At 70.2% G+C, this 89951-nt stretch carries 76 protein-coding genes, 3 tRNA genes and 1 pseudogene; 21 read left to right on the top strand and 59 right to left on the bottom strand.

The window, feature by feature from the left end:
• Window positions 1-48: 48 nt before the first annotated feature.
• From VKA29_RS13260 to VKA29_RS13230, 7 genes are all read right to left on the bottom strand, one after another.
• A tRNA-Ala gene (locus tag VKA29_RS13260) sits at window positions 49-121 on the bottom strand.
• A gap of 105 nt (window positions 122-226) precedes the next feature.
• A complete protein-coding gene (locus tag VKA29_RS13255) occupies window positions 227-895 on the bottom strand; it encodes a histidine phosphatase family protein (protein ID WP_324785666.1) in 669 nt (222 codons plus the stop codon).
• Window positions 895-1338 carry a ribosome silencing factor gene (gene rsfS, locus VKA29_RS13250; RefSeq protein WP_324785665.1) on the bottom strand — a complete coding sequence of 148 codons (444 nt, stop codon included), beginning with the start codon at window positions 1336-1338 and terminating at the stop codon, window positions 895-897. The genes VKA29_RS13255 and rsfS overlap by 1 nt, the downstream gene beginning before the upstream one ends.
• Window positions 1339-1450: 112 nt before the next feature.
• Window positions 1451-3208 (bottom strand): LCP family protein, encoded by a 1758-nt coding sequence (locus tag VKA29_RS13245; protein ID WP_324785664.1) that lies wholly within the window; start codon window positions 3206-3208, stop codon window positions 1451-1453.
• Window positions 3209-3225: 17 nt separating this feature from the next.
• A complete protein-coding gene (gene nadD, locus VKA29_RS13240; protein WP_324785663.1) occupies window positions 3226-3933 on the bottom strand; it encodes a nicotinate-nucleotide adenylyltransferase in 708 nt (235 codons plus the stop codon).
• A 70-nt stretch (window positions 3934-4003) separates the two neighbouring features.
• Window positions 4004-4168, bottom strand: coding sequence for a hypothetical protein (locus tag VKA29_RS13235; protein WP_324785662.1), 165 nt, complete (start codon window positions 4166-4168; stop codon window positions 4004-4006).
• A 109-nt stretch (window positions 4169-4277) separates the two neighbouring features.
• Window positions 4278-4439, bottom strand: a complete 162-nt coding sequence (locus tag VKA29_RS13230) for a hypothetical protein (protein ID WP_324785661.1) — start codon at window positions 4437-4439, stop codon at window positions 4278-4280.
• A gap of 125 nt (window positions 4440-4564) precedes the next feature.
• Between VKA29_RS13230 and VKA29_RS13225 the strand changes: the two genes are divergently transcribed.
• A complete protein-coding gene (locus tag VKA29_RS13225; protein WP_324785674.1) occupies window positions 4565-5674 on the top strand; it encodes a M48 family metallopeptidase in 1110 nt (369 codons plus the stop codon).
• A 48-nt stretch (window positions 5675-5722) separates the two neighbouring features.
• Here the strand turns inward: VKA29_RS13225 and VKA29_RS13220 are convergent, their stop codons facing one another.
• From VKA29_RS13220 to proB, 5 genes are all read right to left on the bottom strand, one after another.
• Window positions 5723-6793: a hypothetical protein gene (locus tag VKA29_RS13220; protein WP_324785660.1), complete on the bottom strand. Its 1071-nt coding sequence runs from the start codon at window positions 6791-6793 to the stop codon at window positions 5723-5725.
• A gap of 114 nt (window positions 6794-6907) precedes the next feature.
• Complete coding sequence (locus tag VKA29_RS13215) at window positions 6908-7510, bottom strand: hypothetical protein (protein WP_324785658.1); 603 nt, start codon at window positions 7508-7510, stop codon at window positions 6908-6910.
• A gap of 111 nt (window positions 7511-7621) precedes the next feature.
• Complete coding sequence (locus tag VKA29_RS13210) at window positions 7622-8908, bottom strand: glutamate-5-semialdehyde dehydrogenase (protein ID WP_324785657.1); 1287 nt, start codon at window positions 8906-8908, stop codon at window positions 7622-7624.
• Window positions 8909-8968: 60 nt separating this feature from the next.
• On the bottom strand, window positions 8969-9430 hold the full coding sequence (locus VKA29_RS13205) for a hypothetical protein (protein WP_420718483.1): 462 nt from the start codon (window positions 9428-9430) through the stop codon (window positions 8969-8971).
• 141 nt (window positions 9431-9571) lie between these two features.
• Window positions 9572-10711, bottom strand: coding sequence for a glutamate 5-kinase (proB, locus tag VKA29_RS13200; protein WP_420718480.1), 1140 nt, complete (start codon window positions 10709-10711; stop codon window positions 9572-9574).
• A gap of 179 nt (window positions 10712-10890) precedes the next feature.
• Here proB and VKA29_RS13195 point away from each other — a divergent pair, with 179 nt between their 5' ends.
• Complete coding sequence (locus VKA29_RS13195; RefSeq protein ID WP_324785655.1) at window positions 10891-12303, top strand: polysaccharide pyruvyl transferase family protein; 1413 nt, start codon at window positions 10891-10893, stop codon at window positions 12301-12303.
• Between the two features lie 3 nt (window positions 12304-12306).
• Here the strand turns inward: VKA29_RS13195 and VKA29_RS13190 are convergent, their stop codons facing one another.
• The 7 genes from VKA29_RS13190 to VKA29_RS36955 form a co-directional block, all read right to left on the bottom strand.
• The gene (locus VKA29_RS13190; RefSeq protein ID WP_324785654.1) at window positions 12307-13518 is read right to left on the bottom strand and encodes a glycosyltransferase family 2 protein; all 1212 of its coding nucleotides are present in this window, start codon (window positions 13516-13518) and stop codon (window positions 12307-12309) included.
• Between the two features lie 296 nt (window positions 13519-13814).
• Window positions 13815-15953, bottom strand: a complete 2139-nt coding sequence (locus VKA29_RS13185; RefSeq protein WP_324785653.1) for a hypothetical protein — start codon at window positions 15951-15953, stop codon at window positions 13815-13817.
• Window positions 15954-16106: 153 nt separating this feature from the next.
• Window positions 16107-17603 carry a bifunctional cytidylyltransferase/SDR family oxidoreductase gene (locus VKA29_RS13180; RefSeq protein WP_324785652.1) on the bottom strand — a complete coding sequence of 499 codons (1497 nt, stop codon included), beginning with the start codon at window positions 17601-17603 and terminating at the stop codon, window positions 16107-16109.
• A 211-nt stretch (window positions 17604-17814) separates the two neighbouring features.
• Window positions 17815-18387: a hypothetical protein gene (locus tag VKA29_RS13175; RefSeq protein ID WP_324785651.1), complete on the bottom strand. Its 573-nt coding sequence runs from the start codon at window positions 18385-18387 to the stop codon at window positions 17815-17817.
• Window positions 18384-19931, bottom strand: a complete 1548-nt coding sequence (locus VKA29_RS13170) for an alkaline phosphatase D family protein (protein ID WP_324785650.1) — start codon at window positions 19929-19931, stop codon at window positions 18384-18386. The genes VKA29_RS13175 and VKA29_RS13170 overlap by 4 nt, the downstream gene beginning before the upstream one ends.
• A 220-nt stretch (window positions 19932-20151) precedes the next feature.
• Window positions 20152-21144 (bottom strand): hypothetical protein, encoded by a 993-nt coding sequence (locus tag VKA29_RS13165; RefSeq protein ID WP_420718482.1) that lies wholly within the window; start codon window positions 21142-21144, stop codon window positions 20152-20154.
• A gap of 91 nt (window positions 21145-21235) precedes the next feature.
• Window positions 21236-21511: an FG-GAP repeat protein gene (locus VKA29_RS36955; protein WP_420718481.1), complete on the bottom strand. Its 276-nt coding sequence runs from the start codon at window positions 21509-21511 to the stop codon at window positions 21236-21238.
• Between VKA29_RS36955 and VKA29_RS13160 the strand changes: the two genes are divergently transcribed.
• Window positions 21419-21646 carry a hypothetical protein gene (locus VKA29_RS13160; RefSeq protein ID WP_324785648.1) on the top strand — a complete coding sequence of 76 codons (228 nt, stop codon included), beginning with the start codon at window positions 21419-21421 and terminating at the stop codon, window positions 21644-21646. The genes VKA29_RS36955 and VKA29_RS13160 overlap by 93 nt on opposite strands.
• 37 nt (window positions 21647-21683) lie before the next feature.
• Here VKA29_RS13160 and VKA29_RS13155 read toward each other — a convergent pair whose 3' ends face one another.
• The 7 genes and pseudogenes from VKA29_RS13155 to VKA29_RS13125 all read right to left on the bottom strand — a co-directional run bounded on the left by VKA29_RS13155 (window position 21684) and on the right by VKA29_RS13125 (window position 32261).
• Window positions 21684-23162: an FG-GAP-like repeat-containing protein gene (locus tag VKA29_RS13155; RefSeq protein WP_324785646.1), complete on the bottom strand. Its 1479-nt coding sequence runs from the start codon at window positions 23160-23162 to the stop codon at window positions 21684-21686.
• 151 nt (window positions 23163-23313) lie between these two features.
• Window positions 23314-24750, bottom strand: coding sequence for a GTPase ObgE (gene obgE / locus VKA29_RS13150; RefSeq protein WP_324785645.1), 1437 nt, complete (start codon window positions 24748-24750; stop codon window positions 23314-23316).
• A 153-nt stretch (window positions 24751-24903) separates the two neighbouring features.
• Window positions 24904-25158: a 50S ribosomal protein L27 gene (gene rpmA, locus VKA29_RS13145; protein WP_324785643.1), complete on the bottom strand. Its 255-nt coding sequence runs from the start codon at window positions 25156-25158 to the stop codon at window positions 24904-24906.
• 14 nt (window positions 25159-25172) lie between these two features.
• A complete protein-coding gene (gene rplU / locus VKA29_RS13140; protein WP_004931419.1) occupies window positions 25173-25493 on the bottom strand; it encodes a 50S ribosomal protein L21 in 321 nt (106 codons plus the stop codon).
• 237 nt (window positions 25494-25730) lie between these two features.
• Window positions 25731-29976, bottom strand: a pseudogene (locus tag VKA29_RS13135) (Rne/Rng family ribonuclease).
• Window positions 29977-30248: 272 nt separating this feature from the next.
• Window positions 30249-31013, bottom strand: coding sequence for a TIGR03936 family radical SAM-associated protein (locus VKA29_RS13130; protein ID WP_324785640.1), 765 nt, complete (start codon window positions 31011-31013; stop codon window positions 30249-30251).
• A gap of 48 nt (window positions 31014-31061) precedes the next feature.
• Window positions 31062-32261 (bottom strand): hypothetical protein, encoded by a 1200-nt coding sequence (locus VKA29_RS13125; protein WP_324785639.1) that lies wholly within the window; start codon window positions 32259-32261, stop codon window positions 31062-31064.
• 134 nt (window positions 32262-32395) lie between these two features.
• On the opposite strand from VKA29_RS13125, the gene VKA29_RS13120 reads away from it, so the two are divergent.
• Window positions 32396-32725, top strand: coding sequence for a hypothetical protein (locus tag VKA29_RS13120; RefSeq protein ID WP_324785638.1), 330 nt, complete (start codon window positions 32396-32398; stop codon window positions 32723-32725).
• A 38-nt stretch (window positions 32726-32763) separates the two neighbouring features.
• Here the strand turns inward: VKA29_RS13120 and VKA29_RS13115 are convergent, their stop codons facing one another.
• Entirely contained in the window at window positions 32764-34803 is a 2040-nt protein-coding gene (locus VKA29_RS13115; protein ID WP_324785637.1) for a restriction endonuclease, read from the bottom strand.
• Between the two features lie 435 nt (window positions 34804-35238).
• Here VKA29_RS13115 and VKA29_RS13110 point away from each other — a divergent pair, with 435 nt between their 5' ends.
• From VKA29_RS13110 to VKA29_RS13100, 3 genes are all read left to right on the top strand, one after another.
• Window positions 35239-36918, top strand: a complete 1680-nt coding sequence (locus VKA29_RS13110; protein WP_324785636.1) for a SpoIIE family protein phosphatase — start codon at window positions 35239-35241, stop codon at window positions 36916-36918.
• Window positions 36919-37132: 214 nt separating this feature from the next.
• Window positions 37133-38128: a terpene synthase family protein gene (locus tag VKA29_RS13105; protein ID WP_324785635.1), complete on the top strand. Its 996-nt coding sequence runs from the start codon at window positions 37133-37135 to the stop codon at window positions 38126-38128.
• A gap of 289 nt (window positions 38129-38417) precedes the next feature.
• A complete protein-coding gene (locus VKA29_RS13100; protein WP_324785672.1) occupies window positions 38418-39980 on the top strand; it encodes a recombinase family protein in 1563 nt (520 codons plus the stop codon).
• 182 nt (window positions 39981-40162) lie between these two features.
• On the opposite strand, the gene VKA29_RS13095 is transcribed toward VKA29_RS13100, so the two are convergent.
• The 4 genes from VKA29_RS13095 to VKA29_RS13080 all read right to left on the bottom strand — a co-directional run bounded on the left by VKA29_RS13095 (window position 40163) and on the right by VKA29_RS13080 (window position 43663).
• On the bottom strand, window positions 40163-41521 hold the full coding sequence (locus VKA29_RS13095; protein ID WP_324785670.1) for a replication initiator: 1359 nt from the start codon (window positions 41519-41521) through the stop codon (window positions 40163-40165).
• 296 nt (window positions 41522-41817) lie between these two features.
• The gene (locus VKA29_RS13090; RefSeq protein ID WP_324785634.1) at window positions 41818-42015 is read right to left on the bottom strand and encodes a hypothetical protein; all 198 of its coding nucleotides are present in this window, start codon (window positions 42013-42015) and stop codon (window positions 41818-41820) included.
• Complete coding sequence (locus tag VKA29_RS13085) at window positions 42012-43313, bottom strand: FtsK/SpoIIIE domain-containing protein (protein ID WP_324785669.1); 1302 nt, start codon at window positions 43311-43313, stop codon at window positions 42012-42014. Before VKA29_RS13085 ends, VKA29_RS13090 begins: the two co-directional genes overlap by 4 nt.
• Window positions 43313-43663 carry a hypothetical protein gene (locus VKA29_RS13080; RefSeq protein ID WP_324785632.1) on the bottom strand — a complete coding sequence of 117 codons (351 nt, stop codon included), beginning with the start codon at window positions 43661-43663 and terminating at the stop codon, window positions 43313-43315. Before VKA29_RS13080 ends, VKA29_RS13085 begins: the two co-directional genes overlap by 1 nt.
• A gap of 167 nt (window positions 43664-43830) precedes the next feature.
• Here VKA29_RS13080 and VKA29_RS13075 point away from each other — a divergent pair, with 167 nt between their 5' ends.
• A complete protein-coding gene (locus VKA29_RS13075; RefSeq protein ID WP_324785631.1) occupies window positions 43831-44610 on the top strand; it encodes a GntR family transcriptional regulator in 780 nt (259 codons plus the stop codon).
• A gap of 428 nt (window positions 44611-45038) precedes the next feature.
• Here the strand turns inward: VKA29_RS13075 and VKA29_RS13070 are convergent, their stop codons facing one another.
• Both VKA29_RS13070 and VKA29_RS13065 read right to left on the bottom strand, forming a co-directional pair.
• A complete protein-coding gene (locus tag VKA29_RS13070) occupies window positions 45039-45338 on the bottom strand; it encodes a hypothetical protein (RefSeq protein WP_324785629.1) in 300 nt (99 codons plus the stop codon).
• A gap of 317 nt (window positions 45339-45655) precedes the next feature.
• Window positions 45656-46216: an ATP-binding protein gene (locus VKA29_RS13065; RefSeq protein ID WP_324785628.1), complete on the bottom strand. Its 561-nt coding sequence runs from the start codon at window positions 46214-46216 to the stop codon at window positions 45656-45658.
• 209 nt (window positions 46217-46425) lie between these two features.
• Here VKA29_RS13065 and VKA29_RS13060 point away from each other — a divergent pair, with 209 nt between their 5' ends.
• The gene (locus tag VKA29_RS13060; RefSeq protein ID WP_324785627.1) at window positions 46426-47799 is read left to right on the top strand and encodes a sporulation protein; all 1374 of its coding nucleotides are present in this window, start codon (window positions 46426-46428) and stop codon (window positions 47797-47799) included.
• A gap of 3 nt (window positions 47800-47802) precedes the next feature.
• On the opposite strand, the gene VKA29_RS13055 is transcribed toward VKA29_RS13060, so the two are convergent.
• Together VKA29_RS13055 and VKA29_RS13050 are read right to left on the bottom strand one after the other, a co-directional pair.
• The gene (locus VKA29_RS13055; RefSeq protein WP_324785626.1) at window positions 47803-48717 is read right to left on the bottom strand and encodes an aminoglycoside phosphotransferase family protein; all 915 of its coding nucleotides are present in this window, start codon (window positions 48715-48717) and stop codon (window positions 47803-47805) included.
• A gap of 168 nt (window positions 48718-48885) precedes the next feature.
• Window positions 48886-49734, bottom strand: coding sequence for a DUF4231 domain-containing protein (locus tag VKA29_RS13050; RefSeq protein WP_324785625.1), 849 nt, complete (start codon window positions 49732-49734; stop codon window positions 48886-48888).
• A 316-nt stretch (window positions 49735-50050) separates the two neighbouring features.
• Between VKA29_RS13050 and VKA29_RS13045 the strand changes: the two genes are divergently transcribed.
• The 3 genes from VKA29_RS13045 (at window position 50051) to VKA29_RS13035 (ending at window position 53920) form a co-directional block, all read left to right on the top strand.
• Complete coding sequence (locus VKA29_RS13045) at window positions 50051-50887, top strand: vWA domain-containing protein (protein ID WP_324785624.1); 837 nt, start codon at window positions 50051-50053, stop codon at window positions 50885-50887.
• A 158-nt stretch (window positions 50888-51045) separates the two neighbouring features.
• On the top strand, window positions 51046-51762 hold the full coding sequence (locus tag VKA29_RS13040) for a hypothetical protein (RefSeq protein WP_324785623.1): 717 nt from the start codon (window positions 51046-51048) through the stop codon (window positions 51760-51762).
• 226 nt (window positions 51763-51988) lie between these two features.
• Entirely contained in the window at window positions 51989-53920 is a 1932-nt protein-coding gene (locus VKA29_RS13035; RefSeq protein ID WP_324785621.1) for a hypothetical protein, read from the top strand.
• Between the two features lie 94 nt (window positions 53921-54014).
• Here VKA29_RS13035 and VKA29_RS13030 read toward each other — a convergent pair whose 3' ends face one another.
• The 12 genes from VKA29_RS13030 to VKA29_RS12975 all read right to left on the bottom strand — a co-directional run bounded on the left by VKA29_RS13030 (window position 54015) and on the right by VKA29_RS12975 (window position 70507).
• On the bottom strand, window positions 54015-54374 hold the full coding sequence (locus VKA29_RS13030) for a hypothetical protein (RefSeq protein WP_324785620.1): 360 nt from the start codon (window positions 54372-54374) through the stop codon (window positions 54015-54017).
• A 425-nt stretch (window positions 54375-54799) separates the two neighbouring features.
• Window positions 54800-56758 (bottom strand): TIGR03960 family B12-binding radical SAM protein, encoded by a 1959-nt coding sequence (locus tag VKA29_RS13025; RefSeq protein ID WP_324785619.1) that lies wholly within the window; start codon window positions 56756-56758, stop codon window positions 54800-54802.
• Window positions 56759-56884: 126 nt separating this feature from the next.
• A complete protein-coding gene (locus VKA29_RS13020; protein ID WP_324785618.1) occupies window positions 56885-58405 on the bottom strand; it encodes a CYTH and CHAD domain-containing protein in 1521 nt (506 codons plus the stop codon).
• Window positions 58406-58585: 180 nt separating this feature from the next.
• On the bottom strand, window positions 58586-59785 hold the full coding sequence (rodA, locus tag VKA29_RS13015) for a rod shape-determining protein RodA (RefSeq protein ID WP_324785617.1): 1200 nt from the start codon (window positions 59783-59785) through the stop codon (window positions 58586-58588).
• Entirely contained in the window at window positions 59782-62031 is a 2250-nt protein-coding gene (gene mrdA, locus VKA29_RS13010) for a penicillin-binding protein 2 (protein ID WP_324785616.1), read from the bottom strand. Before mrdA ends, rodA begins: the two co-directional genes overlap by 4 nt.
• A gap of 83 nt (window positions 62032-62114) precedes the next feature.
• Window positions 62115-62795 carry a rod shape-determining protein MreD gene (mreD, locus tag VKA29_RS13005; RefSeq protein WP_324785614.1) on the bottom strand — a complete coding sequence of 227 codons (681 nt, stop codon included), beginning with the start codon at window positions 62793-62795 and terminating at the stop codon, window positions 62115-62117.
• A gap of 13 nt (window positions 62796-62808) precedes the next feature.
• Window positions 62809-63750: a rod shape-determining protein MreC gene (gene mreC / locus VKA29_RS13000; RefSeq protein WP_324785613.1), complete on the bottom strand. Its 942-nt coding sequence runs from the start codon at window positions 63748-63750 to the stop codon at window positions 62809-62811.
• 168 nt (window positions 63751-63918) lie between these two features.
• The gene (locus tag VKA29_RS12995; protein WP_006133575.1) at window positions 63919-64938 is read right to left on the bottom strand and encodes a rod shape-determining protein; all 1020 of its coding nucleotides are present in this window, start codon (window positions 64936-64938) and stop codon (window positions 63919-63921) included.
• A 396-nt stretch (window positions 64939-65334) separates the two neighbouring features.
• Window positions 65335-65748, bottom strand: a complete 414-nt coding sequence (gene ndk, locus VKA29_RS12990) for a nucleoside-diphosphate kinase (RefSeq protein ID WP_324785610.1) — start codon at window positions 65746-65748, stop codon at window positions 65335-65337.
• Between the two features lie 67 nt (window positions 65749-65815).
• Window positions 65816-66172: a DUF4233 domain-containing protein gene (locus VKA29_RS12985; RefSeq protein WP_324785609.1), complete on the bottom strand. Its 357-nt coding sequence runs from the start codon at window positions 66170-66172 to the stop codon at window positions 65816-65818.
• 4 nt (window positions 66173-66176) lie between these two features.
• The gene (gene folC / locus VKA29_RS12980) at window positions 66177-67661 is read right to left on the bottom strand and encodes a bifunctional tetrahydrofolate synthase/dihydrofolate synthase (RefSeq protein WP_324785607.1); all 1485 of its coding nucleotides are present in this window, start codon (window positions 67659-67661) and stop codon (window positions 66177-66179) included.
• A 221-nt stretch (window positions 67662-67882) separates the two neighbouring features.
• The gene (locus VKA29_RS12975; RefSeq protein WP_324785605.1) at window positions 67883-70507 is read right to left on the bottom strand and encodes a valine--tRNA ligase; all 2625 of its coding nucleotides are present in this window, start codon (window positions 70505-70507) and stop codon (window positions 67883-67885) included.
• Between the two features lie 78 nt (window positions 70508-70585).
• On the opposite strand from VKA29_RS12975, the gene VKA29_RS12970 reads away from it, so the two are divergent.
• Entirely contained in the window at window positions 70586-71116 is a 531-nt protein-coding gene (locus VKA29_RS12970) for a hypothetical protein (protein WP_324785603.1), read from the top strand.
• 230 nt (window positions 71117-71346) lie between these two features.
• Window positions 71347-72309, top strand: a complete 963-nt coding sequence (locus VKA29_RS12965; RefSeq protein WP_324785602.1) for a hypothetical protein — start codon at window positions 71347-71349, stop codon at window positions 72307-72309.
• A 100-nt stretch (window positions 72310-72409) separates the two neighbouring features.
• Here VKA29_RS12965 and clpX read toward each other — a convergent pair whose 3' ends face one another.
• The 5 genes from clpX to VKA29_RS12940 all read right to left on the bottom strand — a co-directional run bounded on the left by clpX (window position 72410) and on the right by VKA29_RS12940 (window position 77210).
• Window positions 72410-73696: an ATP-dependent Clp protease ATP-binding subunit ClpX gene (gene clpX, locus VKA29_RS12960; protein ID WP_324785601.1), complete on the bottom strand. Its 1287-nt coding sequence runs from the start codon at window positions 73694-73696 to the stop codon at window positions 72410-72412.
• Window positions 73697-73864: 168 nt separating this feature from the next.
• Window positions 73865-74545 (bottom strand): ATP-dependent Clp protease proteolytic subunit, encoded by a 681-nt coding sequence (locus tag VKA29_RS12955; protein WP_324785600.1) that lies wholly within the window; start codon window positions 74543-74545, stop codon window positions 73865-73867.
• A gap of 70 nt (window positions 74546-74615) precedes the next feature.
• Complete coding sequence (locus VKA29_RS12950; protein WP_324785668.1) at window positions 74616-75221, bottom strand: ATP-dependent Clp protease proteolytic subunit; 606 nt, start codon at window positions 75219-75221, stop codon at window positions 74616-74618.
• A 258-nt stretch (window positions 75222-75479) separates the two neighbouring features.
• On the bottom strand, window positions 75480-76901 hold the full coding sequence (tig, locus tag VKA29_RS12945) for a trigger factor (RefSeq protein ID WP_324785599.1): 1422 nt from the start codon (window positions 76899-76901) through the stop codon (window positions 75480-75482).
• A gap of 232 nt (window positions 76902-77133) precedes the next feature.
• Window positions 77134-77210 (bottom strand) — tRNA-Pro (locus tag VKA29_RS12940).
• 165 nt (window positions 77211-77375) lie between these two features.
• On the opposite strand from VKA29_RS12940, the gene VKA29_RS12935 reads away from it, so the two are divergent.
• From VKA29_RS12935 to VKA29_RS12925, 3 genes are all read left to right on the top strand, one after another.
• A tRNA-Gly gene (locus tag VKA29_RS12935) sits at window positions 77376-77446 on the top strand.
• A 179-nt stretch (window positions 77447-77625) separates the two neighbouring features.
• Window positions 77626-77922 carry a hypothetical protein gene (locus tag VKA29_RS12930; protein ID WP_324785598.1) on the top strand — a complete coding sequence of 99 codons (297 nt, stop codon included), beginning with the start codon at window positions 77626-77628 and terminating at the stop codon, window positions 77920-77922.
• A complete protein-coding gene (locus VKA29_RS12925) occupies window positions 77919-78062 on the top strand; it encodes a hypothetical protein (protein ID WP_324785597.1) in 144 nt (47 codons plus the stop codon). The genes VKA29_RS12930 and VKA29_RS12925 overlap by 4 nt, the downstream gene beginning before the upstream one ends.
• A gap of 245 nt (window positions 78063-78307) precedes the next feature.
• On the opposite strand, the gene VKA29_RS12920 is transcribed toward VKA29_RS12925, so the two are convergent.
• Window positions 78308-78502 (bottom strand): hypothetical protein, encoded by a 195-nt coding sequence (locus VKA29_RS12920; RefSeq protein WP_324785596.1) that lies wholly within the window; start codon window positions 78500-78502, stop codon window positions 78308-78310.
• A gap of 542 nt (window positions 78503-79044) precedes the next feature.
• Between VKA29_RS12920 and VKA29_RS12915 the strand changes: the two genes are divergently transcribed.
• Window positions 79045-80265, top strand: coding sequence for an acyltransferase family protein (locus VKA29_RS12915; protein ID WP_324785595.1), 1221 nt, complete (start codon window positions 79045-79047; stop codon window positions 80263-80265).
• A 12-nt stretch (window positions 80266-80277) separates the two neighbouring features.
• Here VKA29_RS12915 and VKA29_RS12910 read toward each other — a convergent pair whose 3' ends face one another.
• Complete coding sequence (locus VKA29_RS12910) at window positions 80278-80721, bottom strand: HD domain-containing protein (RefSeq protein WP_324785667.1); 444 nt, start codon at window positions 80719-80721, stop codon at window positions 80278-80280.
• A gap of 134 nt (window positions 80722-80855) precedes the next feature.
• On the bottom strand, window positions 80856-82034 hold the full coding sequence (locus tag VKA29_RS12905; RefSeq protein ID WP_324785594.1) for a PP2C family protein-serine/threonine phosphatase: 1179 nt from the start codon (window positions 82032-82034) through the stop codon (window positions 80856-80858).
• Between the two features lie 161 nt (window positions 82035-82195).
• Between VKA29_RS12905 and VKA29_RS12900 the strand changes: the two genes are divergently transcribed.
• Entirely contained in the window at window positions 82196-83458 is a 1263-nt protein-coding gene (locus tag VKA29_RS12900; protein ID WP_324785593.1) for a GNAT family N-acetyltransferase, read from the top strand.
• Window positions 83459-83477: 19 nt separating this feature from the next.
• Here the strand turns inward: VKA29_RS12900 and VKA29_RS12895 are convergent, their stop codons facing one another.
• The 3 genes from VKA29_RS12895 to VKA29_RS12885 all read right to left on the bottom strand — a co-directional run bounded on the left by VKA29_RS12895 (window position 83478) and on the right by VKA29_RS12885 (window position 85724).
• Window positions 83478-84287, bottom strand: a complete 810-nt coding sequence (locus tag VKA29_RS12895) for an Fpg/Nei family DNA glycosylase (RefSeq protein ID WP_324785592.1) — start codon at window positions 84285-84287, stop codon at window positions 83478-83480.
• Between the two features lie 68 nt (window positions 84288-84355).
• Entirely contained in the window at window positions 84356-84844 is a 489-nt protein-coding gene (locus VKA29_RS12890; RefSeq protein ID WP_324785591.1) for a ribose-5-phosphate isomerase, read from the bottom strand.
• A 301-nt stretch (window positions 84845-85145) separates the two neighbouring features.
• The gene (locus VKA29_RS12885) at window positions 85146-85724 is read right to left on the bottom strand and encodes a biotin transporter BioY (protein WP_324785590.1); all 579 of its coding nucleotides are present in this window, start codon (window positions 85722-85724) and stop codon (window positions 85146-85148) included.
• Between the two features lie 297 nt (window positions 85725-86021).
• Between VKA29_RS12885 and VKA29_RS12880 the strand changes: the two genes are divergently transcribed.
• Window positions 86022-86255, top strand: coding sequence for a hypothetical protein (locus VKA29_RS12880; protein WP_324785589.1), 234 nt, complete (start codon window positions 86022-86024; stop codon window positions 86253-86255).
• Window positions 86256-86308: 53 nt separating this feature from the next.
• Here VKA29_RS12880 and VKA29_RS12875 read toward each other — a convergent pair whose 3' ends face one another.
• Window positions 86309-86947 carry a DsbA family protein gene (locus VKA29_RS12875; protein WP_324785588.1) on the bottom strand — a complete coding sequence of 213 codons (639 nt, stop codon included), beginning with the start codon at window positions 86945-86947 and terminating at the stop codon, window positions 86309-86311.
• Window positions 86948-87082: 135 nt separating this feature from the next.
• Between VKA29_RS12875 and pepN the strand changes: the two genes are divergently transcribed.
• A complete protein-coding gene (pepN, locus tag VKA29_RS12870) occupies window positions 87083-89653 on the top strand; it encodes an aminopeptidase N (protein WP_324785587.1) in 2571 nt (856 codons plus the stop codon).
• Window positions 89654-89951 lie beyond the last annotated feature (298 nt).

Genomic DNA, 89951 nt, shown 5'->3' with positions numbered 1-89951 from the left:
GATCCTTGACAACTCGACAGTGTGTCGACCCGCGGAGTTGCCGATCCGTGGAGCTAAGGAGAATTGAACTCCTGACCTCCTGCATGCCATGCAGGCGCTCTACCAACTGAGCTATAGCCCCTTGTTGTTCTTCCCGCTCGGCGGGGCGAACAAGAAGAACTTTAGCCTGCGACCTGCCGGAAAGTGAAATCCGGGTCCGGGCCCGGGACGACGGCCCGACCGCGGCTCAGTCGTCGTCGCCGAGGACCGGCTCCGGCAGGGTGCCGGCGTTGTGCTCCAGCAGGCGCCAGCCGCGGGCTCCCTCGCCGAGCACCGACCAGCAGCAGTTGGACAGACCGCCGAGGCTCTCCCAGTGGCGGGCCTCCAGGCCCAGGAGACGTCCGATGGTGGTGCGGATCGTGCCGCCGTGGCTGACCACGACGAGCGTGCCGTCGTCGGGGAGCTTCTCGGCGTGCCGCAGCACGACCGGGGCGGCGCGCTCGGCCACCTCGGTCTCCAGTTCGCCGCCGCCGCGGCGGACCGGCTCGCCGCGCTTCCACGCGCCGTACTCCGCGCCGTACCGCTCGAGGATCTCCTCGTGCGTCAGGCCCTGCCACTTGCCCGCGTAGGTCTCGCGCAGCCCCTCGTCGTGGGTGACCTCCAGGCCGGTGAGCGCGGCGAGCTCGCCGGCCGTCCGGGCGGCCCGCTGGAGGTCGGAGGCGACGATCGCGTCGGGCCCGAGCGAGACGAGCAGCCGGGCGGCGCGGCGGGCCTGGGCGACGCCGGCCTCGGTGAGCGGGACGTCCGTGGTGCCCTGGAACCGACGCTCCACGTTCCACGAGGTCTGGCCGTGCCGCCACAGGATGAGGCGACGGCCGCGGCTCTTGTCGGCGGGCACCTCGTCGGTGGCGCTCATCACCACTCACCGCCCGGCTCCGCCGCCTCCTCGGCCGCCTTCAGCTTGGCGTGCTCCTCGGCCTTGCCGCGGGTGGCCTTGGCGTCCTCGGGCAGTTCGATCTCGGGGCAGTCCTTCCACAGCCGCTCCAGGGCGTAGAAGACGCGCTCCTCGCTGTGCTGCACGTGGACGACGATGTCGACGTAGTCGAGCAGGACCCAGCGGGCCTCACGGTCGCCCTCGCGGCGCACCGGCTTGGCGCCGAGCTCCTTCAGGAGCCGCTCCTCGATCTCGTCGACGATCGACTTGACCTGGCGGTCGCTGGGGGCGGAGGCCAGCAGGAAGGCGTCCGTGATCGACAGCACGTCGCTGACGTCGTAGGCGATGATGTCGTGCGCCAGCTTGTCGGCGGCCGCCTGCGCGGCGGTGTTGATGAGCTCCAGAGAGCGGTCAGTGGCGGTCACTACGTGGCTTTCGGTCGGCGGTCACTTGGCATCAAGGGTCTCACGGACCGGCCGCGGCACCCCACGTGTTATGTACGCATCACGTGGGGCGCCGCCGGTCTCGACGGGCCCGCTACTGGGACGACGACGGGCGGTAGTCCTGGCCGAGGACGACCAGGACGTCCGCGCTGGAGGTGACCTTGCCCTTGGTGACGGAGCCGGTGGACAGGCCCAGCGTCTTGGCGACCTCGGTGGCGTTCTCCTTGTCGGCGGGGTCCGTGTAGACCACCTCGGAGGCGGCCGCGGCGGAGGCGGTGCCGCCGTCCAGGAAGGTGAAGCCGCCGTTGAGGAGGACGACGCGGGCCTTCTGGGTGTTGTCCTTCACGCCGCTGGCGTTCTGGACGGAGACCCGGACGGCGGCGTCCTTGGAGGGGCTCTTCGCGGTGCCGCCGAGCACGTCCTTGACCACACCGGCGCCGGTCTGCGCGCTGAGGGTGCCGTCGGCCTGGACGGGCAGCAGGGCGGTCTTGTAGTCGCCCCCCTTGGCGAGGTCGGCGAGCTTGGCGAGGAAGGTTCCGAGGTCCTTGTCGGTCAGCGACGGGTCCAGGATCTGCGCCAGGGTCTGCACGGTGGTCGTCGCGGCCGTCGGATCGGACGACAGCTTGCGCAGCACGCCCTGCATGACCTGTCCGAACCGCTGCAGCTGGGCGTTCTGGGTCTCGCCGGAGGCGCGGTAGGTGGCGTAGGCGACGGCCGTCTTGCCGCTGAGGGTCTGGTTCTCGCCCCGGTGCACCAGGGGCGAGGCGCCCTTCTTGCCGGCGCCCGGGTCGGGGACGTCGGTGTCGGTGTCCACCTCGATGTTGCCGACGAGGTCGACGAGGTTCTGCAGGTAGGGGGTGTCCAGGCGCCAGGTGCCCTGGATCTCGGTGCCGAGGACGGTGTCTAGGGCGTCGCGGGTGCCGGAGGAGCCGTCGTCCGCGACGGACTTGGCGAGGGTGGTGGTGGTGCCGTCGTCGTCCGTGACGGCGAGCGAGTTGGGCAGCAGGACGGTGGTGCCCTGCTTGGTGGTGGTGTTGTCGACGAGCAGCGCCGTGGAGGTGCCGCCCTTCTTGGTGTTGTGCAGGTGGACGACGATCACGTCGCGGTTCTGCGCCCCCGCGGCCGTCGTCCCGCCGGTCTTGGTGTCCGGGTCCGACAGGCCGGGCAGCTTCCCGGCGGCCCAGAGGTAGCCCACTCCGCCGACCGCGACCAGGGCCAGCACCACGACGAGGGCGATCAGGCGGCTGCGGGCGCGGCGCTTGGCCTCCTCGCGGCGCTCGGTGCGGTTCTCGGTGAAGTTCAGCCAGTCGATGACGTCCTCGGCGTCGCCGTCGGGGTCCTCGACGAACGCGAACTGCTCCGTGCGGTAGTCGCGTTCGGGCGGGGCGGAGGCCGGGGACTGCTCGGCGTCGGCGGGGCCGGGCTGCTGCGGGATGTGGGCGGTCTGCTCGGCGACCCGGGGCTGCCGGCCGGTGGCCGCGCCCTGCGCCTGCCCCTGCCCCTGCCCCTGCCCGTAGGGGTCGTACCCGCCGCTCTGGGACGCGCCGGTGCCGTAGGGGTCGTAGGACGGCGCGGGCGGCTGCTGAGCGGTGCCGTAGGGGTCGTACGCGGGCGCCGGCTGCCGGCCGCCGGTGGCGTAGGGGTCGTAGCCGTAGCCCTGCTGCGGGGCCTGCGGCTGCGCCTGCGCGTACGGGTCGTAGGTGTCGTACGGCTGCTGCGGAGCCTGCTGGGGGTAGGGCTGCTGCGGAGCCTGCTGGGGCGGGACCTGGCGGTACACAGGCTGCCCGTACTCGTCGTATCCGACGAGTTCGTACTGGTCGCCCCCGTACCCAGCGTCGTATCGGTCGTTCACCGGTAGCCCCTCTCGGCTCACTCGCCGCGGTACAGCTTGCGCTTGTGGATGTAGCGCACGACTCCGTCCGGCACCATGTACCAGATGGGGTCGCCCTTGGCGACTCTCGCGCGGCAGTCCGTGGAGGAGATGGCGAGCGCGGGCACCTCGACGAGCGAGACGCCGCCCTCGGGCAGCCCGTGGTCCGACAGGTGGTGGCCGGGCCGGGTGCAGCCGATGAAGTGCGCGAGGGAGAACAGTTCCTCGGAGTCCCGCCAGGTCAGGATCTGGCCGAGCGCGTCGGCGCCGGTGATGAAGAACAGGTCCGTGTCGGGGTTGAGGGCGCGCAGGTCGCGCAGCGTGTCCACGGTGTAGGTGGGGCCGCCGCGGTCGATGTCGATGCGGCTCACGGAGAACTGCGGGTTCTCGGCGGTCGCGATGACCGTCATCAGGTAGCGGTCCTCGGCCGGGGAGACGTGGCGGTGGGTCTTCTGCCACGGCTGGCCGGTCGGCACGAACACCACCTCGTCGAGGTGGAACTGCGCGGCTACCTCGCTGGCCGCCACCAGGTGCCCGTGGTGGATCGGGTCGAACGTTCCGCCCATGACGCCGAGGCGGCGCTTGCCCGGCTCCGGGCGCCCGTTGCCGGTGCCGGACGGGCGGGGTCCGGTGCCGTCCGCCGGGCGGGTCTGCGTGCCGTCGGCCGTGCCGTTCGCCGGACCGGTAGGCGTGTCCTGCTCTCCCATGCGTGCAGACCCTACCGGCCCGGCCTGAGGGCTCCGGCCGCCAGTTCCCCGTCAGCGGCCCGCGACGGTGTCAGCGGTCGCGGTTGAAGCGGGTGGTGACCCACAGCAGGAGCAGCAGGATGAGCAGGGCGCTGCCGCCGGTGACGTAGGGGCTGAGGCTCTCGTGGTTGCCGCCGTGCTCCTCACCCTCCGCGGCGAGGGTGACCAACTGGGCAGCGGTGCTGTGGAAGCTCATCTCGGCAGGACCTATCGCGTGTGGGCGGGATAAAGATGTCGGCCCATGGTAAGCGGGGGTCCCGCCCGCGATCACGCCGACTCCACCGTTGGGGAACCCTGGGCGGCGTTCAGTCGTCTTTCCGCTTGTAGCCCCGTAGCAGGAACCAGGCGGTCAGCGCGCATCCGACGATCATCACGATCAGTACGACCCGGAGCAGATTGCCCGCCCCCTGCCGCTGGGCGGCGCTCGTGGCCTCGGCCAGCCAGACGGCCGCGGGCGTGTGCTCCATGGCGACGGACTCCTTCGGTGTGGTGCCGTCCACGGTAACGCCGCCTAGGCTGGGCCCTGCTTCGGGGGCGCGAAGGACCGCACGAGGGACCGTAAAGGGCCACTCACACGCACATGGGGGACCACATGTCCGACGACGGCCACCAGCACGACGGGCACGAGAAGGCACCGAGCAGGCAGCGCACGCGCTTCCCGGGCATCTCCTCGCGCGCCTACGAGCACCCGGCCGACCGCTCCGCGCTGGTCGCGCTGCGCAAGCTGAGCGGCTTCGACACGGTGTTCAAGGCGCTCAGCGGCCTGCTTCCCGAGCGCAGCCTGCGGCTGCTGTTCCTGTCCGACTCGGTGCGCGTCTCCGACCAGCAGTTCACCCATCTCCACGACATGCTGCGGGACGCCTGTTACATCCTGGACCTGGAGAAGGTCCCGCCGATGTACGTCAACCAGGACCCGCAGCCGAACGCGATGTGCATCGGCCTGGACGAGCCGATCATCGTGGTCACCACCGGCCTCGTCGAGCTGCTGGACGAGGAGGAGATGCGGGCGGTCATCGGCCACGAGGTGGGCCACGCGCTGTCCGGCCACGCCGTGTACCGCACGATCCTGCTGTTCCTGACCAGCCTGGCGGTCCGGGTCGCCTGGATCCCGCTGGGCAACCTCGCGGTCATGGCGATCGTGACCGCGCTGCGCGAATGGTTCCGCAAGTCGGAGCTGTCCGCCGACCGGGCGGGCCTCCTCGTCGGCCAGGACCTGCAGGCGTCGATGCGCGGCCTGATGAAGATCGCGGGCGGCAACCACCTGCACCAGATGAACGTGGACGCGTTCCTGCAGCAGGCCGAGGAGTACGAGGCGGGCGGCGACCTGCGCGACTCCGTGCTGAAGATCCTGAACCTGCTGCCGCGCTCCCACCCGTTCACCACGATCCGGGCGGCCGAGCTGAAGAAGTGGGCGGCGTCCCGCGACCACCAGCGGATCATGGACGGCCACTACCCGCGGCGCGGCGACGACAAGGAGACGTCGGTCACGGACTCGCTGCGCGAGTCGGCGGCGCACTACTCGAACAGCGTCAAGAACTCCAAGGACCCGCTGATGAAGCTGGTCAGCGACATCGCCGACGGGGCGGGGGACCTGGGAGGCCGGGTCCGGCGCGGCTTCGGCGGGTTCGCGTCGGCTCCGCCGAAGGGCCGGCCCCCGCAGGACCAGGCACCGGCCGACGGCCCCGCGCGGGACGACGACTGACCGCGACAGCCGACTGCCCCCGACAGCCGACGAGGACGGGGTCGGGGGTCACACCTTCGGCTGGGCGCTCCTCGCCAGGGAACCGCACAGGGCCGTCGCGCCGCCCGTGTCGTACGGGTCGGTGCCCGCCGGGCCGCCCGCCCCGGCCGTCTGGCCGGCCAGCAGCGGGCGCAGGTGGTTGGCCGAGTCCTCGGCGCACGACAGGGGCCCGGCCTGGACGTAGGAGACGACGAGCTGCGCCTGGTGCAGGCGCAGGTCGTCGCGGTCGAAGCGGAAGTGCAGCTCGCGCCGCACGGTGAACAGCGAGGCGTCGGCCTTCGTGCCGGCTCCGGTGGGCCGCAGCGCGTAGACGAAGGTGTGGTCCGCGGTGACCTCCAGGGTGGCGGAGTCGGTCTCGGCGGCCTGCAGCGAGCCCTGGACCCGGATCCTGCCGTCGGCGAGCTCGGCGGCGGTCGGGTCGAAGCGGACCAGCCACCCGGTCGGCGCGTGCCGCCCGTCGGCCGTCGGCTGCGCGAAGCTCTGGTCGAACTGGCCGAGCTGGCCGGCGTCGAGCATGACGCGCACGGGCCGCACACTCTGCCCGTCGAGCACCTCGGGGTAGAGCGAGGACCGGACGATGTAGTCCTTGGCCGTGGTCAGGGCGGCCACGACCTGGTCGCCGGAGAAGTGCGCGGTACGCCGCGAGGCGGGCAGCGGTATGCCCTCGGCGCCGATGCGGAACTGCGCGGCGGGGCTGTGCTCGTACAGGTACTCGGGATCGGCCGCTCCGGGCACCCTGCCCTGCGGGGACAGCGGGATCACGGTCATCCGCAGGGGCTCGACGGGCTGCCGCGCGCCCGGGACCTGGTACGGGTGCCGCACGCCCATGTAGATCGCCGTGCCGAAGGCGACGGCGATCAGCATGACGAGGACCAGGGCCTGCCGGGACAGTCCCCGGCGCAGAGGCGGGCGGCGGCGCACCGCGGGCGCGTGGTCGGCCATGCGCTCCTGCGCGGAGTACTCCTGCAGGCGGGCAGCACGGACGAACGATTCGTCGAAGACGACGGACCGGTACTCGTCCTCCCCACCCCCGGGGGCGCCCTCGGGTGTCCCCTCAGGTGGGTCTCCAGGCCCTCCCATACCTTTCAGGGTAGGTCTCCTGGGGCTCCGGTAAACGCCCTGGTACGCGACAAGTTGGGACGGATTCGGAGGTCGGGACCCTTCCGGCGGCCCCTGCCGGACCCCCTGCGGCCCCTAGGGGCTGTGCGGGATGACCGGGACCGCCGGCCGGGAGTGGTCGGCCGACGCCGAGGGAGGCGCCGCGCCGCTCTGCTCCAGGCCGGTCGAGGCGGGCGGCGGCACCTGGTCCTCACGGCTGGAGGAGCCGCCGCGGTAGACGGCCGCGAAGGCCAGGGCGACCATGCCGACCCCCATCACCACGGCGAGCATCCAGGCGACCGGGCGGTGCCAGCGGACCTGCCTGCCGTACGGCCCGAAGACGCGGTAGTGGCTCCCGAAGGCCTCGGGGTCGTCCGGGTCGTCGTAGTCCGGATCACGACCGAAACCGGCGCGGCCCCCGGGGCCGTAGCCGTCCTCGTAGCGGTCGCCTCTGCCGTGGGTCCGGCGGGCCTCCGCCTCGGAGGCCTCCGCTCTCGCCTGGGCGGCGGCCAGCAGGCGCTCCACGGCGGTCGGCTCGTGCACCGCGGCCGCCCGTACGAAGGCCTCGTCGAAGACCACGGAGGCGAACTCTTCGTCCGACACCCCGCGGTCGTGGTCGTCGTCGGGCTCCCAGCCGTCAGGGAACGGCATGCCCCCCACGTCCTCCGGCACGGATCCAGAGTAGACCTGGGGGGTCATTTTGGGCAGACGGTATGGAAATTCATCCGCCTGATGAGACGGCCGCCCGGGGTGAGGGCGCGTACCGGACGCGCGTGCCGACCGCATATGCGCCCCCGCCGACGGCCGGTCTCAGCGCCGCACGTGCCCGTCCCCGGTGACGATGTACTTGGTGCTCGTCAGCTCCGGCAGGCCCATCGGGCCGCGCGCGTGCAGCTTCTGCGTGGAGATGCCGATCTCCGCGCCGAAGCCGAACTGGCCGCCGTCGGTGAAGCGGGTGGAGGCGTTGACGGCGACCGTCGTGGAATCGACCAGCCGGGTGAAGCGGCGGGCGGCCTGCTGCGAGGTCGTGACGATCGCCTCGGTGTGGCCGGAGGTCCACAGCCGGATGTGCTCGACGGCCTTGTCCAGCGAGTCCACCACCGCGGCGGCGATGTCGTAGGAGAGGTACTCGGTCTCCCAGTCCTCGGCCGTGGCCTCGACGACGGTCGCGGCGGAGTCCTTGGCGTAGGCCATCACCCGTTCGTCGGCGTGGACCGTGACCCCGGCGTCCGCGAGGGCGTCGAGGGCGCGCGGCAGGAACTCGGGGGCGATGTCCTGGTGGACGAGGAGGGTCTCGGCGGCGTTGCAGACGCTGACGCGCTGCGCCTTGGAGTTGATCAGGATGTCGACGGCCATGTCGATGTCGGCGTGGGCGTCGACGTAGACGTGGCAGTTGCCGGTGCCGGTCTCGATGACGGGGACGGTGGACTCGTTGACCACCGTCCGGATCAGCGAGGCGCCGCCGCGCGGGATGAGGACGTCGACCAGGCCGCGGGCGCGCATCAGCTCGCGCACGCTGTCGCGGCTCTCCCCGGGCACCAGCTGCACGGCGTCGGCGGGCAGACCGGCGCCGCCGACGGCGTCGCGGATGACCCGCACGAGGGCGGTGTTCGACTCGTAGGCGGAGGCCGAGCCGCGCAGCAGGACGGCGTTGCCGGACTTCAGGCACAGGGCGGCGGCGTCGACGGTGACGTTCGGGCGGGCCTCGTAGATGATGCCGACGACGCCGAGCGGGACGCGGACCTGGCGCAGGTCGATGCCGTTGGGCAGGGTGGAGCCGCGGACGACCTCGCCGACCGGGTCGGGCAGCGCCACGACGTCGCGGACGTCGGAGGCGATGGCGCGCACCCGCTCCGGGGTGAGCGTGAGCCGGTCGACGATCGCCTCGCTGGTGCCGGCCTCGCGCGCCTTGGCCACGTCCTTGGCGTTGGCCTCGATGATCTCGCTCGTACGGACCTCCAGCGCGTCCGCGATGGCGAGCAGCGCGTCGTCCTTCACCGCGCGCGGCAGCGGGGCGAGGTCGGCGGCGGCGGCTTTGGCGCGGTAGGCGGCCTGGGTGACCGGGGACATGGAGTCGTACGGCGAAAGCGTGGTCATGCCCGCAGCGTAGTGCTCCGCACGCGCGCGTTCACGGCTCATCCACACATCGAGACGGGTTCAAAAGGGATGAACCCCCACCGGCGACGCGGGCGGCGGACCGTAGCCCTCGGCGACGCGCTGGTGGTAGGTCTCGCGGTCGATGACCTCCAGGCCGACGATCTCCCAGGGCGGCAGTTTGGCGGTCTGCCGGTGCTCGCCCCACAGGCGCAGGGCCACGGCGGCGGCGTCGTGCAGGTCGCGGGCCTCCTCCCAGTAGCGGATCTCGGCGTGGTCGCCCGCGTACCTGCTGGTCAGCAGGAAGGGGTGGTCGTGGGCGAGCTGTTCGAGGCCGCGCCGCACCTCGGTCAGGGGCGCCTGGGCGCCGGAGACGCTGAGGGTGACGTGCCACAGGCGCGGCAGGTCCGCCGGTTCCTCGTAGCGGCCTCCGGCGGCGACGCTGGTCAGAGCGCGTCCCCCGGCGGCCGTGCGGGAGGGGGCGCCGGCGGCGCCGGCACTGCGGGACGCCGTCCCAGGGCGCACTCGTCTCACGACGGCCTCCTTCACGCAGGGTCGAGCAGTGCTCGCGCGGAATGTGTTCCTCGGTCAAAGTTGAGCAGGCCGCAGACCGTCGCGTGGCGCTTTTGCGGAACGTCCACCACCGGGAGCGGACGTTTCGGTCGTTTACGGGTGCAGGACCACCAGGTCGTCCCTGTGTACGACCTCCCGCTCGTACGCCGGGCCGAGTTCCCGGGCCAGTTCCCGGGTCGAGCGGCCGAGCAGCTGGGGAATCTCCTTGGCGTCGAAGTTGACCAGCCCGCGCGCCACCGCGCGCCCGCCGGTGTCGCGCAGTTCGACCGGGTCGCCGGCGCTGAAGTCGCCCTCGACGGCGGCGATCCCGGCCGGCAGCAGCGACTTGCGCCGGTCCACGACCGCGCGCACCGCGCCGTCGTCCAGGGTCAGCGCCCCTTGCGGGGTGGACGCGTGCTGCAGCCACAGCAGCCGGTCGGCGGAGCGCCTGCCGGTGGGGTGGAAGTAGGTGCCGGTGTCGCCGCCGGACAGCGCCTCGGCCGCGTGGACGGCGCTGGTCAGCACGACGGGGATGCCGGCGGCGGCGGCGATCCCGGCGGCCTCGACCTTGGTGACCATGCCGCCGGTGCCGACGCCCGCCTTGCCGGCGCTGCCGATCTCGACGCCCGCGAGGTCGGCGGGCCCGCGCACCTCGGCTATCCGCGAGGTGCCCGGCCGGGACGGGTCGCCGTCGTACACGCCGTCCACGTCGGACAGCAGCACCAGCAGGTCGGCGTGCACGAGGTGGGCGACGAGGGCGGCGAGACGGTCGTTGTCGCCGAAGCGGATCTCGTCGGTGGCGACGGTGTCGTTCTCGTTCACCACCGGGAAGGCGCCCATGGCGAGCAGCTTGTCGAGGGTGCGGGAGGCGTTGCGGTGGTGGGCGCGGCGGCTCATGTCGTCGGAGGTGAGCAGGACCTGGCCGACGCGGACGCCGTAGCGGGCGAAGGACGCGGTGTAGCGGGCGACCAGCAGGCCCTGCCCGACGCTGGCGGCGGCCTGCTGGCGGGCCAGGTCCCGGGGGCGGCGGCGCAGGCCGAGCGGGGCGAGTCCGGCGGCGATGGCGCCGGAGGAGACGAGGACGATCTCCCGCTCCCCCTCGGCGCGGCTCTTGGCGAGCACGTTGACGAGCGCGTCCACGCGGTCGGCGTCCAGGCCGCCCGACGCCGTGGTGAGCGACGAGGAACCCACTTTGACGACGATCCTGCGGGCCTCGCGCACGCCCTGCCTTGCCGTGGTCACCTCGGTCGTCATCCCCTCGCGTCTGCGGGCTCCACCACCAGGCAATCTACGCGAAGGGGGCCGGTCGCCGCGCATCGGTCCAGTCCCCGGACAGGCGCCGGGTGACCGCATCCTCACGCGCCGTGCACGGCAAAAAGGTTGCACCGGTTGGTTATAGAAGTTAAAGACCCGGCCAACATATTTTGAACACCGTGCCACAAAAGACAGTTCGCCCCACCAAGCGCATCCTCATACGCTCGGGCAAGAGCCCGTACGACGTCGTGTCGGTCGAGGAGGCCCTGCACCGCGACGTGATCGCCACCAATGCCGGCAACCTGATCTTCAGTGACGCCGCTCACAAGATCCTCCAGGCGCCGGGGACCGAGGTGGTCTCGAACGGCATCCAGGCGCACGCGGCCGCGGCGGGGCGGATCAACGAGGAGTACGACGTCTTCGTGGTGCCCCTGGCCAACGCGTTCCGGCCGTCGTTCGAGGCCGGTCTGCAGCGGCTCACCCGGCTGATCAGCCGGCTGCGGATCCCGGTGGTGGTGCTGGGCATCGGGGCGCAGGCCGGGCTGAACTACAACGCGGCGCGGCTGAAGCCGATGGAGCAGACCGTCCGGGCGTTCGTCTCCGCGGTGCTGGACCGCAGCGCCTCGATCGGCGTGCGCGGCGAGTTCACCGAGAAGTACCTGAAGGACCTGGGCTACCGGGACGTCGAGGTCATCGGCTGCCCGTCGCTGTTCCTGAACGGCAAGGAACTCGCCGTGCACAAGCGGGTGGCGGAGCTGACCGCCGACTCCCGCATCGCGGTCAACGGCTCGCACAACGCGGTGCAGAAGCAGGGGCTGGACAAGGTCATCGCCCGTGCCCACGCCCGTTATCCGAACCTGCGCTTCATCGGGCAGAACCTCAGCGACGCGCGGCAGCTGCACTGGCGGGACCTGTCGGACCCGAACGCGGCGGTGACGGCGATGCCGACCCACCCCGACCACCCGATGTACCGGGAGGACAAGGTCCGCGTCTACGTCGACCCGGTCACCTGGATCGACGACCTGCGCGCCTTCGACTTCTCCTTCGGCTCCCGCATCCACGGCAACATCGCCGCGCTGCTGGCGGGCACGCCGGCGACCGTGCTGTGCGGCGACTCGCGGACGCTGGAGCTGTGCCGCTACTTCGACATCCCGCACCACCGGATGGACCGGCTGCCCGACGACCTCGACCCCGCCAGGCTCTACGCGGAGGCCGACTTCACCGCGCTGGCCGACGGCCACCTGGAGCGCTTCGAGCGGTTCACCGCGTTCCTGGAGCGCAACGGCCTGGAGAACACCTTCACGCACGGCGACGGCGGCGCCGCCTTCGAGGCGCGCATGCGCTCCCTCAGCTTCCCGCCCGGGATCCGGCCGTGGAACGAGGCCGACGTCGCCTCGCTCGCCTCGCGGTTCGGCTGGCTGCACAGCCGGGTCGCCGAACTGTCCGCGGAGAACGACCGGTTGAAGCGCGAGCTGAAGCGCGGGGAGAGCGGCCGGCCGGCCACCGCGGCGGGCACGACGTCCGTGTACCGCAAGGCCCGGCGGGTGGTGGGCCGCCCCCTCCGCCGCGCCCTGCGGTCCGGCCGTCAGTAGCGGCTACACCGCCGTGACCGTCCCGCCGGGGGCCGTGAGCACCCGGCGGGCCTTCCGCGCGGCCCTGCGCAGTACGGAGTCGGCGGCGCTCTCGCGGTAGCCCGGGAAGGCGCGGGCCTCGCGGGGGGCGGCGAGGTAGACGGAGTCCGGGACGCCCGCCCGCCCGTCGCGGAAGTGCGGATAGACGAGGTAGAGGCGGCGGCCCTTCTTCTCCAGCAGGGCCGGGGCCTGCTTCTTGGCCTTGACGAACCGCACGACCTCGGTGAGGAGTTCGGGCCGCTGCTCGGCCACCAGGTGGAGCCTGAGGCGCTCTTCGACCTTGAGGCGGCGGGCTACGCCCTCGGTCCAGTACTTCTCCGTCAGCGGCCGCGCCAGTTCGAACTTGTGCCGTCGCACCTCCTCGCTGTCCTTGAGGTACCGGGGACCGAACTGCGGCAGCAGGGTGACCAGGAAGGGCCGGATCATGAGCGCGTCGCGCCGCTCGCCGGCCGGGACGTGCTCGGCTATCCGGTTCATCAGGGCGCGGGCGGAGTCGAAGCGCAGGGCGTAACTGCCGCTCTTGGTCACGTGCTTGCCGTCCGTGCGGCCCACCAGGTAGTAGCAGGTGTGGTCGGCGATCACCGAGACGCCGTTCGCCCGCAGGTAGGCCTCCATCGTGAACAGCGCGTCCTCGCCGGTCCACAGGGACTCGTCGAAGCGCAGGCCGTGCCGCTCCAGGAAGGAGCGCCGGAACAGCTTCTGCGCGCTGAGCGTGAACTTGATGTTGGAGGAGAAGACGTCCGTACGGTCCAGGGTCCGGCCCCACATCGACCGCGGCGCCTTGCGGTTGATCCCCTCGACGCGGCCGAGCACCACGTCGGTGCCGTTGCGGTCGGCCATCGCCACCATGCGCTCCAGCGCCTCGGTGCCGAGCCGGTCGTCGGCGTCGAGGAAGAAGACGTAGCGCCCCGCGGCCTTCCCCAGGCCGACGTTGCGCGGGCCGCTGGGCCCGCCGGAGTTGTCCTGCCGGATCAGCGTCACCGGCATGGGCGCGCGGTCGGCGAACTCCTCGAGGTACTCCCCCGTGCCGTCCGTCGAGCCGTCGTCCACCGCGATGACCTCGATGCGCGCCGGGTCGATGGTCTGCGACTCGACGGAGGCCAGGCAGTCGATCAGATAAGGCATCGCCTCGTATGCCCCGATGATCACACTGACATCAGGCTGCGCGACGCTCACGGTTCCCCCTTGGTCAAAGGTGTATTTCCCCCGTATCGGCATAATCGCTACTTGTTAGACGGAGAAAGACCCCCGGAGGTTGCCCCACGAGTCGGAACAAGTGGCGCGCGTCACATGACGCGCGGACTTGACGCACGGCCCGTGACGGCTCCACCGGGCCGGGCACCCTGACCGTACGCACGGCGGGTGAGAGCCACTCGGCGAGCGGTACGAGGAAGCGGTAAGAGACCGGAAAGGGCCCGGGCCCCGAGGATCGCTCCTCGGGGCCCGGGCCCTTCGTGTCCGGTGGGGTGCGGTCAGCGCCTGGTCGTGCTGTCCGTGTCGCCGTTCGCCGGCACCGGCTGCTGCGCGGACAGCGCGTCCGACAGCTCGTCGGCCCCGGCGGCGCCGGCCGCGGCCCGCGACTCCTGGCCGAGGTTGCGGGTCTCGGCCTTCAGCGCCAGGTCGGCCACCGCGCCGTTGAACTGCACGATGGACGCCGGCTCGTCCGGGCCGAGGAGGTACTGCTTGAGCTCCTTGCGGTCCTCGGCCAGCGGGTCGGCGGCCGGGTCCCGGACCGCGGCCAGCAGCCCGCCCAGTTCGGCGGCGCTGTTGGACAGGATCACCGCGGCGCGCACGGCCGTGTTCTGGCGCTTGAACTCCTCCACGCCCAGCTCGGCGGAGTCCGTGACCGCGTACGGCTTGCCGCTGGCGATGAAGTCGGAGACCACGCTGGAGATGTCGGAGACCATCGCGTCGGAGACGTTGAAGCAGTCGTACAGACGCGGCTCGGCGCCCGTGACGACCCGGTGCTCCCAGTCGGGGAAGGAGCGCCAGTAGGCGTCGTTCCACTCGTCCCGCAGCCGGGCGATCTCCTCGTGCTTCGCCGGGTCGGCCACGCCGTCGCGGCTGGCCTCGGCCTCGTCGCCCCGGTCGCCGGCGGCACCGGCCAGCTCGGCCAGCCGGGCCTCGACGCGGGCCAGCTCGGCCTTGGCCCGGTCCTGCGCGGCGGCGTCGGCGGTGAAGCGGGAGTCGGCGGCGCGCCCGGCGGCGGCCTTCTCGACCAGGGCGGTGATGCGCTGGTGGGCGGCCTTGGCGGCGGCGCTGCGGGTTCCGGTGAAGGGGTGCGGCTTGTACAGGACGCGGACCGGCGGGTCGGCCTTGACGAGCTTCTTCACGATGTTCTCGCCGGCCAGCAGGATCGAGGTGTTGCCCGGGTTGTCGTCCCAGCCCTCCCAGGTGGGCGCGTACAGCACCGTCGGGCAGCGTCCGTCGGCGGCTTCGCCGCGGGGGCCCTCGGAAGCGCCCCGCCAGGTCTGGATCGGCGCCAGCTGCGGGCGGCCGACCTCGACGATGTCCTCGTCGCGGACGCCGACGTCGGCTATGGCGTAGCGGTCGCGGCCCGCGCGGCCGGCGGTCCACACCTCGTCGTACACCTTGCTGAAGGGGTTCACGCTGGCGAGCTTGTCGCTGTCGCCGTGGCCGATGAAGACGTGCTTCATGGTGGGCACGCGCAGCAGGTGGATGTTCTTGCCGACGTTCGCCGCGTACAGCGCGACCCGCACGGTGGACAGGTCCATGTTCATCAGGTGCACACCGCCGGGCACGCAGACGACCGGGACGGTGGTGGGCGCGAGGTTCGCCAGGATGACGCGCTCACGCAGGATGACCAGCGGCCGGGAGTCGAGCTGCTCCATCGTCTCCAGCCACATGTTGACCTGGTAGGCGGAGTCGCGCGAGCCGGAGAAGTACAGCACCGTCTGCGGCCGGTACTCGCGCAGCCAGTCGTCGACGGCGGCCAGCACCTTCTCCGCGGTCGGCGGGATCTTCCGGCCGCGGACGTACGGCATCAGGGCGAGGACGTAACCGCAGCCCAGCACGAGGGTGACGACGATGCCGGCGAAGGCGGCCACGGGCGAGTCCATGGCCGCCGAGACCAGCACACCCACCACGGCGGCGAGGTCGAGGTGGAGCATCTTCTCGGCCGAACGGTTGAGCAGGCGGCGCGGCGGGGCGTCCGGGATGCGGATGCGGGAGGCCAGATCGACGTTGCGGGTGGCGACCGGCATCCGGCGGCGGTTGCGGATCAGGGTGACCAGGGCGCCGTGCGGGGCCTGCAGTCCGTAGAAGGCGATGAAGCCGGCGATCGCCCCGTAGAAGACCAGGTTGTCCGACAGGGACATCCGGGCGAGCAGCAGGACCAGCAGCAGCTGCCGGATCAGGAAGCGGATCGACAGGCCGGCGCGGACCTTGCTGAGCCGGTTGACGAGGTAGCTGCCCTTGCGGTGCAGATAGTGGTCCGCCAGGTACGTCACGGCGGCCGCTGCCGCGAAGGCGTAGACGCTCGGGACGAGCGCGGCCAGCATGAGTGCCGGATAGCCCAGCATCATGAGGACCGCCGCGGCCAGTTCGGCCGCGCTGCCCACCCGGGCGACGCGAATAGCGGTGGATATCACGGAGAACCTGCTCTGGGAGGGGGAGTGCCGGTTTGTTCTAAGATGCGCAGGATTTGCGGGTAATGCATCTGGTACGGACTCAGGCCCCTGCGAACGCCCGCTTAACGAGCAATCTCAGAGGCCTGAATTACCTAAGTCCAATTACTCCGATTATTACACGCCGTCCTGACGGTCCAGCACGGAGGCCAGCGCCTGCTCGAACCCGGTCGCCTTCGCCGCTCCCGCCGTCGGGTCCTGCTGGCGGACGTCGATCACGTGCCCGGTCAGTTCCGAGAGCAGCACGTCGAGCGAGGTGCGCGCGACCGCCTCGGAGGACAGCAGGCTGCCCGCGGGCTCCTGGCCGAAGGCCTTGGTGCGCATCGGCGTCGCGGTGCGCTCGGGGTTGATGCAGTTGACCCGGATGGCCTCGCCCGCCCACTCGTCGGACAGCGCCTGGGTGAGGTTCACCATCGCGGCCTTGGTCGAGGAGTAGAGGCTGTACTCGGCGCGGCCCCGGGTGTAGCTGCTGGAGGTGTAGAGCAGCAGCTGGCCCTTGGTCTCGACGAGGTACTTGTAGGCCGAACGGGCGATCTGCACCGGGGCCAGGTAGTTGACCTTCAGCGCCTCCTCGATGGTGGCGTTGTCCGTCTCGGCCAGCTTGCCTATGCGCAGCACACCCGCGGTGTTGACGACGTAGTCGATGCGCCCGGTCTCCGCGTACGCCTTGGACAGCGCGTCGTCGACCTCCTCCGGGTTCTCCACGTGCGTGCCCGTGGTGGAGCGGCCCAGGGCGTACACCGTGGCGCCGTAGGACTCGGCGAGTTCGGCGATGTCCTTGCCGATGCCGTAGGAGCCGCCGAAGATGACGATCGTCCTGCCGGTCAGCAGCTCGCGGTAGGCTTCCTCGCCGTTCTGCTCGGGGGCCGCCGTGGAGGCGAGCTGGAAGAGCTTGTCGGCGATGAAGACGTCGACCGGCTGAGTGACCTTCATGTTGTACTCGTCGCCGGCGACGACGTGGATCGGCACGTCGGGCAGGTACTTGAGCACGACGGAGCAGTCGTCCGTGGCCTGGAAGTTGGGGTCACCGGCGGCGACCTGGTAGGCGCGGCGGATCGTGGACAGCTTGAACGCCTGCGGGGTCTGGCCGCGGCGCAGCCGGGAGCGGTCCGGGATCTCGGTGATGAACTCCCCGTCCTCGCCGTGCGTGCGGGTCACGATGATGGTGTCCGCGGACGGGATGGCGACGTCGACGGCCTGGTAGCGCTCCAGGGCGGCGACACAGTCGTCGATCACCCGCTGTGACAGCAGGGGGCGTACGGCGTCGTGGAACAGGACGTTGCGGTCCTCGCCCTCGGCCAGTCCCTCGCCGAGGGCCTCGATGGCGCGCTCGGTCGTCTCGTTCCGCGTCGAGCCGCCCTCGATGACCTTCTTGACCTTCGTGAACCCGGCCTTGGCCACGATCTTCTCGATGTCGGGCACGTAACCGGGCGCCATCAGCACGATGATGTCGTCGATCGAGTCGGCCTTCTCGAAGGTGGTCAGGGTGTGCTCGATGACAGCCTTGCCGGCGATCTTCAGCAGCTGCTTGGGGATCGACAGACCCACGCGCTGGCCGGTGCCACCGGCCAGGATCACTGCGGTGGTACGGGGCTTGGCTATGTGCTGGGACACAGGAGACCTACCTTGGGGCGACAGGGAACGGGGAAATGGTCCCACTTGCGGTTACCGCAGTGCAAGGTGAGCGCCGTTCGCCGCATATGTGCGCGCCATCTGTCATTCATCTTGCACCGCCGGTGACGGACGAGTCCGTTCGTGGCGCCGGTGGAAATTGCGGTGAGTGACTTCACAGGGAGTTCACTTGGCCGGGTGACGCCCGAACGGCTCAGCGGTGCCGCGGTCGCCCGGGGCAATGGTGGCCGAGCACCTTCACGAGTTCCTCGGAAGGCGTCTGATGAACCGTACGCGCCCCGGCCGGGCCGGTGTGCCGCACGGGTGCCGCACGGGTGCCGCGGCGGCCGCGGTCGGCACGCCGTACAGTGCCTTTTGCGGCCGCCTCGGAGGCGATCCGCTGCTCGGCGTGCGTCCGACGGACCTGCGGCCCCGGTACGGCCGTCTCGGCGCCGATCGCGGCGGCGGCCTCCAGGGCCCGGACCGGGGCGGCGATCTTCACGTCCTCGGGTGACGGACCGCACGCTTTCTTCATATGCATCACCGCGCCGTTGCGCACGAGCCGCGAATACAGCTCCGCCGGGTGCTCATTGCCGCGGAATTGCTTGTCAAGATTCCGCAGCATTTCGGTCTCGGCGAGGTAAGAGAACGGTCGGCCGTGTCCGGGACCGGTTGCACTCGGCGTCGGCGAAGAACTCGCTGCCCCGTGCGCGGGCAGCGGGTCCCCGGTGGCGAACAGCGCACACGGGAACCCGTCACGCGAAGGGCGTCGAGCCGAGGGCGTCACGCCGGTACGACACCGGGGCGGCCGGACTCGACCCGCAGCCGCGCCAGGGTGCTCGGCGTCGCCTGCGGGCGGACCACCGTGTCGACCGCCCGGACCCGCGCGTCGATGCCGTCGTGGCGGATGTCGAAGAGGTGGTAGCCGCGGTGGGCGTCGATCAGCTTCCAGTGCGGGTTGTCCGGCATCCGCGGATCCCACGTGGCGTGGAAGGCGGCCTGGTCCTGGTCGCCGTTGCTGGAGACGGAGGTGCCGACGAACTCGGCGCCGACGACGCCGGATTCCGGGTCGGCGAAGTCCTCCTTCAGATCGCTGACCATCGTCAGGTGCCGGTCGCCGCTGAGCACCACCGGATTGCGGACGTCGGCGAACTCCCGCATCAGCGCGTTGCGTTCGGCCTGGTAGCCGTCCCAGGCGTCGTAGTACCAGAGCTTGCCCTCGCCGATCTGCAGGTCGGTCTCGGCCATCATGATCTGCGAGGCGATCAGGTTCCAGCGGGCCGGCGAGCCGTGCAGCCCGTCCAGCAGCCACTGCTTCTGCGCGGCGCCCAGCACGGTCGCCGACGGGTCCTGGGCGCCGGCCCGGCCGGTGGCCTGGTCGCTGCGGAACTGCCGGGTGTCCAGGACATGGAGCCGGGCCAGCCGGCCGAACTCCAGGCGGCGGTGCATCCGGATGTGCGGGCCGTCGGGGACGGCGGTGGCGCGGACCGGCATGTGCTCGTAGTACGCCTGGTAGGCGGCCGTCAGCCGGGCGACGAACGCGTCGTGCGACTGCTTGCCGGGGTCCTGCGGGATCTCACCGGCGAAGTCGTTGTCGACCTCGTGGTCGTCGAAGGTGACCACCCAGGGGGCGTTCGCGTGCATCGCGGCGAGGTCGGGGTCGCTGCGGTACTGCGCGTAGCGGTTGCGGTACTGCGTCAGGGTGTACGGCTCCCCGGTCCCCTCGTGCCGTCGTACGCCCGTCGACGACGGCGCCGACTCGTAGATGTAGTCGCCGACGAACAGGACGACGTCGGGGTCCTGGGCGAGCATGTCGGCGTACGGCGTGAAGTAGCCGTGCTGCCAGTTCTGGCAGGAGGCGAGCGCGACGCGCAGGGAGCCGCCCCGGCTGTGCGGGTGGGGGGCCGTCCGGGTGCGGCCGGCCGGGGAGAGCACGCCGCCGGCGCGGAAGCGGTACCAGTACGCGCGGCCCGGGCGCAGGCCCCGTACGTCGACGTGGACGCTGTGCCCGTACTCGGGCCGGGCCTGGGCGACGCCCCGGCGCACGGGCTTGCGGAACCGCTCGTCCTCGGCGATCTCCCACTCGACGGGCACGGCGTCGTCGGGCATGCCGCCGCCGTCGAGCGGGTCGGGCGCGAGCCGGGTCCACAGCACGACGCCGTCCGGCAGCGGGTCGCCGGAGGCGACGCCGAGGGCGAACACGCCGTCGGGCAGGGAGCCCGCGGCGGCCCGGGCGGTGCCGGGCACCCACAGCTGGGCGGAGGCGGCGCCGAGGACGGCGGCGCCGGTGGTCAGAAAGCGGCGCCGGTCGGGTGAGCTGATGCCGGTCATCGGCGAACTCCCTTGCCTCGCTGGCCTCTTGGACACGTGGAAGCTCACGCTGCGGGGCCGTCCCCCCGTTGAACACAGAAGCTCGCGCGCATGACGAATCGGCAGACAGCACAAGACCCGTCGTGGCACGGGAACAACGACGACGAACGTCGTCCCGTCACGACGGGTCTCACGGCGCGTCAAAGGCGCGGGTCGGGGTGCCGGCGGCCGATCCCGCCCGTCAGTCGCCCAGTGACCTGCCGAACAGGGCGCCGGTGCGGGGCAGTCGGACGGTGCCCGGGCCGAAGGCGAACGAGCCGCGCGCGGTGATGCCGGAGGAGGCCGGGGGGAAGACCCACACGGAGCCGTCGGAGGCGTTCTCGTCCGGGTCGCCCACGGCCAGGCCGTCCTTCCGGTCGCCGTCGCCGTCGACCAGGGCGGTCTCCGCGCCGAAGCGGTCCGCCTTCTCGGCGGTGCCGGGCACCCCGCCGGTGTTCTGGCCGAACGACCTGGCACCGGCGCCGGTCAGCCCGTTCGCGCCGCCCCGCAGCACGAGGACGCGGCCCGCGTCGGTGACCCCGTCGAGGTCCTCGCCCGGCAGACCGGTGGCCACGTCGAGGTAGCCGTCGCCGTCGGTGTCGCCGATCGACAGGCCCGATCCCATGCCGTCGCCGCGCTCGCCCGCGCCCGGCACGCCCGGGGTGTCCTGGTTGATCCAGACCGGCTTGCGCGTCCCGGAGACGCCGTTCGGGCCGCCGTGGACGACGCCCAGGGCGCCGCCCCTGGTGGGCATCTCGACGTCGCTGTCGTAACCGTCGAAGGAGTGGCCGACGACGATGTCGCCGTAGCCGTCCTTGTTCAGGTCGCCGATCGCGACCTCCTCGCCGCCGACCGGGCGGCCCTGGGCGTCCTTGGGGAAACCCTTGCGGGTGAGGCCGTCCGGGCCGCCCGTGAGCAGGGCGATCCCGCGCGAGTCGGACTCGTCGGGGCTGCTGGTGCGCACGGCGAGGTCGGCGATGCCGTCGCCGTTCACGTCACCCGCGGCGAGGGACCGGGCCTGCACCGAGCGATCCGGGTCGACGGTGAAGTACGTCGTCCGGGTACCGGGTCTGTCCCGGGTGAACGGTCCGTGCACCACGGCGCCGTCCGCCTGCGCGGTGTCCGGATGGATGCCGAGGCGCACCAGGTCGGGGTGGTGGTCGCCGTCCACGTCGGCGACCGCGAAGTCCCGCATCGCCATGGCGTCCGGCAGCCCGGACAGCACCGTCGGCCGGGCCGACAGCCCCTTCGGACCACCCCAGTTGACCTCGATGAACGTGCCGTGGTCACCGTCCATCGGGGTCCAGGAAACGACCGAGAGCAGGTCGGCGTAACCGTCCTCGTCGAGGTCGGCGGTGCGCAGCCCGGAGCCGTACCCGGTCTCGGGCGAGTCCGCGTTCTCCCGGGCGGCCCAGCTCAGCACCTGCTTGCGGGAGGTGGACAGCCCACTCGCCGAGCCGTACAGCACCGTGATCGCGCCCGCCTTCGGCAGGGAGCCCAGCGCGGTTCCGCGCGCCGATCGCCAGGTCGGGGTAGCCGTCGCCGTTGAAGTCGTCGTGCAGGCGCTTGCCGCTGGGGCCGGTGGCCGTCGCCGCCTGCACGGCGGGGACGGCGAGGACGCCGGCGGCGAGCGCGAGACCGGCGCCGGCGGCGAGCGCCGGCCGCCCGCGGCGGAAGCGCGGGCGGCCGGAACGTGAGGTCATGGAAAACGGGTCCTGGGGTCGTGAGCCGGGGTCAGTCGGAGAACGCGGCACCGAGCTGGGCGCCGGACGCGGTGGTGCCCAGCGTGCCCGCCCCGAAGACGAAGGAGCCCTTGGCCGTGGCGCCGGCGGAGGTCGCACGGAACACCCAGACGGCACCGGCGCGGGAGTCCTCCCAGGGCGCGCTGACGACCGGCTCGGTCCTGCCGTCGCCGTTCGCGTCGAGGAGGTGGACGGCGGTGCCGAAGTGGTCGTCGGTCTCGGCCACACCGGGAACGTCCGCGCTGTTCTGGTCGAACGCCTTGGTCCCGGCGCCGGTCGGCCCGGTCGGCCCACCGGGGATGACGACGAAGGCGCCGGGGTTCCTCAGCCCGCCGAAGTCCTCCTCCGGAACGCCCGCCAGGATGTCGCCGTACCCGTCGCCGTTCACGTCCCCGACCGCCACGTCGTGCCCGAACTCGTCGCCGAACTCCTTGACGCCCGGCACCCCGGGCGTGTCCTGGGTGATCACACGGGGCGCGGTGTCGGCGAGGCCCTGCTTGCCGGCGCGCACGACGCGGACGGCGTTCCGGCCGTCGACGACGAGGTCGGCCCGGCCGTCGCCGGTGAGGTCGCCGAGCGCCACGCTGTCGGCCTTCGGGCCGTCCAGCTTCGTCAGGTGGACGGGCGTGCCCAGGCCGTCACGGCCGCCGCGCGCGTAGTAGACGTAGTTGCCGTAGGTGCCCTCGTCGTCCCAGCCGTCGGACGCGCGGCCCACCGTCACGATGTCGTCGGCGCCGTCGCCGTCCGTGTCGCCGACCGCCACCGTGACCACGATCTTCATCGGCTCGTCGTTGTCGGTGAAGGTCTGCCCTTCCTGCACGGCCGCGGGGACGCCGTTGCGGCCGAACGGGCCCCACATCACGCGGCCGCTGCGGGCCAGGTCCTGGTGCCCGTCGCCGTTGAAGTCGCCGGCGACGGTGAGCGGGGCCTGGTTGAGACCGGTGCCCTCGGCGGGCAGCACCTTGCCGGAGACGAACCCGGCGCGGCTGCCCCACAGTATGGTCCGGGACGCCCCCCGCTCGATGCCGTCCTGCTGCCAGCGCTCGTCGGCCGACTCGACCAGCAGGTCGGTGAAGCCGTCGCCGTCGAGGTCGGCCGCGCTCATCCGGAAGCCGAACATGTCGTTCTTCTCGGGCGTGTCGGGGATGCCGGGCGACGCCTGCGTGTAGACCTTCCGGGAGGCGGCGAGCAGGCCCTTCGGGCTGCCGTACAGCACGGCGACGTAACCGGCCTTGGTCTTGCCGCCGACGGTGGCGTAGGGGGCGGCCACGGCGAGGTCGGCGTAGCCGTCGCCGTTGAAGTCCTGCCGCGCCTCGCGCGTCGGCGCGGACTGGGCGTGGGCGGCCGGTACGGCGGCGGTGACGGCGGTCGTGGCGAGCAGGGCGACCGCGATCGCCACGGCACGCCGGGCGGTGGCGCGCCGGGCGGTGGGCACGGCGGCTGAGTGGGGCGCGGCGACAGACTGGGGCACGTCGACTCCGGTGATCTGGAGGGCGGATGAGCGGTAAAACTGTCGATCGCCCACTACGACTCACCGGCTCCCGCGGAAGTTGCCCCGGAGTGCGTCACGGATTCGCCCGGAGTTCACCCGCGGGCCGCGGGCGAACTCCGGGCGCGCCGGATCAGAACGGCTCGAAGCCCTCGAACTCCCCGAGCGTCTCGTCCCGTTCCGCCTGCCGGTCCCGGCGCCGCTGTGCCGCGGGCCGCGGCGCCTCGAAGCGGTGGTCCTCGCCCCGGCGGCCCAGCATCTCCGCCCCGGCCGTCACGGACGGCTCCCAGTCGAAGACGACCGCGTTCTCCTCGGGCCCGATGGCGACGCCGTCCCCGGCGCGGGCGCCGGCCTTCATCAACTCGTCCTCCACGCCGAGCCGGTTGAGCCGGTCTGCGAGGTAGCCCACGGCCTCGTCGTTGTTGAAGTCGGTCTGCCGCACCCAGCGTTCGGGCTTCTCGCCGCGCACCCGGAACAGGCCCTCGTCCTCCCGCGTGACCGTGAAGCCGGCGTCGTCCACGGCCTTCGGCCGGATGACGATCCGCGTCGCCTCCTCCTTCGGCAGCGCGGCCCGCGCCTTGGCCACCAACTCGGCCAGCGCGAACGACAGTTCCTTCAGCCCGAGGTGAGCGACGGCGGACACCTCGAAGACCCGGTAGCCGCGGGCCTCCAGGTCCGGCCGCACCATTTCGGCGAGGTCCTTGCCGTCCGGGACGTCGATCTTGTTGAGGACGACGACCCGCGGCCGGTGGCCGAGGCCGCCGTACTCGCGCAGCTCCGCCTCGATGACGTCGAGGTCGGAGACGGGGTCGCGGTCGGACTCCAGCGTCGCCGTGTCCAGCACGTGCACGAGCACGCTGCACCGCTCCACGTGCCGCAGGAACTCCAGCCCCAGTCCCCTGCCCTGGCTGGCGCCCGGGATCAGTCCGGGCACGTCCGCGATGGTGTACACGGTCGAACCCGCCGTCACCACGCCGAGGTTGGGCACCAGCGTGGTGAAGGGATAGTCCGCGATCTTCGGCTTGGCCGCGCTCAGCACCGAGATCAGCGAGGACTTGCCCGCGCTCGGGTAGCCGACGAGCGCCACGTCGGCGACCGTCTTCAGCTCCAGCACGATGTCCCGCAGGTCCCCCGGCTCGCCGAGCAGCGCGAAGCCGGGCGCCTTGCGCCGCGCGGACGCCAGCGCCGCGTTGCCGAGCCCGCCACGGCCGCCCTGCGCGGCGACGTAGGACGTGCCGTGCCCGACGAGGTCGGCGAGCACGTTGCCCGCCTTGTCGAGGACGACGGTCCCGTCCGGCACCGGCAGGACGAGGTCCTGACCGTCCTTGCCGGACCGGTTGCCGCCCTCGCCGGGCTTGCCGTTGGTGGCCTTGCGGTGGGGCGAGTGGTGGTAGTCGAGAAGGGTGGTCACGGACTGGTCGACGGTGAGGATCACGTCGCCGCCCCGGCCGCCGTTGCCGCCGTCCGGGCCGCCCAGCGGCTTGAACTTCTCACGGTGGACGGAGGCACAGCCGTGACCTCCGTTACCCGCGGCGACGTGCAGCTCGACGCGGTCCACGAAGGTGGTCATGGTGGGGTGCCTCCAGCACTTTCCGTACGCACGTCCCTGACGTGCGTTCCTGCCTGTCTACTGCCTAACACGCGAAAGGCGGACCCGCCTTCCCGACCGGGAAGTGAGGTCCGCCTCGCGAAACGTTCGGTCGAAGCCGTGAAGTCAGGCGACTCAGGCGACCGGAACGATGTTCACGACCTTGCGGCCACGGTAGGTGCCGAACTCGACCGCACCCGCCTGCAGCGCGAACAGCGTGTCGTCGCCGCCACGGCCGACGCCGGAGCCCGGGTGGAAGTGGGTGCCGCGCTGACGGACCAGGATCTCGCCCGCGTTGACGACCTGACCGCCGAAGCGCTTCACGCCGAGGCGCTGAGCGTTGGAGTCACGACCGTTACGGGTGGACGATGCGCCCTTCTTGTGTGCCATCTCTCCTCAGTCCCTTACTTCGCAGCCGCGGGGATCTCAGTGACCTTGATCGCCGTGTACTGCTGGCGGTGGCCCTGACGACGGCGGTAGCCGGTCTTGTTCTTGTAGCGCAGAATGTCGATCTTCTGGCCCTTGTGGTGGTCCACGACCTCGGCCTGGACCTTGATGCCGGCCAGCACCCACGGGTCGCTGGTCACAGCGTCGCCGTCGACAACGAGCAGGGTCGAGAGCTCGACCGTGTCGCCAACCTTGGCGGTGGAAATCTTGTCAACCTCAACGATGTCGCCGACAGCAACCTTGTGCTGGCGACCACCGCTGCGCACGATGGCGTACACGCGGATCTCACTCTCTCGCTCGGGAACGGCACCCCCGCAGTCCAGCCACCCGGCACACGGGCGGCCTCTCCGCAGCACCCGGTGCTCCGGAGGATGAGGTTTACGGGGATGTGGCGCGCCCATGTCCACGGGACACGCCGACGGTCAAGGTTACGGGGCTCCGGCCGAAGGGGTCAAACCGGGCCGGGCCCCGCCGGTGTGCGGCCGGTCACCCGGGCCGGCCGCACACCTCGCGGTTCACTCGTCGTCGGCGGCGGCCGGGACCGCGGTCTTCTTCGCCGTCGACTTCGCGGCGGCCGTCTTGGCGGTCTTCGCCGCCTTCTTGGCCGTCGTCTTCTTGGCGGCCGTCTTCTTCGCCGCCGTCTTCTTGGCCACGGTCTTCTTGGTGGCGGCCTTCTTCGCCGTCGCCTTCTTCGCCGTCGCGCGGGCCGTCTTCTTGGCCGGAGCCGCCTCCGCGGCGGGCTCCTCCTCGCCGGCCGGGCCCTCCGCCGCCGGGACGACCACGACGGCCTCCTCCACGGGCGCGGTGGGCGCGGTCTCCTTGCGCACGGCGCGGCGGCGCGGACGGGCCGGGGCGGCGCTCTCGGCGGGCGCCTCGGGCTGCGGCGCCGGGGCCTCCTCGGCCGCCTGCGGCTCAGGGACCGGCGCGGTCTCGGCGACCGTCACCACGGCGGCCTCGGCCCCCGCGGGCGACCCGGCCGGCGCGGACGCCCTGCGGGTGGCACGACGGCGCGTACGGCCCTTGGGCGCGGCCTCCTCGACGGCCTCCGCCGGGAGTTCCACCGGGGCCTCGGCGGCCTCCGCCGGGGTCTCGACGGCCTGCGCCGGGGCTTCTGCCGGGGTCTCGACGACCACGTCCTCGACGGCGGCCGGCTCGGCCAGCGCCTGGGCGGCCGACTCCGGCTGCACCGGGCGCCCGGCCTCCTCGGCGGCGGTGACGTCCTGCGCCGTGGGCGCGGCGGCCTCGGCAGCCGGGGCCCGCTCCGCCTTCGGCTCCTCGGCCCTGGCCTCCTCGCGCCGGGGCGCACCCGCCGGGGCGGACGCCCGCCGGCTCGACCGGCGCCGGGTACGGCCGCCGCGGGCGACCGCGGCCTCCGCCTCGGCGACGCTGCTGTAGAGCTCCTCGTCCGGCGTGAACTCGGGCGCGGGCAGCGCGACCGGCCGGGCGGCCTCGGCGGCCACCTCGGCCGCGCTCTCCGCCTCCGGCTCGACGGTTTCGACGGCCTCGACGGCCTCGACGGCTTCCATGGCGACGGCGGCGGCCTCGTGCTCGTGCGCGGCCCCGTCGGCGCCGCGTCCGCGCTTCTTGCGCTTGCCGCCGCCCCCGACGGAGGTCGGCTGCTCGATGTGCACGATGACGCCGCGGCCGTTGCAGTGCACACAGGTCTCGGAGAAGGACTCCAGCAGGCCCTGGCCGACGCGCTTGCGCGTCATCTGCACCAGTCCCAGCGAGGTCACCTCCGCGACCTGGTGCTTGGTGCGGTCCCGGCCCAGGCACTCCAGCAGGCGGCGCAGCACCAGGTCCCGGTTGGACTCCAGCACCATGTCGATGAAGTCGATGACGATGATGCCGCCGAGGTCGCGCAGCCTGAGCTGGCGCACGATCTCCTCGGCCGCCTCCAGGTTGTTCCTGGTGACCGTCTCCTCGAGGTTGCCGCCCTGGCCGGTGAACTTGCCGGTGTTGACGTCGACGACGACCATCGCCTCGGTCCGGTCGATGACCAGCGAACCGCCGCTGGGCAGCCAGACCTTGCGGTCGAGCGCCTTGGCGAGCTGCTCGTCGATCCGGTAGGTGGCGAAGACGTCGACCTCCGACGTCCACCTCTGCAGCCGCTCGGCGAGGTCCGGGGCGACGTGCGAGACGTACCCGTGGATGGTCTGCCACGCGTCGTCGCCGCTGACGATGACCTTGGAGAAGTCCTCGTTGAAGATGTCGCGGACGACGCGGACGGTCATGTCCGGCTCGCCGTACAGCAGCGTCGGGGCGTTGCCGTTCTTCGCCTTCTTCTGGATGTCCTCCCACTGCGCCTGCAGCCGCTCGACGTCCCGGCGCAGTTCGTCCTCGCTCGCGCCCTCGGCGGCGGTGCGCACGATGACGCCCGCGTCCTCGGGGACGATCTTCTTGAGGATGGTCTTCAGCCGGGCCCGCTCGGTGTCGGGCAGCTTGCGGCTGATGCCGGTCATCGAGCCCTCGGGCACGTACACGAGGTAGCGGCCCGGGAGGGAGACCTGGCTGGTGAGCCGGGCGCCCTTGTGCCCGATCGGGTCCTTGGTGACCTGCACGAGCACGGACTGCCCGGACTTCAGGGCGGACTCGATGCGCCGCGGCCCGTTGGCCATGCCCAGCGCCTCGAAGTTGACCTCGCCGGCGTACAGGACGGCGTTGCGGCCCTTGCCGATGTCGACGAAGGCGGCCTCCATCGACGGCAGCACGTTCTGGACCTTGCCCAGGTAGACGTTGCCGACGTACGAGGTCGACTGCTCCTTGTTGACGTAGTGCTCGACGAGCACGCCGTCCTCCAGGACGCCGATCTGGGTGCGGTCGCCGTGCTGGCGGACGACCATCACGCGCTCGACGGCCTCCCGGCGGGCCAGGAACTCCGCCTCGGTGATGATCGGCACGCGGCGGCGACCCTGCTCGCGGCCCTCCCGGCGGCGCTGCTTCTTCGCCTCCAGGCGGGTCGAGCCCTTGATGGACTGCACCTCGTCGGACGGCTCGGCGGGCTTGCGGGGCTCGCGGACCTTGACGACGGTGCGCTCGGGGTCGTTCTCACCGGGCTCGGTGTCGACGGACGTGTCACCGGCGCGGCGGCGCCGACGACGGCGACGGCGGCTACCGGCGGTGGACCCGCCCTCCTCGGAGCGGCCCGCCTCGGCGTCCTCTTCCTCCTGCTCGGCGGTGTCCTCGGCGTCCTCGGCGGCCTGCTCGGCGGCGAGGTCGTCGGACTCGTCCGCGTCCTCGTCCCCGGCCTCGGCCGGCTCGCCACGACGGCGGCGACGACCGCCCCGGCGACGGCGGCGGCGCGAACCGCCCTCCTCGCCGTCCTCGCCCTCGGCGACGTCCTCGGCCGACTCCTCGGCCTCCTCCGCCTCGTCCTCGGCGACGGTCTCCGCGGCCTTGGCCCCGGTCTCCTCGTCTGCCGCGGAACCCCGGCGGCGACGGCGGCGGCGCGTCCCGGCGGACTGTTCCTCCGACGGCTCCTCGGCCTCCACGGCCGTGACGACGTCCACGACGTCCGCGACGTCCTCGGCCTCCGCCGCCTCGGCGGCGGCTTCGGCGGCGGCGCGCTCCGGCGTCTGGAACTTCGGCTCGGTGAACACGGGCGCCTGGAAGACGGCGACGGCGGGCCGCGCGGGTCGCCGCTTCTCCTCGGGCTCGGCGGTCACCGGGGCGGGCGCGGAGAACCCGACGGCGGCCTTGCGCACGGCCCGGCGACGGCCACGCCGCGGCGCGGCGTCCTCGGCAGCGGGTGCCTCGGCGGCAGGGGGTTCGGTGACGGCTTCGGCGGCGGGGGCCTCGGCGGGCGCCTGCGCCTCCTCGGCGGCCGGGGCGGCGGGCGCGGCCTCCTGACGCGTGGCGCGGCGACGCGTACGACGCGGAGCGGCTTCCTCGGCCGGCGCCTCGTCCTGGACCGCGGCGGCAGGCGTCCCGGTGACGGCCTCCGCCTCGGCCCCGGCGCTCTCGGCGGACTCCGGCGCACCGGCGGGCGCCGACACCCGCCGCGTGGCACGCCGACGCGTACGACCGGCAGCCGGCGCCTCCGCCGGCGGACTCCGGCGCACCGGCGGGCGCCGACACCCGCCGCGTGGCACGCCGACGCGTACGACCGGCAGCCGGCGCCTCCTCGGCGGCGGGCGCCTCGGCAGCAGGGCTCTCGGCAACGGCTTCGACGGCAGGGGCCTCGACGACCGCCTCGTCGGCCCCGGCGCCCTCCGCGGACTCCGGCGCACCGGCGGGCGCCGACACCCGCCGCGTGGCACGCCGACGCGTACGACCGGCAGCCGGCGCCTCCTCGGCGGCGGGCGCCTCGGCAGCAGGGGTCTCGGCAGCAGAGGTCTCGGCGGCAGGGCTCTCGGCAACGGCGTCGGCCGCGGCGTCGGTGCTCTCGGCGGCGGAAGCCGACGGCAGCACGGTCTCCGCGCTCTCCGCTGCGGCGGGAGACCCGGCGGGCGCGGAGGCCCGGCGGGTCGCGCGGCGACGCGTCCGAGCGGCGGGCGGCGCCGGCTCGGCGGCTTCCGCGGTCGCCTCGGCCGCTGCGGTCTGCTCGGCCACGGCAGCCTCGTCGGCCGTCTCGGTCTCCTCGGCCGGGTCGCCGGCATCGGCCGTCACGGTCGGCGCGGTGATCTCGGCCACCGTCTCGGCGGCGCCGGCGGGCGGTCCCGCCGGCCGGGAAGCGGCACGGCGCCGACGACGCGGCGGCAGGGTGTCGCTGGGAGTGTTGAGTTCTTCGGAACCCTGGGTGGGTTCGGTCGGTTCGAGCATGCGGGCGTTTCTCCCGTCAGGCTCCCGGGCGCCGCGCCTGGTCCGGCGTCGATGACTCGACCGCCGTTGACGTCCGCGGCTCGCGCTGTGCGCGGTGCCGCCGTCCGGGGCGCGGGCGCCGCACGGGAGCTCTCTGTGTCCTGTCTCGCCGGTTCCGTCCGCCGATTTGCGGACGGCCTGGCGAAAGTCTTCTGGTCGATGCGCTGCCCGACCCAGGTGGCTCCCGAGTCCGAGGGCGGCGCTTACGACGTCCGTCCTTCGCGGGACCTTCCTTACGCCGACGCCGTCGCGGCGGCGGCTGAACCGGCCGTGTTGAGGGCCGTCGCCGCCTCGCGGTCGGGCGCGAGCGGGTCGGTCACCGTGCCGGTCTCTTCATCGAGCAGCCCCTGCGCCAGCCTGGTCACCGCTACGGGGACCGGCGGCGCCAGGTCGGCCACGGCGCGGAGACCGGACAGGACGTCGTCGGGTCGTACGGCAGGCGTCACGTGCCGAACCACCAGCCGCAGTATCGCACAGGGCTGGTCGCTCGGCCTATCAGCCGGTTCACCTTGTGTTTCGAGTCGCACGACTGCCGGGCGGGCGTCGAACGTCCGTACGCCGTTCTTCGTCATGCGCTGGACCTCGACGGCCTCGGCGGCCTTGAAGGCGGCGACCGCCCGCTCCGCCTCGGCCGGGTCGACGCCGTCCAGCCGCAACTCCCACTCGGAAGCGGTCAGCCTGTCGGCGAGCCCGGAGGTCCTGGCCTCCACCGCCTCGACGACGTCGAGCCCGGCGGGCAGCGACTCGTCGAGGAGCGCCCTGAGCAGCTCCGGATCCCGCGCCTCGGTGAGCGCGATCTCCAGGTACTCCGCCTCACTGCCCGTGCCGGTGGGTGCGGCATTGGCGTACGACACCTTCGGATGCGGCGTGAACCCCGCCGAGTACGCCATGGGCACCTCGGCACGGCGCAGCGCACGCTCGAAGGCGCGCTGGAAGTCACGGTGGCTGGTGAACCGGAGGCGGCCGCGCTTGGTGTAGCGCAGTCGGATGCGCTGCACCGCGGGTGCGGGCGGCGGGCCTTCGGGCTGTCGCTTGCCCAGTGTCGTTCAGTCCTTCGTGAGAGCGGTCGTACTGCTACCAAGAGTACGCGTCTCACGACCCGAAGGTTCCCGTCGGTCCCCGGACCCGGCCTGCTCCGGTTTCCTCTCCGGTTCCCCGAGGAGCATCCGCCGGAAGTCGGCCCGCGCCTGCCGCACGGACGCGCGGGCGGAGGCCAGCGCCTCCCGCGCGGCCCGCCCCACCGCGCGCGCGGCCTCGGCGGCGGGCCGCAGCACCGCGTCCCGCAGTACGTGCCCGACGGGGGTGAGCACCGTCCGGTACACCCACCGCACCGGCTCCACGAAGATCCACCGCAGGACGGTGCCGAGGAACCGCCCGACGGCGAGCGAGATCCGCCCGGCGACCCGCCAGGCGTGTCCGAGCGCGTCGCGGACCTCCCGCCCGACGACGACGAGGAGCCGCCCGGCGGGTGCGAGCACCCAGCGCCACAGGGCGAGCGCGGGCAGGACGACCAGGACCCGGGCGAGCCAGTACAGCCCGACGCCGGCACCGGTCACGACCAGGCCCGCGAACCGCGCGAGCCCCCTCGCACACCAGGCGACGGCCCGCCCGGCCGGCGCGAGCACCCACGCGTACACCCACCGGGCCGGTACGACGAGGAGGTACCGCACGAGCCACACCACGGCGGCGGACACCCCGGCCGCGACGAAGGCGAGAACGGCCCCGCCCTTGCCGAGCACCCACAGCACGGCATGCCCGACGGGCGTGAGCACGCGCGCGTACACCCAGACCAGACCGGCGCCGATCCCCCGCAACACCCGGACCACACCGTGCCCCACGGGCGTCAGCACGCGCGCGTACACCCAGACCAGACCGGCGCCGATCCCCCGCAACACCCGGACCACACCGTGCCCCAAGGGGGTCAGCAGGCGCGCGTACACCCAGGCGAGGGGGACGACGACGAGCACCTTCCCCAGCCACGCCAGCGCCTTGCCGGCCGGTACCAGGAAGTACCGCCACAGCCCCACGAGCGGCCAGACGAAGACGGCCCGGCCGGCCCACGCCAACGCCCGGCCGAGCGGCCGCAGCACGGTGTCCCGCAGCACCCGGCCCACCACGACGAGCGCGTCCCACACCATCCGCACCGGCACGACCAGCACGAGCACGACGATCCGCACCGGAACGCGGATCGCGACGGCGAGGCACCCCTCGGGCTCCCGGCGCTGCGGCGGCTTCTCCAGATCCATACCTGCGTAGACGCGGCGAACCGCCCCGCGGATGCAGTCCGGCCCGCCCGGCCCGCCGCGCCGGGTCGACCGGCCCTGCCCGAGGGCCCGTCAGCACCTGCCCCACGACCCGGCCGTCAGGGCACGCTCACACCATGACCGCCAACCACGCATCCACCGGCATCGGATCACGGCACCCCGAGGGTTTCATGATCCTCACCCCGTCACGGTTGGACGTCACGGCCGGAGAGGACTTCACGGCGACCGCGACCGTGTGGCCGGCCGGACCCCGGCACACCGTGACCGCGTCCGCCCCCGACGACTCCGGCCTGCGCGTCCGGGTGACCGGCCACAAGGTGACCGTCACCGGCCGCATCCCGGCCCCCGGCGAGAGCCGCACCGTCCAGGTGACCGTCCGGGACGGCACGGACATCGCCCACGACACACTGACCGTCAACTCGGCCCGCACCCCGCACCGTCGGTGACCCCGGCTTCGGTGACCCCGGCTTCGGTGACCCCCGTGTCACTCCACGTCGATGCCGAAGTCCCGGACGAGTTCCTCCAGACCTCCGGTGTAGCCCTTCCCGCCGAGCACGAAGTCCCAGTCACCGCCCGCCCTGCGCCGGAAGGAGCCGAGGACCAGGGCGGTCTCCCGGGCGCGTCCGTCGGAGACCTCCAGCCGGCCCAGTTCGGTCATCGCCGGGTCCAGCAGCCGGATGCGGGCGTCGGTGAAGCCGGAGAGGTCGGCGTGCGGGTTCACCTCCGGATCGACGGCCGCCACCAGCACGAACCGGTCGGCGGCCGCCGGCAACGCGTCGAACGAGACCCGCATCGCCGCCTTGTCCGGCGCCGCCGCCCGCACCGCGCGTACCGAGCCGTCCGGGGTCTGCGGGTTGTTGAAGAAGACGAAGTGGTCCTCGCCGACCACCCGGTTGCCTCGGCAGACCAGCGCGCACACGTCCAGCGCCACGTCCCCGGACCAGGTCAGCCCCAGCACGTTGTGGTCGTCGCCGGCGTCCGCGGGACCGGGCGGTGCCGGTGGCGCCGGGGCCGGCCGGCCGCTCTCCCCCAGACGCCCCCGCAGGCCGTGCCGGTGCAGCAGGTCGACGAGTTCCCGGCCCGAGACGAGCTCCAGGGGCTTGCCCCGGACGAAGGTGTGCGAGCCCGGCCCGAACCCGGACGTGGTCACCAGGACGCCCTTGTTCGCGCCGACGTCCTGGACCGTGCCGTACAGGTCGCGCACCGCCGTGGGAGGCACCGTGTTGCGGTAGCGCTTGACCTGCACGACGATCTTGCCGCCGCGGATGGGTGCCGGGTCCACCGCGTCGACGTCCACACCGCCGTCGTTCGAGCGCTGCGTGGTCACCGCCTCCATCCCCATGGCCCGGAAGAGATCGGCCACGAGCGACTCGAAGGCGAGCGGATCCATGTCGTACAGGTCCGGTTCCTCGTCACCACCGTCGGCGGCGACATGCCGTCCGACGTCCTGGGGCCGCCGCCCCGGCCGCACGGCGGAAGTGAGCTGGTCGGGCCGGGCCGCGAGCTGTCCCCGCAGGGCCTCGCTCAGGCAGCTCACCGCCTCCACCCGCGCCAGGTGCAGCTCGGTGAACACCGCCCGCGGGGCCATGACGGTCGCCAGGAAGATGTGCGCCTGCCTGCCCGTCGCCGGGTCGCGGGCGTCCACGTAACCGTTCAACGCGACGGAGTCGAGGACGCGGTGCTCGTCCGCGGCGAACAGCTGATGCAGGACCAGCAGCACGCTCTGCGCCAGCACCTCCCGGTACAGCGCACGCCGTTGGCTCACCGGACGTGCCGTGTCCTTGTACTGCCCGGTGGCGGACACGTACCTCACCGCCTTCGCCTCCGGCACGACCTCGTACCCGGGAAGCTCCCAGTCCAGGACCAGTTGCCGCCCCTCCGGGTCGTAGGCCGCGGCGACCTGCCGCGGGAACTCCGCGGGCCAGGCCGTCGACGAGTAGAGCGCGGCGGTGAAGTACTCCACCACCGCGTCGGGTTCGCCGCGCCTCACCGCCTCGACCGCCTCCACTATCCCGGCGTTGTGCCGGCGCACCTCGGCCCGCAGTGCCTCCGCCCGCTGCTCGTGCTCCCACTGCAGCGCCGCCAACTGCCGTTGCCGCTCCGCCTCGGCGGCCTGCGCGGCATGCCAGTCACGCTCGAAACGTGCCCGCGCCTCGGCCTGCGCCTGCGCCCTCTGGTTCGCGGTCCAGCCGCTCTGCGCCGGGTACTGGGCCGGATCGGGCATGCGCACCGGCCAGGCGAGCGGCCCCGGGTCGAACGGCGGGACCTCCTCCGCACGCATCAAGGGCGCCGCGCTGAAGGCCGGGCCCGCGCAGCCCGCGCTCAACACCGCCTGCAACGCGGCCGTCCGAGCCTCCAGTTCCTCCGTACGCCGCACGGCCTCCGCCTGCCGCTGGTCCCGGTGGTTCTGGGCGGCCAGCCGCTGCCGGGCCCGCTCCTGCCTCGCCTCGGCTTCCGCCCGGCGCTGCTGCTGTCGCTGGATCTCGGCCCAGGCACCGACGAACCCAGCAGAGCGACGACTCATGCGCTACAGGCCCTCCCCAGGACGTCGGCACCGCCGACCGAGCTCCGGCCGCCCCCCGGCGACCAGCGGTAACCATGCGACTGTATCCAGCGATCGCCGCCCCGGAGCCGACGCCCCCGATCCCGTCGCCGCCCTCCCTTCACCGGCCGGCCCGATCGGCCGGGTGGGATGTCTGGCGCAAGATCCGGAAAGTCACTAACATGCACACAATCCGGCCACAGTCGGCCGGGCAGGCAGACTTCCCCGACATAGCGGACGCACCCTCCGTGCGAGCCCTGTTCGCCTCCAGGAGGCAACGGTGTCGTAGTCCCGTAGGCTCTCAGGTCGCCCCACCGGCTGGTTCCCGTCGACCACTCGCCCCAAGGCATGACCCATCCGGTTGAGCACCGCCGACCCCTCAGAGGGAAGTAGTTCACGCCGCGGCAGGGAGATCCAGTGAGAGACGTCGAGTCGGTGCCTACTGCCGCGTCCCGTGGAGGCGCGTCCCGTCCCGGCGCCTTCCAGGCCAGCGCGAGCATGGTGGAGGCGGGCTTCTTCTGCTGGGAGATCGCCACCGGCGAGATCGCCTGCGACCCGCACACCCTCGCACTGCACGGCATGCCCACCGACGGCCCGTCGGACATCTCGGACTTCCTGGCCTCCGTGCACGAGTCCGACCTGGTCGATGTGCGCGACGCGCTGACACTGATAGCGAAGTCCTGCGGCAACTACCAGATCGAGTACCGCGTCACCTCCGGCGACGGCCGGCAGCGGTCCCTCGAAGCCCGGGGCCGCGTCCTGCCGGGAACCGACGGACAGCCGGCCCGCATGGTCGGCGTGGTCATGGACACCACGGCCGTGCACGAACGCCACGAGGCGGAACGGCGGCGGTTCCACGAACGGGCCACCCGCGACCGCTGGATGCGGGAGCTGACCGCGGCGCTGGCCGTCGCGGTGACGGTCAAGGACATCATGGCCGCCGCACAGGCGGGACTGCGCACCTTCGGAGCGGAGGCGCTGACGGTGGTCGCCCCCGAGGGAAAACGGCTCACCGTCGTCGCCTCGTGCACCGACGACGAGCAGAGCGAGGAGTCCACGCCGGTCCTCGACGCCACCGCCCGCACCCTCGTGGAGGAATCACTCAAGCGCAGGGCGCCCGTCCTCGTCGGCTCCGCGGACGCACTGACCACCGGCTACCCGCACCTGGCGCCACTCGCGCCGCCGACCCCGCAGGCATGGGCGGCGCTTCCGCTCACGGACTCGCGCGGCCGCGTCAGCGCCTGCCTCGTCAGCTTCCCCGAGCCGCAGGAATTCCAGCCCGAGGAGCGGGCCCTGCTGGTCGCCGCCATCGGACTGCTCTCCCAGTCGCTGGAGCGGGCCGGCATGTACGAGTCGGAACACGCGCTCGCCACCGAACTCCAGCGTGGCATGCTGCCGCGCGGGCCGCTCGCGGTGCCCGGGGTGACCATCGCCGCCCGCTACCAGGCCGCCACCTCCGGCATGTGGATCGGCGGCGACTGGTACGACGCCATCAGCCTGCCCGGCGGCGGCGTGGCCCTGGTCATAGGAGACGTGCAGGGACACAGCGTGCACGCCGCGTCCCTCATGGGGCGGCTGCGCACCGCCGTGCACGCCTACGCGAACGAAGGTCACCCGCCCGCGGCCGTCCTGGAACGCACCAACCGCCTGCTGGCCGAACTGAACACCGACCCGGACCGGGCCCTGTTCGCCACCTGCTGCTACCTGGCGCTCGACCCCTCCGACGGAACGCTCCAGGTGTGCCGGGCTGGTCACCCGGCGCCGGCCCTGGTCGCCCCCCGCAAGCGGCCGCGCCTGCTGAAGGTGCCCGGCGGCCTCCCACTGGGCATCGACCGGGAGCAGCAGTACCCGACCACCCGCCTGAGCATCGCTCCGGGCAGCGTGCTCGCGCTGACCACCGACGGCCTGCTCGAGGCCGTGAACAAGGACATCGACCAGGGCACCGAGAGGTTCCTCAAGGGGCTGCGGGGCGCGTGCGCGGCGGACCTGGAGAACGTGGTCGACGGCCTCCTCGCCGGCACCCGCAAGGCTCACGGCCCGGGCGACGACGTCGCCGTGCTCCTGGCCCGGCTGGACCCGCCCGCCCGCCGCCGCTGACCCGGCCCCGACCGCCCGGCCCGCGCGGCCGCCCCGCGAAGAACGACAGGTGCCGGAAAGGCGACACCTCTGTCGAACGCCGCCGACCGGCAAGGTAATTTACCCCGGTGGCCGGGACTTCCCGGTCATGCTCCTTGCGGACCTTGGGCATCCGCATCGGCAACGCCGCTGGATGTCACGAACGGCAGAGAAACACCGGGAAGCGAGCTGACGTATGGACAACTTCCGGATTCCGGACCTCTGCACACCCGTGCCGGCGGCGCTAAATCCGGAACTCGCGACGGCCACGGCGGCCACCGACGCGTGGCTGGACGAGTTCGGCCTGGTGCCCACCGAGGAGGCACGCCGGCACGTGCAGCGCACCCGGGTGGACCGGCTGACCGCATGGCTGTGCCCGACCGCCGCACCGGAGGCGCTGACCCTCATCACCCAGTGGAACGCATGGCTGTTCCAACTGGACGACCAGTTCGACGACGACCCGGTACGCGGCTACCAGCCCGAGCGGTGGCGGGAGGCGTTCGGGCCGCTGTTCGCCGTCTTCGACGAAACCGTCGCGGCCGGACCGCTGACGCGTTCCCTCGCCGACCTGTGGCACCGCACGACGGCCGTCCGTTCCTCCGCCTGGCAGCGGAGGTTCGTCCCGCACCTGCTGTGGTACTTCGACAGCTACCGGGCCGACATGATCCACCGTGAGGAAGGGCGCGTACCCGGTCTGCAGCAGTATCTCGCCCATCGCCGCGCCTCGTTCGCGTTCGACGCCGTGCTGGATCTGATCGAGATCGGTACCGGCGTGGACCTGCCCGACCGACTGCACGCGAACCCGGCCTTCGCGGACATGCGGGAGGCGGTCATCTACGCGAACGCCTGCATCAACGACCTCTACTCGCTGCGCAAGGAACTCGCGCACGACTACGCCTTCAACGCCGTCACGGTGATCCGTCATCACCACGGCTGCACCCTCCAGGAGGCGGTGGACCGGGTGGCCGTGATGCAGGCCGGATACGTCCAGCGCATCCTCGACCTCGAACAGGTCCTGCCGGAGCGGCTGACGCAGGCCGGCCTCGCCGACGACGACGTCGACGACGCGCTGCGCTGCGTCAGCGACTTCCACGCGCTCACCGCCGGGAACGTCGCCTGGTCGCAGGAGACCGGGCGCTACGCGGAGATAGAGACCGAACCGACCTACCTGGCCGACCTGTTCACCCCGTAGCCCCCTCGCCCGAGCGGCCGTACAGCGCTGAGCCCCCTCCCAGGCAAGGGAGGGGGCTCAGCGGTTCTCCGCCTGCTTCACCAAGCCCCGGCAGGGTCAGTGCGCGTGACCACCCGGCGCCGGCGCCGTGTTCTTGACCGTCAGCGGCAGCAACTTCTTGCCGGTCGGGCCGATCTGGATGGAGGTGTCCATCTGGGGGCATATGGAAGAACGCTTAAAACTCCGCCACGCTGTCGGCATGAGGAAACGAGGACAGCGGCGGCTCGCGGCAGACCGAGCAGCCTACAACGTGGAAGCCGAGTGGACCGAGGCCGACCTTGCCCTGTTGGAAGAGCTGAAGCGGGCCGAGGCCCTGCTTCCCGCGGATGCTCCCCGGGCGCTCCTGTCGATCCGCTTATCAGTGCTAACGGACGACACGACGTCGCCGGTACGGCAGGAGCTCGATCTCCGCATCCTGGCCAGGGAGCGAGGCAGCCGAGTCATCGGCGTCGCTTCCGACCTGAACGTGTCGGCGACCAAGGTTCCGCCGTGGAAGCGGAAGGAGCTCGGTGACTGGCTGAACAACCGATCCCCCGAGTTCGACGAGCTTCTGTTCTGGAAGCTCGATCGCTTCGTACGTCGTCTCTCCGACCTCTCGACGATGATCGAGTGGAGCCTGAAGCGCGGGAAGAACCTGGTCTCGAAGAACGACAGTCTTGATCTCACGACGACCGCCGGGAAGATCATGGTCACGATCATCGGCGGCATCGCCGAGATCGAAGCGGCGAACACCTCCACCCGGGTCACGAGCCTGTGGGACTACGCGAAGTCCCAGGAAGACTGGATCATCGGGAAGCCGACGTACGGCTATGTCACGGACGAGGACGACACGGGGAAGGTCGTTCTCGCCATCGATCCCGAGGCGTACAAGGCACTGCACTGGGCTCGGGACATGGCACTTCGAGGACGCTCAGCCAGTTTCATGGTGCGCTGTCTGAAGCGGTCCGGCCTTATGAGCCAGGGCCTCACCGTGGTGACGCTGCTCCGACGGCTCCGCAATCCCGCGCTCCTCGGCTACCGCGTAGAAGAGGACAAGAAGGGCGGGCAGCGACGTTCGAAGCCGGTCCTCGGCAAGGACGGCCGACCGATCAAGGTCGCGCCCGCCATCTTCACGGAGGAGGAGTTCGAGACGCTCGGCGCCGCTCTCGACAAGCGCAAGAAGAACCAGCCTCCGCGCCGTGTCGGCGGGGCGACCCAGTTCCTCGGCGTTCTCCTGTGCGCCGATTGCAAGACGAACATGATCGTGCAGATCACGACCAACACTCACGGGACCTACCAGTACCTGCGGTGCCGCAACTGCAAGAGCGGCGGACTCGGGGCGCCCCACCCCGAGCAGGTCTACGAGCGCCTGGTGGAAGACGTTCTCAAGGTCCTTGGAGACTTCCCCGTGCAAGTTCGCCAGTACGCAGAGGGCGCCGAGGCGCGGAAGGAGATCAAGCGCCTTCAAGAGTCCATCGCGCTGTACATGAAGGAACTGGAACCCGGGGGCCGGTACACGAAGACGCGGTTCACGAAGGAACAGGCGGAAACGACGCTGGACAAGCTCATCAGTGAGCTCGAAGCGATTGACCCCGAGACGGCGAAGGACCGATGGGTCAACGTCCACGGCGGGAAGACGTTCCGTGAGCACTGGCAGGAAGGCGGCATGGAAGCCATGTCCGCAGACCTCTACCGCGTCGGAATCCGCTGCGAGGTCACCCGCACGAAGGTGCCGAGGGTCCGGGCGCCGAAGGTGCACCTTCGCTTGCTGATCCCGAAGGACGTACGCGAACGGCTCGTGATCCGCGAAGACGACTTCGCGCAAGCCTTCTGATCCCAGGCCGCACAAGAACGAAGCCGCCTGTCCCGTCACGCGGGGAGGCGGCTTCGTGTCTTTCTCGAACCACGTGGAGGCGTCGAACGGTTCTTCCGTGCCGTCCTCATCCACGATCACTATCTCACTTTCGATCAAGCTCGCAGCTCTGTCGTTCGCGGGCTCAAGTTTCGGCAGAGGAGTTATCGGCGGCCACCTCCCCATCGCCCAGCATCAGCGCTGAGCCGTCGGCACTCCTCGAGGTCTTGGGCGACTCCGGCCGCGATGAGCGCCGCGCCGGGAGTGTGGCCGGAGCCGACGTAGCGCCAGTGGGCATCCGTGATCACGTCCGGGGTGTCGGCGTGGCCGACGTGCTGAGCCCGTTCGGCACGTAGGGCCGCGTAGGTGGTGGAGTAGGCGCGTGACTTGGTGAGGATGTGGCCGCGGTAGCCGAGGGTGTGAGCCCAGGTGCGCAGGTGCAGGGGTGCGTATTCCGGGAGGCCGCCGAGGCGCCAGCAGGTGCGCATGAGGGTTCGGACGTGTGCGCTCACGGGTGCCGTGTCGATTTCGTCCCAGGTGGTGACCTTGTGGTCAGTGCCGGCGCCTGTGTCGCTCGCTCCCTTGGTGACGTACTTCGCGACGTACGCGGCCACCGCGTCATCACCGGGCCCTTCACCGTCGGCGTACAGCGGACGGACATCGAGTTGGGCGCCCCAGCGCACGGGCAGTTCGCCGACGGCGGGGCTGTACGGGGTGCGGACCAGGACACGCCCGGCGGAGGCGCGCACGGCATAGGTGAGCCGGTCGGCCGTGCCCCAGGCCGGGGGGTCGTCGGCCGGTCCGTCGGGGCCGTCGAGGCGTACGACGGCGTGCACGTGGACGGCCGCCCGTTTCTGGTATTCAGCGACACGTGCGAAGGACAGTCGGGCGTGGTGGGCGAAGCGGGACTGTACGAGACCGGCCGAGGAGGCTAGGCGCCGCCGGACATCGATGACGAAGCGGTCCCACAGCTTGGAGGCGTGCGCGTGCCACAGGACGTGTCCGGTGTAGTCGTAGCAGTCGGGACATAGGGGCTGGCCGATGAGGGGGTCGGTCGGAGCGTGCTCAGTGGCGCAGCCGAGGGAGCAGCCGTGTTCGCACGTACTGCCGTCACGACGAGGGCGGCAGCGTTCCCCAGTCCGGTGTACGGGGCCGAAGGACGGTGCGGTCAGGGTGACGAAGAGCCGGGGTCGGTTGCGGACGGTGGCGGGGACGTTCTTGCCGCCGAGGAGGCCCGCGCGGACCAGATGGAAGGTGTCGCCCGCATGGAGACGCGAGCAGGGGGCGCAGACGGTTGCTCTGCGGTTGCGGCAGCGGACGAGAAGGCGTTCGCCGGGTTCGTCTCGGGTGTCGTACTGGCGGATGATCTCGCCGGTTGTGCCGTCCAGGGTGGTGGTGGAGCCGGAGAGATGCACGGGGTGGGCGCAGCCGCCAGCAGCGGTGACCTGCTCCAGCCAGCGGGAGAAGTGCGGATCTTGGGCGATGCGGATGGCGTCGCGGTCTGCTTCGGGAAGCTGGCGCAGGCGCGCCGCGCGGTCGAGGAGGGCGCGCCTGTCAGCCGGGGTGAACTCCGGGGTGATGGTGGTGACCTTCCCGTGTGGGCCGCCTCAGCGGCACGGAGGATGTTGGGTGGCGCGGGGTCGGCCATGGGGACCACCTTTCTTGCGTGGTAGGGCGTGACGGGGTTCAGCGGATGGTTCCGGTGCCCCGGCAGACGCGGCAGCGGTGCAGCCGGCCGGTCCAGGTCTTGCGGGCCCCGTCGCCCTTGCAGTGGGGGCACCTCACGCGAGGCATGGGCATGCGCATGGGTCCTTCCTGATCAGAAGTGGTTGAAGCCGCTGAGGAACCAGGTGAGGAAGCCGTTGATCGTGAGGGCTACGGGCGTCTCGCCGAGGTACATACCGAACAGGGCGATGCACGCCGCTTCCCAGATCCGAACATCGCGGGAGCGGACGAGGAGGAAGGTGATGATCCCGAAGACCACGACGAGGGACACGGCGGTACCGGTGCTGATCACTTGTCGTCTCCTTCCAGCGCTTCGAGGGCGCGGCTGACGGTGGGCAGGTCGGGGGCCATGGGGGCGTACTTGTGGGCCGTCGCCACGGCTTCTTCGGTGGGGGTGAGATGGGAGCGGGCACGGCTCCAGCCACCGTCCGGCCCGGTGCACACGGCCACGCCGCGTTCCTGTGCCGTGATCGCCTGAGCGACGGCCACGGCATCCTTGTTCAGGTCGCCCAGGGCCATTTCTGCTGTGCCGGGATCATTGACCCGGTGGCAGATCCGGCCGCCCAGTTGTGCCCGCAGGGCGGTGACGCCGGGCCCGAGGTCAGAGCCGACCCGTTGTCCGGCGACGACCAGGTGCAGGCCGAGTGCGGCCCCGAGCTGTGCCAGCCGCAGCAGCAGCGTGGAGCACTGTTCTGCCTCTGCCTTGCTCTCGCGGGTGCCGTCGGACAGGTACAGTTCCGCAATCTCGTCGACGATGACGACGACCGGCACGGGCCGCAGCTTGTCGGGGAGTTCCCAGATCGAGCGGATGCCGGCCGACCGGCACACGTTCATGCGGTCCTGCATGTCGACCACGAGCGCGGAGAGCACGGCGACCGCTTCCCGGCGGCAGGTGGTCAACGTGCTGAGCCGTCCGGCGAACAGGCCCAGCTCCATACCGCCCTTGCAGTCGATGCCGACGAGGGCGATCCGTTGGGCCGCGAGTTGGGTGATCAGCCGGGCTAACAGCGTGGACTTGCCCGAGCGGGTGGCGCCGACGATCAGCCAGTGAGGCACCAGGCGGAGGTTCATCACCCAGGCCCCGCCGGACTCCAGGACGCCGACGAGCGCGCAGAGGAGTTCCGTCGGTGCGGTTGCCAGGCCGGGACGCTGAAGCGGATCTGTAGCCGTAGCCGTCAGGAGCACGAGCCCGCGTTCCGGTGAGGTGACTCGCACTGCGTGAACCTTCCACGCGTGGACCAGCGCGTCAGCCGCCTTGAGGAACGTCGCCGGGGTCTGCCCCGCGTGCAGCCGCACGAGCGCGGTCAGGCCCATGGGAGTAGCCCGCGGGAAGGAGATCCGCGGAGCCACCGGCCGCAGCGGATCGCCCTTGACGACCAGGTCGCCGAGCAGCCCGCGCGGCGGACGTCGGGAGACGGCGAGGTCGTTGAGCATGGCGACCTTGCGCCAGGTGAGGACCACCCGGCACGCGGTGACGGGGTAACCGATGAGGTACCAGTGCCAGGCCGGGCGGTGCCGGCGCACCAGGTCACCGACAACGAGCATCCAGGCCAGCACCGCGAGCGCGAAGGCGAGCAGGATCGCCCCCATCACGCGTCACCGCCTTTGCCGTGAGCGGCAGCGGCGCCGTGCACGGGCGTGATCGCTTCAGCCCGGAAGCTGACGCCGTGCCGGTCGCCCATGGCCCACATGAACGCCGTCAGTCCGGTGACCTTGACGATCTGCCCTTCCTCGATGCCCTTGGGCTCACCGGTCACCGCGATCTCGATGACGGAGATCCGCCGCCGGTCCTGCCGCACAGTGACGGCCACGGTGAACACCGGGTTGCCGTCCCGGTCCTTCTTCACCTCCTGTGTCTCGGGGTTGCTGATCTTCGCTTCCGGAGCGATGGCGCACCGCAGTACGCCGAGTCGCGCCGTGTCCACGGGAATGGACTGCATGTTTCTTCGGCCTCCTTGGCCAGTCAGGGACGCCCAGAAGATCCGGACGTCACTTGTCCTTACGAGTTACGACTATGGAGCGCTGTACGGCAAGGGCGCAACTACTTATGCTGACGAGTGATGACGCGCGTGCGACGTGCCTACGACACCGAACCGGAGAAGCCGAGATGACGGAGATCCAGCGCCCCGGAGCCCTCTACCAGCAGGTGGCCGCCGCCATCCGAGAGGCGATCCTGTCCGGCGAGTTCACGCCCGACTCCCCGTTGCCGTCGGAGGCCCAACTGATCGCCCGTTACGGGGTCTCCCGTCCCACCGTGCGCAACGCGATCGCCGCACTCCGTGCGGAAGGGCTGATCGATGTACGGCACGGGAAGGGCAGCTTCGTTCGCTCCGACGGTCAGCCCGCGCTCACCATCGAGCGCCGCGTCAGCCGCACCAGCGACGGCAGGTTCACCATGCCTAACGGCGACGTGTGGGAGGAGGCCGAGGAGCCGGTCACGTACCGCACCCGCACCACCAAGGCCACAGGTCGTCTGCTCCAACTCGACGAGGAAGAAGCACTCTTCGGCTGCGACCGACTGCTGATCGATCCGGGCACCGGCACCCGCGCCATGCATCGCACGCTGATCCCCTTCGAGGTGGCCGAAGCCATCCCACTGCTGGGGAAGGAGCCGTGCAAGCGTCCGGCAGCGGTCTACCGACTGCTCACCCAGGGCGGACACACCCTGTGGTGGTCGGAGACAGTCCGGGCCCGCATGCCGCTGCCCGACGAGCGCGCCACGCTCCAGCTCCCGGACGCGACCCCGATCCTGCACCTGGCCCGTGTCGCGCACGGCACCGACGACCGCCCGCTGATCCTCGAAGAACTGCGCGTCGGCGCGGACCGTGCCGAGATCGCCTATCGGATCACCGCCGACAAGCAGCCCGCCCGACGCCGCCAGGCATAAGGGGCGAGAGGCATCGGTCGAAACCGCCTTCACTTCCTCAAGGGCGCGCCTGCGGCGCGCCGGGCCGCCCGGCCGCTCCGGCCAGGCGTGCGGCGTGGCCGCCGGTCCCGTCCGGGCGCCGGACGCCCCACACCGCAGGACGCCCAAGGAGTCGAGGCGCCGACCGGTCGACGAGGGCCGGGGCATGGTCGGCCGGGGGTCGCCCGCCTCCGAGACTTTAGGCAGCTCCCATGGGGCGAGCCTCGAAGAACAGGGGGCCCATCGGGCACATACGCGGGCAGGACCAGTGCCTGCCCGATTCGCCGCGCCAGCGTAGGGCCCCCTGTTCACTCGCCCCATGGCAGCTACCGCCCAAAGTCCCTGCGGCAGGCGACGTGCCCACGCGCGCCGCTCACTGGCGAGAGGGCTGAGAAGCCCGCGAGGACCCCTCACGCCGCACCGTCGGCGCCGTTTGCAAGTGTCTCCAGGAGCCCGGCAAGCAGCTCAGCCACTTCCGGCCGGCCCGCCAGCCGCACGACCCCGCGACCATCCCCGTCCGTCGAGGCGACCGCCCGCACGGCGGACAGCTCAAAGCCCACCCCGAGCAGCGCGCGGTTCAACCGGTCGGCAGCCGCACGCCCCGCGCGCCAGCCCGCCACATAGTCGACTCCCGGCACCCACAGACCACCGTCGTCCCCTGCGACGTCATCAAGACCGTCGCTCAGCCAGCTCTCACCCGAGCCAGTCACGTTGCCCACCTCTGCCCCGATCGATGTAACGGATCGTCAACTGTCTGTGGATCAGGGCAGACGCGCAGCACGACGGCCCCGGTACCATCAGGCACCGGGAACCGCCGCGTTCCCAACCGGGCCACCCTTCGCTTTCCAGGGCTGATGGGGTGGCCCGGTCTCGGTTTGTGGTTGTGAGGCGCGGCCCTCCGGCCGTGGGGGAGCTCCCGAAAACCCGGAGGAGCCGCGCCCTGGCCGAAGGGGTCAGACTCCGGCCGCACCGGGCCGCCGCCCGCTCCCGATCGCGAAGGAGCGAAATGGGGGCGGCAGCCCGGAGATCACCAGTGCGGTACGGACTCCACTCCACCGTTCAGATCGAATCGGCACCAAACCGTCTTGCCGCCCCGATCCTCCGGCGTCCACCAGACCGACGCCGCCAGGCGCTGAGCGATGAGCAGTCCCCGACCGCTGTCGGGTAGCACCGCCTCAGACAGCTCTCCCAGCAGTCCGGGGGAGAATACCTCTCCCACCGAAAGCTGCGGAGGAGTCGAGTCCTCATCGGCGACCCCGATGAAGAGCCACTTCGGCCACATCTTGAAGATCACGTCGATGCGTCGGCAGCTACCAGGGGAGGACAGATGCCGGTCCGGCACGGCGTGGTTCACCACATTGCCGACCAGTTCCGAGACGACCAACCGAGCGTCGTCAATGACCTCATCGGCACCCGCACCCCGGAGGAACACCGCCGTCATGTCGCGAGCGACGCGCGCCGTGTCACCGAACTCGGCGAAGAGCGTCAACGCCAGGAAGTGCCCGTCGGAGAACGGCTCCGGCCGCACGAACCAGTGCGCGTAAGCATCAAGCTCACCCGCCAGATGTTCGGTCTTCCCCGCGTCCATCGACTTCCCCTTCCGAGGCCCCGCGGCCCTCAAGACACCGCTTGCTTCACGCAAGCCAGTACACGGCGAAGCAGGCGTGACCGGGAGCGTTCACCAGGGGGTTCACGTGAACACCGGCAAAGGCAAGGGGGTTCATCCATGAACCCCCAAAGCTGATACTGCTGTGACACGATGAACACTTGCCGTCATTCTCGGGTTGGCAGGGGAGCATGAGCCGAGAGCCGAACGCGCCGTTGATCGCTGTCATGGAGCAGGCCAAGGTCTCGAACAAGGGCCTCGCGAAGCGCATGAAGGACACAGCCGCCGCACGCGGCATCAGTCTTGGAACGACGCACGTCTCCGTACAGCGCTGGCGGGACGGCGCCGGCATCCAGCCGCAGACAGCGGCGATCATGGCGGACGTACTGAGCACCAAACTCGGACGCCGCATCACACCCGGCGATCTCGGCTTCTTCGACCACTCACGGCCCGCCGCCCCTCAGCCGGTCGGCTACCCGGGCACCGTTCCCGACGTGCTCTCCACACTGGGCAGTCTTGCCGACGAGCGGTCTGAAACCCCGGCCGATGACCCGCTGATCGTTGCCGACGGAGACCTCAGCTCCGCCGTCCTGTCATGGATGATCGCGCGCCCCGATGGCATCCAAGCCGATCGCCCCGGACGCCAACGCGTCGGCATGCGCGACGTACGTGCGATCAGGGACGCCGCAGGCATGTTCATGCAGCTCGACTTCAAGTACGGCGGAGGCCACGGCCACAAGGCACTGCGCCATTACTTCCGCCACGAAGTCCTGCCGCTGCTGGACGCCAGTTACAGCGAAAAGGTGGGCACCGCCTTATTCGGCGCCGCCGCCGAGGTCTCTCAGCTTCTCGCGTGGACCGCGTACGACACCGGAAGCCACCGGCTCGCCCACCGCTACCTGTCGTCCACGCTCCGGCTGACGCAGGTCATCGATGACCGCATGTTCGGCGCCCGCATCCTCGGCAACCTCAGCCACCAGGCGAACTATCTCGGCAACCACGCCCAGGCCATCCAACTGGCCCGCGCCGCCGTCGAGGGCGCCAAGGGCCGAGCCACCCCACGCGCCATGTCCAACTATTGGGCGATGGAGGCCCGAGCCCTCTCCAACGCAGGCGAGAAGGTAGGCGCAGCCCGCGCGATGAACGAGGCGGCACGCCACTTCGAGCAGGCCGACAGCGCCGACGACCCCGCATGGCTGAGCTACTTCGACGAAGCGGAACTCACGGGCGAGTTCTGCCACTGCTTCCGCGATCTGCGGAAGCGCCGGGAAGCAGTCGAGCAGGCGCAGCGCGCCGTCGACAGCACCGACCCGGTGTACGCCCGCACCCTTGGTTTCTGCCGCATGGTGCTCGCCCAAAGCCAGCTCATAAATGGCGAGTTGGAAGCCGCGGTCACCACCGCGAGTCTCGCAGTCGACGGCGGAGACACCCTCCAGTCCTCACGCTTCCAGCGCTACGTGACCGACTTCCAGGCCGAGGTGAGCACGCACGCGGCCCACCCCGCCGCGGTCGCCTTCAACGAGAAGGTGAGCGAGGCACTGGCCCGACTGGACGACGACGAATAGCGGCTACCACGGCCGCCAGTCCCGAGGCGCGTCATCGTTGCGCAGGGCCGAGATGCGCCGACGGTACTCGGCAGCCGTCCTCTCGTCCTCCCGCACGTTCTGCATGAGCCACGTCGTCATGCCGAACTCTTGGAGCCGCCGAAGCGTGTCATAACCGGGCCAGTCGTACAGATCCCGCCCGTACTCGCGCACGAAGTCGGCGTACTGCTCGTCGGTCTGCCACCCAAGACTGTGATGCTCCGTGGCCGTGACCATCAGGTCCCATTCCGGGTGGTCGAAGCAGAACGCCTCAAAATCGATCAGGATGACGCGCCCTTGATCGTCCACCATGAGGTTCTGCACGTGGGCATCGCCATGCACAGGCCCCTTGGGAGTCTCGAAGCTCAGCTCTCCGAACTGGTCACGCAGCTCACGCCAGCGCTTCCGCAGGAAGACTCGATCATCCTCCGGAATCGGGGCCCGGTCGATCCGTAGCTCTTGCTTGTCGAAGGGGTCGAACGAGGGAAACCCCACCCCGGCCGGCAGCGTCATGGAGTGGAGGTCTCGCAGGATGCCGCCCAGTTCCCTGTACGTCGCCTTACGGTCACCCTCACGGATGAGATGCCAGAAGGTCACCGGGTGACCGTCGACCACGAGGGGCTGTTCGAGGTCATCGAGGATGCGCGCCCCGGGGAAGCCCTCCCCCGCCAACCACCGCGACACGGCCACCTCGATGCGCGCTTTGGGTAGCCACTCCTCCCCCCGCGCCACGCGCACGACCACGGGTACGGACGCCAGCCGGAACAGAGCGTTCTCCCCGAACCGGATCAGCTCGGCGCCCCCGCCATCCAGCCCCGCCGCCCGGCACGCGGCACTTATCACCCGCGCAGCCCCCGCCGACGTGAACCCCTCTTCCGACCGAGCAGCGTCAACCGCCATGCCCGTACCAGCTCCCCTACTCGCGCGCGATCAACTAGCGCACGAACACGGGTGACCAACCCAACGCACGCCAGACATGACCTCGACCGTACCGGGGCTACTCACAGCGCACGAGGGGGTCAGGGCAACGAGCCCGCTCGCCCAGCAATACTAAAATCATGGAGCGCGTTAGCCCGGACCTGCTGAAGACCTACTCCATTCGGCAGATCCGGCAACCTGCTCTTCCACTGGTTGGTCCAATTGCTGCTGCCGACGCCGCTGCTCATTTCGGAATACTTCCACCCGCTCAACGAGACGTGCGAGGGCATCCTGACGACTCAGACCCGAGTAATCAGCAATCCCCAAAGTCATCGCATTGACTTCTTGCTCAATCAAGTCAGCAGTCTGCTGAAGATAGAAACTGCGCTCGCGGAACTTGAAGTACCCCATGAATCCTGCAGCAAGTCCGACAGCAAGACTGAGACCAACCGTAATCCACTGCTCAAGCGTCATGGAACCCGCCTGTAGAGCAGCCACGGTCGTCGTACCAAGGGATCCTACAATGATCACCGACTGAAGCCTATTGTGAATTTTTCGATATTTGTCACTTTCGTCTTGATATTGAGAAATATGTGCGGCTACATCTGCCTTGTATAGGCTTTGACTAATGTGGCTGGCGACAGTGTTGCCTGCCTCCGTCCAACGTAGATCATCCCGAATTCGTTCAAGGTTAGCTTCAGCCTCTTCGAGCGAGGGGATCTGTCGGCGCCGGACCCAGCTTCTAACGCCCAGAGCAGTTCCTCCGAAAGCCACGACTAGGACACTGCAAACCAAATCGAATTTTTCAACTATCGCGTTACCCCACGCAGCGGCCGTAGCCAGGCTGGCAGCGAGGAGAGCGAACGCCACCGTTGCCGAACAAAAACGAAACCAACGGTTTGCCCGGCGGCGCTTAAGCAATACCGCCTCCGCTTCGGCAGCCTGACGCTTGAGAGACCTAGCTAGCCGCCTCCCAGCACCGCTCTCTTCCTCTGACATGTTCCTCCTCCACTCCGCACAGCCGATGCGGAGTGCCCCTACCCAACCGGAATAGCGAACTCCGTTTTGCGGACAGTGGGCTACCCCACCTTGAGTCGCCTGATGGCAGATGCCCCGCCCTTACCCACGACGAGCTGACAGCAAGCGTCGGCCCAGCCCGACCCGAGCGCCGTGCCTCGCTCCGCTCTCACCCCAAGTCTCTCCTCAAGAGTCTGTTCTCCGTCCCTGAAGGCACTAGACTAGATGGCTCTGAGGGGGCCAGTCGCCACGATGCAGCCTGGGCTCAACCCGACTCACCGAAGTCCAGGAGGCAGACATGGCGTATACCGCAGAAATCAGCCGCATCAATCCCGCTTGCATTATTTTCTTGGTGGACCGCTCTAATTCCATGGCGGATTCGATCGGCGGCAATGTCCCGCAGCCCAAGGCGGCGGTCGTAGCCGATGCCATCAACCGCCTCCTCTATGAGTTGACTATCAAATGCGCTAAAGAATCGGGAGTCCGTGACTATTTTCAGGTTGCGGTCATCGGGTATGGCCAGACTGTAGGATCCGCGTTCAGCGGTAAACTCGCGGATCGCGATCTCGTCCCCTTGTCTCAGATTGCAGACAACCCGGCCCGAGTGGATCAGCGCATCAAGAAGGTACCCGACGGGGCCGGCGGCCTCGTAGACACTGCTGTCAGTTTTCCCATTTGGCTGGAGCCGGTCACGGATGGGGGAACACCAATGAATCGCGCGTTGCAGTACGCAGAGAATTTGGTAGCGCGCTGGGTGGAAGAACATCCCGGCGGATTTCCCCCGATCGTACTCAACCTCACGGATGGCGAGTCCACAGACGGCGACCCTACCGACTCTGGCCATGCGATCTGCACCCATACCACGGCGGACGGTGCGGCACTTTTGTTCAACCTTCACGTATCTGCCGCTGGCGGCGAACCTGTCACGTTTCCTCACTCAGATGTTGCACTCCCCGACTCGCACTCACGCCTGCTGTTCGCAATGTCGAGCCAACTCCCCGGCCATATGCGTTCCTATGCGACGACGCTGGGCTATCGAGTAAGCGATGAAACTCGGGGATTTGTATACAACGCAGATATTAGTGCCGTAGTTCAGTTCCTCGACATTGGCACACGGTCCACGGACCTGCGATGAGTGTCAATTCTGCTACGGTGAGAACTCTAGTGATCCCTAAACATGGACACGCTGATGAGGAGTGTGAGGATTCCTACTTCGTTATTCCAACAGGTTCTCTCAGGGAGCCATGCTCCGGTCCCCTAGTAGCGGTTATTTCCGATGGGGCTTCGGAAAGCATGTTCGCTCGCACATGGTCCGGCATGATTGCCTGGCATGCTGCCCGCGGAAGCTACCGCGTGCCCGATACCCTCACGGGACCTGGCGCCAGTTTCCGCCACTGCATTACTCAGCTCGCAGGCCGCTGGAAAAATTGGGTTTGCAGCTACATTGAGCAACGTGTCTCTGAAGGCCGCCCGCTGCAGTGGTACGAGGAGGCGAAATTGGCCTCTGGAGCGTTCGCGACATTGTTGGCGTTGCGCCTTGATTACGGTTGCGCCATGCAGGTTCACGAGGGGGAGCAAGGTGGTTTCTGGAATGCTGCTGCTCTAGGTGACTCCTGCGTATTCCAAGTTCGAGGACAGCAGGTTATATCTCACTTCCCCATCAAGTCATCGGCCGACTTCGGAATATCACCAAGTCTCCTAGGGAGCAACGCCAATCCGGACCTCGTATGCCGGCGCACACTCTTCGATAATGGCCCGTTCAAGGAGGGCGACGAATTTTTTCTGATGACAGACGCCCTTGCAGCCTGGTTTCTTTCTGCTGTTGAGAACTCTTCTCCGAGCGAACTTGAAGGGATCTTGGATCAGCTACGGGTATTTAGCCGTACTGGCAATAGGTCGACATTTGCGACCTGGTTGTCGTCTTTGAGGGTGGCCGGCGTCCTGCGGAACGATGACATCACCTTCATGCGTATCTGTACCTCGGGGAGATCAGGTGATGGGAGCTCATGATGAAGCGGTGGATAAGAACGTAGTTCGGAGGTTTCCAACCGGCTCTCAGTACTCGACTGCCCTCCAAAACACGCAACTCTGCTTTCGTCATACTGATCTCAAGAATGCCAAGCCCGTACTGAACGCAATCGGCATGCCGAAACCTGTGTCCGGAAGTTCGGCTACTGTTTTTTCCCTTACCACTTCCGATGGGCGACGTATTGCGGTCAAGTGCTTCACAAGGCACGTGAGCGACCAAGAACACAGGTATCAAAAGATCAGTGAGCACCTCGCGCAGATCGACACTGAATCTTTGTCGCAACCTTGGAAAATGGGTTTTGAATACGTACCCGACGGAATTTTGATTGAAGGCGTTCGGTACCCCATTCTAAAGATGGATTGGGTGGAGGGGCTTCTTCTATCACAATGGCTAAGCATCCATCACCAGGATCAGGCATCCGTGATGGAAGTAGCTCGCAAATTTGAAGACCTCGCGCATGATCTCCATCGCAACAACATTGCTCATGGTGATTTGCAGCATGGAAATTTGCTAGTCGCCCAGGACCGCACGCTTCGCCTGGTGGATTATGACGGCTTGTTCGTGCCGGCACTATCTGGAGAACGCGGCAATGAAATCGGGCATCGAAACTACCAGTCTCCACGTCGGACACTCGATGATTTCGGCCCTGACATGGATAACTTCTCAGCATGGGTGATCCATGCTTCGCTTATCGCCGTGGCTGAAGATCCTACACTTTGGTCACAATTGCACGACGCCGATGGTGAATACTTGCTCCTGTCTGGAGATGACTTCTCGGATCCATCTAGCTCGACGCACTTTCCGGACCTCTTGCGTCATGCAAACCCTGTAGTCAACGCTTCTATGAGCCAGTTGAGTGCGCTATGTGAAAAGCGCCTAGCTGAGATTCCGCGACTCCATTGGAGCCAATCTTCTACCGACGTTGATACGGAACTACACGTCCCGAGCGAAGGTACTTCGGGAGACGTTGCGGATACGCAGCCGGGTAGGCCGTCTTGGCTGGATAGCCATCTTACTACGAACACCCTTGAGGCGAGTTTTTCTACCATATCCTTCCAAGGTTGGCATCTAAGGGAATTCCTACTTGCTCTGCTTGGGGTACTCACCGTTACCGCTCCGCTGATCATGGGAATGACTGGCTACCTACATTTCGGAGCCATCGTGCTCGGAGCGTTGACCATGTCGTCAGTGTTCTTCGTTCTATCTGCTGCCGCCCGTTTCAAGCGCGGCGAAATAAAAATGCTTCGCAACAATCAACGAAGCTTGGATCAGCTCCTTGCACTGAACGCTGAGACCGTGGCTAATTACGAGAAGGTCCACGAGGAGCGCGCTCGACTTATAGTCGATGAGCAAGGTGTGATCGAAAGAAACATTAGTCAGAACCAAGAGCTGACGAACCAACTTCATCAAAGTTATGCGCGAATCGAATCGGACAGGAAAGCGGCATCGGACGCACTGAAACAAGAGTTGCGCAACCTGAGAGATGAGAGGGATGCCGCTTTTGCAGAGAGACTGCGCCCGCTTCAGCAACCCTGGGTGCAGAAGAGATTGCCCTCTTTTCTGCTTTCCGAGGCGCATCTCTCTGGCATCACGTCGAAGCACATCTCTTCGCTGGCAGCACTTAATCTCCGTACTGCGGCAGATATCGTTGGGATCAAACGGGTTAAGGGAGGAGACGATGCCTTGCTCATGACAGGTGACGGGAGATGCGTAAAAGTACCTGGAGTCGGTCCAGTTAAGGCGGAGTCTCTCTACGCGTGGCACCAGGAGTGCGAAGAGACAGCGCGAGAGTCATGCCCTGTGAGCCTGCCTGCCGACGATGAGGCAGAGATTGAGGGCGCGTTCGAACCTCTATTTGCATCGGTTCTGGCCCGACAAACTGTAGTTGACCAGGAGGCCGAGCGTAGAAGGAGCGAAGCCCGGAAGGAACTAGCGGTTATCCGTACGCGTCTTGCGGATACACATCAGGAAAAATTGGCGGCCCTTCGAGCTCGAAGTGAAGACTTGGATCTTCTTCTTTCTGACATGCGCGCGAGTGCATCTGATGTATACCGTTTAAATCAATCGAAGACTCTACTGATGATGAGTGCGCGAAAGATCTCTTACTTGAGATACCTCCGTTTCCTGTACCTCAGATGACAGGCGGCGAAGAGGTGCAATTTTGACCGCTAAGCCTCACCGCCCACCGTGCACGAACTCGTTAGGTACTCGCAGACGGCGCCGGCGTATTCATTCAGCCGAGTGCCATACCGGGTATGAAGGCCACGAGGCCGGACAGGAAGCTGCCGATCGCGGCCAGCGTGACGAGGGTGGCCTTGCCGTCCGAGAACAGGCCGGAGCAGAACTCGCGTACTTGACGTCGAAGGATGAGCATCTTGAGCTTCTGCCAGCGGTGTTGGCGGATGTGGCAGCCCATGAGGAGACCAGTTGCGTTGTTCCGGCAACCGTCCTCACGGCCTCTGACAGGAGCACCGCACGTCACGGGCGCTTGGAAGAAGCACCAGACGACGACCAGTGCCGACAGGATCGCCACGATCGCCGGCCCTGCAGCCTTGTTGATCCATGCGGCGATCAGTAGCGCGGCGGCGATCACGCCCCACCACTGTCCCAAGCCGCCGAGCCGACTGCTTCTTGTCCTTGCCCCCGAAGTCGCCATGCCGTTCATGGTGACGTGACTTGGGTTGCTGCGTGCCGTTTCCTGGCCTCTTGACCGAAAAGGTTCTCAGCGCGTCTGGCGTGACGGCTTGTGGCCCTTGGAAACCCATTGGAGGCCGAGTAGGGCGCCCGCGAAAGCCTCGAAGCAGCCCCACGCGCCCTCACACCCACTCGACCTCGGAGTGAACGCTGGAAGAACTCCCAGGCCCCGGCAGTGGCGTCCTAGAGGCCACCTGCGCGCGCTGCTCCGGAGCCCGCTGCACGCCGAGCGCGCTCAACAGTGCCGCCACCTCTTCCTGTGTGACTTCCGCCACAGCGTCGGCAAGACGCTGCAGCGGGTCAGCACTCACGTCAGCGCCCGTTTCATCTGGTCGGAGCCGACTTCTTAACCGTCAGCGGCAGGAGCTTCTTGCCGCTCTGGCTCAGTTGTGGCCATGTGTCGAACTGCGGACACACGCCGCAGTCGAAGCAAGGGGTCCAGCGGCAGTCCTCGACCTCTGTTTCGTCGAGGGCGTCCTGCCAGTCCTCCCAGAGCCAGTCCTTGTCCAGTCCGGAGTCCAGGTGGTCCCAGGGGAGGACCTCCTCGTAGGTGCGCTCGCGGGTGGTGTACCAGTCGACGTCCACGCCGAAGGGGGCCAGCGCCTTGTCGGCGCAGCTCATCCAGCGGTCGTAGGAGAAGTGCTCGCGCCAGCCGTCGAAGCGGCCGCCGTCGTCGTAGACCGCGCGGATGACGGCGCCGATGCGGCGGTCGCCGCGGGAGAGCAGGCCCTCGACGATGCCGGGCTTGCCGTCGTGGTAGCGGAAGCCGATCGAGCGGCCGTACTTCTTGTCGCCGCGGATCTTGTCCCGGAGCTTGGCCAGGCGGTCGTCCGTCTCCTCGGCGGAGAGCTGGGGCGCCCACTGGAAGGGGGTGTGGGGCTTGGGGACGAAGCCGCCGATCGAGACCGTGCAGCGGATGTCGTTGGAGCCGGAGACCTCGCGGCCCTTGGCGATGACCCGCGTCGCCATGTCGGCGATCTGCAGGACGTCCTCGTCGGTCTCCGTCGGCAGGCCGCACATGAAGTACAGCTTCACCTGGCGCCAGCCGTTGCCGTAGGCGGTGGCGACGGTGCGGATCAGGTCGTCCTCGGAGACCATCTTGTTGATGACCCTGCGGATGCGTTCCGAGCCGCCCTCGGGGGCGAAGGTGAGGCCGGAGCGGCGGCCGTTGCGGGTCAGTTCGTTCGCCAGGTCGATGTTGAAGGCGTCCACACGGGTGGAGGGGAGGGAGAGGCCGATCTTGTCTTCCTCGTAGCGGTCCGCCAGGCCCTTGGCGATGTCGCCGATCTCCGAGTGGTCCGCGGAGGACAGGGAGAGGAGTCCGACCTCTTCGAAGCCGGTCGCCTTCAGGCCCTTGTCGACCATCTCGCCGATGCCGGTGATCGAGCGCTCGCGGACCGGGCGGGTGATCATGCCCGCCTGGCAGAAGCGGCAGCCGCGCGTGCAGCCGCGGAAGATCTCCACCGACATGCGCTCGTGGACGGTCTCGGCGAGCGGGACCAGGGGCTGCTTGGGGTACGGCCATTCGTCGAGGTCCATGACCGTGTGCTTGGACACGCGCCAGGGGACTCCCGACCGGTTGGGGACCACGCGGGCGATGCGGCCGTCGGGGAGGTACTCGACGTCGTAGAAGGCCGGGATGTACACCCCGCCGGTCTTCGCCAGGCGGAGCAGGACCTCCTCGCGGCCGCCGGGGCGGCCTTCCGCCTTCCACTCCTTGATGATCCGCGTCATGTCGAGCACGGCCTGCTCGCCGTCGCCGATGACCGCCGCGTCGATGAAGTCCGCGATCGGCTCGGGGTTGAACGCGGCGTGGCCGCCCGCGAGGACGATCGGGTCGTCGAGGGTGCGGTCCTTGGACTCCAGCGGGATGCCCGCCAGGTCCAGGGCCGTCAGCATGTTGGTGTAGCCGAGCTCCGTGGAGAAGGACAGGCCGAACACGTCGAAGGCCTTCACCGGGCGGTGGCTGTCCACCGTGAACTGCGGGACGCCGTGCTCCCGCATCAGCGCCTCCAGGTCCGGCCACACGCTGTAGGTGCGCTCGGCGAGGACGCCGTCCTGCTCGTTCAGGACCTCGTAGAGGATCATGACGCCCTGGTTGGGCAGGCCGACCTCGTAGGCGTCCGGGTACATCAGCGCCCAGCGGACGTCACAGGACTCCCACGGCTTGACCGTGGAGTTGAGCTCTCCGCCGACGTACTGGATCGGCTTCTGCACATGCGGGAGCAGAGCTTCGAGCTGCGGGAACACGGACTCGGCGGCCGCAGCGACTTCGGCAGACATCTCGCGAACCTTCGTGGGATGGAGCGGCAGGGACTGGACTGGCGTCAGCCGGCACTCGGAAGACCGTCGGACGGCTGACAGGGGTGACCATCTAGCCTAACGCGGTCGCCGGCCTTCCCCGTACGGTCAGAGGTCCGTCGCCCGCCGCATCAGCGTCCACAGTCCGGGCAGCCGGGTCTCGGCCGTCGCCGCGCGGTGCTCCTCGCGGCCGTAGAGGACCCCGTAGGTGAACGTGTTCTCCCCGGCCGCGTGGGCCACCGCGGCCAGCTCGCGCAGGGCCTGGCGGGCCATGACGCTGTCCTGGTGGTCGCCTAGCAGGCCCTGCAGTGCCTTCATGGACCTGGCCAGGTCGGACGCCGGGTCGCCCAGGGCCGCCACGGCCGCCTCCGCCGCGTACCGGGCCCGCTTGGCCTTCTTGCGGGCCTCGTGCAGGGCGAGGTCGCGGTCCTGGCCGGGCGGGAGCTCGATCGCCTGCTCGACGAGCGCCGCGACCTTGCCGAAGTCCTTGCGCACGGCCTTGGCGATCACCTTGGACGGCTTGCCGGAGGCCGCCGGGAGGAGGGGCGGGTCGTCGAGCAGTGCGTCCAGGGAGCCGAGGAGGGCGAGGTAGCGCGGTCCGTCCAGTACGGCGATCAGGCGCCGGCGCGACCCGCCGCGCCGGGCCTTCGCCCAGCGGCGCACGCGGGCGCGGACGGGGCCCGCGACGAGGTTGCCGGGCAGTTCGTCCAGGGCGGCGGTGAGGCGGTCGGTGAGCACTTCGTGGTCGCGGTCGACACCGAGTTCGCCGGCCAGCCACTTCAGCTCCTCGCCGACGGGGTCGGTGACGCCGCGGTCGAGGACCTTGCCGTAGGAGCGGAAGACGCTGCGCATCCGGCGGGTGGCGACGCGCATGCGGTGCACGGAGTCGTACGTGTCCAGCCGTACGGCCGGGTCGAGGGCGAGGACGGCCTCCCGCTGGGCCCGGAGGTAGGCCAGCACGTGGTCGCCTGCGGTGCGCGGGGCCTTCACGGGCCGCTGCTTGCCGCGCCGCTTCTTGCCGCCCTTTCCGTGCGGGGCGGTCTCCGCCAGCGCGCGGGCCAGCTTCGACGGGGACTCCGAGGGTCGTACGCCGGCGCCGCGCAGCCGTTTCTCGACCTGGTCGAGGAGGGCGGGGTCGCCGCCGTCGGCGAGTTCCACCTCGATCTCGGTCCACTGGGCGGCGCCGCCGTCGCCGGTGAGGCGTTCGGCGTGCACGGCGTCGGCACTGGCCTCGGCGAGCACGTGTCCTGCGGTGTCGACGAGGTGGCGCACGTCGCGGTGGGAGCGCAGCCGGACCACCGGGATCAGCTCGGCGTCGCGGGTGCGGGAGCGGACGAGCCCGAGGTGGCCGGGCGGGACGGTGTCGCTGAGCGGGGCCCTGATCTCGTCCCGGACGCCGGGGGCGACCGGGAGTTTCAGGTGCCAGCCCGCGTCGGAGCCGCCGGTGCGGCGGCGCAGGGTGATGGAGGCCGCGGCGAGGCGCTCGTCGGCGGTGTCGTAGTAGGTGGCGTCCAGGCTCACGACACCCTTGTCGATGACGGCCGCGACCCCGGCGACGCCGGTGAGGTCGGGCAGGCCGCTGTCGTCGGATTCGTACTTCCGCTCGATCTCGCGCTTTGTGTCCGCCATGCCCCGAATGTAGTGGGAGATGATCCCGGGCGGCAGGGTCTTTCGGGCACAGCGGTCCCGGTAGCGCCCCCGAAGGGGCGCGGGGAACTGCGTGACCGGCCGCGACGGTGCGGCGGACGATCGACGGCAGGGCGCGGCACTTCCATCGGTAGTTCCGGCGAAGCGCTCGGGGCGCAGCGCTCACGCCGACATGGGCCGCTGGACCTTGATCGACTGGAGCAGTCCGACCGCCACCCAGACCGCGAACATCGACGAGCCGCCGTAGGACACGAACGGCAGCGGCAGGCCGGTCACCGGCATGATGCCGAGGGTCATGCCGATGTTCTCGAAGGACTGGAAGGCGAACCAGGCGACGACGCCGGCGGCGACCACCGTGCCGTACAGCTCGGTCGAGTCGCGGGCGATGCGGCAGGCGCGCCACAGCACCACACCCAGCAGAACGATTATCAGGCCCGCGCCGACGAAGCCGAGTTCCTCCCCCGCGACGGTGAAGACGAAGTCCGTCTGCTGCTCGGGCACGAACTGGCCGGTGGTCTGCGAGCCGTGGAAGAGGCCGGCGCCGGTCAGTCCGCCGGAGCCGATCGCGATGCGGGCCTGGTTGGTGTTGTAGCCGACGCCCGCCGGGTCGAGGTCGGGGTTGGCGAAGGCGGCGAAGCGGTTGATCTGGTAGTCGTCCAGGATGTGCAGCTGCCAGACCGCGATCGCGCCGACGGCGCCGGCCGTGATCAGGCCGAACACCCAGCGGTTGGAGGCGCCGGAGGCGAGCAGCACGCCGAGGACGATGATGACCATCACCATGACCGAGCCGAGGTCGGGCATGAGCAGCACGATCAGTATCGGTACGGAGGCCAGTCCCAGGGACTGCAGCACGGTGCGGTGGTCGGGGTGCTGCCGGTCGCCCGCGTCGACCTGGGCCGCCAGCAGCATCGCCATGCCCAGGATGATCGTGATCTTCACGAACTCCGAGGGCTGGAGCGAGAATCCGCCGCCGAGGACGATCCAGGAGTGGGCGCCGTTGACGGTGGAGCCGAGCGGGGTGAGCACCAGCAGGATGAGGAGGACCGAGGCGCCGTAGAGGATGGGCACGGCCGTGCGCAGGACGCGGTGGCCGAGCCAGACGGTGCCGATCATCAGGGCGAGTCCGATGCCGGTGTTCATCAGGTGCCGGATCAGGAAGTAGTACGGGTCGCCCTGGTTGATCTCGTTGCGGTTGCGGGTCGCCGAGTAGACGAGGACGGAGCCGATCGCGGACAGCGTGAGGGCCGCCAGCAGTATCGGCCAGTCCAGGCGGCGGGTGACGGAGTCGCGGGCGAAGACGCGGGCCAGGCCCGCGCGTTCGGGACCGTATCCGGAGACGGAGAAGGTGTTGACTCCGGTCATGTGAGCATCCTCCGGCTTCCCTTCCCGCGCGGCCGCCTTCGGGTGTCGCGGTTGGTCGTGGTGGGCGAGGCCGTGGTCGCGCCGGGCTGGGTCCCGTCCGGCGCGGTCGTGCCCCGGTCGGTCGCCCGGAGGTCCTCGACCGGGTCCTTGGAGATCTTCGGGGAGGTGATCGCGCCGTCGGTCTTGATCTTCGGCAGGGCCTTCTGCGGGGTGGGCAGCAGCGCCTTCTTCTTGTCGACCGAGCCGTCGGACTGGACGCCGTACAGCGCGCTGTAGATGTTGCGCACGGCCTCGCCGGAGGCGCCGGAACCCGTACCGGCCTGGGCGATGGTCATGACGACCGTGTAGTCCTTGGAGTACGTGGCGAGCCAGGAGGTGGTCTGCTTGCCGTAGACCTCGGCGGTGCCGGTCTTGGCGTGCAGTTCGATCTGGTCCTGCGGCCAGCCGCCGAACTTCCAGGCGGCGGTACCGCGGGTGATGACGCCCGCGAGGGCGGCGTCCATGCCCTTGATCGTGGCCTTGCTGATCGGCAGCCTGCCCTGGGCCTTGGGCTTGATCTCCTGTACGGTCCTGCCGTCCGCGCTGATGACCGCCTTGCCGATGGTCGGCTGGTACATGGTGCCGCCGTTGGCGAGGGCGCCGTAGATCACGGCCTCCTGGATCGGCGTGACGAGGGTGTCGCCCTGGCCGATGGAGTAGTTGATCTCGTCACCGGCGCGCATCTTGTTGCCTTCGAGGCAGTTCTCGTAGGCGATCTGCTCGACGTAGGAGCCGTCCTTCTTGCCGGTCTTGCACCAGTAGCTCTTGTTGGCCTCCCAGAAGGCCTGCTTCCACTTGCGGTCCGGGACGCGGCCGGTGACCTCGTTGGGCAGGTCGATGCCGGTCTCCTTGCCGAGGCCGAACTGGTGGGCGGCCTTGAAGAAGTAGTCCTTGGCCTGGCCCTTCTTGGGGTTGATGCCGCCGTCCTTCTTCCACTCGTTGTGGGCGAGGCCGTAGAAGACGGTGTCGCAGGAGACCTCGAGGGCGCGGCCGAGCGAGATGGGGCCGAAGTTCTCGCCCTCGAAGTTCTTGAAGACCTGGCCGCCGACGGAGTAGGAGCTGGTGCAGGGGTAGCCGCCGTCCCACTCGTAGCCGGCCTCGACCGCGGCGGCGGTGGAGACCACCTTGAACGTCGAGCCGGGTGCGGACTGACCCTGTATGGCCCTGTTGATCAGCGGGTAGTCGGAGTTCTTGCCGGTGAGCTTCTTGTAGTCCTTGGCGGAGATGCCGCCGACCCACACGTTGGGGTCGTACGTCGGCGCGGACGCCATGGCGACGACGCGGCCGGTCTTGGCCTCCATCACGACGACGGCGCCGGAGTCGGCCTTGTAGTTGGTGCCGGTGATCTTGTCGAACTGCTGGCGGGCGACCTGCATCGCGCGGTCCAGCTCGTACTCGGCGACGCGCTGGACGCGGGCGTCGATGCTGGTGACGAGGTTGGAGCCGGGCTGGGCGGCGTCCGCCTCGGCCTTGCCGATGACGCGGCCGAGGTTGTCGACCTCGTAGCGGGTGACGCCGGCCTTGCCGCGCAGCACCTTGTCGTACTGGCGTTCCAGGCCGGAGCGGCCGACCTGGTCGGAGCGCAGGAAGGGCGAGTCGGTGTCCTGGGCCTTCTGGATCTCCTCGTCGGTGACCGGCGAGAGGTAGCCGAGGACCTGCGCGGTGTTGGACTTGCCGGGGCTCGCGTAGCGGCGGACGGCCTCGGGTTCGGCGGTGATGCCGGGGAAGTCCTCGGCGCGTTCGCGGATCTGCAGGGCCTGCCGGGGCGTGGCCTCGTCGGTGATGGGGATCGGCTGGTACGGCGAGCCGTTCCAGCACGGCTGCGGCGTCTTGGCGTCGCACAGCCGCACCTTCAGCATGACCTCCTCGGGGTCCATGCCGAGGACGCCGGCCAGCTTGGTGAGGACGGCCTTGCCGTCGTCCTTCATCTTCAGCAGGTCGGTGCGGGAGGCGGAGACCACGAGGCGGGTCTCGTTGTCGGCGAGCGGCACCCCGCGCGCGTCCAGGATCGAGCCGCGCACCGCGGGCTGGACGACCTGCTGGACGTGGTTGCCGGTGGCCTTCTTGGCGTATTCGGCGCCCTCGCGGATCTGCAGGTACCACAGGCGGCCGCCGAGGGTGCCGAGCAGGGAGAGGACCAGGATCTGGATGACGACGAGACGGATCTGGACGCGTGGGGTCCGTCCGGTCTCCGGGATGTTCGTCACGGTGGCTGTCTCCTCCTCTCAGTGCGTGTACGAATCGTGTACGACGGACCTGTGAGGCCCCGCGGCGGGCGATTGCCGTGTCGTCACAGCCGCTTGACCCCCTTGATACGGCCCACGCGCGTGGTGCGGGCACGGGCCTTGGTCTTCAGGCCGCCGAGGCCGCCGCGCTGCCCGCCGATCTTCAGGCCGGTGCCGGTGGAGATCCAGCCGGAGGAGATGTCGGCGCTCTTCTTGGCGGCGGAGGTGCTGTCGGCGAGCGGGTCGTTCTCGGCGCGCCGGGCCAGGGCCATGATCCCGGGGACCACGAACGGGGCGAGCAGCAGGTCGTACAGGGCCGCGGTGAACATCAGGCCGGGCAGGCCGACGTGGCGGGCGGCGGTGTCGCCGACCAGGGCGCCGACGCCCGCGTACAGCAGGGTCGAGCCGATCGCCGCGACGACCACGGTGAGCATGGGGCCGGTGGCGGACTTCAGCCGCCCGTTCTCCGGCTTCATCAGGCCGGCGCAGTAGCCGATGACGCACAGCACCAGGGCGTAGCGGCCGGCGGCGTGGTCGGCGGGCGGGGCGAGGTCGGCGAGCAGGCCGGCGCCGAAGCCGATCAGGGCGCCGCCGACGTGGCCGTAGACCATGGCGAGGCCGAGGACGGTGAGCAGCAGCAGGTCGGGGACGGCGCCGGGCAGGTGGAGGCGGGCGAGGACGCTCACCTGGATCACCAGGGCGACGGCCACGAGCACCGAGGCGAGCAGGATCCGGTTGACGCGCACGGGGAATCAGCTCCTACTGCTGGGACTGGCCGTCGGCGGGCGCGCCGGCTGACGGGGTGACCGTGACGGTGACCGTCGGCCTCGGGGTGGGCTTGGGCTTCTTCGGGAGCACCGTGTCGCGCGGGTCCTTCTTCGGGGCCTCAACGACGACGCCGACGACGTCGAGCTTGGTGAAGCTGACGTACGGCGTGACGTAGAGGGTGCGGGTGAGGCCGCCGCCGGAGGGGTCGACGCGGGAGACGACGCCGACCGGGACGCCGGGCACGAAGGGTTTGTCGGCCTGGGAGCCGAAGGTGGCCAGGCGGTCGCCCTTCTTCACCTCGGCCTTGCCGTTGAGGAGTTCGACGCGCATCGGGCGGTCGCCCTGCCCGGCGGCGAAGCCGAGTTCGTCGCTGTTCTCCATGCGGGCGCCGACGGTGAAGTCGGGGTCGTTGGCGAGCAGGACGGTGGAGGTGTCGGGGCCGACGGTGGTGACGCGTCCGACCAGGCCGTCGCCGTTGAGCACGGTCATGTCGCGTCTGATGCCGTCGTTGGCGCCGACGTCGATGGTGATGGTCCAGGAGAAGCCCTGGGCCGCCCCGATGGCGATGACCTCGGCGCCCTTGATGCCGTACTGGCCCTGGCCCGCGAGCTTCAGCATCTTGTCGAGCTGCTTCAGGCGGCTGCGGCCGCGGTCGTCGCTGCCGAGCTTCGCCTTGAGGGCCGCGTTCTCCTGCTCCAGCCGGGCGAGCCGGTCGTGCCGCTCACCGGAGTCCCGGATCGCGGAGACGGCGTTGCCGACCGGGTCGACCGCGGCGGACACGCCGTTCTCGATCGGGCCGAAGACGGTGGCCGCCGCCTGGCGGGCACCGTCGACCGGCGAGTCCTCTCCGCCGCGGATGTCCACCGTGATCAGCGCGAACGCGATGGCGATCAGCAGCACCAGGAGCAGCCGGCTCTCTCGTGTGTCCCTCACGTGCGGCGGCCGTGCCCTTCCTCATAGGAATGCGGGTGTTGGGAAATGTGATGGTGAATCGGGGCGAGCATATGCCTCTCGGCAACTGCCTCTATGTCAACTGCCTCTATATCAACGATCCGCCGCACGAGAGGAGATCGTCTCGTACGGCGGAATCGAAGAGGTGGGTCATCTGCGCGGCTGGGCGTCCAGCACCTGCTGGAGCGCCTCGAACTCCTCGACGCACTTGCCCGAGCCGAGCGCCACGCTGTCCAGCGGGTCCTCGGCGATGTGGATCGGCATGCCCGTCTCGCGGCGCAGCCGCTCGTCGAGCCCGCGCAGCAGGGCGCCGCCGCCGGTCAGCACGATGCCGCGGTCCATGATGTCGCCGGACAGTTCCGGCGGGCACTTGTCGAGGGTCGTCTTGACGGCGTCGACGATCGCGTTGACGGGCTCCTCGATCGCCTTGCGCACTTCGGCGGCGGAGATGACGACGGTCTTGGGCAGCCCGGAGACGAGGTCCCGGCCGCGGATCTCGGTGTGCTCGTCGGTGTCGAGGTCGTACGCCGAACCGATCGTGATCTTGATCTGTTCGGCCGTCCGCTCACCCAGCAGCAGCGAGTACTCCTTCTTGATGTGCTGGATGATCGCGTTGTCCAGTTCGTCGCCGGCGACGCGGATGGACTGGGCGGTGACGATGCCGCCGAGGGAGATCACCGCGACCTCCGTGGTGCCGCCGCCGATGTCCACGACCATGTTGCCCGTAGCCTCGTGGACCGGCAGGCCGGAGCCGATGGCCGCGGCCATGGGCTCCTCGATGATGTGCACCTGCCGGGCGCCGGCCTGGGACGACGCCTCGATGACGGCGCGGCGCTCGACGCCGGTGATGCCGGAGGGCACACAGACGACGACCCGCGGACGAGCCAGATACCTCCGCTTGTGGATCTTCAGGATGAAGTAGCGGAGCATCCGCTCGGTGATCTCGAAGTCGGCGATCACGCCGTCCTTCAGCGGACGCACGGCGACGATGTTGCCGGGCGTGCGCCCGATCATCTTCTTCGCTTCCGCACCGACCGCGAGAATGCCACCGGTGTTCGTGTTGATCGCGACGACGGACGGCTCGTTGAGTACGATCCCGCGACCCCTGACGTACACCAGCGTGTTGGCGGTCCCGAGGTCGACAGCCATGTCACGGCCGATGAACGACATTGAGTTCCCCATCAGGATTCGTCTGGCCTTCCTGGGAGCTTTTGAGGGCTTTTCAGGTCGGCGAAGCGGGTGCGGTGACGTGAAGGCTTACATCGTAGACGCGCCTTCGCGAACACTGCGGGAGGGTCTTCGCCATTGTCAGCAGATGATGCGCGGCTCCGCTTGTGGAGACGGGCGTTCGGGGGCACTCGTTCCCTCGAACGCCGCCGCGTATGCACGAGGGTGCGGGGCCGCGGCACCGCACCCTCCGCTGGTGCCGACGCAGGCGCCACGCGCGGAACACGCGTGGCGTTGCCCGCGGGACGCACGCGGCCTCGCGCGCCGGATGCGTGCCGGATGCGTGCCGGACGGGGCTGCGGGCGGGGCTGTGCGAGGGTTGCGCGGGGCTGTACGGGGTTACGCGCGGCCCGGGAAGAAGATCTTCACCTCGCGCTCGGCGGACTCCTCGGAGTCGGAGGCGTGGATCAGGTTCTCGCGGACGATGACGCCGTAGTCACCGCGGATGGAGCCCGGCGCGGCGGCGATCGGGTCGGTCGGGCCGGCCAGCTGCCGCAGCCCCTCGATGACCCGCTCGCCCTCGACGATCAGCGCGACGACCGGGCCGGAGGCCATGAACTGCACCAGCGGCTCGTAGAACGGCTTGCCCTTGTGCTCGCCGTAGTGCTGCTCCAGCGTCTCCTGGTCCAGGGTGCGCAGTTCCAGCGCGGTGATCTGCCAGCCGGCCTTGCGCTCGATGCGGCTGATGATCTCGCCGGTCAGGCCGCGACGGACGGCGTCGGGCTTGAGGAGGACGAGGGTGCGCTGGGTCACGGGAAGGCTCCTTAGTTCCTGCCAGGTGTGCGGTGGGACGAGGTTACAGGGCGTGTCCGGGCACCTGTCACACAGCGTCAGGGGTCGAGGAGTCCGACTGTGCCGCGAATCTCGCCTTCGCCTCGTCGATCTTCCGTCCGTAGTGCACCGACGCCCACCACAGGGCGGCGAAGACGGCGCCCAGGAAGAACATCGTCGGGACGGCGAACCCGGAGGCGATCAGGGCGGCCTGAAGGACCCAGCCCAGCACGACACCGCCCGGCCGGGTGACGAAGCCGCACAGCAGCAGGCACAGCAGCATCGCCACGCCGCTGACGGTCCACACGGTCGTCATGGACAGCCCGGGGTCCTTCATCGCGACCAGCCCGGCGAAGCCGATGACGAAGAACTCGCCGATCAGGGTCGAGGAACACAGCACGCGCACGGGGTCAGCCCCTTCCCAGGAGCAGTCGGGCCTCGCCGACGGTGATGACGGAGCCGGTGACGAGGACGCCGCCGCCCGCGAACTCGCCCTCCTCCTCGGCGAGCGTGATGGCGGCCTCCAGGGCGTCCGGCAGCCGCGGCTCGACCTGGACGCGCTCCTCGCCGAACACCTCGACGGCGATCGCGGCCAGCTCGTCCGCGTCCATGGCGCGGTGGCTGGAGTTCTGGGTGACGACGACCTCGGCGAAGATCGGCTCGAACGCCTCGAGCAGCCCGCGGACGTTCTTGTCGCCGCTCGCGCCGACCACGCCGATGAGCCGGCTGAAGTCGAACGCCTCCTGCACCGCCTCCGCGGTGACGCGGGCGCCCGCCGGGTTGTGGGCGGCGTCCAGGACGACGGTGGGCGAGCGCCGCACGACCTCCATGCGGCCCGGCGAGGATACGGCCGCGAACGCCTTGCGGACGGCGTCGATGTCCAGCGGCTCGGCGCGGGCGGCGCCGACGCCGAAGAACGCCTCGACGGCGGCGAGCGCCACGGCCGCGTTGTGCGCCTGGTGCGCGCCGTGCAGCGGCAGGTACACCTCGGCGTACTCGCCGCCCAGACCGCGCAGGGTGACCAGCTGCCCGCCGACGGCGACCTGCCGGGCGACGACGCCGAACTCCAGGCCCTCACGGGCCACGGTGGCGTCCACCTCGACGGCCTTCTTCAGCAGTACCTGCGCCGCGTCCACCGGCTGCTGGGCCATGATCACGGTCGCGTCCGGCTTGATGATGCCGGCCTTCTCACCGGCGATCTCGCCGGGCGTCCCGCCGAGCCGGTCGGTGTGGTCGAGGTCGATCGGCGTGACCACGGCGACGTCCCCGTCGATCACGTTGGTGGCGTCCCAGCTGCCGCCCATGCCGACCTCGACGACGGCCACGTCGACGGGCGCGTCGGCGAACGCGGCGTAGGCCATGCCCGTGAGCACCTCGAAGAACGACAGGCGGTACTCCTGCTGGGCGTCGACCATCTCGACGTAGGGCTTGATGTCCCGGTAGGTCTCGATGAACCGCTCGGCGGAGACCGGGGCGCCGTCCAGGCTGATCCGCTCGGTGATCGACTGGACGTGCGGCGAGGTGTAGCGGCCGGTGCGCAGTTCGAAGGCGCCGAGCAGGGCCTCGATCATGCGGGCGGTGGAGGTCTTGCCGTTGGTGCCGGTGATGTGGATCGACGGGTACGACCGCTGCGGCTCGCCCAGCACGTCCATCAGCGCGGAGATACGGCTGACCGAGGGCTCCAGCTTGGTCTCGCCCCAGCGGGTGGCGAGCTCCGCCTCGACCTCCCGGAGCGCCTTGTCCACCTCGGGGTCCTCCGGGCGCGCGGGCACGTCGGCCTGCGGCGGGCCGCCCTGGGTGCGCAGGGTGCGGCTGCCGGCCTCGATCACGGCGAGATCGGGGTCGCGGTCGGTCTCGGCGTCGATGATCTCGTCGAAGGGATCGCTCTCACTCACGCGGCCAGTCTACGGAGCCCCGGAGGCGAAGTCGGCGCTGCCTCGGGGTGCCGCGCACCGGAGCGGGCCCCCGGGGCAGCGGATACCCGGGAGGCAGGGCGGCCGCGACGAGGGACGCCGGGCAGGAGACGCGGGACGCCGGGCAGGAGACGCGGGACGCCGGAACGAGCGGGAGCCCCCTGCCTCGGAGGGGCAGGGGGCTCCGGTACGGCACTCGGTGCTCAGGACTGCGGCAGGCGCTCCAGCTGGGCCTCGATCCGGGCGATGTCCTCCTCGGCCTTGGCCAGCCGGGTGCGGATCTTGTCCACGACGGGCTCCGGGGCCTTGGCGAGGAACGCCTCGTTGCCCAGCTTGGCCTCGGCCTGCTGGCGCTCCTTCTGCGCCGCGGCCAGGTCCTTCGCCAGCCGCTTGCGCTCGGCGGCCACGTCGATCGTGCCGGAGAGGTCGAGGGCGACCTCGGCGCCGGCGACCGGCAGGGTGGCCGTGGCCGTGAAGTCCTCGCCCTCGGGCTGCAGGCGCAGCAGCTGGCGGATGGCGGCCTCGTGCGGGGCGAGGGCCGTGCCGTCCAGGGTCAGCCGGGCCGGCACCCGCTGGCCGGGCTGGAGGCCCTGGTCGGCGCGGAAGCGGCGGACCTCGGTGATGACCGACTGCAGGCTCTCGATCTCCCGCTCGGCGTCGGCGTCCCGGAAGCCTCCGTCGGCCGGCCACTCGGCGATGACGACGGACTCGCCGCCGGTCAGCGTCGTCCACAGGGTCTCGGTGACGAAGGGGACGACGGGGTGCAGCAGCCGCAGGGTGACGTCCAGGACCTCGCCGAGGACCCGCTTGCTGACCTCGGCCGCCTCGCCGCCCGCCTGGAACGTCGTCTTGGACAGCTCGACGTACCAGTCGAAGACCTCGTCCCAGGCGAAGTGGAAGAGGGCGTCGGAGAGCTTGGCGAACTGGTAGTCGTCGTAGTACGCGTCGACTTCGGCGACGACGGAGTTCAGGCGGGAGAGGATCCAGCGGTCGGTGGCCGACATCTTCTCCGGCGCCGGCAGCGGGCCGTCCACCGTCGCGCCGTTCATCAGGGCGAACCGGGTGGCGTTCCAGATCTTGTTGGCGAAGTTGCGGGAGCCCTGGACCCAGTCCTCGCCGATCGGGACGTCGACGCCCGGGTTGGCGCCGCGCGCGAGGGTGAACCGCAGCGCGTCGGAACCGTACTTGTCCATCCAGTCCAGCGGATTGACCGCGTTGCCGAAGGACTTGGACATCTTCTTGCCGAACTGGTCGCGGACCATGCCGTGCAGGGCGATGGTGTGGAACGGCGGGGTGCCGTCCATCGCGTACAGGCCGAACATCATCATCCGGGCGACCCAGAAGAAGAGGATGTCGTAGCCGGTGACCAGGACGGAGTTCGGGTAGAACTTCGCGAGCGACTCGGTGCGTTCGGGCCAGCCGAGGGTGGAGAAGGGCCAAAGGCCGGAGGAGAACCAGGTGTCGAGGACGTCGGTGTCCTGGCGCCAGCCCTCGCCGGCCGGCGGCTGCTCGTCGGGGCCGACGCAGACGACCTCGCCGTCCGGGCCGTACCAGACCGGGATGCGGTGGCCCCACCACAGCTGGCGCGAGATGCACCAGTCGTGGAGGTTGTCGACCCAGTCGAAGTACCGCTTCTCCATCTCCTGCGGGTGGATCTTGACCTTGCCCTCGCGGACGGCGTCACCGGCCGCCTTCGCCAGCGGGCCGACCTTGACCCACCACTGCATGGACAGGCGCGGCTCGATGGTGGTCTTGCAGCGCGAGCAGTGCCCGACGGAGTGGACGTAGGGCCGCTTCTCGGCGACGATCCGGCCCTCGGCGCGCAGCGCGGCGACGATGGCGGAGCGGGCCTCCAGCCGGTCCAGGCCCTGGAAGGGGCCGTGGGCGGTGATGACGGCGTGCTCGTCCATGACCGTCAGGGACGGCAGGCCGTGGCGCTGCCCGATCTCGAAGTCGTTCGGGTCGTGGGCCGGGGTGACCTTGACGGCACCCGTGCCGAACTCGGGGTCGACGTGGGTGTCGGCGACGACCGGGATGGAGCGGTCGGTCAGCGGCAGCCTGATGAGCTTGCCGACCAGATGGCGGTAGCGCTCGTCGTCGGGGTGGACGGCGACGGCGGTGTCGCCCAGCATCGTCTCGGCACGGGTGGTGGCGACGACGATGGAGTCGTCCCCGTCCCCGTACTTCATGCTGACCAGCTCGCCGTCGTCGTCCTGGTACTCCACCTCGATGTCGGAGATGGCCGTCAGGCAGCGCGGGCACCAGTTGATGATGCGTTCGGCGCGGTAGATCAGCTCGTCGTCGTAGAGCCGCTTGAAGATGGTCTGGACGGCCCGGGAGAGCCCCTCGTCCATGGTGAAGCGCTCACGGGACCAGGCGACGCCGTCGCCGAGGCGGCGCATCTGGCCGCTGATCTGGCCGCCGGACTCGGCCTTCCACTGCCAGACGCGCTCGACGAAGGCTTCCCGCCCGAGGTCGTGGCGGGACTTGCCCTCCTTGCCCAGCTCGCGCTCGACGACGTTCTGCGTGGCGATGCCGGCGTGGTCCATGCCGGGCTGCCACAGCGTCTCGTGGCCCTGCATGCGCTTGCGGCGGGTCAGCGCGTCGATGAGCGTGTGCTCGAAGGCGTGCCCGAGGTGCAGGCTGCCGGTGACGTTCGGCGGTGGGATGACGATGGTGTACGGCGGCTTGTCGCTCTTGGCGTCCGCCTCGAAGTAGCCCCGCTCCACCCAGCGCTCGTACAGCGGCCCCTCTACGTCGGCCGGCGCGTACTGGGTCGGCAGTTCGGTCTCGGGCGCTGGTGGCTGCTGCTGAGCGTTCTCGGTCACGGGCTCAGTTTAGGGGCCTGCCACTCCCGTCCGTGAACGCGTTTCGTACCGGCATCCCGCAGCCCACCACGAAAGAACATGACCACACAGCCCGCATCCCTGTCACCACAAGGCTACTATCTGCACACAAAACCCTTTTGGCATGAGCACACAATGGGAGATAGCCTGATGAAGCGCCACTTGGCCGTCACGCTCGGCTTGACGGCCGTCGGTGTACTGATCGCCGCGACGCCTGCACAGGCCAACACAGACGCCTGGGAGGAATGCAGCGCACCCTACCTGGCCGGCACTAGCGGGGTGGTCATAGGAGCGGTAGGCGGCGGCAACGAGAACATCACGAGCTCGACACACCTCGACGATGTCCAACTGTACGTGAAGGACACTCGCGCGGACGGTCATCACGTGGCCATCAGGTTGGTCACACGACGCTTCAACGGAACAGACCACTACTGGTCGTGGCATCACCTCTACGCCGGCGCAGGTACCAGCGATTCCTGGCTGACCAGCGCCACCGACTCCGGCGGCATCAAGCTGGTGTGGCGAGAGATAGCAGTCATGGAAGGAGACTCGATAGTGGGCAACTGCATCACCAAACCGCAAGCGACCTGAGCATCGTGGCTCGATAGTTGCCGGGCAGGTTCCTCGGATGTGTTTGTGACGCGACTGCCCGTGGGCCGATCAGCGGCGTTGACAGCTCGCCCGGATCGCTCACGGGCATTGTCACGAAGCGGGCTCAATTCGGGAGTATCTGGTAAACGGTGGCATGGCCGGGAACCGCGGACCAACGAACCCGGGTCAAGATGTCAGACGACATGAACGTCTGGAGGGGGAACCCAGAAATGAGCTACAACCAGCCGGGCCCGTACGGCGGGCAGCCTCAGCAGCCCGGGCCGTACGGCCAGCCGGGCCCCTACGGCCAGCAGCCGCAGGCCCCCCAGCCCGGCTATGGCTACCCCCAGCAGCCGCCGCAGGGGCAGCCCGGCTACGGGTACCCCCAGCAGCCCCCGCAGGGCATGCCGCCGCAGGGCATGCCCCAGCAGCCGGGCCCGTACGGCCAGCAGCCGCAGTACGGTCAGCAGCCGCCGTACGGCCAGCCCCCCTACGGCATGCCCCAGCCGCCGGTGCCGGGCGGTGGGAAGAAGAAGACCGGCCTGATCATCGGCGCGGTGGCGGTCGTGGCGGCGATCGCGGTGGGCGCGGCCGTCCTGATCGGCTCGAGCGGCGGCGGCAGCGGCTCGGACGTCGCCGACGACGGCCCGCACAAGCTGACGACGCCGGACACGGTACTCGGCGAGTACAAGAAAGCCGACAGCGGCAGCGGCAGTATGACGAAAGACGACCTCAACGACGCCGAGTCCTGGGGCGTTAAGGACGCCAAGGACGTCAGCGCGTCCTACGCGGTCACCAACGAGAGCAACCCGCTGGGCGGCAAGATGATCTCGTTCGGCGGCGTCTACGGCACCATCGACGACCCGGAGACGGCCGTCGACGGGTTCTTCGCCTTCATGAAGAAGGACTCCAAGGACCAGGACGTCACCTTCGTCGGCGACCCGAAGGAGTACAAGCCCAGTTCGCTGGACGGGGCGGTGCTGAAATGCCAGGACGCCAAGGTGCCGAATTCCGGCACGACGACCGCGGCTAAGGAGATGAGTGTGACCTACTGCGTCTGGGGCGACCACAGCACGCTCGGCTTCGTGATGCCCATGGAGTACGCGGACATCGCCGCGGGCAAGGCGGCCGACCCCGCGAAGGCGGCGGAGACGACGGCCAAGTTCCGCAGTGAGGTCCGCGTCAAGGCCTGACGCGGCAGCCGCCGTACGGCGGCGGCAGGTGCCACACGGCGAAGGGGCCCCGGTCGACCGGGGCCCCTTCGCCGTGTCTGCGCTGGGTGCGGGACGGCTGTCAGGCCGTCTTCTGCTCTCCCGGTCCCCGGCCGCGGGCGTCCCTCGGGATCAGGGTCGGGTTCACGTTGGAGTGGACGACGTCCGCCGTGATGACGACGCGGGCGACGTCCTTGCGGGACGGGACCTCGTACATCACGGACATGAGGACTTCCTCCATGATGGCGCGCAGGCCGCGGGCGCCGGTCTGGCGGAGGATGGCCTGGTCGGCGATGGCCTCCAGCGCCTCGCGTTCGAAGTCCAGCTCCACGCCGTCGAGTTCGAACAGGCGCTGGTACTGCTTGACGAGGGCGTTGCGCGGTTCGACCAGGATCTGCAGGAGGGCCTCGCGGTCCAGGTTGTGGACCGAGGTGATGACGGGCAGGCGGCCGATGAACTCGGGGATCATGCCGAACTTGACCAGGTCCTCGGGCATGACGTCCTCGAACTGGTCCTTGGCCTCCAGCTCGCGCTTGGAGCGGATCGTCGCGCCGAAGCCGATGCCCTTGGCGCCCGCCCGGGACTCGATGATCTTCTCCAGGCCGGCGAACGCGCCGCCCACGATGAACAGGACGTTCGTCGTGTCGATCTGGATGAACTCCTGGTGCGGGTGCTTGCGGCCGCCCTGCGGCGGGACCGAGGCCGTGGTGCCCTCCAGAATCTTCAGCAGGGCCTGCTGGACGCCCTCGCCGGAGACGTCGCGGGTGATCGACGGGTTCTCGCTCTTGCGGGCGACCTTGTCGATCTCGTCGATGTAGATGATGCCCGTCTCGGCCTTCTTGACGTCGTAGTCGGCCGCCTGGATCAGCTTCAGCAGGATGTTCTCGACGTCCTCGCCGACGTACCCGGCCTCCGTCAGCGCCGTGGCGTCGGCGATCGCGAACGGGACGTTCAGCATGCGCGCCAGCGTCTGGGCGAGGAGGGTCTTGCCGGAGCCAGTGGGGCCCAGCAGCAGGATGTTGGACTTGGCCAGCTCGATCGCGTCGTCACGGCCGCTGCCGCCGCCGTTCTCGCCGGCCTGGACGCGCTTGTAGTGGTTGTAGACCGCCACGGACAGGGCCTTCTTCGCGGCTTCCTGGCCGACGACGTAGCCCTCGAGGAACTCGTAGATCTCACGCGGCTTGGGGAGCTCCTCCCAGCGCACCTCGCTGGTCTCGGCGAGCTCCTCCTCGATGATCTCGTTGCAGAGATCGATGCACTCGTCGCAGATGTACACACCAGGCCCTGCGATGAGCTTCTTGACCTGCTTCTGGCTCTTGCCGCAGAACGAGCACTTGAGCAGATCGCCGCCGTCACCGATGCGTGCCACGGTGTGCTTCCCCTTCGCCTGGGAGACGCCTGGACGTTGAGAGTCCAGCGGCTCCTGGTGCTGCCTTATGTCGACGGTACCTTGCCGAGCCCCCCGTCCGGGCCCCCCTTGGCACGGTTCACTTGGACGTGACCGTGCCAAGGAGCGGCAGACAATACAGCCTCCGCGTCAGCGGACGGACGCGTTGTTCATCTTCCGGGTCGAGATGATCTGGTCGATCAGGCCGTACGACAGGGCGTCCTCGGCCGTGAGGATCTTGTCGCGCTCGATGTCCTCGCGGATCTTCTCGATCGGCGTGGTGGAGTGCTTGGCCAGCATCTCCTCCAGCTGCGAGCGCATCCGCAGGATCTCGTTGGCCGCGATCTCCAGGTCGGAGACCTGGCCGCGGCCGGTCTCGCTGTAGGGCTGGTGGATCAGCACCCGGGCGTTCGGCAGCGCCATGCGCTTGCCGGGCGTGCCGGCGGCCAGCAGGACGGCCGCGGCGGAGGCCGCCTGGCCCATGCAGACCGTCTGGATGTCCGGCTTCACGAACTGCATCGTGTCGTAGATGGCCGTGAGCGCGGTGAAGGAGCCGCCGGGGCTGTTGATGTAGACCGAGATGTCCCGGTCGGGGTCCATCGACTCCAGGCACAGCAGCTGCGCCATGACGTCGTTGGCGGAGGCGTCGTCGATCTGCACGCCGAGGAAGATCACCCGCTCCTCGAACAGCTTCGCGTACGGGTCGTACTCGCGGATGCCCTGCGAGGTGCGCTCGACGAAGCGCGGGATGACGTACCGGGACTCGGCGACGGGCGCCGTGAGCTCGGCTCGTGCGCGGTCGTACAGGCCGCTGCCGGGGAAGTCGTTCACTGTCTGTCTCCTAGGGGCTGAGGCGGTCGGCTGGGGGCTGCGTGGGGGCTTTCCGGTCCCCGTGCGGGGCTCAGGCCCCGGTGCCGCCGCCGCCCGGCATGTTGGCGGCCGTGGTGATGACCTCGTCGATGAGGCCGTACTCCTTGGCCTCCCCGGCGTCGAACCAGCGGTCGCGGTCGGAGTCGCGGGTGATCTGCTCCACCGACTGACCCGTGTGGAAGGCCGTCAGCTCGGCCATGCGCTTCTTGGTGTGCAGCAGCCGCTCGGCGTGGATCTTGATGTCGGAGGCCGAGCCGGCCAGGCCGGCGGAGGGCTGGTGGATCAGGATCTCGGCGTTCGGGAGCGCGAAGCGCTTGCCCGGCGTGCCCGCGCTGAGCAGGAACTGCCCCATCGAGGCGGCGAGGCCCATGGCGATGGTCACCACGTCGTTCTTGATGTACTGCATGGTGTCGTAGATCGCCATGCCGGCCGTGATCGAGCCGCCGGGGCTGTTGATGTAGAGGTAGATGTCCTTGTCCGGGTCGGCGGCAAGGAGCAGCAGCTGCGCGGTGATCTTGTTGGCGATGTCGTCGTCGACCGGCTGGCCGAGGAAGATGATCCGCTCGTTGAGCAGCCGGTTGTAGACCTGGTCGCCGAGGCCACCACCGATGGAAGGCTCGCCGGCGGCGGAGGGCATCAGATTCGTCACGTATCCACCTGCTCGTCTTACGACGGCGCCGGGCCGTCTCACGTTTCCCTGCCGGGGGCCGTCCGGCGGTTCGGTTCGCCGACACCCCTGCCCCCGTACTCATGGACCCTAACGCGCGGGTCCCTTCGGAGAATCCCGCACAGGGGGGTGTTCGCCGGGGGCGTAGCGCCTCGCCGGGAGACGGACGGGCCCCGGGTCATCAGCTGACCCGGGGCCCGTCCTGCGGCGTGTGCGGCGCCGTGGGCGTCAGCCCTCGGTCTTCTCCGCGGCCTCGTCCTCGGCGGCGGCCTCGGCCGTCTCCGCGGCGGCCTCGGCCTCGGTGCCGTCCGCGGCCTCGGCGGCCTCGTCCGCCTCGTCCTCGTCGTCCAGGTCGATGATCTCGCCGTTGGTGTCCTTCACCGTGGCCTTCTCGACCACGACGGCGAGGGCCTTGCCGCGGGCGACCTCGCCGACCAGCAGCGGCACCTGGCCGCCCTCGACGACGGCCTGCGCGAACTGGTCGGGGGACATGCCGGAGGAGGCGGCGCGGCGCATGAGGTGCTCGGTGAGCTCCTCCTGGTTCACGTTCAGCTTCTCCTGCTTGACCAGCTCGTCGAGCACGAACTGGGTCTTGATGCCCTTGACCGCGGCTTCGCGGGTCTCGTCCTCGAACTCCTCGGCCGTCTTGCCCTGGATCTCCAGGTACTTCTCGAGGTCGAGGCCCATCTGGCCGAGCTGGTGGTGCTCGAGGTTGTGCTTGCGGGTGTTGATCTCGTCCTCGAGCAGCTTCTCGGGGACCGGCACCTCGACGAGCTCCAGCAGCTTCTCCAGGACGCGCTCCTGGGCCTGCGTGGCCTGGTCGTACTGCTTCATGTTCTCCAGGCGCTTGCGGCTGTCGGCCTTCAGCTCCTCGAGGGTGTCGAACTCGGAGGCGAGCTGCGCGAACTCGTCGTCCAGCTCGGGCAGTTCACGCGCGGCGACCTGGGTGACCCTGACGGTGACCTCGGCCTCCTTGCCGGCCGCGGAGCCGCCCTTGAGCTCGGAGGTGAAGGTGGCCTCCTCACCGGCGGACAGACCCTTGACGGCGTCGTCGATGCCGTCGAGCAGCTCGCCGGAGCCGATGGTGTAGGAGACGCCGGTGGCCACGCCGTCCTCGAGGACCTCGCCGTCGACCTTGGCCTCCAGGTCGATGGTGACGACGTCGCCGTCCTCGGCGGCACGCTCGACCGGGGAGGTCGAGGCGAAGCGCTCGCGGAGCTGCTCGACCGACTTCTCGACGTCCTCGTCGGTCACCTCGACGGCGTCGACCTCGACCTCGATGCCGGAGTAGTCCGGGATCTCGAGGGCCGGGCGGACGTCGACCTCGGCGGTGAAGTTCAGCGTCTCGCCGTCCTTCAGCTCGGTGATGTCGACCTCGGGCTGGCCCAGGACGGAGAGCTCGGCCTCGTTGACCGCCTCGGTGTAGAACTTCGGAAGCGCGTCGTTGACCGCCTCCTCCAGGACCGCACCGCGGCCGAACCGCTGGTCGATGACGCGGGCCGGGATCTTGCCCTTGCGGAAGCCCTTCACCGTGACCTGCTGGTTGATCTTCTTGTACGCCGCGTCGAGGCTGTCCTTGAGCTCCTCGAAGGGCACCTCGACAGTGAGCCGAACCCGGGTCGGGTTCAGGGTCTCCACGGCGCTCTTCACGGTTCGGTCTCCTTGTGGCTGACTTCTTGGTTTCTGCCGGAGCCAGACTGGTCCGGCGGATTCGCCGCCCGGAGGACGTCCGGAGGATCCAGATGGATGTCCAGTGGATGTCCAGTGGGTTCCTGCGGATGAGACACACGGGCGCGCAGCTTGCATAGTAACCGCCACGGCTGAACGCCCCAAAGGCGATCAACCGGAGTGATCGCTCGGGTGACCGGTGTTGACCGGTCGGTGGTCGGGGTGGCGGGATTTGAACCCACGGCCTTCCGCTCCCAAAGCGGACGCGCTACCAAGCTGCGCCACACCCCGTCTGGTGCGACACGTAGGGTACATGGCCGACGACAGCGGGGCCGCCGCATTTCGCCGGCGCCGTGGGGGCGTCCGGCGCGGGCGGGAAACGGGTGTGCGGCGAGGGGCGGCGACCCGCTACGATGCCTTCAGTGCCGCGGTCGACTGACCTGCGGCGCGTCGTGTGCGGGCGTAGCTCAATGGTAGAGCACTAGTCTTCCAAACTAGCTACGCGGGTTCGATTCCCGTCGCCCGCTCTGTACGGCGAAGGCCCAGGCAGGCGGTGAATTCACCGCCCTGGGCCTTCGGCCGTTCTTCGAGCTGTTCAGCCCGCGTCGGCCCCGTCGGCGATCTCCCGCTCGCGGCGGTCAGAGGTGTGCTGGAAGCCGGGTGACCTGACCCGCTGTGCCGTGTCCGGTCCGGCACCTTCGTCGGCATGGCGATCGGGTTTCTCCTGATAACGCGGCGAGTGCGGCGGACGGCCGCTCGGGCCGCGGCGGGGGGAACGGTCTTCTTCGAGGTCGGGGCCAACCTGCCGGGCACGGGGCGCCGGTACAGCCTCGGCCGGGTGCGGTCGGGTGGCGATTTCCGGTGGGAGCCCCGCTGGTCGTGGACGCTGCTGCGTGAGCTCCCGGCAGACCTGCGCCACGTCCGCACCCGCGAGACGGCCTTCCGCGAGATGCTGTGGCCGCCGGGCCGGCGCCGGGCCGGCGCCGGGCCGGAGCGCTGGTGATCGAGTGCGAGTCGTCCGCGGGACCCGTGCGGCTGTGGGCCCACGCGGCCGACGCGGCGCAAGCGGTGCAGGCGGCGCAGGTGGTGGACGTGCTCCGGCGTACGAGCGCCCCGGGCCTGCCGGGCGCCGCGGGTTCCTGACGCCGGAGGCCGGCGGCGACGGGCGGGGACGGGGAGCTCCACCCGGCGGACGACCGCGCGAAGCCTCCGCGCGCCGGATCCGGTGGGCCGAGCGGTGCCGTCGGGCCGTGGCGGGCTCCGGCGGCCGTGTGAGCGGGGGGCAGGCCGCGCCGGGCCCGGCCGGACCGAGGGAGCGCCCGAGCGGCCGACCCGGCGGGGCGCCGGCCCGGGCGTCACCCGAGGAAGTCGTGTCGCCGCCCGTCCGGTCAGAAGCTGATCGAGTTGATGGTCTCGGCTATCGAGTTGAGGAACCGGTTGAGCGACGGGGCCATGCCGGTCGAGGCGAGGAAGAAGCCGAAGAGGATCGCGACGACGGCGGGACCGGCCTTGATCGACCCGCCCCGGATCAGCACCACCAGGATGATCGCCAAAAGCAGCACCACTGACAGTGAAATGGCCACAACAGATCACACCCTCGGTCGGTCCGCTCTCCCGGCCCGGGGACGCACCGGCGCACCCTGCCAGAACCATCGTGCCACCAACTGGCCGCCCTTATGCGGCACCTGAGGCATCGGCGGCCCCGCCCACGCCCGCGGCGCGCCGGAGCGGGCCGCTCACGGGGGCTCCGGCGGACCCAACCGGGTTGATCCGCACGGCAATTCGACAACGCACCCGCACGGGGAATTGGCCGACATCGTTTCCATGCCCACACAATGTGCGTGCGGGTATTCCGAATTGTTGCAACGGGCTCATCAAATGCACCACCAAATCGGCATGAATCGTGACAAGCGGGGTGCGGCAAGTGTGCCGTCCGTCACGCCGGGGGGACGTCAACTGCCCCGAAAGCAGGGGTACCCGGAGTTCATATACCGGGAAAGACCTGGAGGGTTTTACGGATACCCACGGACAACGCTAGGGTGCCTCAGATGTTCTACGCTGCCTCGTCCCCCGCATGCGCAGCGGCGTACCCGACCGTCTCCCCCAGTCACCGGGGGGAAGGTCTGTGACGGACTCGCTGCGACCGCAAGGCCACCACCGAGCGCCGCTCCCCCCGGCACAGCCGGCCTCGGGAGTGCCGACTCCGCGCTCACCGCAGAAACAGCACGACCGGCAGGACCACAACCGTGACGACCGGAACCGGCAGGACCGGGACCGGCAGGCGACACCAGGCAAGCAGCGCGACTCGTTCTTCGACAACGCCAAGTACCTGGCGATCGTGCTGGTGGCCATGGCCCACTCCTGGGAGCCCCTGAAGGGTGACAGCCGCATCCTGGAGGGCGTGTACACCGTCGTGTACACCTTCCACATGCCGGCGTTCATCATCATCTCCGGCTACTTCTCGCGCAGTTTCGACATGCGCCCGGACCGTCTCAGGCGGCTGGTCACCGGCATTCTCGTGCCGTACGTCGTCTTCGAGACCGCGTACACCCTCTTCAAGCGCTACGGCGACCACGACCCGGGCATGACGGTCAGTCTGCTCGACCCCTGGTACCTCACCTGGTTCCTGCTCGCCCTGTTCATCTGGCGGCTGACCACCCCGTTGTGGAAGACCGCCCGCTGGCCGCTGCCGCTGGCGCTCGGCATCGCGATGTTCGGCTCCGTCTCCCCCGAGATCGGCAACGACCTGGACCTGCAGCGCGTCCTGCAGTTCCTGCCGTACTTCGTGCTGGGCCTGTGCATGAAGCCCGAGCACTTCCAGCGGGTGCGCACGCGCGCCATGCGCATCGCGTCGGTGCCGGTGTTCGCGGTCGCCCTGGCCATCGGCTGGTGGGCCGTGCCGCGCATGGACACCGCCTGGTTCTACCACCGCGACGCCGCTCAGGAGCTGGGCGCCCCCTGGTGGACCGGCCCCGTCATGGTGCTCGCGCTGTTCGGCTGCTCGCTGCTGCTGACCGCCTGCTTCTTCGCCTGGGTGCCGCGCCGCCGCATGTGGTTCACGGCACTCGGCGCGGGCACCCTCTACGGCTACCTGCTGCACGGCTTCCTGGTGAAGGCCGGCGACTTCTACGGCTGGTTCGAGCCCCGGTGGCTGCACCGGCCGCTCGGCGAGATCGCCGTGACGCTCGTCGCGGCCGCCGCCGTCACCCTGCTGTGCACCCGCCCGGTGCAGCGCGTCTTCCGGTTCGTGATGGAGCCCGACATGAAGTGGGCCTTCAAGCGGGACGCGGCGGAACTCGCCCGGGTCCGGGAGAAGAGCGAGCGGCGCGAGAAGGTGCCCGCCTAGGCAGGACCCCGGTCAGTCACCCGTCAGACCGAGAAGCGCGCGCATCCGCGCGTACTTCTCGGTCAGTCGTGTGCGGGTGGCCGCGTCGTCCAGGCGGGCGAGGCGGGCCGGATCCGCGTTGTGCGCCAGGTCCGCCTCCTTCACCAACAGCGCGCCCGGCGTGGCCAGGACGCGCCCCGCGTACGCCTCGGGCGTCTCCCCCGCCCGCTTGGTGACCGCGCGCACGATGTCCTTCGTACGCCGGCTCAGCGCGGCCTGATCGAGCCACCGCGCGGACAGCGCGTCGTCCTCCACCGCGTCGTGCAGCCAGGCCGCGGCGATCTGGTCGTCGTCGCCGCCCCGTGCCCGGACGCCCTCGGCGACGGCGCTCAGGTGCTCGGCGTAGGGGCGTCCCGCCTTGTCGGTCTGCCCCTCGTGGACGGCGCGGGCGAGCGCCTCCACCTCGGCCAGGGTCATGGTCCGGTGCGTCTCGGTCACGCCGCCAGTGTCCCCCACGCCGGCGCACACCGCTCAGCGCGCGCCGACCGAGCGCACGCCGACCGAGCGCGCGCCGGGACGCGCCGGGGCGCACGCCGCTGAACGCACGGTGCTCAGCGCACGCCCGCCGCGGTCGGCCCATCGCGGCAGATCAGCAGCAGGGCCCGGTCGTCGTTGACGTCCTTGGCGACCGCCTCGATGAGGTGCCAGGCCGCTCCGTGGAAGCCGCCGGCCACGTACCGGTCGGCCTCGCCGGTCAGCCGGTCGATGCCCTCGACGATGTCGCGGTCGGAGGTCTCCACCAGGCCGTCCGTGAACAGCATCAGCACGTCGCCGGGCCTCAGCGAGCCCTTCACGGGGTCGAACTGGGCGCCGTCGTACACGCCGAGGAGCGGGCCCTCGGCGGCCTTCTCCTCCCAGCGTCCGCTGCCCGCGCTGAGCTGGAGCCCCGGCGGATGCCCCGCGGAGTACAGCTCGTAGTCGCCGGAGTCGAGGTCCAGGACCAGGTGGATGGAGGTCGCGAAGCCCTCCTGCCAGTCCTGGCGGAGCAGGTAGCCGTTGGCGGCCGGGAGGAAGGCGTGCGGCGGGAGCGAGCCCAGCAGACCGCCGAACGCGCCCGACAGCAGCAGCGCCCGCGAACCGGCGTCCATGCCCTTGCCGGAGACGTCGGTCAGGACGACCTCCAGGGTGCGGCCGCCGTTGGTGCGGGCGGCGACCACGAAGTCGCCCGAGAAGGACTGGCCGCCCGCGGGCCGCAGGGCCATCTCCCGGTGCCAGCCGACCGGCAGCTTCGGCAGCTTGCTCTGCACCCGGATGCGCTCGCGCAGGTCGAACAGCATCGTGCCGCCGCGCCGCCAGGGCACGCCGACCCGGCTGCGGAACTGCGCGACCAGCAGCCCGAAGAACCCGCACGCGGCGACCACGAGCACCACGCCGGGCGTCACCCGTGACGGCCCCTCGGTGTACGGGCCCAGCCACACCGACTCCACGATCAGCGCCGTGGCGGCCGCCGCGTACAGCCCGAGCAGGCTCGCCGGACGCAGTACCAGGCCGCCCACCACGATCGGCAGCACCAGCGCGGCCGGCGAGAACCACACCGAGTTGGCGAGCGTCGCCGCCGTGATGACCGGCACCAGCAGCAGCAGTCCGGCGAGCGCGACCCAGTCCGCGCCGTCGCCGCGGAAGTAGTCGACGGCGCTTCTGCGCACGCCGACCCGGGCCCGGTGCCATTGCATCTTCAACCGGGCCGTGACCGTCTCGGCTTCCGAGCGCCGCTGTCGTCCTGCTGCCATTAGTTCGGGACCCTATCCATCGCGCGCGCCGCTTGGCACGCGAGGTCCGACTTGTCCCCCCGTAGGAGCCCAACTTCACAACGCCGGACGCGGTGTTCCCGCTCCGGCGCGCCCGGGGAAATTCCCTCGCCCGTCCCGCACCTCCTTGGTAGGCATGATGCATGGTGACTGACGCGGCGAGGGACGGGCGGAGCGACGGGATCGTCGTCCGCGGGCTGGCGCGGGACGAGCGGGACCGGTGGTACGGCACCCTGCTCCGCGCCTTCGGCGGGGTCCCGGAGCCGGCCGAGGCACGGGAGTTGTACGACGCGCTCACCGAGGTCGACCGTTCGCTCGGCGCGTGGGACGGCGAGGCGTGCGTGGGGACGGCGGGGGCGTTCGGTTTCCGGCTGACCGTGCCGGGCGGCGCCGCGGTGCCCGCCGCGGGTGTGACGATGGTCAGCGTGGCGGCCACCCACCGGCGCCGGGGCCTGCTGACGTCGCTGATGCGCCGGCAACTGGACGACGTGCGGTCCTGGGGCCGGCCGCTGGCGGTGCTGACGGCCTCCGAACCCGACATCTACGGCCGTTTCGGCTATGCCGTCGCCACCCACCGCGTCGACGTCGAGGTCGACACCGCGCGGGTGCGGCTGTCCGTGCCGCCGGGCACCGACGAGGTGCGGCTGCGCTACGCGGCACCGGCCGACGTGCTCGACGTCTGCGAGGCGGTGTACGCCCGCAAGGTGCCCGGCCGGCCCGGCATGCTGGTGCGGCTGCCCGGCTGGGAACGGCTGCCGTTGCTCGACCCGGAGGCGTCGCGGGCGGGAGCGTCGCCGCTGCAGTGCGTTGTCGCGGAGCGGGACGGCGAGGTGGTCGGGTACGCCCGCTTCCGGGTGAAGCCGGAGTCGGACGAGGGCGGGCCGCGGGGCACGGTGATCCTGGAGGACACCGAGGCGCTGGACGCGGCGGCGCACGCCGCGCTGTGGCGGTTCCTGTTCGACATCGACCTGACCTGCACGCTGACCGCGCGGGGCCGCCCGGTGGACGAGCCGTGGCAGTACCTGGTGTCCGACCCGCGCCGGTGCCGCCCGCGGCTGCGCGACGCGCTGTACGTGCGGCTGGTGGACGTCGGGGCCGCCCTGGAGGCGCGTACCTACCAGGCGCCGGTGGACGTGGTGCTGGAGGTCGAGGACGCGTTCTGCCCATGGAACGGCGGGCGTTGGCGGCTGATGGGGGACGCGAAGGGCGCGACCTGCGAGCGGACCGAGGACGCCGCGGATCTGGCTCTGTCGGTACGGGAGTTGGGCGCGGCCTATCTCGGCGGGGTGACGCTGGACGCGCTCGCCGCGGCCGGGCGGGTGCGGGAGCTGCGGCCGGGGGCGCTGGCGGAGGCGTCCGTGGCGTTCGCCTCGACGGTGGCGCCCTGGCTGCCGCACGGGTTCTAGCGACGCTTCCGGGGACCTGTCAGGCCGGCTGGCAGGCGGGGCACCAGAAGAGGTTGCGGGCGGCGAGGCCGGCGGTGCGGACCTCGCCGCCGCAGACGTGGCACGGCAGGCCGGCCCTGCGGTACACGTACACCTCGCCGCCGTGGTCGTCGACGCGGGGCGGGCGGCCCATCGCCTCGGGGGTGTGCTCCGGGCGGACGGTGTCGATGCGGTTGTTGCGGACGCCCTCGCGCATGAGCGCGACCAGGTCCTGCCAGACGGCGTCCCATTCGGCCGGGGTGAGGTCCCGGCCGGCGCGGTAGGGGTCGATGCCGTGCCGGAAGAGGACCTCGGCGCGGTAGACGTTGCCGACACCGGCGATGACCTTCTGGTCCATGAGCAGCGCGGCGATCGTGGTGCGGCTGCCGCGGACGCGCCGGTAGGCGGCCTGCGGGTCGGCGTCCGCACGGAGCGGGTCGGGGCCGAGGCGCGCGTGCACCGCCCCCTTCTCGGCGTCCGTGATCAGGGCGCAGGTGGTGGGGCCGCGCAGGTCCACGTAGGCGCTCTCGTTCGCGAGGCGGAGGCGGACGGTGTCCGTCGGCGGCGGGGCGGGCCGGCCGCCGAAGGTCACCTTGCCGAACAGGCCCAGGTGGATGTGGACCCAGTCGGTGTCGCGGAAGCCGAGGAAGAGGTGCTTGCCGTGGGCGTCGGTGCGGGTGAGCTCCGCACCGTCCAGGAGGGCGGCGGCGTCGGAGAACTTGCCCTGGGGGCTGGTCACCCGGGGTGCCGTGCCGGAGAAGCGGTCGGCGTAGTCGAGCGCCAGCCGGTGGATCGTGTGCCCCTCTGGCACGTGCCGGTTCCCTTCCTGCCCCCGGGGCGGTCGGTCCTGCCGCGGGCGGTCGGCCCTGCCGCGGGCGGTCAGTCCTGCTGCGGGTGGTGCGCCGGGATCGGGGGCAGCTCGCCGGTCGTCTCGTAGTCCGCCAGCATGTCGATGCGCCGGATGTGCCGCTCGTCGCCGGAGAACGGGGTGCTCAGGAAGGTCTCGACGAACTTGGTCGCCTCGTCCGTCGTGTGCATGCGCGCGCCCACGGCGACGACGTTCGCGTTGTTGTGCTGGCGGCCCAGCGACGCGGTCTCCTCGCTCCAGGCGAGAGCCGCCCGCACGCCCTTGACCTTGTTGGCGGCGATCTGCTCGCCGTTGCCGGAGCCGCCGATCACGACGCCGAGGGAGTCGGGGTCCGCGGCCGTCCGCTCCGCGGCGCGCAGGCAGAAGGGCGGGTAGTCGTCCTGGGCGTCGTAGATGTGCGGGCCGCAGTCGACGGGGTCGTGGCCGGCCGCCTTCAACCACTCGACGAGGTGGTTCTTCAGTTCGAAGCCGGCATGGTCGGAGCCGAGATACACGCGCATGCTCCGAGTGTGACACGAGCGTTCCGGGGAAGCAGCGTCGGGTGTCAGCCGGTCGAAGGGGTGCACCCGGAGCGGGGTCAGGACGGGCTGATCCGGGCCGGCGGGCCGTGCGACGCGCGGACGTGTGGACGGGCGGACGTGCGGACGCGCGGACGGGCGGACGGGCGGACGGGCGGACGTGCGGACGGGTGGACGGGCGGACGGGCGGACGCGACGGACGGGCGGACGTGCGGGAGGCCCGCCGGGCAGAAGTCGTGCTTCTGCCCGGCGGGCCTCCTCGCTCTCCGCGGGGACTACCGCGTCAGCGCTTGACCAGCTTCCAGGCGGTGGGCAGCAGGCCCATCGCCAGCGCCGCCTTCAGGGCGTCGCCGATCAGGAACGGGGTGAGGCCGGCCGCGATCGCGGCGCCCGCCGAGAGGTGGGCGGCCGCGGCCAGGTACGGGACGCCGACCGCGTAGATGACCGCCTCGCCCAGCAGCATCGTGCCGGCCATGCGCAGCGCCGAGCGGTCGGCGCCGCGGCGGGCCAGGGCGCCGACGACGGTGGACGCGAGCATCATGCCGAGGATGTAGCCGAAGGACACGGCCACGCCCGAGGAGCCCTCGGCGAACCACGGCACGCCCGCGAGACCGGCCAGCGCGTACAGCGCGAGCGAGAGGAAGCCGCGGCGGGCGCCCAGCGTCGTCCCGACCAGCAGCGCGGCGAAGGTCTGGCCGGTCACCGGCACGGGGGAGCCCGGGACGGGGACGGCGATCTGGGCGGCGAGGCCGGTGAGCGCCGCGCCGCCGAGCACGAGGGCGGCGTCCCGGACGCGGGAGGCGGGCAGGAGGTCGGCGAGAACCTGCCCGGTGCGGGCGGTCGTGGCGGTGGCGGTGCTCATGGGGACTCCGCGGGTCGGGCAGTTGGGGACACCGTGACGCTAACCCAGGCCCTCGGCGCCGATCACCGTCAGCGCTCGACAAGGGGGGATCGGGGGTTTGGTGGGTTCCAGACAAAGTTTCCCGGCGACACCCGGGGTGGAGTGATAACGGTCACTGAGGCAGGGACGTTTCGCTCACCTGCGGCGCGTGCACGCCGACTGTCGGTTCCCACCAAAGGGGGAAGGGGCGGCCGTTCGGGGTGCGGGCGGCGGGTGCGCGCTGTACCACGGAACGGGGGCCGACGTGAGGAGGCGTACGTGACCGAGATCGAGCGGGAGTGCCCGACCTGCCGCAGCAGGCAGAAGTTCCGCAGGCTCGACGCGGCGGAGAAGGCGGCGGTGCGCGAGGTGAAGGGGCCCCGCCACTTCGTGGGCGACCTGTGGCGCTGCACCGCCCCGCGCTGCCTGTGGTACCAGCCGCACCTGCACCGGGGCGGCGGCGGTCTCCTGCCCGAGAGGTTCCGCACGGAGGAGACCGACGCCGCCGGGTGACGGCCCCGGAGGCCGGCTCGGAGGTTGCCGCCGAGGCCGCCCCGGAGGTCGGCTCAGAGGTTGCTGAAGTCCGGTCCCGCGGTCCGCGTGCGCTTGATCTCGTAGAAGCCCGGGATCGAGGCGACCGCGAGCGTGCCGTCCCAGAGCCGGGCGGCCTCCTCGCCCTTGGGCGCGGGCGTGACGACCGGACCGAAGAAGGCGATCTGCTCGCCGTCGGCGCCGGGCACGGCGATGACCGGAGTGCCCACCTCCTGGCCGACCTTGTCGATGCCCTCCTTGTGGGAGGCGCGCAGCTCCGGCTCGTAGGGGGTGGCGTCCCAGTGGTCCATCAGGGACTCGGGCAGCCCGACGTCCTTCAGCGCGGCGGCGACGACCGGCTTCTCCGGGCCCTCGCCCTGGTTGTGGATGCGGGTGCCCAGCGCGGTGTAGAGGTCGCCGAGCACCTCGGCGCCGTGCTCCTGCTGCGCCGCGATGACGACGCGGACCGGGCCCCACGCCTTCGTCTCGAGCAGCTCGCGGTACTCCTCGGGGAGGTCGTCGAGCTTGTCCTCGTTGAGCACGGCGAGACTCATCACGTGCCAGCGGACCTGGACGTCCCGGACCTTCTCCACCTCCGTCATCCAGCGCGAGGTCATCCAGGCCCAGGGGCACAGCGGATCGAACCAGAAGTCGACGGGAGTCTTGTCCGACATGTCTCTCCTCAGCGGGAAGCCTTTTCCCGGACAACGCCACTGATCGTCCGCGCCATTCCCGGATGCCCGCGGTCAGCAGCGCATGGCAGGATCGGTCCTGTACAGCCTGCCGAAAGATCCTGAGGGAGTGCGCCCGTGCCCGGTGAGAATCTGTCCCGCGACGAGGCCCGGGAGCGGGCCGCCCTGCTGGCCGTCGACGGGTACGACGTGTCCCTCGACCTGCGCTCGGCCGTCGGTGCCGCGGACGACGGGCCGCGCACCTTCCGCTCCGTCACCACCGTCCGCTTCCGCTGCAACGAGCCGGGAGCTTCCACCTTCGCCGACCTGATCGCGCCCGGCGTGACCGCCGTCTCGCTCAACGGCCGCGACCTCGACCCGGGCGCCGTCTTCGACGGCTCGCGGATCCTGCTGGAGGACCTGGCCGCCGACAACGAGCTGGTCGTGGACGCGCAGTGCGCCTACTCCCGCACCGGCGAGGGCATGCACCGCTTCGTCGACCCCGAGGACGACGAGGTCTACCTGTACACGCAGTACGAACCGGCCGACTCCCGGAGGGTGTTCGCGAACTTCGAGCAGCCGGACCTCAAGGCGCCCTTCCGCTTCGAGGTGCGCGCGCCCGAGGGCTGGACGGTGTGGAGCAACGGCGTCGGCGAACTCACCGACGGCGTCTGGAGGTTCGCCGAGACCAAGCCGATCTCGACGTACATCACCTGCGTGGTGGCCGGCCCGTACCACTACGTGACCGACGCCTACGAGCGCACCCTCCCCGACGGCAGCACGCTGCGGATCCCGCTGGGCGCCATGTGCCGCAAGGGCCTGGCGCCCCACTTCGACGCCGACGACGTCTTCCTCGTCACCAAGCAGGGCCTGGACTTCTTCCACGAGCGCTTCGACTACCCGTACCCGTTCGGGAAGTACGACCAGGCGTTCGTGCCCGAGTACAACCTCGGCGCGATGGAGAACCCGGGACTGGTGACCTTCCGGGAGGAGTTCATCTTCCGCGGGAAGGTGACGCGGGCGTCGTACGAGGGCCGGGCGAACGTCGTGCTGCACGAGATGGCGCACATGTGGTTCGGCGACCTGGTCACCATGGAGTGGTGGGACGACCTGTGGCTGAAGGAGTCCTTCGCCGACTTCATGGGCTCGTTCTCGCTGGTCGGCGCCACCCGCTTCACCGACGGCTGGATCACCTTCGCCAACCGCCGCAAGGCGTGGGCCTACCGCGCCGACCAGCTGCCGTCCACGCACCCGATCACGGCCGACATCCGCGACCTGCAGGACGCCAAGCTCAACTTCGACGGCATCACCTACGCCAAGGGCGCCAGCGTCCTGAAGCAGCTGGTGGCGTACGTCGGCCAGGACGCGTTCCTGGAGGGCGCCCGGCGCTACTTCAAGCGGCACGCGTACGGCAACACGCGCCTGGGCGACCTGCTGTCGGTACTGGAGGAGACCAGCGGCCGGGACATGGGCGCGTGGGCGCGGGCGTGGCTGCAGACGGCCGGCGTCAACTCGCTGACCCCGCGGGTGCTGCTGAGCACCGACGGCCGGGTGGAGGAGCTGGCGGTGGAGCAGGACGCCGTCGAGTCGCACCCGGAGCTGCGGCCGCACCGGGTGGCGGTGGGCCTGTACCGGCGCGAGGACGACCGTCTGGTGCGGTACGCGCGCGCCGAGGTGGACGTCGACGGCGCGCGGACGGTCGTCGCGGAGCTGGCCGGCGCCCAGGCGCCGGATCTGGTGCTGGTCAACGACGACGACCTGACGTACTGCAAGATCCGCTTCGACGGGACGTCGCTGGACACGCTGCGGGAGCACCTGGGCGCGATGACCGACCCGCTGGCGCGGGCGCTGTGCTGGTCGGCGCTGTGGAACATGACCCGCGACGCGCTGCTGCCGGCCCGGGACTTCATCGGCCTGGTGCTGCGGTTCGCGGGCCGCGAGTCCGACATCGGCGTGCTGCAGATGCTGCACGCGTGGTCGACGTCGTCGCTGGTCCACTACGTGGCGCCGGAGTGGCGGCCGACGGGTGAGCGGCTGCTCGCCGAGGGGGCACTGAGGGAGCTGCGGGCCGCCGAGCCGGGCAGCGAGCACCAGCTGGCGTGGGCGCGGTTCTTCGCGACGACGGCGTCGGCGCCGGACGACCTGCGGCTGCTGCGGGACCTGCTGGACGGCGCGGAGAAGATCGAGGGCCTGGAGGTCGACCAGGAGCTGCGGTGGGCGTTCCTGGAGCCGCTCGCCGCGCACGGGGTGGCGGACGAGTCGGTGCTGGCGGCCGAGCTGGCCCGCGACGACACGGCGTCCGGCAAGCGGCACCAGGTGCGCTGCCTGGCCGCCCGCCCGTCGGCGGCGGTGAAGGCGCAGGCGTGGGCGCAGGTGGTGGAGTCCGACGCGCTGTCCAACGCCCTGGTGGAGGCGACGATCGCGGGATTCGCCCAGCCGTCGCAGCGGGAGCTGCTCGCGCCGTACGCGGCGAAGTACTTCGAGGCGATCGAGCGGGTGTGGAGCGAACGGTCGATCCAGATCGGCATGAGCGTCGTCCAGGGCCTGTTCCCGGCCCTGCGGGACTCGCGGGCGACGCTGGAGGCGGCGGACGCGTGGCTGGCCGCCCACGACCAGGCCGCCCCGGCGCTGCGGCGGCTGGTGCTGGAGGCGCGGGACGACCTGGCGCGAGGGCTGCGCGGGCAGGCGTGCGACGCGGCGGCGGGCTGAGCGTCGCAGGTCCGCGACGCGGCCGCCGGACGGCCGTCGCAGGTCTGTCATCACCCGGCCACCGGACGGCCGTCGCAGGTCTGTCATCACCCGGCCACCGGACGGCCGTCGCAGGTCTGTCACCCGGCCACCGGACGGCCGTCGCAGGTCTGTCACCCGGCCACCGGACGGCCGTCGCAGGTCTGTGACGCGGCCGTCGGCCGTCACCGGGCCGCGGCCCGGTGACGGCGCCGGCTGCGGCTGAAGCCGGAGGCGGCCGAACGGGAGCTGGAGCTGGACCTGCGCAAGGAGACCGACG

The organism is Streptomyces sp. H51, from assembly GCF_035656535.1.
GTDB lineage: Bacteria > Actinomycetota > Actinomycetes > Streptomycetales > Streptomycetaceae > Streptomyces.
The sequence above is the reverse complement of the archived record's forward strand: the minus strand, read 5'-3'. Positions and strand labels throughout refer to the sequence as shown.

Bases quoted from the DNA above. Each gene is read 5' to 3' on its own strand.
- VKA29_RS13255 (WP_324785666.1), bottom strand. From the start codon at position 895: ATGAGCGCCACCGACGAGGTGCCCGCCGACAAGAGCCGCGGCCGTCGC.
- nadD (WP_324785663.1), bottom strand. From the start codon at position 3,933: ATGGGAGAGCAGGACACGCCTACCGGTCCGGCGAACGGCACGGCCGAC.
- VKA29_RS13235 (WP_324785662.1), bottom strand. From the start codon at position 4,168: ATGAGCTTCCACAGCACCGCTGCCCAGTTGGTCACCCTCGCCGCGGAG.
- VKA29_RS13230 (WP_324785661.1), bottom strand. From the start codon at position 4,439: ATGGAGCACACGCCCGCGGCCGTCTGGCTGGCCGAGGCCACGAGCGCC.
- VKA29_RS13225 (WP_324785674.1), top strand. From the start codon at position 4,565: ATGTCCGACGACGGCCACCAGCACGACGGGCACGAGAAGGCACCGAGC.
- VKA29_RS13220 (WP_324785660.1), bottom strand. From the start codon at position 6,793: ATGGGAGGGCCTGGAGACCCACCTGAGGGGACACCCGAGGGCGCCCCC.
- VKA29_RS13215 (WP_324785658.1), bottom strand. From the start codon at position 7,510: ATGACCCCCCAGGTCTACTCTGGATCCGTGCCGGAGGACGTGGGGGGC.
- VKA29_RS13210 (WP_324785657.1), bottom strand. From the start codon at position 8,908: ATGACCACGCTTTCGCCGTACGACTCCATGTCCCCGGTCACCCAGGCC.
- proB (WP_420718480.1), bottom strand. From the start codon at position 10,711: ATGACGACCGAGGTGACCACGGCAAGGCAGGGCGTGCGCGAGGCCCGC.
- VKA29_RS13170 (WP_324785650.1), bottom strand. From the start codon at position 19,931: ATGACCGGCATCAGCTCACCCGACCGGCGCCGCTTTCTGACCACCGGC.
- VKA29_RS13165 (WP_420718482.1), bottom strand. From the start codon at position 21,144: ATGCGGGACTTCGCGGTCGCCGACGTGGACGGCGACCACCACCCCGAC.
- obgE (WP_324785645.1), bottom strand. From the start codon at position 24,750: ATGACCACCTTCGTGGACCGCGTCGAGCTGCACGTCGCCGCGGGTAAC.
- rpmA (WP_324785643.1), bottom strand. From the start codon at position 25,158: ATGGCACACAAGAAGGGCGCATCGTCCACCCGTAACGGTCGTGACTCC.
- VKA29_RS13125 (WP_324785639.1), bottom strand. From the start codon at position 32,261: ATGGATCTGGAGAAGCCGCCGCAGCGCCGGGAGCCCGAGGGGTGCCTC.
- VKA29_RS13120 (WP_324785638.1), top strand. From the start codon at position 32,396: ATGACCGCCAACCACGCATCCACCGGCATCGGATCACGGCACCCCGAG.
- VKA29_RS13115 (WP_324785637.1), bottom strand. From the start codon at position 34,803: ATGAGTCGTCGCTCTGCTGGGTTCGTCGGTGCCTGGGCCGAGATCCAG.
- VKA29_RS13105 (WP_324785635.1), top strand. From the start codon at position 37,133: ATGGACAACTTCCGGATTCCGGACCTCTGCACACCCGTGCCGGCGGCG.
- VKA29_RS13085 (WP_324785669.1), bottom strand. From the start codon at position 43,313: ATGGGGGCGATCCTGCTCGCCTTCGCGCTCGCGGTGCTGGCCTGGATG.
- VKA29_RS13080 (WP_324785632.1), bottom strand. From the start codon at position 43,663: ATGCAGTCCATTCCCGTGGACACGGCGCGACTCGGCGTACTGCGGTGC.
- VKA29_RS13075 (WP_324785631.1), top strand. From the start codon at position 43,831: ATGACGGAGATCCAGCGCCCCGGAGCCCTCTACCAGCAGGTGGCCGCC.
- VKA29_RS13065 (WP_324785628.1), bottom strand. From the start codon at position 46,216: ATGGACGCGGGGAAGACCGAACATCTGGCGGGTGAGCTTGATGCTTAC.
- VKA29_RS13060 (WP_324785627.1), top strand. From the start codon at position 46,426: ATGAGCCGAGAGCCGAACGCGCCGTTGATCGCTGTCATGGAGCAGGCC.
- VKA29_RS13055 (WP_324785626.1), bottom strand. From the start codon at position 48,717: ATGGCGGTTGACGCTGCTCGGTCGGAAGAGGGGTTCACGTCGGCGGGG.
- VKA29_RS13050 (WP_324785625.1), bottom strand. From the start codon at position 49,734: ATGTCAGAGGAAGAGAGCGGTGCTGGGAGGCGGCTAGCTAGGTCTCTC.
- VKA29_RS13045 (WP_324785624.1), top strand. From the start codon at position 50,051: ATGGCGTATACCGCAGAAATCAGCCGCATCAATCCCGCTTGCATTATT.
- VKA29_RS13040 (WP_324785623.1), top strand. From the start codon at position 51,046: ATGTTCGCTCGCACATGGTCCGGCATGATTGCCTGGCATGCTGCCCGC.
- VKA29_RS13025 (WP_324785619.1), bottom strand. From the start codon at position 56,758: ATGTCTGCCGAAGTCGCTGCGGCCGCCGAGTCCGTGTTCCCGCAGCTC.
- VKA29_RS13020 (WP_324785618.1), bottom strand. From the start codon at position 58,405: ATGGCGGACACAAAGCGCGAGATCGAGCGGAAGTACGAATCCGACGAC.
- rodA (WP_324785617.1), bottom strand. From the start codon at position 59,785: ATGACCGGAGTCAACACCTTCTCCGTCTCCGGATACGGTCCCGAACGC.
- VKA29_RS12995 (WP_006133575.1), bottom strand. From the start codon at position 64,938: ATGTCGTTCATCGGCCGTGACATGGCTGTCGACCTCGGGACCGCCAAC.
- VKA29_RS12970 (WP_324785603.1), top strand. From the start codon at position 70,586: ATGACCACACAGCCCGCATCCCTGTCACCACAAGGCTACTATCTGCAC.
- VKA29_RS12965 (WP_324785602.1), top strand. From the start codon at position 71,347: ATGAGCTACAACCAGCCGGGCCCGTACGGCGGGCAGCCTCAGCAGCCC.
- VKA29_RS12950 (WP_324785668.1), bottom strand. From the start codon at position 75,221: ATGCCCTCCGCCGCCGGCGAGCCTTCCATCGGTGGTGGCCTCGGCGAC.
- VKA29_RS12930 (WP_324785598.1), top strand. From the start codon at position 77,626: ATGGCGATCGGGTTTCTCCTGATAACGCGGCGAGTGCGGCGGACGGCC.
- VKA29_RS12910 (WP_324785667.1), bottom strand. From the start codon at position 80,721: ATGACCCTGGCCGAGGTGGAGGCGCTCGCCCGCGCCGTCCACGAGGGG.
- VKA29_RS12905 (WP_324785594.1), bottom strand. From the start codon at position 82,034: ATGGCAGCAGGACGACAGCGGCGCTCGGAAGCCGAGACGGTCACGGCC.
- VKA29_RS12900 (WP_324785593.1), top strand. From the start codon at position 82,196: ATGGTGACTGACGCGGCGAGGGACGGGCGGAGCGACGGGATCGTCGTC.
- VKA29_RS12890 (WP_324785591.1), bottom strand. From the start codon at position 84,844: ATGCGCGTGTATCTCGGCTCCGACCATGCCGGCTTCGAACTGAAGAAC.
- VKA29_RS12885 (WP_324785590.1), bottom strand. From the start codon at position 85,724: ATGAGCACCGCCACCGCCACGACCGCCCGCACCGGGCAGGTTCTCGCC.
- VKA29_RS12875 (WP_324785588.1), bottom strand. From the start codon at position 86,947: ATGTCGGACAAGACTCCCGTCGACTTCTGGTTCGATCCGCTGTGCCCC.